100 protein-coding genes and 1 pseudogene (1 of these 101 running past the window's edge) are annotated in these 115,343 nt (G+C 74.9%); 56 read left to right on the plus strand and 45 right to left on the minus strand.

Annotated elements, in window-relative coordinates:
- Positions 1-419 precede the first annotated feature (419 nt).
- The 8 genes from BM414_RS17995 to BM414_RS18030 all read right to left on the minus strand — a co-directional run bounded on the left by BM414_RS17995 (position 420) and on the right by BM414_RS18030 (position 10,816).
- On the minus strand, positions 420-983 hold the full coding sequence (locus BM414_RS17995; protein WP_093581533.1) for a dihydrofolate reductase family protein: 564 nt from the start codon (positions 981-983) through the stop codon (positions 420-422).
- A 127-nt stretch (positions 984-1,110) separates the two neighbouring features.
- Positions 1,111-1,893 carry an enoyl-CoA hydratase-related protein gene (locus BM414_RS18000; RefSeq protein WP_093581535.1) on the minus strand — a complete coding sequence of 261 codons (783 nt, stop codon included), beginning with the start codon at positions 1,891-1,893 and terminating at the stop codon, positions 1,111-1,113.
- The gene (locus BM414_RS18005) at positions 1,877-3,478 is read right to left on the minus strand and encodes a class I adenylate-forming enzyme family protein (RefSeq protein WP_093581537.1); all 1,602 of its coding nucleotides are present in this window, start codon (positions 3,476-3,478) and stop codon (positions 1,877-1,879) included. Before BM414_RS18005 ends, BM414_RS18000 begins: the two co-directional genes overlap by 17 nt.
- Complete coding sequence (locus BM414_RS18010) at positions 3,468-5,522, minus strand: ATP-binding protein (protein ID WP_245784810.1); 2,055 nt, start codon at positions 5,520-5,522, stop codon at positions 3,468-3,470. The genes BM414_RS18005 and BM414_RS18010 overlap by 11 nt, the downstream gene beginning before the upstream one ends.
- Positions 5,519-7,099: an acyl-CoA carboxylase subunit beta gene (locus BM414_RS18015; protein WP_093581541.1), complete on the minus strand. Its 1,581-nt coding sequence runs from the start codon at positions 7,097-7,099 to the stop codon at positions 5,519-5,521. Before BM414_RS18015 ends, BM414_RS18010 begins: the two co-directional genes overlap by 4 nt.
- Entirely contained in the window at positions 7,096-8,868 is a 1,773-nt protein-coding gene (locus BM414_RS18020) for an acyclic terpene utilization AtuA family protein (protein WP_093581543.1), read from the minus strand. The genes BM414_RS18015 and BM414_RS18020 overlap by 4 nt, the downstream gene beginning before the upstream one ends.
- Complete coding sequence (locus BM414_RS18025) at positions 8,865-9,674, minus strand: TIGR03084 family metal-binding protein (protein ID WP_093581545.1); 810 nt, start codon at positions 9,672-9,674, stop codon at positions 8,865-8,867. The genes BM414_RS18020 and BM414_RS18025 overlap by 4 nt, the downstream gene beginning before the upstream one ends.
- Entirely contained in the window at positions 9,671-10,816 is a 1,146-nt protein-coding gene (locus tag BM414_RS18030; RefSeq protein WP_093581547.1) for an acyl-CoA dehydrogenase family protein, read from the minus strand. Before BM414_RS18030 ends, BM414_RS18025 begins: the two co-directional genes overlap by 4 nt.
- Before the next feature lie 236 nt (positions 10,817-11,052).
- Here BM414_RS18030 and BM414_RS18035 point away from each other — a divergent pair, with 236 nt between their 5' ends.
- The 3 genes from BM414_RS18035 to BM414_RS18045 all read left to right on the plus strand — a co-directional run bounded on the left by BM414_RS18035 (position 11,053) and on the right by BM414_RS18045 (position 14,017).
- A complete protein-coding gene (locus BM414_RS18035; protein WP_093581549.1) occupies positions 11,053-12,000 on the plus strand; it encodes a sugar phosphate isomerase/epimerase family protein in 948 nt (315 codons plus the stop codon).
- 132 nt (positions 12,001-12,132) lie between these two features.
- Entirely contained in the window at positions 12,133-12,984 is an 852-nt protein-coding gene (locus BM414_RS18040; protein WP_093581551.1) for a patatin-like phospholipase family protein, read from the plus strand.
- Between the two features lies 1 nt (position 12,985).
- Positions 12,986-14,017, plus strand: a complete 1,032-nt coding sequence (locus tag BM414_RS18045) for a lysophospholipid acyltransferase family protein (RefSeq protein ID WP_093581553.1) — start codon at positions 12,986-12,988, stop codon at positions 14,015-14,017.
- Between the two features lie 9 nt (positions 14,018-14,026).
- Here the strand turns inward: BM414_RS18045 and BM414_RS18050 are convergent, their stop codons facing one another.
- The 3 genes from BM414_RS18050 to BM414_RS18060 all read right to left on the minus strand — a co-directional run bounded on the left by BM414_RS18050 (position 14,027) and on the right by BM414_RS18060 (position 18,935).
- The gene (locus BM414_RS18050; protein ID WP_093581555.1) at positions 14,027-15,001 is read right to left on the minus strand and encodes a zinc-binding dehydrogenase; all 975 of its coding nucleotides are present in this window, start codon (positions 14,999-15,001) and stop codon (positions 14,027-14,029) included.
- Positions 15,002-15,071: 70 nt separating this feature from the next.
- Positions 15,072-17,201 (minus strand): MMPL family transporter, encoded by a 2,130-nt coding sequence (locus BM414_RS18055; protein WP_093581557.1) that lies wholly within the window; start codon positions 17,199-17,201, stop codon positions 15,072-15,074.
- Between the two features lie 195 nt (positions 17,202-17,396).
- Positions 17,397-18,935 (minus strand): MDR family MFS transporter, encoded by a 1,539-nt coding sequence (locus tag BM414_RS18060; RefSeq protein WP_245784811.1) that lies wholly within the window; start codon positions 18,933-18,935, stop codon positions 17,397-17,399.
- 108 nt (positions 18,936-19,043) lie between these two features.
- Between BM414_RS18060 and BM414_RS18065 the strand changes: the two genes are divergently transcribed.
- The 3 genes from BM414_RS18065 to BM414_RS18075 all read left to right on the plus strand — a co-directional run bounded on the left by BM414_RS18065 (position 19,044) and on the right by BM414_RS18075 (position 22,115).
- Positions 19,044-19,472 carry an ester cyclase gene (locus tag BM414_RS18065; RefSeq protein ID WP_093581560.1) on the plus strand — a complete coding sequence of 143 codons (429 nt, stop codon included), beginning with the start codon at positions 19,044-19,046 and terminating at the stop codon, positions 19,470-19,472.
- 62 nt (positions 19,473-19,534) lie between these two features.
- The gene (locus tag BM414_RS18070; RefSeq protein ID WP_093581561.1) at positions 19,535-21,076 is read left to right on the plus strand and encodes an acyl-CoA synthetase; all 1,542 of its coding nucleotides are present in this window, start codon (positions 19,535-19,537) and stop codon (positions 21,074-21,076) included.
- Positions 21,077-21,092: 16 nt separating this feature from the next.
- A complete protein-coding gene (locus BM414_RS18075) occupies positions 21,093-22,115 on the plus strand; it encodes an LLM class F420-dependent oxidoreductase (RefSeq protein ID WP_093581563.1) in 1,023 nt (340 codons plus the stop codon).
- Here BM414_RS18075 and BM414_RS18080 read toward each other — a convergent pair.
- Positions 22,112-22,624 (minus strand): Lrp/AsnC family transcriptional regulator, encoded by a 513-nt coding sequence (locus tag BM414_RS18080; protein ID WP_093581565.1) that lies wholly within the window; start codon positions 22,622-22,624, stop codon positions 22,112-22,114. The two genes, BM414_RS18075 and BM414_RS18080, sit on opposite strands and share 4 nt — an antisense overlap.
- Before the next feature lie 156 nt (positions 22,625-22,780).
- On the opposite strand from BM414_RS18080, the gene hppD reads away from it, so the two are divergent.
- On the plus strand, positions 22,781-23,986 hold the full coding sequence (hppD, locus tag BM414_RS18085; protein ID WP_093581567.1) for a 4-hydroxyphenylpyruvate dioxygenase: 1,206 nt from the start codon (positions 22,781-22,783) through the stop codon (positions 23,984-23,986).
- A 47-nt stretch (positions 23,987-24,033) separates the two neighbouring features.
- Here hppD and BM414_RS18090 read toward each other — a convergent pair whose 3' ends face one another.
- The 4 genes from BM414_RS18090 to BM414_RS29520 all read right to left on the minus strand — a co-directional run bounded on the left by BM414_RS18090 (position 24,034) and on the right by BM414_RS29520 (position 28,962).
- Positions 24,034-25,032, minus strand: a complete 999-nt coding sequence (locus tag BM414_RS18090) for an NAD-dependent epimerase/dehydratase family protein (RefSeq protein ID WP_245784819.1) — start codon at positions 25,030-25,032, stop codon at positions 24,034-24,036.
- On the minus strand, positions 25,029-27,608 hold the full coding sequence (locus BM414_RS18095) for an alpha/beta fold hydrolase (protein WP_093581569.1): 2,580 nt from the start codon (positions 27,606-27,608) through the stop codon (positions 25,029-25,031). The genes BM414_RS18090 and BM414_RS18095 overlap by 4 nt, the downstream gene beginning before the upstream one ends.
- A complete protein-coding gene (locus BM414_RS18100) occupies positions 27,605-28,630 on the minus strand; it encodes a 3-oxoacyl-ACP synthase III (protein ID WP_093581570.1) in 1,026 nt (341 codons plus the stop codon). Before BM414_RS18100 ends, BM414_RS18095 begins: the two co-directional genes overlap by 4 nt.
- Before the next feature lie 161 nt (positions 28,631-28,791).
- Positions 28,792-28,962, minus strand: coding sequence for a hypothetical protein (locus BM414_RS29520; RefSeq protein ID WP_175551670.1), 171 nt, complete (start codon positions 28,960-28,962; stop codon positions 28,792-28,794).
- Positions 28,963-29,136: 174 nt separating this feature from the next.
- Here BM414_RS29520 and BM414_RS18105 point away from each other — a divergent pair, with 174 nt between their 5' ends.
- Complete coding sequence (locus BM414_RS18105) at positions 29,137-30,324, plus strand: cytochrome D1 domain-containing protein (protein WP_093581572.1); 1,188 nt, start codon at positions 29,137-29,139, stop codon at positions 30,322-30,324.
- A 123-nt stretch (positions 30,325-30,447) separates the two neighbouring features.
- On the opposite strand, the gene BM414_RS18110 is transcribed toward BM414_RS18105, so the two are convergent.
- The gene (locus tag BM414_RS18110) at positions 30,448-30,885 is read right to left on the minus strand and encodes an STAS domain-containing protein (protein ID WP_093581574.1); all 438 of its coding nucleotides are present in this window, start codon (positions 30,883-30,885) and stop codon (positions 30,448-30,450) included.
- Positions 30,886-31,116: 231 nt separating this feature from the next.
- A complete protein-coding gene (locus BM414_RS18115; protein WP_093581576.1) occupies positions 31,117-33,528 on the minus strand; it encodes a lysylphosphatidylglycerol synthase transmembrane domain-containing protein in 2,412 nt (803 codons plus the stop codon).
- A 277-nt stretch (positions 33,529-33,805) separates the two neighbouring features.
- Between BM414_RS18115 and BM414_RS18120 the strand changes: the two genes are divergently transcribed.
- The gene (locus BM414_RS18120) at positions 33,806-35,188 is read left to right on the plus strand and encodes a carotenoid oxygenase family protein (RefSeq protein WP_093581578.1); all 1,383 of its coding nucleotides are present in this window, start codon (positions 33,806-33,808) and stop codon (positions 35,186-35,188) included.
- A gap of 40 nt (positions 35,189-35,228) precedes the next feature.
- Here the strand turns inward: BM414_RS18120 and BM414_RS18125 are convergent, their stop codons facing one another.
- A complete protein-coding gene (locus tag BM414_RS18125) occupies positions 35,229-35,915 on the minus strand; it encodes an NRDE family protein (protein ID WP_093581580.1) in 687 nt (228 codons plus the stop codon).
- A gap of 225 nt (positions 35,916-36,140) precedes the next feature.
- Between BM414_RS18125 and BM414_RS18130 the strand changes: the two genes are divergently transcribed.
- A complete protein-coding gene (locus BM414_RS18130; protein WP_093581582.1) occupies positions 36,141-36,989 on the plus strand; it encodes a coiled-coil domain-containing protein in 849 nt (282 codons plus the stop codon).
- A gap of 835 nt (positions 36,990-37,824) precedes the next feature.
- Here the strand turns inward: BM414_RS18130 and BM414_RS18140 are convergent.
- Entirely contained in the window at positions 37,825-38,088 is a 264-nt protein-coding gene (locus BM414_RS18140; protein ID WP_093581586.1) for a helix-turn-helix domain-containing protein, read from the minus strand.
- A gap of 50 nt (positions 38,089-38,138) precedes the next feature.
- On the opposite strand from BM414_RS18140, the gene map reads away from it, so the two are divergent.
- Positions 38,139-38,909, plus strand: coding sequence for a type I methionyl aminopeptidase (map, locus tag BM414_RS18145; protein WP_093581588.1), 771 nt, complete (start codon positions 38,139-38,141; stop codon positions 38,907-38,909).
- A 72-nt stretch (positions 38,910-38,981) separates the two neighbouring features.
- Positions 38,982-39,218 (plus strand): hypothetical protein, encoded by a 237-nt coding sequence (locus BM414_RS30305; RefSeq protein ID WP_217644796.1) that lies wholly within the window; start codon positions 38,982-38,984, stop codon positions 39,216-39,218.
- On the opposite strand, the pseudogene BM414_RS32010 reads toward BM414_RS30305, so the two are convergent.
- The 5 genes and pseudogenes from BM414_RS32010 to BM414_RS18170 all read right to left on the minus strand — a co-directional run.
- Positions 39,140-39,586 (minus strand): annotated as a pseudogene (locus BM414_RS32010) (transmembrane-type terpene cyclase); the annotation flags it as partial. The gene BM414_RS30305 and the pseudogene BM414_RS32010 sit on opposite strands and share 79 nt — an antisense overlap.
- Positions 39,587-39,610: 24 nt before the next feature.
- Complete coding sequence (locus BM414_RS18155) at positions 39,611-40,426, minus strand: succinate dehydrogenase/fumarate reductase iron-sulfur subunit (RefSeq protein ID WP_245784812.1); 816 nt, start codon at positions 40,424-40,426, stop codon at positions 39,611-39,613.
- Positions 40,423-42,219, minus strand: a complete 1,797-nt coding sequence (locus BM414_RS18160; protein WP_175551671.1) for a fumarate reductase/succinate dehydrogenase flavoprotein subunit — start codon at positions 42,217-42,219, stop codon at positions 40,423-40,425. Before BM414_RS18160 ends, BM414_RS18155 begins: the two co-directional genes overlap by 4 nt.
- On the minus strand, positions 42,219-43,049 hold the full coding sequence (locus tag BM414_RS18165) for a hypothetical protein (protein WP_093581590.1): 831 nt from the start codon (positions 43,047-43,049) through the stop codon (positions 42,219-42,221). The genes BM414_RS18160 and BM414_RS18165 overlap by 1 nt, the downstream gene beginning before the upstream one ends.
- Positions 43,046-43,234 carry a hypothetical protein gene (locus BM414_RS18170; protein ID WP_245784813.1) on the minus strand — a complete coding sequence of 63 codons (189 nt, stop codon included), beginning with the start codon at positions 43,232-43,234 and terminating at the stop codon, positions 43,046-43,048. The genes BM414_RS18165 and BM414_RS18170 overlap by 4 nt, the downstream gene beginning before the upstream one ends.
- A gap of 284 nt (positions 43,235-43,518) precedes the next feature.
- On the opposite strand from BM414_RS18170, the gene BM414_RS18175 reads away from it, so the two are divergent.
- Together BM414_RS18175 and BM414_RS18180 are read left to right on the plus strand one after the other, a co-directional pair.
- Positions 43,519-44,919 (plus strand): FAD-binding oxidoreductase, encoded by a 1,401-nt coding sequence (locus BM414_RS18175; protein WP_093581594.1) that lies wholly within the window; start codon positions 43,519-43,521, stop codon positions 44,917-44,919.
- Between the two features lie 40 nt (positions 44,920-44,959).
- Complete coding sequence (locus tag BM414_RS18180) at positions 44,960-46,471, plus strand: carboxylesterase/lipase family protein (RefSeq protein WP_093581596.1); 1,512 nt, start codon at positions 44,960-44,962, stop codon at positions 46,469-46,471.
- On the opposite strand, the gene BM414_RS18185 is transcribed toward BM414_RS18180, so the two are convergent.
- Both BM414_RS18185 and BM414_RS18190 read right to left on the minus strand, forming a co-directional pair.
- Positions 46,468-47,856 (minus strand): diacylglycerol/lipid kinase family protein, encoded by a 1,389-nt coding sequence (locus BM414_RS18185; RefSeq protein WP_093581598.1) that lies wholly within the window; start codon positions 47,854-47,856, stop codon positions 46,468-46,470. The two genes, BM414_RS18180 and BM414_RS18185, sit on opposite strands and share 4 nt — an antisense overlap.
- Positions 47,857-47,942: 86 nt before the next feature.
- Positions 47,943-48,428 (minus strand): hypothetical protein, encoded by a 486-nt coding sequence (locus BM414_RS18190; protein ID WP_093581600.1) that lies wholly within the window; start codon positions 48,426-48,428, stop codon positions 47,943-47,945.
- Between the two features lie 139 nt (positions 48,429-48,567).
- On the opposite strand from BM414_RS18190, the gene BM414_RS18195 reads away from it, so the two are divergent.
- The 4 genes from BM414_RS18195 to BM414_RS18210 are packed head-to-tail and all read left to right on the plus strand — an operon-like array spanning position 48,568 to position 52,067.
- Positions 48,568-48,951 (plus strand): response regulator, encoded by a 384-nt coding sequence (locus BM414_RS18195; protein WP_093581602.1) that lies wholly within the window; start codon positions 48,568-48,570, stop codon positions 48,949-48,951.
- Entirely contained in the window at positions 48,939-50,705 is a 1,767-nt protein-coding gene (locus BM414_RS18200; RefSeq protein WP_093581603.1) for a sensor histidine kinase, read from the plus strand. The genes BM414_RS18195 and BM414_RS18200 overlap by 13 nt, the downstream gene beginning before the upstream one ends.
- Complete coding sequence (locus BM414_RS18205) at positions 50,705-51,340, plus strand: LuxR C-terminal-related transcriptional regulator (RefSeq protein WP_245784814.1); 636 nt, start codon at positions 50,705-50,707, stop codon at positions 51,338-51,340. The genes BM414_RS18200 and BM414_RS18205 overlap by 1 nt, the downstream gene beginning before the upstream one ends.
- A gap of 10 nt (positions 51,341-51,350) precedes the next feature.
- Entirely contained in the window at positions 51,351-52,067 is a 717-nt protein-coding gene (locus BM414_RS18210) for a CPBP family intramembrane glutamic endopeptidase (protein ID WP_245784815.1), read from the plus strand.
- A gap of 16 nt (positions 52,068-52,083) precedes the next feature.
- Here BM414_RS18210 and BM414_RS18215 read toward each other — a convergent pair whose 3' ends face one another.
- On the minus strand, positions 52,084-53,820 hold the full coding sequence (locus tag BM414_RS18215; RefSeq protein WP_175551672.1) for an alpha/beta hydrolase: 1,737 nt from the start codon (positions 53,818-53,820) through the stop codon (positions 52,084-52,086).
- Between the two features lie 398 nt (positions 53,821-54,218).
- Here BM414_RS18215 and BM414_RS18220 point away from each other — a divergent pair, with 398 nt between their 5' ends.
- From BM414_RS18220 to BM414_RS18255, 8 genes are all read left to right on the plus strand, one after another.
- Positions 54,219-56,378, plus strand: coding sequence for a DEAD/DEAH box helicase (locus tag BM414_RS18220; RefSeq protein ID WP_093581758.1), 2,160 nt, complete (start codon positions 54,219-54,221; stop codon positions 56,376-56,378).
- A 208-nt stretch (positions 56,379-56,586) separates the two neighbouring features.
- Positions 56,587-57,645 (plus strand): ABC transporter substrate-binding protein, encoded by a 1,059-nt coding sequence (locus BM414_RS18225; protein WP_093581607.1) that lies wholly within the window; start codon positions 56,587-56,589, stop codon positions 57,643-57,645.
- A 29-nt stretch (positions 57,646-57,674) separates the two neighbouring features.
- A complete protein-coding gene (locus BM414_RS18230) occupies positions 57,675-58,511 on the plus strand; it encodes an ABC transporter ATP-binding protein (protein ID WP_093581609.1) in 837 nt (278 codons plus the stop codon).
- Positions 58,512-59,300: an ABC transporter permease gene (locus BM414_RS18235; protein WP_093581611.1), complete on the plus strand. Its 789-nt coding sequence runs from the start codon at positions 58,512-58,514 to the stop codon at positions 59,298-59,300.
- On the plus strand, positions 59,297-60,148 hold the full coding sequence (locus tag BM414_RS18240; RefSeq protein WP_093581760.1) for an ABC transporter permease: 852 nt from the start codon (positions 59,297-59,299) through the stop codon (positions 60,146-60,148). Before BM414_RS18235 ends, BM414_RS18240 begins: the two co-directional genes overlap by 4 nt.
- Complete coding sequence (gene add / locus BM414_RS18245; protein WP_217644797.1) at positions 60,145-61,248, plus strand: adenosine deaminase; 1,104 nt, start codon at positions 60,145-60,147, stop codon at positions 61,246-61,248. The genes BM414_RS18240 and add overlap by 4 nt, the downstream gene beginning before the upstream one ends.
- Complete coding sequence (locus tag BM414_RS18250) at positions 61,245-62,291, plus strand: isopenicillin N synthase family dioxygenase (protein ID WP_093581613.1); 1,047 nt, start codon at positions 61,245-61,247, stop codon at positions 62,289-62,291. The genes add and BM414_RS18250 overlap by 4 nt, the downstream gene beginning before the upstream one ends.
- Before the next feature lie 60 nt (positions 62,292-62,351).
- Positions 62,352-62,756, plus strand: a complete 405-nt coding sequence (locus BM414_RS18255; RefSeq protein ID WP_093581615.1) for a hypothetical protein — start codon at positions 62,352-62,354, stop codon at positions 62,754-62,756.
- A gap of 17 nt (positions 62,757-62,773) precedes the next feature.
- Here BM414_RS18255 and BM414_RS18260 read toward each other — a convergent pair whose 3' ends face one another.
- Positions 62,774-63,694, minus strand: a complete 921-nt coding sequence (locus BM414_RS18260; RefSeq protein ID WP_093581617.1) for a hypothetical protein — start codon at positions 63,692-63,694, stop codon at positions 62,774-62,776.
- A gap of 450 nt (positions 63,695-64,144) precedes the next feature.
- Positions 64,145-64,759 carry a hypothetical protein gene (locus BM414_RS18265; protein ID WP_139245941.1) on the minus strand — a complete coding sequence of 205 codons (615 nt, stop codon included), beginning with the start codon at positions 64,757-64,759 and terminating at the stop codon, positions 64,145-64,147.
- Positions 64,760-65,086: 327 nt separating this feature from the next.
- Between BM414_RS18265 and BM414_RS18270 the strand changes: the two genes are divergently transcribed.
- The 6 genes from BM414_RS18270 to BM414_RS29525 all read left to right on the plus strand — a co-directional run bounded on the left by BM414_RS18270 (position 65,087) and on the right by BM414_RS29525 (position 72,151).
- Positions 65,087-66,508, plus strand: coding sequence for a DUF2252 domain-containing protein (locus BM414_RS18270; RefSeq protein ID WP_093581620.1), 1,422 nt, complete (start codon positions 65,087-65,089; stop codon positions 66,506-66,508).
- A 220-nt stretch (positions 66,509-66,728) separates the two neighbouring features.
- The gene (gene glpX / locus BM414_RS18275) at positions 66,729-67,718 is read left to right on the plus strand and encodes a class II fructose-bisphosphatase (protein WP_281246757.1); all 990 of its coding nucleotides are present in this window, start codon (positions 66,729-66,731) and stop codon (positions 67,716-67,718) included.
- Positions 67,719-67,762: 44 nt separating this feature from the next.
- The gene (locus tag BM414_RS18280; RefSeq protein WP_093581622.1) at positions 67,763-69,475 is read left to right on the plus strand and encodes a glycerol-3-phosphate dehydrogenase/oxidase; all 1,713 of its coding nucleotides are present in this window, start codon (positions 67,763-67,765) and stop codon (positions 69,473-69,475) included.
- A 39-nt stretch (positions 69,476-69,514) separates the two neighbouring features.
- Entirely contained in the window at positions 69,515-70,249 is a 735-nt protein-coding gene (locus BM414_RS18285; RefSeq protein ID WP_093581624.1) for a Crp/Fnr family transcriptional regulator, read from the plus strand.
- 15 nt (positions 70,250-70,264) lie between these two features.
- Positions 70,265-71,689: an FAD-binding oxidoreductase gene (locus BM414_RS18290; protein ID WP_093581626.1), complete on the plus strand. Its 1,425-nt coding sequence runs from the start codon at positions 70,265-70,267 to the stop codon at positions 71,687-71,689.
- A gap of 141 nt (positions 71,690-71,830) precedes the next feature.
- Entirely contained in the window at positions 71,831-72,151 is a 321-nt protein-coding gene (locus tag BM414_RS29525) for a hypothetical protein (protein ID WP_175551673.1), read from the plus strand.
- A gap of 127 nt (positions 72,152-72,278) precedes the next feature.
- Here the strand turns inward: BM414_RS29525 and BM414_RS18300 are convergent, their stop codons facing one another.
- The gene (locus tag BM414_RS18300; RefSeq protein WP_093581628.1) at positions 72,279-72,695 is read right to left on the minus strand and encodes a VOC family protein; all 417 of its coding nucleotides are present in this window, start codon (positions 72,693-72,695) and stop codon (positions 72,279-72,281) included.
- A 277-nt stretch (positions 72,696-72,972) separates the two neighbouring features.
- On the opposite strand from BM414_RS18300, the gene BM414_RS18305 reads away from it, so the two are divergent.
- Together BM414_RS18305 and BM414_RS18310 are read left to right on the plus strand one after the other, a co-directional pair.
- The gene (locus tag BM414_RS18305; RefSeq protein ID WP_093581630.1) at positions 72,973-73,974 is read left to right on the plus strand and encodes an ATP-binding cassette domain-containing protein; all 1,002 of its coding nucleotides are present in this window, start codon (positions 72,973-72,975) and stop codon (positions 73,972-73,974) included.
- A complete protein-coding gene (locus BM414_RS18310; RefSeq protein ID WP_093581632.1) occupies positions 73,971-74,807 on the plus strand; it encodes an ABC transporter permease in 837 nt (278 codons plus the stop codon). The genes BM414_RS18305 and BM414_RS18310 overlap by 4 nt, the downstream gene beginning before the upstream one ends.
- Before the next feature lie 129 nt (positions 74,808-74,936).
- Here the strand turns inward: BM414_RS18310 and BM414_RS18315 are convergent, their stop codons facing one another.
- The gene (locus BM414_RS18315; protein WP_093581634.1) at positions 74,937-75,437 is read right to left on the minus strand and encodes a single-stranded DNA-binding protein; all 501 of its coding nucleotides are present in this window, start codon (positions 75,435-75,437) and stop codon (positions 74,937-74,939) included.
- A gap of 209 nt (positions 75,438-75,646) precedes the next feature.
- On the opposite strand from BM414_RS18315, the gene recD2 reads away from it, so the two are divergent.
- From recD2 to BM414_RS18355, 8 genes are all read left to right on the plus strand, one after another.
- Positions 75,647-77,884, plus strand: a complete 2,238-nt coding sequence (gene recD2, locus BM414_RS18320) for an SF1B family DNA helicase RecD2 (protein ID WP_093581636.1) — start codon at positions 75,647-75,649, stop codon at positions 77,882-77,884.
- Between the two features lie 173 nt (positions 77,885-78,057).
- The gene (locus BM414_RS18325) at positions 78,058-79,560 is read left to right on the plus strand and encodes a DEAD/DEAH box helicase family protein (RefSeq protein WP_093581638.1); all 1,503 of its coding nucleotides are present in this window, start codon (positions 78,058-78,060) and stop codon (positions 79,558-79,560) included.
- A gap of 67 nt (positions 79,561-79,627) precedes the next feature.
- The gene (locus BM414_RS18330; RefSeq protein ID WP_093581640.1) at positions 79,628-80,692 is read left to right on the plus strand and encodes a PD-(D/E)XK nuclease family protein; all 1,065 of its coding nucleotides are present in this window, start codon (positions 79,628-79,630) and stop codon (positions 80,690-80,692) included.
- Complete coding sequence (locus BM414_RS18335; protein WP_093581642.1) at positions 80,689-80,967, plus strand: hypothetical protein; 279 nt, start codon at positions 80,689-80,691, stop codon at positions 80,965-80,967. The genes BM414_RS18330 and BM414_RS18335 overlap by 4 nt, the downstream gene beginning before the upstream one ends.
- A 154-nt stretch (positions 80,968-81,121) precedes the next feature.
- A complete protein-coding gene (locus BM414_RS18340; protein WP_093581644.1) occupies positions 81,122-82,174 on the plus strand; it encodes an FAD-binding oxidoreductase in 1,053 nt (350 codons plus the stop codon).
- Positions 82,175-82,269: 95 nt separating this feature from the next.
- Positions 82,270-82,539, plus strand: a complete 270-nt coding sequence (locus tag BM414_RS31435) for a BBE domain-containing protein (RefSeq protein WP_281246759.1) — start codon at positions 82,270-82,272, stop codon at positions 82,537-82,539.
- 57 nt (positions 82,540-82,596) lie between these two features.
- Positions 82,597-84,537: an acyl-CoA dehydrogenase family protein gene (locus BM414_RS18350; RefSeq protein ID WP_093581648.1), complete on the plus strand. Its 1,941-nt coding sequence runs from the start codon at positions 82,597-82,599 to the stop codon at positions 84,535-84,537.
- A gap of 206 nt (positions 84,538-84,743) precedes the next feature.
- Positions 84,744-85,523: an alpha/beta fold hydrolase gene (locus BM414_RS18355; protein WP_093581650.1), complete on the plus strand. Its 780-nt coding sequence runs from the start codon at positions 84,744-84,746 to the stop codon at positions 85,521-85,523.
- 545 nt (positions 85,524-86,068) lie between these two features.
- On the opposite strand, the gene BM414_RS18360 is transcribed toward BM414_RS18355, so the two are convergent.
- The 7 genes from BM414_RS18360 to BM414_RS18385 form a co-directional block, all read right to left on the minus strand.
- Complete coding sequence (locus tag BM414_RS18360; RefSeq protein ID WP_093581652.1) at positions 86,069-86,743, minus strand: hypothetical protein; 675 nt, start codon at positions 86,741-86,743, stop codon at positions 86,069-86,071.
- 337 nt (positions 86,744-87,080) lie between these two features.
- Positions 87,081-88,274: a DUF2254 domain-containing protein gene (locus BM414_RS18365; RefSeq protein WP_245784821.1), complete on the minus strand. Its 1,194-nt coding sequence runs from the start codon at positions 88,272-88,274 to the stop codon at positions 87,081-87,083.
- Positions 88,271-88,441, minus strand: a complete 171-nt coding sequence (locus tag BM414_RS30940) for a hypothetical protein (protein WP_245784822.1) — start codon at positions 88,439-88,441, stop codon at positions 88,271-88,273. Before BM414_RS30940 ends, BM414_RS18365 begins: the two co-directional genes overlap by 4 nt.
- Positions 88,442-88,767: 326 nt before the next feature.
- Entirely contained in the window at positions 88,768-89,070 is a 303-nt protein-coding gene (locus BM414_RS18370) for an STAS domain-containing protein (protein ID WP_139245943.1), read from the minus strand.
- Between the two features lie 68 nt (positions 89,071-89,138).
- On the minus strand, positions 89,139-89,738 hold the full coding sequence (locus tag BM414_RS18375) for a GerMN domain-containing protein (protein WP_175551674.1): 600 nt from the start codon (positions 89,736-89,738) through the stop codon (positions 89,139-89,141).
- Positions 89,735-91,105: a sensor histidine kinase gene (locus BM414_RS18380; RefSeq protein ID WP_093581658.1), complete on the minus strand. Its 1,371-nt coding sequence runs from the start codon at positions 91,103-91,105 to the stop codon at positions 89,735-89,737. The genes BM414_RS18375 and BM414_RS18380 overlap by 4 nt, the downstream gene beginning before the upstream one ends.
- Entirely contained in the window at positions 91,102-91,812 is a 711-nt protein-coding gene (locus BM414_RS18385) for a response regulator transcription factor (RefSeq protein WP_093581660.1), read from the minus strand. Before BM414_RS18385 ends, BM414_RS18380 begins: the two co-directional genes overlap by 4 nt.
- A 151-nt stretch (positions 91,813-91,963) precedes the next feature.
- On the opposite strand from BM414_RS18385, the gene BM414_RS18390 reads away from it, so the two are divergent.
- The 9 genes from BM414_RS18390 to BM414_RS18430 all read left to right on the plus strand — a co-directional run bounded on the left by BM414_RS18390 (position 91,964) and on the right by BM414_RS18430 (position 103,771).
- Positions 91,964-92,338 (plus strand): STAS domain-containing protein, encoded by a 375-nt coding sequence (locus tag BM414_RS18390; RefSeq protein WP_093581662.1) that lies wholly within the window; start codon positions 91,964-91,966, stop codon positions 92,336-92,338.
- A 289-nt stretch (positions 92,339-92,627) separates the two neighbouring features.
- Positions 92,628-93,290, plus strand: coding sequence for a GntR family transcriptional regulator (locus BM414_RS18395; RefSeq protein WP_175551676.1), 663 nt, complete (start codon positions 92,628-92,630; stop codon positions 93,288-93,290).
- A gap of 346 nt (positions 93,291-93,636) precedes the next feature.
- Positions 93,637-95,124, plus strand: coding sequence for a GntP family permease (locus BM414_RS18400; RefSeq protein WP_093581664.1), 1,488 nt, complete (start codon positions 93,637-93,639; stop codon positions 95,122-95,124).
- Positions 95,125-95,152: 28 nt separating this feature from the next.
- The gene (locus tag BM414_RS18405) at positions 95,153-96,034 is read left to right on the plus strand and encodes a transketolase (protein ID WP_093581666.1); all 882 of its coding nucleotides are present in this window, start codon (positions 95,153-95,155) and stop codon (positions 96,032-96,034) included.
- Positions 96,031-97,089, plus strand: coding sequence for a transketolase family protein (locus BM414_RS18410; RefSeq protein ID WP_093581668.1), 1,059 nt, complete (start codon positions 96,031-96,033; stop codon positions 97,087-97,089). The genes BM414_RS18405 and BM414_RS18410 overlap by 4 nt, the downstream gene beginning before the upstream one ends.
- A 19-nt stretch (positions 97,090-97,108) precedes the next feature.
- Positions 97,109-97,870, plus strand: a complete 762-nt coding sequence (locus BM414_RS18415; RefSeq protein ID WP_093581670.1) for an SDR family NAD(P)-dependent oxidoreductase — start codon at positions 97,109-97,111, stop codon at positions 97,868-97,870.
- 93 nt (positions 97,871-97,963) lie between these two features.
- A complete protein-coding gene (locus tag BM414_RS18420) occupies positions 97,964-98,863 on the plus strand; it encodes a pyruvate, water dikinase regulatory protein (RefSeq protein ID WP_093581672.1) in 900 nt (299 codons plus the stop codon).
- Entirely contained in the window at positions 98,860-101,283 is a 2,424-nt protein-coding gene (gene ppsA / locus BM414_RS18425; protein WP_093581674.1) for a phosphoenolpyruvate synthase, read from the plus strand. The genes BM414_RS18420 and ppsA overlap by 4 nt, the downstream gene beginning before the upstream one ends.
- 154 nt (positions 101,284-101,437) lie before the next feature.
- Positions 101,438-103,771 (plus strand): glycoside hydrolase family 65 protein, encoded by a 2,334-nt coding sequence (locus BM414_RS18430; protein ID WP_093581676.1) that lies wholly within the window; start codon positions 101,438-101,440, stop codon positions 103,769-103,771.
- 15 nt (positions 103,772-103,786) lie between these two features.
- Here the strand turns inward: BM414_RS18430 and BM414_RS18435 are convergent, their stop codons facing one another.
- Positions 103,787-104,887 (minus strand): transglycosylase domain-containing protein, encoded by a 1,101-nt coding sequence (locus tag BM414_RS18435; protein ID WP_245784816.1) that lies wholly within the window; start codon positions 104,885-104,887, stop codon positions 103,787-103,789.
- 152 nt (positions 104,888-105,039) lie between these two features.
- On the opposite strand from BM414_RS18435, the gene BM414_RS18440 reads away from it, so the two are divergent.
- Entirely contained in the window at positions 105,040-106,209 is a 1,170-nt protein-coding gene (locus BM414_RS18440; RefSeq protein ID WP_093581678.1) for an MFS transporter, read from the plus strand.
- 130 nt (positions 106,210-106,339) lie between these two features.
- On the opposite strand, the gene BM414_RS18445 is transcribed toward BM414_RS18440, so the two are convergent.
- On the minus strand, positions 106,340-107,137 hold the full coding sequence (locus BM414_RS18445) for a MerR family transcriptional regulator (protein ID WP_093581680.1): 798 nt from the start codon (positions 107,135-107,137) through the stop codon (positions 106,340-106,342).
- Positions 107,138-107,215: 78 nt separating this feature from the next.
- On the opposite strand from BM414_RS18445, the gene BM414_RS18450 reads away from it, so the two are divergent.
- From BM414_RS18450 to BM414_RS18460, 3 genes are all read left to right on the plus strand, one after another.
- On the plus strand, positions 107,216-107,569 hold the full coding sequence (locus tag BM414_RS18450; protein ID WP_093581682.1) for a nuclear transport factor 2 family protein: 354 nt from the start codon (positions 107,216-107,218) through the stop codon (positions 107,567-107,569).
- Between the two features lie 121 nt (positions 107,570-107,690).
- Entirely contained in the window at positions 107,691-108,392 is a 702-nt protein-coding gene (locus BM414_RS18455; protein ID WP_245784817.1) for an alpha/beta fold hydrolase, read from the plus strand.
- A gap of 120 nt (positions 108,393-108,512) precedes the next feature.
- The gene (locus BM414_RS18460; RefSeq protein WP_175551677.1) at positions 108,513-110,267 is read left to right on the plus strand and encodes an FAD-dependent monooxygenase; all 1,755 of its coding nucleotides are present in this window, start codon (positions 108,513-108,515) and stop codon (positions 110,265-110,267) included.
- A 37-nt stretch (positions 110,268-110,304) separates the two neighbouring features.
- On the opposite strand, the gene BM414_RS18465 is transcribed toward BM414_RS18460, so the two are convergent.
- Entirely contained in the window at positions 110,305-111,525 is a 1,221-nt protein-coding gene (locus tag BM414_RS18465) for an FAD-dependent oxidoreductase (RefSeq protein ID WP_093581688.1), read from the minus strand.
- A 104-nt stretch (positions 111,526-111,629) separates the two neighbouring features.
- Positions 111,630-113,132: an amidohydrolase family protein gene (locus BM414_RS18470; protein WP_093581690.1), complete on the minus strand. Its 1,503-nt coding sequence runs from the start codon at positions 113,130-113,132 to the stop codon at positions 111,630-111,632.
- A gap of 173 nt (positions 113,133-113,305) precedes the next feature.
- Between BM414_RS18470 and BM414_RS18475 the strand changes: the two genes are divergently transcribed.
- Positions 113,306-114,169: a dioxygenase family protein gene (locus BM414_RS18475; protein WP_093581692.1), complete on the plus strand. Its 864-nt coding sequence runs from the start codon at positions 113,306-113,308 to the stop codon at positions 114,167-114,169.
- A gap of 21 nt (positions 114,170-114,190) precedes the next feature.
- On the opposite strand, the gene BM414_RS18480 is transcribed toward BM414_RS18475, so the two are convergent.
- On the minus strand, positions 114,191-114,586 hold the full coding sequence (locus BM414_RS18480) for a nuclear transport factor 2 family protein (RefSeq protein ID WP_093581694.1): 396 nt from the start codon (positions 114,584-114,586) through the stop codon (positions 114,191-114,193).
- A gap of 34 nt (positions 114,587-114,620) precedes the next feature.
- Positions 114,621-115,343, minus strand: partial view of a uroporphyrinogen decarboxylase family protein gene (locus tag BM414_RS18485; protein WP_093581696.1) — the 3' portion only. 312 nt of this gene lie beyond the right edge of the window; 723 of the gene's 1,035 nt are visible here — the last part of the coding sequence; its start codon lies beyond the right edge, outside the window; its stop codon occupies positions 114,621-114,623.

Below are 115,343 nucleotides of genomic sequence, written 5' to 3' on the forward strand. Positions count from 1 at the left end.
AGCCGCCCGCGGACCGCGGCCAACTCCTCCGGAGTCATTCACCCATCGCAGCGCCAAGCAACGGCTCAGACAAGACCTAACCAAGCACTACTAGGGCCTGTCCTGCGGATCCCGTACGCCCCCAGCCCGGTCCCTGGAGGCGGCTCCAGGGACACGGGACCCACGCTCGACCGACGCGGTGTCCGGAGCCCGAGCACCTGCCGTCCTGCGCGTGGAGACACCCGAGGAGGTGGCAGAGGAGTGGGCGTGGTGCCCGACACCGGCACGTGGACCCGGAGACCACCGGTCCGAGGGTCCCGTCGGGGGGATCCCCCGCGTGCACGGCCGGTGATCCGGCGGGGGTGTCACGATCGCCGCGGAACACAGCGCCACGAGATGTCCGGGCGGCCCGGAGCCCGCGCCGATCCGACGTCGGGCACTCAGTGCCTGGTCTCGTACCTGGTCAGGAGCACGCCGCCGGGGAACGTCCGGGTCTCCACCAGGGTCAGGTCCACCCAGTCGTCCAGGGCCGTGAAGAAAGGCGTGCCGCCGCCCACCAGGACCGGGTGGGTGACGATCGCGTACTCGTCGATCAGCCCGGCCCGCATGGCCGCCGCGGCGAGGGTGGCGCCGCCGACGTCCAGGGGACCGCCGTCCTCGGTCTTGAGCCGGGTGATCTCGGGAACCGCGTCGCCGGTGACCAGGCGGGCGTTCCCGTCGACCGCGCTGATCGTGGAGGAGAACACCACCTTCGGCGTGTCCCGCCACCGGCGGGCGTACTCGATGTGCGCCGGTGTGGCGCCGGGCTGCTGGTCGGCGGTCGGCCAGTGGGAGCTCATCGTCTCCCACAGTCTGCGCCCGTACAGCGCCAGGCCCGTCGCCCCCACCCGGTCGGACCACCACTGGAACAACTCGTCGCTCGGCACGCTCCAGCCAAGGTCGTCGCCGGGCGCGGCGGTGTAGCCGTCCAGGCTCAGGTTCATGCCGAAGGTCAGTCTCCGCATGGCCAGCCCTCCCGTGAGTCGGTGTTCGGCGTACAGACCAGCGCGGCGCGGAGGAGTCATCGGTCCAGGCCACACCGAGGGCCGGTCAGCCGCCTCACCGCGTGAACAACCTCCCTGGACGCGACACCTAGCTCCCGGCGGCGGCCCAGGACGGGCGGCGCTTGCCCAGGAGCGCGGCGATGCCCTCGCGCGCCTCGGCCGAGGCGAACCGCTCGGCGGAGACCGCGGCCATCCGGCGGAAGTCCTCCTGCAGGTCGTCGCCGGGCAGCTCGCGCAGCAGCCGCTTGGTGACGGCGAGGGCCTCGGGCGCACCGCGGCCGAGGGACTCGACGAGCGCGTCGACGGTGGCGTCGAGCTCGCCGTCGGCCACCGCCCGGTCGAGGAGGCCGGCCTGCTGCGCGCGGACGCCGTCGAAGGTCTCGCCGGTGAGGAACAGCTCACGGGCGGCCCGCGGGTCCATCCGCCGCAGGCAGGGGACGGCGATCACCGCCGGCGCCACCCCGATGCGCACCTCGCTGAAGCCGAACGACGCCCCGGCCGGGCCGACCGCGAGGTCGCAGGCGGCGATCAGCCCCAGGCCGCCGGCCCGGGCGGCGCCGTTGACCCGGGCCACCACGGGCTTGGGGCCCTCGAGGAGCAGCGTGAGGACCTCCGGCAGCCCGACGGCGCCGGGGGCGGCACCGGCGCGTTGCTCCTTGAGGTCGGCTCCGGAGCAGAAGACCGGACCGGCGCCGGTGAGCACGACCGCGCGGACGCCGTCGTCGGCCATCGCACCGGTGAGCGCCGCGTGCAGCTGCTCGACCAGCGCCCGGGACAGCGCGTTGCGGTTGGCCGGCGAGTCCAGCGTGAGCACCGCGGCCGGCCCGCGCCGGCCGACGGTGACCAGCGAGACGTCAGCTCCGGAACTCATCGCGCAGCTCGTGCTTCTGGATCTTGCCGGTGGCGGTCTTGGGCAGGCCGGTGCGGACCTCGATCCTCTTGGGCACCTGGAAGCCGGCCAGGTGCGCCCGGCAGTGGGCCAGCAGCCGCTCGGCCAGCGCCGCCGGGTCGGCACCCGGGTCGGCGGCCACGACGACGCCGGTGACCGCCTCGCCCCAGCGGTCGTCGGGGACGCCGATCACCGCGGCCTCGACGATCTCCGGCGAGGCGAGCAGCACGCGCTCCACCTCGACGGAGGAGACGTTCTCGCCGCCGGTCTTGACCATGTCCTTGACCCGGTCGGTGAACCAGACGACGCCCTCGTCGTCGAGGTGGCCGACGTCGCCGCTGTGGAACCAGCCGTGCGCGAACGCGGCGGTGTTGGCGGCCGCGTCGTTCCAGTAGCCGCTCATCACGTGCGGGCCCCGGTAGACGATCTCGCCGGTCTCGCCGGGTGGCAGGAGGGTGCCGCCCGGGTCCATGACCTGCGTGTCGACGGTGACCGTGGACGGGCCCCAGGACGCTGCCTTGGTCTCCTGGTGCGAGGGCCACTGGAACACCGTCGCCGGCACGCACTCGGTCTGGCCGGAGCCCAGCAGCACCTGGGCGTTGGGGAACGCGGCGGCGATCGCGGTGATCCGCTCCTGCGGCATGGGCGCCATGGCGTAGATGCACAGCCGCACCGAGGACAGGTCCCGCGTGGCGATGCCGGGCGAGGCCAGCAGCGCGGCGTACATCATCGGCAGCAGCATCAGGTGCGTCGCCGCGCGGCGTTCGACCACCTCGAGGAAGCCCTCGGGCTCGAATCCGCGGGGCAGCACCGCGGTGCCGCCGGTGAGCAGGACCGGCAGCAGCAGGGTGTCCAGCGCGGTGGTGTGGAACAGCGGCAGCACGATCGGCAGCACGGAGTGCTCGTCGCCGCGCCGGTGACCGACCTGCAGCGCGTTGCTGAGGACGCCGACGTGCACGGCGAGGTGGCTGGTCAGCACCCCCTTGGGTCGGGCGGTGGTGCCCGAGGTGTAGAGGCAGTGCAGGGTGTCGCGGTCCTCGACGAGCACCCGGACCGGCGTGGGGTCGGCGGCGACGTCGTCCCAGCGGACGGTGTCCCGGCCGGCGACCTGCGCGGGGACGTCGTCGCCGGTGACGACGACCCGGGTGATCGCGGGCAGCCCCGGCAGGACGGCCTCGAGCAGCGGCAGGAACACCGGGTCGGCGACGACGATCCGCGTGCCGGAGTCGCCGAGGATCCACGCGACGTCCTCGGGCGCGAGCATCAGGTTGACCGGCAGCGCGACCAGCCCGGCCTTGGCGCACCCGAAGAAGCTCGCGGCGAAGCGCCAGGAGTTGCCGAGCAGGAACGCCACCGGCTCCTGGTGCCGCACCCCGGCGTCGAGCAGGCCACGGCCGAAGGCCTCGGCCGCGGCGTCGAGCCGGGCGTAGCTGACCTCCTCCTCGCCGTCGACGATCGCGGTGCGGCCGGCGAACAGCTGGGTGGAGCGGGTCAGCATGTCGCCGACGGAGAACCGGGTGGCGAGGTTGAGCTCCAGGGGGTCGATCCCGGACAGGTCAGGACGCATCGCGGTTCCCTCCGCTCTCGGTGTTGCCCGTGACGGTGTTGCCCGTGACGACCGCGAGGACCGCGCCCGTCTCCACCTGCAGGCCGACCGCGGCGCGCAGGGAGGTCACGACCCCGTCGGCCGGGGCCACCACGGGGTGCTCCATCTTCATGGCCTCGAGGACCAGCACCAGCTGGCCGGCGCGGACCTCCTCGCCCTCGGCCACGGCCACCCGCGTGACGGCGCCGGGCATGGTCGCGGTGAGCGACCCGGGCGCGACGGCGGCGGTGGGCTCGGGGAAGCGCGGCCGCTCGACCAGCGTGGTGGCGCCGTCGGGGCCGTCGACGTGGCAGCGGTCGCCGTCGACGTGCACCTCGTACGTGCCGCGCAGCCCGTCGGCCTCGACGTCGAGCCGGACGCGCCCGGGGCCGCCGATCTCCGTGCCGAGCACGGTGAGCGGCACCGGCTCGCCGTCGACGTCCGCGGTCAGCCCGGAGCGGTCGAGGCGGTAGTGCACCGTGCCGGCGTCGAAGGCGGTGGTCTGCGGCGCGGTGGGGTTGTTGCGCCAGCCCGAGGGCAGGCCGGCCAGGACCGGCGCGGCCGCCCGCCGCAGCGCCGCCCCGGCCAGCGCGGCGACGACGGCGTGCCGGCGGCGGCCGGCGTCGTCGACCAGCGGCGCGGCGAGGACGTCGAGGCCGTGCCGGTCCAGGAAGGCCGTGTCGGTCTCGCCGGCGAGGAACGCCTCGCTGCGCAGCACGCGCACCAGCAGGTCGCGGTTGGTGGGGAGGCCGTTCAGCCGGGCGCGGGCGAGCGCACCGGCCAGCCCGAGCGCCGCGGACGCGCGGTCCGGCGCCCAGGCGATCACCTTGGCGAGCATCGGGTCGTAGTGGACGCCGACCTCCCCGCCGGCGGTGACGCCGCTGTCGACGCGGATGCCGGGGCCGGACGTCGGCCGGAACTCCGTGTCGGCCGGGATCGCGAAGTCGGCGAGCCGGCCCGACTGCGGCAGCCAGCCGCGGGCCGGGTCCTCGGCGTAGAGGCGCACCTCGATCGCGGCGCCGGAGAGGGTGGGCGAGACCGCCGCGGCGGGCAGCGGGCGGCCGGCGGCGACGTCGAACTGCAGCCGGACGAGGTCCAGACCGGTGACCGCCTCGGTGACCGGGTGCTCGACCTGCAGCCGGGTGTTCATCTCGAGGAACCAGAAGTCGCCGGACCCCTCCAGCAGGAACTCGACGGTGCCGGCGCCGACGTAGCCGATGGCGCGCGCCGCGGCCACCGCCGCGGCGTGCAGCCGCTCGCGCAGTTCCGGCCCGACGGCGGGGGAGGGCGCCTCCTCGACCACCTTCTGGTGCCGGCGCTGGATGGAGCACTCCCGCTCGAACAGCGCCACGGTGGTGCCGGACCGGTCGCCGAACACCTGCACCTCGACGTGCCGGGGGCGCTCGACCAGCCGCTCGAGGAAGACGGTGCCGTTCCCGAACGCCGACGCCGCCTCGCGGGCCGCACCCTCGACGGCCTCGGCCAGCTCCGCGGGGTCGCGGACGGTCCGCATGCCGCGCCCGCCGCCCCCGAAGGACGCCTTCACCAGCAGCGGGTAGCCGACCTCGGTCGCGGCCTTCTCGAGCGTGTCGCCGGACAGGCCGGTCGCGTCCACGCTCGGCAGCACGGGCACCCCCGCCGCGCTCATGAGCTCCTTGGCGGCGAGCTTGCTGCCCATCGCCTCGACGGCCTCCGGGCCGGGTCCGACGAAGACCAGCCCGGCGTCCTCGACGGCGCGGGCGAAGGCGGCGTTCTCCGACAGGAAGCCGTAGCCGGGGTGCACGCAGTCGGCTCCCGCCCTCAGCGCGGCGGCCACCACGAGGTCGGCGCGCAGGTAGGTCTCGGCCGGGGCGCTGCCGGGCAGCCGGACCGCGACGTCGGCGTCGGCCACGAACGGGGCGCCGGCGTCGGCGTCGGCGTACACCGCGACCGTGCGCAGGCCCATCGCGCGGGCGGTGACGAACACCCGGCGGGCGATCTCGCCGCGGTTGGCCACCAGGACGCTGCTCAGCGGGCGGGTGCTCACAGCCGGAACACCCCCCATCCGTCGTGCAGCCCTCGCACCGGGGCGTTGTGGACCGCCGACAGGGCGAGGCCGAGCACGGTGCGGGTGTCGCGGGGGTCGATGATCCCGTCGTCGTAGAGGCGCCCGGAGAGGAACAGCGCCAGCGACTCGGCCTCGATCTGCTGCTCGACCGCGGCGCGCATGGCCGCCGCGGCCTCCTCGTCGTAGTCGCGGCCGCGGGCCCGCGCGCTGGCCCGGCCGACGATGTCGAGGACGCCGGCCAGTTGCGCGGGCCCCATGACCGCGCTCTTGGCGTTGGGCCAGGTGAACAGGAACCGGGGCTCGTAGGCGCGGCCGCACATGCCGTAGTTGCCGGCGCCGTAGGAGGCCCCGATGTTCACGGTGAGGTGCGGGACGGTGCTGTTGGACACCGCGTTGATCATCTGCGAGCCGGCCTTGATGATCCCGTCCTGCTCGTACTCGGTGCCCACCATGTAGCCGGTGGTGTTCTGCAGGAACAGCAGCGGGGTGTCGGTCTGGTTGGCCAGTTGGATGAACTGCGCGGCCTTCTCGGCGTCCTGCCGGAACAGCACGCCGCGGGCGTTGGCCAGCACCCCGACCGGGTAGCCGTGGATGCTCGCCCAGCCGGTGACCAGCGAGGTCCCGTAGAGCGGCTTGTGCTCGTCGAAGCGGCTGCCGTCGACCACCCGGGCGAGCACGTCGCGCGGGTCCAGCGGCTGGCGCAGGTCGGCCGGGGCGAGGTCGAGCAGCTCCTCGGGGTCGTGCAGCGGCGGGTCGGCCGGCCGGGAGGGGCCCGGTCCCTGCTTGCGCCAGTTGAGGTTCCGCACGATCCGGCGGCCGAGCCGGATGGCGTCCACCTCGTCGACGGCGAGGTGGTCGGCGCTGCCGGACACCCGCGCGTGCATCGACGCCCCGCCGAGGGACTCCTCGTCGGCGTCCTCACCGGTCGCCATCTTGACCAGCGGCGGGCCGGCGAGGAACACCTTGCTCCGGTCCTCGATCATCACGACGTGGTCGCTCATCCCGGGCACGTAGGCGCCGCCGGCGGTGCTGTTGCCGAAGACGAGCGCGATCGTCGGGATGCCGGCCGCCGACAGCCGGGTGAGGTCGCGGAAGCCGCGGCCGCCGGGGATGAAGATCTCCGACTGGGTGGGCAGGTCGGCGCCGCCGGACTCCACCAGGCTGATGAACGGCAGCCGGTTGACCCGCGCGACGTCGTGCGCCCGGGCGGACCTGCGCAGCGTGTAGGGGTTCGACGTGCCGCCCCGGACGGTGGGGTCGTTGGCCGAGACCACCACCTCCACGCCCTCGACGACGCCGATGCCGGTGACCGTGCCGGCCCCGACCGGGAAGTCGGTGCCCCAGGCCGCGTACGGGGAGAGCTCGAGGAACGGGCTGTCGCGGTCCAGCAGCAGCTCGATGCGCTCCCGCACGGTGAGCTTGCCGCGCTCGCGGTGCCGGGCCAGCGCCTTGTCCCCGCCGCCGGCGTTGGCCAGGCGGAGCTGCTCCTCCAGCTCGGCCAGCCGCTCGAGCAGGGCCGCGCGGTTGCCCGCGGCGCGTTCGTCCACGGCCGTCATGCGTCGTCTCCCTCCGGGGGCAGCAGGCGGACCGGGACGTCGACTCCGCGGGAGCGCAGCCACTCGCCCACGGCCTTGGCCTGGGGGTCGAACCGGGTGCCCGCGGCGACGCCCTCGCCGAGCAGCCCGGGCAGCTGGAACAGCAGCGCCCGCAGCCCGGGCAGCAGCTCGCGGGTGACCGGGAGCGCGGCGGCCTCGGGGAGCAGCGCGCGCAGCCGGTCGGGGGTGAGGAAGGCGGCCAGCCAGGCGAAGCCGTCGTCGGTGCGGGCGTAGACGCCGAGGGTGGCCGCGCCGCCCTTGTCGCCGCTGCGCGCGCCGGCGACCCGGCCGAGTGGCACCCGCCGGGTCGGCCCGCCGTCGGTCTCCGCCGGTGGCCCGGCCGGTTCGGTGTCGTTCCCGGTCACGGCAGGGAGAGCGGGGGAGGGGAGGGTCTCCGTGGTGCCGTCGGGGAGGCCGACCACCTGCGGCACGTCCCGCGCCGGCACCCAGGCAGCCGAGTAGACGCCGTAGGCCGACGGGCTCGGAGGGGCCGAGGTGGCGTGGAACCCCGGGATGCTGGCCAGGCCCAGCTCGATGACCGGCACGGTGAACTCCTTGCCGACCCGGCGCCGGTCGCGGTCCTTGACCGTGACGTGCAACAGGGCGGCGGCCTCCTCCTGCACGTCGGCGTCGGGGGAGTCGGTGCGGGCCAGGGTGACGGTGACCTCCTCCACGCCCGCCAGGGCCGGGGCCAGCTGACGGCGCAGGAGGGCGGCCTTCCGCTCGACGTCGAGCCCGGTCAGCGGCAGCGTCATCGTGTTGCGGAAGCCGCCGAGCCGGTTGACCGCCACCTTGAGTTCCGCGCCGGGCGGCAGGCCCCGCGCGCCGGAGACCTCCACCCGGTCGGGGCCGGCCGGGCGCAGCCGCAGGGTGTCGAAGCGCGTGACGACGTCCGGCCCGCCGTAGCGGCTGCCGGTGAGCTCGTAGAGCAGCTGCTCGGTGACCGTCTCCACCGTCACGGCGCCGCCGGTGCCGGGGTGCTTGGTGATGACCGCCGTGCCGTCCGCGGCGATCTCGGCGAGCGGGAAGCCGGCGGAGTCGAGCGCGGCGGGGTCGGCGTCGAGCAGTTCGGTGAAGAAGCTGAAGTTGCCGCCGGTGGCCTGCGCGCCGCACTCGAGCACGTGCCCGGCCACGGTGGCGCCGGCCAGCGCGTCGAGGTCGCCGGCGACCCAGCCGTGGTGCCAGGCGGCGGGCCCGACGACGAGGCTGGCGTCGGTCACCCGGCCGGTGACGACGACGTCGGCGCCGGCCTCCAGCGCCCGCACGATGCCCCGGCAGCCGAGGTAGGCGTTGGCGGTGATCGCGTCGTCGACGTCGTGGTCGCCGGGCGGGCGGTCGCCGCCGCGGAGCCGGCCGCGCAGCTCGCCGAGGCGGGGCAGCAGGTCGTCGCCGCTGACCGTCGCCACCCGCACCGGGAGCCCCAGCCGCTCCCCGAGCGCGGTGACGGCGTCGGCGAGGCCCCGCGGGTCGAGCCCGCCGGCGTTGCTCACGATCCGGACGCCGCGCTCCAGCGCCGTGCCGAGGCACTCCTCCAGCTGGGACAGGAAGGTGCGCGCCCAGCCGGCCGAGGGGTCCTCCTGCCGCTGCCGGCCGAGGATGAGCATGGTCAGCTCGGCCAGGTAGTCGCCGGTGAGGACGTCGACCTCGCCGCCGTCGAGCATCTCCCGCATCGCGCTGTGCCGGTCGCCGTAGAACCCGGAGATGTTGGCGACCCGCAGCGGGGCGCTCACGGGCGCGTGCCGAGCGGTGGCCGGCCCTCGCCCGGGGGACCGGCGAAGGCCTGCGCGATGACCGCCCACTCCTCGGCGGCCGGTCCGGTGACCTCGAGGTCCAGGTCGTCGCGGTGCCGGCGCTGGGTGACCAGCAGGCAGAAGTCCAGCGCGGGGCCGCGGACGACGTCGCCGGCGTCCTCCGGCCCCCACGTCCACGACTCGCCGCCGGGGCCGGTCAGCTCCACCCGCACCGGGCGCTCGGGCAGGGGCAGGCCGCGGACGGCGTAGGAGAAGGGCCGCGCGCGGACGCCGATCTCCGCGACCGAGCGCAGGCGCGCCGTGGCGGGCCGGTCCTGCCCCAGCGCGTCGACGACGTCCTGCCCGTGCGCCCACGTCTCCATCAGCCGGGCGGTGACGAACGACGCCGGGCTCATCGGCGGCCCGAACCACGGCACCCGCGTTCCGGGGGCGACCCCGCGCAGGGCGGCGGCGAGGGCCTCCCGGCCGGCGCGCCAGTCGGCGAGGACCTCGGCGGGCGGCGTGGCCCGGCCCTCGCGGGTCAGCCGCTCCACGTACTCCCCGGCGCCGTCGCCCAGGCCCTGCACGTGCGCGGCGAACCCCGCGGGGTCGGTGACGGCGAGCAGCGCGTCGCGGTCGAAGGACCGGAGGTGGTCGACGGTGTCGCGGACGTCCCAGCCGGCCGCGGGGGTGGGGGTGCGCCAGCCGTCGTCGTCGAGGGGTGCGACGCGGGCGTCGAGGTCGGCGGACTCGGCCGCCAGGTCGTCGACGAGGGCGTCGAGCAGGGCGGGCGCCGGCCGGGTCATGCCTCGAACCCGTCCATCCGGGCGAGCACCTGGAGCATCACCTCGTCGGCTCCGCCGCCGATCGAGGCCAGCCGGCTGTCCCGGAAGAACCGGGAGGTCCAGGTCTCCTCCATGTAGCCCATGCCGCCGTGGAACTGCAGACAGGTGTCGGCCACCTCGCGCAGCAGCCGGCCGGCGGTCAGCTTGGCCACCGTGGCCGCGCGGGTGGTGTCCTCGCCGTCCACGTAGGACTGGGCGCAGACGTGGTTGTGCGACTGCAGCAGGTCGACCTGCGCCGACAGCTCGGCCAGCCGGAACGCGACGTACTGGTTGGCCGCCAGCGGCCGGCCGAACGCCTGCCGCTGCCCCAGGTACTCGCGGGTGCGCTCCAGCGCGGCGCGGCAGCTGCCCACGGCGCCGTAGGCGGCGAACATCCGCTCGACGACGAACTGCGACATCTGCTGCTGGAAGCCGCGGCCGACCGTGCCGATGGTGTTCGACGCAGGCACCCGCACGTCCTCGAAGTACAGCTCGGCGGTGTCGGAGGAGCGGTTGCCGAGCTTGTCGAGCTTCCGGGAGACGGCGAAACCGGGGGTGTCCGTCGGCACGATGATCTGGCTCATGCCACGGTGGCCACCCTCGTCGGAGGTGCGGGCCAGCAGGCACAGCCAGTCGGCCTGCGTGCCGTTGGTGATGTAGAGCTTGCTGCCGTTGATCACCCAGTCGTCGCCGTCGCGCACCGCCCGCGTGCGCAGCCCCGCGACGTCGGAGCCGGCGCCGGGCTCGGTCACCGCGATGGAGCAGACGGCGGTGCCCCGGATGGCCGGCTCGAGGTAGCGGCGCTTGAGGTCGTCGCTGCCGAAGTCGTGCAGCGACGGCGTGGCCATCATCGTCTGGACGCCGATGGCCATCGGGACGCCGGCGCAGCCCGAGCGGTGCAGCTCCTCGCAGAGGACGACGCTGAAGAGGTGGTCGGCGCCCTGGCCGCCGTACGCGGGGTCGTACTCGAGGCCGAGCAGCCCGAGGTCGCCGAGCTTCGGGAACAACTCGTGCGCGGGGAAGGTGCCGGCCCGCTCCCACTCGTCGACGTGCGGGGCGATCTCCCGCTCGACGACGTCGCGCACCATCGTCCGGAAGGCGTGGTGCTCGGCGGTGAAGTGCATGCGGACTCCTGGCGGGGTGGCGCGCGGCGAGCCCGGGACCGGACTTGACGACGGCGTCAGGTCTAGCAGGCCGGTGTGACCTGCACAACGATCGGGCTCCGAGCGGTGCGGCCCCGGGAGCCCTGGGAGCCGGTGTGGCGGCGCGCGGGAGCCTGGCTAGGTTGTGACCCACGGCACACCTCGCCGCCTCGGTGCGGGCGCTGCCGTGCACCGGTCCACTCTCGAGGGGGAAGTCCATGACGGAAGTGAGAAGCCTGCGCCACGTGCTGCGAGCGGTGCTCGTGGCCGCCCTGTCGGCGGTCCTGTTCGTGGGGCTCGTCGGCACGGCGAGCGCCGCACCGCGCCCCGGGTCCCCGGGGTCGTCCGACTGCGCCGGCCGGGGCGTCCCGGTCAGCAAGATCTCGATCCAGCTCTGGACCTTCGCCGAGTACATCGGCTTCGGTACCGACGCGGCCACCCAGACCCGGCTCGAGGAGGTCCTCCGCCGCCTGGCAGAGATGGGCTACCGCAACGTCGAGCCGTTCACGCTCAGCGGCCTGAGCGCGGAGGAGTTCCGCGCCCTGCTCGACGAGTACGGCCTCAAGGCCCCGGCCCGGCACGTGGACGTCGGGACGCCGGCGGAGCCGTCGGACATCGGGCGGATCCTCGAGGAGAACCGGGTCCTCGGCGTCAAGTACTTCGGCTCGGGGGCGACTCCCAACGACCCCGAAGACCCGTACACCGAGGCCGAGTGGATCGCCTACGCCCAGTACCTGGACCAGGTGGGCGAGCAGGCGCGGAAGGCCGGCCAGACGCTGATGGTCCACAACCACGACTGGGAGTTCGAGGCCGTCTTCGGTGACCGGACCGCCTACGACATCCTGATGGCGTACACGGAACGGAAGAACGTCGTCTTCCAGCTCGACCTGTACTGGGCGACCTTCGCCGGCGCCGACCCGGTCGAGCTCATCGAGCGGTACGGCGACCGCATCAAGCTGTTGCACGTCAAGGACATGCGGGCGTCGGACCGGCGGATCGAGATCGTCGGCCGGGGCACCATCGACTTCCCGGCCATCTTCGCGGCGGCCGGCGGCGGCATCCGGTACTACGTCGTGGAGCACGACCCGCGCTTCGGCGACCCGACGTTCAACCCGTTCGTGGCCGCGGAGGTGGGCTTCGCCTACCTCGCCTGCGTGAGGTACTGACGCATCACAGCACCATTCCGCGCTCCACGGAGGGGCGGTCCCGGCTCCCGGGGCCGCCCCTCCCGCGTGGGGGCACCCGTCCGCCACCCGGCCGACCTGCCCGCCCCCGGACCCGGGTGTCACGATGCGGCCATGACGGGGACGGGCGGCACGGCGTTCGTCCTGGGCGGCGGGGGTGTGCTCGGCGCGGCCGAGGTCGGGATGCTGCAGGCGCTGGCCGAAGCGGACATCCGCCCCGACCTGGTCGTCGGCACGTCGGTCGGCGCGATCAACGGCGCGCTGGTCGCCGCCGACCCGACGCCGGGTGCGATCGGCCGGCTGCGCGGCGTGTGGGAGGAGCTCGCCTCCCGGCGGGTGTTCGCCGGGTCGGTGCTCGGCCGGGTCGGCACCCTGGCGCGGACCCGCACCCACCTGCACCCGCGCGAGCCGCTGCGGGAGCTGCTCGAGGCCGCCCTGCCGGTGCGCACCTTCGCCGAGCTGCACGTGCCCTTCCAGTGCGTGGCGGCCAGCATCGAGCGCGCCGCCGAGCACTGGTTCACCGACGGCCCGCTGGTCGACGCGGTGCTCGCCTCGTGCGCCGTCCCCGGGTTGCTGCCGCCGGTGGAGGTCGACGGCGAGCACTACCTGGACGGGGGCCTGGTGCACAGCATCCCGGTGGGTCGCGCGGTCGCCCTCGGCGCCGCGACCGTCTACGTGCTGCACGTCGGGCGGATCGACCGCCCGCTGCGCGCGCCGACCCGGCCGTGGGAGGTGGCCACGGTGGCCTTCGAGATCGCCCGGCGGCACCGGTTCGCCGCCGACCTGGCCGCGCTCCCGGAGGGGGTCACGGTGCACGTGCTGCCCGCAGGCGACCCGGCTCCGCCCGGCGCGGCCAACCTGCGCTACCGGGACTTCTCCGGGGTGTCCGCGCGCATCGACCGGGCACACGCCGCCGCCCGCGAGCACCTGGACCGGATCGCCGCGTCCCGGGACGGAGGTGCCTGAGGTGCTGCCGTCCCGCCGCGTCCGCCGGGTCGCCGGCCCGCTCCTCGTCGGCGCCCTGGTGCTCGCCGTCGTCCTGCTCCCCGTGCTGGTCGTGGTCGCGCTGGTCGCCTCCCTCTTCCTGCCCGGGCGGCTGCGCGCGCTGCGGCTGCTCGGCTTCGCGCTGGTCTACCTGGCGCTCGAGGTGGCCGGGCTCGCGGCGGCGGCGGTGCTCTGGGTGGCCAGCGGCCTCGGCCGCCGACTGGGGTCCCCGGCGTTCCGGGCGGCGCACTACACCGTGCTGCGCCTGCTGCTCGACGTCCTCATGCGGGCGGCGCAGCGGCTGTTCGCGCTGCGGCTGGTCACCGACGGGGAGTCCTGGTCACCCCTGGACGACGGCGTGCCCGGCTCGACCAACGCCATGGTGGTGCTGTCCCGGCACGCCGGGCCCGGCGACTCGTTCCTGCTCGTGAACACGCTGATGAACCGCGACCACCTGCGCCAGCCGCGGATCGTGCTCAAGGACCTGCTGCAGGTGGACCCGCTGATCGACGTCTACCTCAACCGGCTGCCCAGCACCTTCGTCTCCTCCGGCCCGGGCAGCGGGCAGCGCGCCGAGGAGGCGATCGCCGACCTGGCCCGCGACCTCGGCGAGGAGGACGCGCTGCTGATCTTCCCGGAGGGCGCGAACTCGACCCCGCAGCGCCGCGCCCGGGCCATCCAGCGGCTGCGCGAGCGGGGACTGGCGGCGGCGGTGCGGCAGGCCGAGGCGATGCGGCACCTGCTGCCGCCGCGCCCGGGCGGCGTCGCCGCTGCGCTGCGCGCAGCGCCCCACGCCGACGTCGTCCTCGTCGCGCACACCGGGCTTGAGCACCTGAGCACGGTCCGCGACGTCTGGCGGCACCTGCCGACGCACAAGACCCTGCACCTGCGCTGGTGGTTCGTCCCGGCCGCGGAGGTGCCGCGGGAGGAGGCGGAGCTGACCGACTGGCTCTACCGCTGGTGGGCGACGATCGACGACTGGATCACGACCACGTCGGCGCAGCAGGCGGGCTGACGCCCGCCGTCAGGTCATGTCGACGGCGATCTTGAGCTGACCCGGCCGCGGTGCGATGGCGGCGCCGAAGGCCGCCTGCACGTCTGCGACCGGGTGGACGTGCGTCACGTAGCCGTCCCGCAGTTCCGGGTGTGCCGCCAGGTAGGCACCGGCGTCGGTGAGCACCCGGCGCCGCTCCAGCGCGACCCCCGACCGCAGGGTGAGGTTCTTGCGCAGGAAGGTCATCATGTCGAACGGGTAGATCGGGTCGTCCGGGACGCCGAAGTAGAAGACCTGGCCGCCGTGGGCCACGGCGTCCAGCGCCGGCTGCAGCGTCGAGACCTGGTGGCCCACCGCCTCCACGACCACCGACGGCCGGTCGGCGTCGGACAGCGCGCCGGCCCACCGTTCGGCCCGGGCGGTGACCATCTCGTCGACGCCGAAGACGGACGCGACGTCGGTGCGGTCCACCGGGTCCACGCCGGTGACCCGCGCCGCGCCGCGGGCCTTGAGGACGGAGCTGAACAGCAGGCCGATCGGGCCCTGGCCGATCACCGCGACCGCCTGCCCCGACACGTCGCCGAGCTGCTCGACGGCGTAGAGCACGCACGCCAGGGGCTGGAGCATCACCGCGGTGGTGGGCGGCAGGGACGTGTCGTAGCGGGCCAGGCCCTCCCCGTCGGTGACCACGAGCTCGGCGAGGGCGTCGAACATCGACGCCCAGCCCACGACGAGGTCACCGGGGGAGTGCCCGGGGTGCTCGCTGGCGACGACCTCCCCGACCACCTCGTGCATCGGGAAGCCCGGCGCCCGGGTGGCCCCCCAGCCGTCCTCGGCGGCCGGGTGCGGCCACACGCCACCGCGGAAGTTGGGCAGGTCGCTGCCGCAGATGGCGCCGGCGCGGGGAGCCAGCAGCACGTGCCCGGGGGCCAGCGCGGCGGGGTCCGGGGCCGCGACCTCGACCTGCTCGAAGCGGAAGGGGCCGCTGAGCGTCTGTGCCCACATGGGTGCTCTCCGTCCTGCGTGCCGACGGTGCCGATCCGACCACACGCAGGGGAGCGCGGCGACCCGCCCGTCAGGTCCGGACGGAGGTCTCCGACTCGGCCGCGGCCGGCGCGGAGCCCTCCGGCGGCGCCTCCGGCTCGTCGAGGCGGTGGGCCAGCCGACCCGGCCACCACATCCACCGGCCGAGGTCGAGGGTGAGGGCGGTGACCAGCACCGAGCGCACGACGATCGTGTCGAGCAGGACGCCGAGTGCCACGGCGATCCCGAGCTGGGTCAGGAAGGTCAGCGGCAGGGTGCCGAGCACCGCGAACGTCGCCGCGAGCACCAGGCCCGCCGAGGTGATCACGCCACCGGTGGCGGCCAGCCCGACCAGGGCGGCCCGCCGGGTGCCGTGGTCGACGGTCTCCTCCCGCACCCGGGTCATCAGGAAGATGTTGTAGTCGATGCCGAGCGCGACGAGGAACACGAAGACGAACAGCGGGAAGGAGCTGTCGGTCGCGTCGACGCCCAGCGTCCAGCCGAAGACCAGCGCGCTCAGGCCGAGGGCGGCGCCGTAGGACAGCACCACCGTGGCCATGAGGAGCAGCGGCGCCACCAGCGCCCGCAGCAGCACGCCCAGCACGACGAACACCACCAGCATGATCAACGGGATCACCACGCGGTTGTCCCGCTGCGAGGCGTTCTGGACGTCCAGGTTGAGTGCGGTGTTGCCGCCCACCAGCGCCTGCCCGTCGCCGGCGTCGTCGAGCTCGGTGCGCAGCTCCGCGATGGTGGCGTAGGCGGCGGCGCTGTCGAACGGGTCGGCCAGCGAGGCCTCGACGAGCGCGGCGTCCCCGACCACCCGCGGCTCCCCGACCCCGGCGATGCCGTCGTGCGCGGCCACGGCGTCCGTGACCGCGCCGGCGGAGTCGGCCGTCGTCACCACGGCCACGGCGTTGCCCGCGACGGACGGGAAGTGCCGGGCCGCCGCGGCGTCGCCCTGGATGGACTCGGGAGACCCCCGGAAGCTCTCCGCCTGGGTCAGCCCGCTCGGGTCCAGGCGGAACACGGCGGTGCAGGCGAGCAGCAGCAGGACGCTGGTGACCACCCAGGTGGCCCGGGGACGCGGCCGGATCGCCGTCCCCACCCGGGCCCACAGCCCGGTCGCGCTCGGCTCGGCGCTGCCGAAGCTCGGCCGCACCGGCCAGAAGACCCAGCGCCCGCAGATCACCAGCAGCGCCGGCAGGAGCGTCATGAGCACCACGAGGGTCACGGCGACGCCGATCGCGGCGACCGGGCCGAGCCCCGCGGTCGAGTTCATCTCCGCGACGACCAGGCAGAGCATGCCGAGGACGACCGTGCCGCCGCTGGCCAGCACCGCCGGGCCGGCCCGGTGCACGGCCTCGGTCATCGCCTCGTGCCGGTCGGTGTGCAGCCGCAGCTCCTCCCGGTAGCGGGCGACGAGCAGCAGCGCGTAGTCCGTGCCGGCGCCGACGACCAGCACGGTGAGGATGCTGGCGCTCTGGGCGTTGACCGTGAGGTCGGCGTAGCGGGCGAGCAGGTACACGACGGCCTGCGAGCAGAACAGCGCGATGACCGCCGAGAAGATCGGCAGGATCCACAGCACCGGGCTGCGGTAGGTCAGCAGCAGGATCAGGATGACGACGCCCAGGGCGGCGAACAGCAGCGTGCCGTCGATCCCCGCGAAGGCCTCCGACGAGTCCGCCGCGCTGCCGGCGGGACCGGTGACGTAGGCCGTCAGCCCGTCCGGGCCCTCCGAGGCCTCGGCGCGGATGTCGTCGACGAGCGGCGCGATCGCCTCCCAGCCGTCGGGCCCCACGTTGAGCGGGACGACGAGCTGGAGCGCCTGCCCGTCCTCCGACGGGATCGGGCCCACCACGGGACCGTCGAGCGCCTCGAGCTGCCCGAACGCGCGGAGGTCCTCCTCGACGGCGGCGCCGTCCTCCGCGGTCAGTCCGTCGGTCCGCTCGTAGACGACGACGGCGGGGATGAGGTCGGGGTCGGAGCCGAGCTCGACCTGCCGCTCCAGGGCCCGGGTCGACTCGGCCTGCGACGGCAGCCACGCCGCGATGTCGTTCTCCTGCTCGTCGGTCAGCCCGCCGGCCAGGGGGGCCGAGACGCCGGCCAGCACCAGCCAGAGGACGAGGATGACCCACTTCAGACGCCGGTGGCTGACGCGGGATGCGAACGAACGGCCCATGGGAGGCCCTCTCCGAGAGCGCCGGGCCCCGCACCCCGGACGGCGACAGTGCGGCCCGGACGCTAGCGACGGGCGCGGCGGCCCGTCACCCGCCATTTCCGCGCCGGCGTCTCCCGGCCGGGCGTGCGCGTCGCCCACGTCACCGCAGGTGCACCCGCCGTGACCGGAACCGGGACCTCCGACCCGGGGAGGGGACTACGGAGCCGCCGCGGCCGCGTCCTGCGCCGGGTCGTCGTCGAAGCGCAGCGGCTCGGTGCGCCGGGGCATGGCCGCCACGGCCACGGCGATGACGACGGCGGTGACCGCGGTGGCGAGGAAGACCCCGTGCGAGGCGGCGTGCAGGCTCTCCCGCGCGTACTCGGCGACCGCGCCGCCCTGCGCCAGCGCTGCGGTGGTGCCGTCGACGTCGCGGGGGAGCTCTCCCTCCAGGCCCGGCGGCGGTGAGGCGAAGCGGGCGGCCAGCGTGGTGTTGGCGATGGCCCCGAACACCGCCGCGCCGATCGCCGAGCCGATCGAGCGGGAGAACATGTTGGTGCCGGTGACGACGCCCCGCCGGTCCCAGCCGACCACCGACTGCACCGCGACGATGAGCGGCGAGGACGACAGCCCCAGACCCAGCCCGGTGACGAACATGGTCGCGCCGACCTGCCAGAGGTGGGCGTCCTGTCCCAGCAGTGCCGTCGCCGCGGTGCCGGCCACGGCGAGGACGACGCCGATGAGCGCGGTGTTGCGGAACCCGATGCGCAGGTACACCCGGCCGGACAGGCTCGCCGCGATCGGCCACCCCAGGGTCAGCGCCGCCAGGGCGAAGCCGGCCTCGAGCGCGCTGGCGCCGAGCACGCCCTGCGCCCAGGTGGGGAGGTAGGAGCTCAGCCCGATCAGCAGGGCGCCGAGGCCCAGGGCGGCGAGGTTGCCGGTGACGAGGATGCGGCGGCGGAACACCCACGTCGGCAGCACCGGCTCGGGCGCGCGGCGTTCCACGAAGCCGAACGCCACGAGCAGCACCACCGCCGTCCCCAGGACGGCGATCGAGGTGCCCGACGCCCACGCCCAGGCGTTGCCCCCCTCCAGCAGGCCGAGGATCAGCAGCGCGCAGCCGGCCGAGAGCAGGACGGCGCCCGCGACGTCGAGGCGGTGCTGCCGGCGCTCCACCCGCTCGGTGAACCGGCGGTACAGCACCACCAGCGCGACCGCGCCCAGAGGCAGGTTGACCAGGAAGATCCAGCGCCAGGACAGGTAGTCGCTGAAGACGCCGCCGAGCGTCGGGCCGAGCACCGACGACGCAGCCCACACCGAGGCCAGGTAGCCCTGGACCCGCGCCCGCTCCTCGACGGTGTAGATGTCGCCGATGACGGTCATGCCGATCGGCTGCACCGCCCCGGCGCCGATGCCCTGCAGCGCCCGCCCCACGATCAGTGCCGGCATCGACCAGGCCAGGCCGCAGAACAGCGACGCGGCGACGAACACCGCGATGCCGAACAGCAGCACCGGCTTGCGCCCGTAGACGTCGGACAGCTTCCCGTAGACGGGGACGGTCACCGCCTGCGTGAGCAGGTACACGCTGAACAGCCACGGGAACTGGCTGAAGCCGCCGAGGTCGTCGACGACCGCCGGGACGGCCGTGGCGATGATCGTGCTGTCGAGCGCGATGAGCGCGGTGCTCAGCATCACCGCGCCGAGCACGGGCCCGCGCTCCGAGCGCAGCCCGACCGACGCGGGGGGAGGGGAGGTCACGCCGGACGACGAACGCACGCCGCCGGGAGGCGCATTCCCGCCGCCGCGGCACCACGGCGTGTCCTCCGGCCCTGGCGGGCGGAGGGAGCCGGGAACGAGCATGGCGCGATGGCCTTCGACGTCGACCGGTTGCTGCGCCTGTGGACCGAGCCGCTGCCCGGGGGACCGGCGGCGGAGGAGGCGTTCCGCGCCGTCTACACCGACCCGGTCACGGTCAACGGCTCGGCACTGGGCGCCGCCGACCTCGTCGCCCGCGCCCGGGCGCTGCAGCAGGCCTTCACGGACGCTCAGCGGCAGGTCGTCTCCGTCGTGGAGGACGGCGACCGGGTCGCGGTGGCGTTCCGGATGGGCGGCCGGCAGGTCGGCCCGCTGGCCACCTCGGCCGGGCCGCTGGCACCCACGGGCCGGCACGTCGAGCTGCGCGTCGTCGACGTCCTGACGGTCACCGGCGGGCGGATCAGCGACGTCTGGATGGTCGCCGACGAGCTGGGCGCCCTGGCCGCGGTCGGCGCCGTCGCACTGGTACCGGCCTCCTGACGTCCTGCTCCGACGCCATAGTGTGACCCGGGGCACAGCCGGCGCCCCGGGAGGAGGCGGCCGTGTACCCGGGGACCCACGCGCGGACGACACCGGAGAAGGCGGCGATCGTGGTCGCCGAGACGGGGGACGTCGTCACCTACGCCCGGCTCGACGAGCGGTCGACCCGCCTCGCCCGGGTCCTGCGGGAGGCCGGCCTGCGCCCCGGTGACCACGTCGCGTTCGTCTCCGACAACCGGCCCGAGGTCTTCGAGGTCTACTGGGCGGCGCTGCGCTCGGGGCTCTACGTCACCGGCGTCAACGCCCACCTGACCGCGGACGAGGCGGCCTACGTCGTCGGGGACTGCGGCGCCCGCGTCCTCGTCGCCTCCGCGGCGGTCGCCGACCTGGCCGCCGCGGTGGCCGCCCGGGTCCCGGCCCTCGAGCTGCGGCTGGTGGTCGGCGGCGACGTCCCCGGCTTCGAGCCGTACGCCGACGCGCTGGCGGCGGCGTCGGCCGAGCCGCTGGGCGACCAGCCGTGCGGCGCGGACATGCTCTACAGCTCGGGCACCACCGGCCGGCCCAAGGGCGTGCAGCCCGAGCTGCCCCAGCGCCAGGTCGACGAGCCCGGCGACACGGTGGCCGGCGTCTTCGGCCCGCTCTACGGCTTCGGTCCCGACACCGTCTACTACTCGCCGGCGCCGGTGTACCACGCGGCGCCGCTGCGCTTCGGCGCCATGGTGCACCGCTTCGGCGGCACCCTGGTCCTGGCCTCCCGCTTCGACGCCGAGGCCGCGCTGGCGCACCTCGAGCGGTACCGGGTCACGCACGCCCAGTTCGTGCCGACGATGTTCGTCCGCATGCTCAAGCTGCCGCCCGAGGTGCGGAACGCGTACGACGTCTCCTCGCTGCGGGTGGCGGTGCACGCCGCAGCGCCGTGCCCGGTCGAGGTCAAGCGCCGGATGATGGAGTGGTGGGGGCCGGTGCTCCACGAGTACTACGGCTCGACCGAGTCCAACGGCGTCACGCTCATCGGGCCCGAGGAGTGGCTGCGGCGGCCCGGGTCGGTCGGGCGGGCCGGCCTCGGCGTCCTGCACGTCTGCGACGACGACGGCGAGGAGCTGCCCCCCGGCGAGGTCGGGACGATCTGGTTCGAGCGCGACGAGATGCCCTTCGCCTACCACGGCGACCCGGACCGGACCGCCGAGGCGCAGCACCCGCGGCACCCGACCTGGTCCACGGTGGGCGACGTCGGCCGCGTCGACGACGAGGGCTACCTGTTCCTCACCGACCGCAAGGCGTTCATGGTCATCTCCGGCGGGACGAACGTCTACCCGCAGGAGGTCGAGGACGTCCTGACCCTGCACCCGGCGGTCCACGACGTCGCCGTCATCGGCGTGCCCGACCCCGACATGGGCGAGGTGGTGAAGGCGGTGGTGCAGCTCCCCGACGGCGTCGAGGGCGGTCCCGCGCTCGAGCGGGAGCTGATCGCGTTCGTCCGCGCCCGCATCGCCCACTACAAGGCGCCGCGCAGCGTGGACTTCGTCGACGAGCTGCCGCGCACGCCGACCGGCAAGCTGCAGAAGCACAGGCTGCGGGCGCGGTACGCCGCGGTGACCGGCTGAGGGGACGAGGAACGCGATGCGACTGGGACTGTCCCTCGGCTACTGGGGCGCGGGGCCCGACCCGCAGGCCGCCGAGCGGGTGGCCGCGGCCGAGGACCTCGGCTTCGACTCGATCTGGACCGCCGAGGCCTACGGCTCCGACGCCCTGACGCCGCTGGCCTGGCTCGGCGCCCGCACCACGCGCGTGCGGCTGGGCACCTCGGTCGTGCAGCTGTCCGCGCGCACCCCGACGGCGACGGCGATGGCCGCGCTCACCCTCGACCACCTCTCCGGCGGCCGCATGGTGCTCGGCATCGGTGCCTCGGGGCCGCAGGTCGTCGAGGGCTGGTACGGCCAGCCCTATCCGCGGCCGCTGGCCCGCACGCGGGAGTACGTGCAGGTGCTGCGGCAGGTGTTCGCGCGCGAGCGGGTGGAGTTCGCCGGCGAGCACTACGCGTTCCCCCACCCGGGCGGGACGGGCCTGGGCAAGCCGCTGCGCCCGACGGTGCACCCGCTGCGCGCCGACCTGCCGGTGCTGCTCGCCGCCGAGGGGCCGAAGAACGTCGCGCTGGCCGCCGAGATCGCCGACGGCTGGCAGCCGCTGTTCTACGCACCGCGGCAGGACGGGCACTACCGCGAGGCGCTGGCCGAGGGCTTCGCCCGCCCCGGCGCGCGGCGCACCGCCGGGGACTTCGAGGTCGTCGGCATGGTGCAGGTGGTGGTCGACGACGACGTCGAGGCCGCCGCCGACCGGCTGCGCCCGATGCTGGCCCTCTACATCGGGGGGATGGGGGCGAGGGGCGTCAACTTCCACCAGGACGTCTTCGTGCGGATGGGCTACGCCGACGAGTGCGCCCGCATCCAGGAGGCCTACCTCGCCGGTCGCAAGGACGAGGCGGCCGCGGCCGTCCCGCTGCGGCTGGTCGAGGAGGTCGCGCTCGTCGGCCCGCGCGCCAAGGTCGCCGAGGAGGCGCACGTCTGGCGGGACTCGCTGCTGACCACGATGGTCGTCGGCGGCGACCCGGCGACGCTGCGGACGATCGCCGAGGTGCTCGGCTAAGCCCCGGGCCGGGCCGGGCGCATCCCGCTGCGGCCGGCGCCGGCGGCCGCCTCCGACCGCAGCAGCGGCAGCGTCCGCCACGCGACCAGCTGCGACAGCGCGACGACGCTGGTCGAGCGCACCACCGCCGGCGACCGGTTGAGGTCGACGAGCACCTGCTGCAGCGCCTCGTGCGACGCGGCCGCCACCCGGCAGAGGACGTCGCCGCTGCCGGTGGTCGCGTGCGCCTCCAGGACGCCGGGGATGGCCTCGAGGTCGGCGCGGACGGCGTCGATCGCGCCCTGGGCGATCTCGAGGGTGACGAACGCCTGCACGCCGAAGCCGGCCGCGGTGACGTCGACGTCGGGCCCGTAGCCGGTGACGATGCCGGACCGCTCGAGGCGGGCGATCCGGGCGGTCACGGTCGCGCGGGCGACGCCGAGCAGCCGGGAAAGCTCCAGCGCACCGGCCCGCGGGTGCTCGCGCAGCGCCGCCAGCACCGCCAGGTCGAGCGCGTCGAGGTCGGCCACGTCGTCCTCCTCGTCCCGGCTGTACCGGTTGCCCAGCCGGACCGCCGGTCCGCTGTGCGAACCGTGCAGTCCGGTCAGTCCCGGAGGCGATGGTTGCACAGGCACGGGCGCCGGGAGTGTGCTGGAGGCCCCGCCGGAGGAGACAGGAGCGCCGCCGTGTCGATCGAGCAGACCCTGACCGACGAGGAGCGCCTCGCGCAGCTCGACCTCGACCAGCTGCGCCAGCTGGTCGGCCTGGTGGAGTACGACGAGTCCGCCGACCCGTTCCCCGTCTCGGGCTGGGACGCGCTGGTGTGGATCGTCGGCAACGCCGTGCAGGCGGCGCACTTCTTCCAGTCGGCGTTCGGGATGGAGCTGGCCGCCTACTCCGGCCCCGAGACGGGCAACCGCGACTCGCACGCGTTCGTGCTGCGCTCGGGGGCCGCGCGGTTCGTCGTCACCGGCGCCTACGACCCGGCGAGCCGGCTGGCCGACCACCACCGGGCGCACGGCGACGGGATCGCCGACATCGCGCTCACCGTCCCCGACGTCGACCGCTGCATCGCCCACGCCCGCGCGCAGGGCGCCACGGTGGTGACCGAGCCGCACGACGTCTCCGACGAGCACGGCACCGTGCGGCTGGCGACCGTCGCCGCCTACGGCGACACCGTGCACACGCTGGTCGACCGGTCGGCCTACACCGGCCCGTACCTGCCCGGCTACGTCGCCCGCAGCTCCACGCTGCAGCGCCGACCCGGCGCGCCGGAGCGGCTGTTCCAAGCCGTCGACCACGTCGTCGGCAACGTCGAGCTCGGCGCCATGGACACCTGGGTCGACTTCTACAACCGGGTCATGGGCTTCACGAACATGGCGGAGTTCATCGGCGACGACATCGCCACCGACTACTCCGCGCTGATGAGCAAGGTCGTGGCCAACGGCAACCACCGGGTCAAGTTCCCGCTCAACGAGCCGGCCGTGGGCAGGAAGAAGTCCCAGATCGACGAGTACCTGGAGTTCTACGGCGGGCCCGGCGCCCAGCACGTGGCGCTCGCGACCAACGACGTCGTGGGCACCGTCGACGCGATGCGCGCCGAGGGCGTCGAGTTCCTCGCCACCCCGGACTCCTACTACTCCGACCCGGAGCTGCGCGCCCGCATCGGCGAGGTGCGGGTGCCGATCGAGGAGCTGCAGGCGCGCGGGATCCTGGTCGACCGCGACGAGGACGGCTACCTGCTGCAGATCTTCACCAAGCCCACCGGCGACCGGCCGACGGTCTTCTTCGAGCTGATCGAGCGGCACGGCTCGCTCGGCTTCGGCAAGGGCAACTTCAAGGCGCTGTTCGAGGCCATCGAGCGCGAGCAGGAGAAGCGCGGCAACTTCTGAGCGGCGGAGACGGCCGTTCCCGCTGCACGACCGGGAGGCGGGGCGCTCTAGCCGCCGGCGGGTGCGGTGGCGGCGTAGGAGCCGGCCAGGCGGGCGAACCCCTCCTCGAGGCTCACGTGCGGGCGCCAGCCGAGGGCCTCGCGGGTGCGCCGCTGGTCGAACCAGTGCGCGGTGGCCAGCTGCTCGGCGAGGAAGCGGGTGATCGGCGGGACCTCCCGCCGGCCGGTGACCGCCCAGACGCCCTCGACGGCGGCGCCGGCGGTCCAGGCCGCCCGGAAGGGCACCCGGCGGCGCGGGGCGGGGACCCCGGCGGCCCGGCACAGCCGCGCGATGACCTCCGCGACCGGGCGGGGCTCGCCGTTGGAGACGACCAGCGCCTCGCCGTGCACCGGCCCGCAGGCGTCCACGGCGGCGACCAGGGCCGCGGCGGCGTTGTCGACGTAGGTGGTGTCGATGAGCGCCGCGCCCGAGCCGATCACCGGCAGCCGCCCGCTCCGCGCCCGCTCGATCACGCGCGCCACGAGCTGCGTGTCGCCCGGCCCCCACACCAGGTGCGGCCGGACCGCCAGCACGGCCAGCGAGGGGCCGTCCGCGGCCAGCGCGTCGCCCTCGGCGATCGCCTTGGAGCGCGAGTAACGGCCCCGCGCGCCCCCGGGATCGGCCGGTCCCGCGCCGACCCCGGTCAGCGCCGTCCCGGCGTGCGCCACCGACGGCGAGGAGACGTACACCAGCCGGCCGACGCCCGCGGCCAGGCACGCCTCGACGACGGTCCGCGTGCCCTCGACGTTCGCGGTGCGGTACTCCGCCCACGGGCCGGTCACGTCGACCTTCGCGGCCAGGTGCAGGACGGCGTCCTGGCCCCGGACGGCGCGGTCCACGGCGGCGCGGTCGGCGACGTCGCCCAGCACCTCCCGGCACGGCAGGCCCGAGGGGCGGCGCTGCAGCACCGTCACCTCGTCGCCGCGCCCGAGCAGCGCGGTGGCCGTCGCCCGGCCGAGCATGCCGCTCGCTCCGGTGACCAGCACCCTCAGGTGACCGACCCTCACGACCGGCGGGGAGCCCGGGCGCCGGCCAGCACGCGGGCCACGCGCCGGGCCACCTCGCCGCGGTCGACCTTCGACTGGTGCCGGATGTCCACCGGCAGCGCCGGGACGGTCAGCACCGCGGCGACGTCGACACCCGCGACCGAGCGGACGGCGTCGGCGAGGTCCGCGCCGGCCAGCCGCGGGCGCGACCGTCCCCGGCCGCGTCGCCGGCTCCCGGAGGGCACGACGACGACCGCGACGACCTGCGCCCCGGCTGGCCCGACGCCGACGGCCGCCGCGGCCGACACGCCCTCGAGGCGCTCGACCCGCTGCTCGATCCCGACGGGGGTCACCGGACCCGTGGCCGTGGTGACCACGTGCTGCAGGCGCCCCTCGATCCACAGCCGGCCCTCGGCGTCGAGGTGCCCGACGTCGCCGGTGCGGTGCCAGCCGGCGTCCCGGGACGTCGCGCGCTCCAGCGCCCACAGCGCGTCGTAGCGGTCCTTGACGTGCGCGGCCCGCACGCAGACCTCGCCGAGGGTGCCGGGGAGCTCGGTGAGCGGTCCGTCCGCGCGCCCGTCGGGGGAGAGGGGGCTGACCCGCACGGAGACGCCCGGCAGCGGGGCGCCCACGCAGACGCCCTCACCGTCGCCGGCGGCCTCGATGCCGGCGAGGGAGACGTCGGCGACGGGGAGCACCTCGGTCATGCCGTAGGGCGTGTGCGCGTCGGCGGCCGGGAGCACCGTCCGCAGCGAGCGCAGCAGCGACGCCGGGACGGGCGCGCCGGCGGACATGAGCAGCCGGACCCGTTCCAGTGCCTGCCGCTGGGCGGCCGACAGCTCCTGCGCGGTGGCCGCCACCCGCCGCAGCGCGGCAGGGGAGGCGAACACGACCGTCGCCTCCACCGCGGCCGCGGCGTCGGCCAGGGCGGCCGCGGTGAGCGACCCGGGTGCGGTGACGTCGACGTCGGGGACCGCCGACCCGATGCCGAGGGCGGGCCCGAGGATGGCGAAGGGCGCGAACGCCGCCACCAGCCGGTCGCCGGGCGTGAGGTCGTACGCCGAGCGCACCAGGTCGATCTGCGCGGCGGCCTGGCGGTGCGTGTAGACGACGCCCTTGGCCGGCCCGGTGGCGCCGGAGGTGAACAGCACGGCGCAGTCGTCGTCGACCGGGACCTCTGGGGGCACGGGAGCCGAGCGGCCGAGGAACTCGAGGTCGTCGAGGGTGTGCGCGGCGCCGAGCGCGCGCGGGCCCGCGGCGACGCGGATGCCGGGCAGGCCCATCAGGCGCGCGGCGGCCAGCCCCTTCCCGCTGCCGATCACGGCGTCGACCGCGGCGCTGCGCAGCGCACGGCGCATGCCGGCGAAGCCGAGGCCCTTGTCGGCCACGACGACGACCCCGCCGGCGCGCCACACGGCGTACACCGCCGCGGTGAGGTCGGCCGACGGCTCCACGAGCAGGGCGACGCGCTGCCCGGGACGGATCCCGGCCGTGGCGAGCCCGGCCGCGAGGTGCCGCACCCGCGCGGCGAGGGCGGACCAGGTCACGGTCGCGCCGCCCACCTCGACGACGGCGGCGGCGTCGTCGCCGGCCCGCTCCTCCAGGGCCGACCACAGGCGGCGCGCGGCGCCGTCGGCGGGGCCCGCCGGCCGGTCGGGGACCGCGCGGTCGGTCCCGAGGTCGGTGACCCACTGGGCCACCGCGCCGGCGTACTGCGGTGCGTCCTCGGGCAGCAGGTGGGAGGCGCCCTCGTAGCGGTGCAGCCGGGCCTGCGGGAGGCGTCCGCGCAGGTCGGTCAGATACCGCTCGCCGAAGACGGGGTCGCGGGGACCCCACAGCAGCAGCGCGGGGACGTCGAGGTCGCGGATGCCCCCGGCGATCGCCTCCTGCGCCGCGCGGGAGGGGTGACCGGGCGAGAACGGGATGTCGGCGACGAAGTCACCCACCGACCGGCGCCGCGCGCGCGAGCGGTAGGGGGCGGCGAAGGCACGGCGGACCTCGGCGGGCAGGGCCGGCCGGGACAGCGCCGTCGTCGCGCGGACGAACACGGGCGTGCCGACGGTGACGGCCGCGCGGACGCCGGGGGCGTCGGCGGCGCGGATGAGCACCGGTCCCCAGTCGCCCTCGGGCATGGCGACGGCGGTGTTGCACAGGACGACCCCGCGCAGGTCGGCGCGGTGCTCCAGCGCCCACCCGAGGGAGATGACGCCGCCCCAGTCGTGCCCGACGGTCACCACCGGGCCGGTGACGCCGAGGGCCGCGGTCAGGTCACCGAGGTCGGCGACCCGCTGCCGCAGCGGCCGGGGCGCGGCCAGCCGGTCGGACCACCCCATCCCGAGCTGGTCGGGGGCGACCACCCGCCACCCGGGCGGGGCGGCGGCGAGCAGCCGGCGCCACAGGTAGGACCAGGTGGGGTTGCCGTGGACGCACAGCAGCGTGCCCACCGGGTCGGTCACGCCGTTGTCGAGGACGTGCCAGGTGTGCTTGGTCCCGGCGGCGTCGGCGACGGCGACCGTGCGGGACCAGGCGGGGTCCAGGCCGGGCAGTGCCGGCGGGGAGCCCGCTGCGTGGTCCGCGGTCGTGGGGTCCGCCGTCACCAGGCGAGCTCGAGGCAGGAGACGTTGAGGCCCGAGCCGATGCCCATGAGGAGCACGCGGTCGCCGCCGGAGAGGGAGTCCTGCTGGCCGGCCAGCGTGTAGGGGACCGACGCCGGACCGAGGTTGCCGCGCACCGGGAACGTCGTCGGCACGAGGGCGGGGTCGATGCCGAACCGGTCGCACATCGCCTTGGTGTGCACCTTGGAGACCTGGTGGACGATGTAGCGGTCCATCCCGCGGGCCCAGTCCACCTCGGTCGCGGCGTCGGCCCACATGTCCTCCGACAGCGCCAGGCCGGCGTCGAGGAGCCCCTTGAGGTCGGTCCGCATGAGGTCGTTGTCGCCGACGCACAGCTCGTGGTGCTCGGTCCCCGCCCGGCTCACCGACGCGACGAGGCGGTGGCCCTCGGGGTGCCGGTCGGCCCGGCCGAGGACCATCGCGACGGCGCCGGACCCCAGCGTCAGGGTGGCGAACTGCGCGATCACGTCCTTGGACGTGGTGCCCGGCTCGTTGAGCCGCTCGAGGGTGCGCTCCTGCACCGGCTGGGAGTCCTCGCCGTTGACGACGAGCGCGTACTCGACCATGCCGGAGTCGATCATCGCGGCGGCCAGCTCCATGCCGTTGACGAACCCGAGGCAGGCGTTGGTCACGTCGAAGTTCTGGCAGGAGCGCGGCAGGCCGAGCGCGTGGTGCACAGCCACCGCGGTGGAGGGCTCGAGGTACTTGCGGCTCACCGATGTGTTGACCATGAGACCGATGGCGGCGGGGTCGACGCCGCTCTCGCTGATCGCCTTGGCGCCGGCCTCGGCCGCGCCCTCGACGAAGGTGGCACCCTCGCCCCACCACCGGCGCTCGCGGATGCCGGCCAGGCGCTCGAGCAGGCCGGGCCGCAGCCCGACACGGCGGTAGGTGTCGGCGAGCGCGTCGTCGAGCGCGTCGGAGGTGACGACCCGGCTCGCGTCGGCGGTCTGCAGTGCCAGGACGGCGGTGTTGCCGAACCTGTGTGTGGCGTTACCGCCCATGTGCTGGGTCCTGTCCTCGGGGCGGCGTCCTGCTGCGCCGCCGTCATCAGGTAGGCACTACCCGACCGGCTTTCGCGCCATTCCGCCGGTCTGCGCGCTGCACCCGGTGCGGTGGGTGAGTTCCCGCACGTGAGGGGGCCGCGGGGCTGCCGGGAGGTGCCTCAGGCCGGCTCGGGCACGCCGCCGGGGTCGCCGCCGGGGTCGTCCGGGGTCGCCTCGATCGGCGGGGGCGGGAGCGGCTCCGGCGCGTCGGGGAGCAGCTCGGACGGATCGTCCGGCACCGGCTCGGTGGGGTCGATCTGCGGATCGGGCTCCGGCAGGGGTGCGACCATCCGCCGAGTCAACCAGCGCGCCGCCCCGCGCGGGAAGCCCACCCCCGTGACGCGGCGCGCGCGGACGACCGTCGCGGAGCGCGCGGACGACCCTCGCCGAGCGCCCTGACCCCTTGCCGCGGTCCGCCGGCCGCTCGACGATGCAGTCCGGACCGTCGACGAGGACGGGATGCCATGGACCTGCACCAGACGTCCGCACACGGCCGGCACCGCCGCAGGCGGACCCGCCGCCTGCGGATCGCGATCGGCCTCGCGGTGGTGCTCCTCGCCGGGGCCGTGGTCAGCGGCTTCCTGTGGCTGGGGGGTGCCCCGCCCCCCGACGGCCGGGCGGACGCGGCTGCCGCGTCGTCCGGCTCGGGCGGCGCCGCGCACGCCGGGCACGGGCAGGCCGTCCCCTCGACGTCGGACCCGGCTCCGTCGTCGGGCCCGCCGGCTCCGGCGGTGAGTGGCGCGACCCCGGGTCTCGGGGCGGCGATCCCCGTCGGCGCGGCGCCGCACCACATGGCGATCGCGCCCGGCGGCCGCTTCGCGTACGTCGCCGACTCCGCCCTTGGTGCGGTGCTCCGGTTCGACACCGCCTCGGGCACGGTCACCGCCACGATCCCGATCCCGGAGGCGCCGCCCCAGATGGTGACCTTCGCCCCGGACGGGCAGCGCGCCTACGTCTCGGTCTACGACGAGGAGTTCGCGACCAACTACGTCGTCGTGGTGGACGCCGCCATCGACCGGCCGGTCAGCGCCGTGCCGGTGGGCCGGGGGCCGTACGCGATGGCGACCGGTCCCGACGGGCGGCTGCTCTACGTGCCCTACTACGACGAGGACCACCTCGACGTCCTCGACACCGACTCGTGGGCCCTGGTGCACCGGATCGACGTCGCGCCGTCGCCGCACTGGGTCGCCTTCACGGCCGACCGGCGGTTCGCCCACCTCACGAACCACTTCTCCGACGTGGTGACGGTCCTGGACCTCGCGGAGCACCGGGTCGTGACAACCGTCCCCGTGGGCGAGGGCCCGCACAGCATCGAGACCTCGCCCGACGGGACGCGCATGGCGGTCGTCAACTACGTCAGCGACGACGTCTCGCTCATCGACCCGGCGACGAACACCGTGGTCGGCACCGTCCCGGACGTGGGCGCCGGGCCGCAGGACGTCACCTGGGCCCCCGACGGCCGCCACCTCTACACCGCGAACGTCGACGACGGCACCGTCGGCGTGGTCGACGTGCAGTCGGGCACGGTCACCGCGCGCATCGCCACGGGCGACAGCCCGACGAGCGTCTCGGTCAGCCCGGACGGCAGCCGCCTGCTGGTCACCAACTTCGGCGACGGCACCGTCCGGGTCCTCGACGCCGGCACCTCGTAGTCCGCGGGCGAGCGGACGGCGTCGGCGGCCCCGTCACTCCCGGCCCCGTCACTCCCGGCCCCGTCACTCCCGGCCCCGTCACTCCCGGCCCCGTCACTCCCGGCCCCGTCACTCCCGGCCGCGTCACTCCCGGCCGCGGCGCGGACGGCCGCCGTCCGGGACCGGCGCCCCTGGCCCGCCGGCGGCGTCCGGGTCCGGACCGGTCAGCAGGGCCTCGTGGTCGTGGTCGCGGTCGTCGTCGTGGTCGCGGTCGTCGTCGAGGTGGCGGGTGACCGCGGCCGACACCGACACCAACCGCAGGGTGCCCGCCCGCAGGCGCGTCGCCTCCGCGGCCTCGAGGACCGGTGCCATGCCGTCCTCGTCGACGGCGACGACGCCGGACAGGTCCAGCACCGGTTCCCGGGGGCCGCCGTCGATGCTGGACATCGACAGGGACATCCGCAGGCGCCCGGCGGTGTCGGCGTCCGGCCGGCCGCCGACGGCCAGGACCACCGACCGCTGCTGCAGGCTGAGGAGGGGCTCGCGGGGCCGGGGGACCCGGCTCTCCGGCCGGCGGGGCATCGTCCCTCACCACGTGCAGTCCGTGCCGCGATCGTCCGGTCATGGCCACGCCGTCCCCCTCAGCGGTGGAGCGATCGGCTGCCGGGTCCGGGGCAGGGCCCGGTCGCGCGGACGTGCACGTCAGCGCACGACGCCCGTGCGCCGGTCGCCGCCGCCCCGGCACCGCCGGGGACGTGTGCCCACTCGCCTACTCCTCCGAGGTCGACCGGGGCGGTCACTCCGCCCCGGCGCCTACACGTAGTCCGACCTGCGGAGCCAGGTGAGGGCGACCCAGCCCGGCAGGGCCGGCAGCCAGAAGGTCGCGATCCGGAAGAGGAAGACACCCGGGACGGCGACCGTGTGGTCCATCCCGGCGCCGACCAGGCCCGCGATCAGGGCGGCCTCGAGGGCGCCCAGCCCGCCGGGCGTAGGCGCGACCGCGGCGACGGTGGCGCCGACGAGGTAGACGGCGCCGACGACGGCGAGGCCCAGGTCGCCGCCGAAGGCGCGCGTGGACAGGAACAGGCAGAAGAGGTAGCCGAGGGTGGTCGCCGCCGAGCCGCCCAGCAGCAGCGCGAGCTTGCCGGGGCTGCGCAGGGCGGCGGTGACGCCGTGGACGGACCGGCGCAGCGGCGGCAGCAGCCGCCGCACGACGAGCCGCCGGAGGGCCGGGACGGCGGACGCGGCGACGGCGACCGCGAGCACCGCCAGGGCACCCCACAGCACGGCGGGCGACTCGACCGGCCCGAGGGCACCGGGCAGGGCCCGGCCGGCCGAGATCCCGAACCCCACCAGCAGGAGTACGTGGACGACGGTCCCCGCCGCGTAGCTGAGACCGACGCCGGACGTGGCCACCGCGAGGTCGACGCCGCTGCGCTGCAGGTACCGGACGTTCAACGCCAGCCCGCCGAGTGCGGAGGGTGCCAGCTTCCCGGCGAACGCGGAGGCGAGCTGGACGACCAGGGTGGGCACCGGCCGCAGCCGTGCGGGCACGGCTCCCGCGAGGCTGACCGCGGCCCCCACGTAGGTCAGCGCGGACGCCGCCAGGACCAGCGGCGCCCAGGCCCAGTCGGCGTCCCGCACCCGCGCGGCCATGCCGGCCACGTCCCCGAGCTGGGGGACCAGGACGTAGGTGACGAGGACCAGCATCGCCACGACGAGGAGCGTCCGGGGCCGGATGCGGTCCAGGTCCGCCAGTCGCGGCTCCGGGACACCGCACCGCGCGGAGACGGCGGCGCGGATCCGCGGCAGCAGGTCGCCGGAGTGCTTCGCGGCCTCCCGCGTGGCGCCGCTCAGGCTCTTCGGCTGCAGCCGGGGGAGCGAGGCGGCCACGGCCTCCGGCCCGAGCTCGGCGACCGCGCTGTCGACGGCGGGGTCGACGCCGACCTCCAGCGCCAGCGCGACGAGGAGCTGGGCGACGTCGGCGTCGAGCAGCTCCGGTGCGGCGGCGACCTCGCTGAACCCCCAGTCGATGAGCCAGGGGGTGCCCGACCGGTCGAGGAGGAGGTTGGCCCGGCGCAGGTCCCGGTGCGCGACCCGGTGGCGGCGCAGGACGGCCACCTGCTCCCAGATCCCGTGCAGCACCGGCGGGGTCAGCGCCGTGACCGGCAGCCGGTCGAGGGTGCTGCCGTCGACCAGGTCGTAGGACAGCAGCAGGGCGTCGCGGCCGACGGGGGCGATGGTCCGCAGGCGGGGCGTGCGCGCACCGGCGTCCCGGACGAGGAGCGACACCAGCGCCTCGTGCTCGACCGTGCGGCGCAGCGAGGAGAACGGGCGCTCGTCGCCCACGTTCCTCAGCCGGAGGAACCGGTAGATCCGGAACAGCAGGTCCGCCGCGCGGTTCTCGGCGCCCATGACCTTGGCGAACACCCGTTCCCCGTCCCGGAGGACGGCGGTCCAGGGGACCGAGCCGCGGGCGTCCACCGCGGCCGGCTCCACGTCGACCGGCTCGAGGCCGCTGCCGGCCAGGGCGGCGGCCACGGCACCGCGGGTCGGCCGGGTGACGGGACGGCCGAACAGCAGCAGCGTCCCGGAGCCGACCGCGGCGCCGAGCACGAGCACCACGGCCAGCGTGGCCGGGAACGCCAGGGGCGTGAGCAGGTGCACCAGCGTCGTCCCCGCGATCACCAGGACGCCGGCACGCCGCCATCGACGGGACACGAACGGCGCCAGCACCGCGAACGAGGCCGCCGCGACGGCCAGGCCGTCGACGCCGAGGGCGCCGTCCCCGTCGAGGACCCAGCCGACCCCGCGCGCCAGCGCCGCGGCAACGAGGCCGGCGACGAGCAGGTACCCGAGCAGGCGGGGCCGGCGGGTCAGCGCAGCGGTGGTCCACGCCGCGACCACCGACGCCGCCACCAGCAGCGTGGCGGCCCCGGACAGGACCCGCTCGACGGTGGGTGCGGCCGAGGACACGCGCCGGACCAGGTCGTCGTCGAGCGCCGCGGCCTCCCCGCGCGCCCAGCGCGCGACCAGCAGCAGGAGGAGGGCCGCGACGGTCAGCACCCCGGCGCGCAGCACGTCGCTGGGGGACCGCTCGTAGCCCGTGACCTCCTCCCGCGAGTGGTCCCCTCCAGCGGCTGTCGTGGCGGGCCGTGCCGCCGGGGCCTCCGGCGCCTGCGGGGACCGGGTGCCCGGTGGGCCCGGGGTGTCCGTCGTCGCCATGCGGTCCGCCCTTCGGGGGTCGTCGCTCCGCACACGGTGACGTACCGGGGTCCCGTCCGGGGAGGGACGGCGCGCGAGGGCCGGGTGACCCGGCGTCCGGCCGGGAGCCTCCGCCCCCTGCGGGCACGCCGGACACCGCTGACCCGGTGGGCACCCGGTCCGTGCCGCAGGGCCCGGGACCTCGATCCCTGTCCACCCGGGCCCACGAGGGCCAGGCTGGGGGGCGGACGGCGCGGACGAGGACGTCCGCGTCGACGCTCGCCGGAGGGCAGCCGCTGTGACCGACCGACCGATGCTCGACCGCAGTCCCCATCTGCACGGCGCGTACGCCCCGGTGACGGAGGAGGTCACCGCCTTCGACCTGCCGGTCACCGGCAGCCTGCCGCCCGGGCTGGACGGCCGCTACCTGCGCAACGGGCCCAACCCGATGGGACTGGACGACCCGGGCCACTGGTTCCTCGGCGCGGGCATGGTGCACGGGCTCCGGCTGCGGAACGGCCGGGCGGAGTGGTACCGCAACCGCTGGGTCCGCTCCCGGGAGGTTGCCGGTGCGCTGGGGGAGCCGTGGCCGGCCGGGCCGGTGCACGACGGCATGGACTTCGCGGCCAACACCCACGTCGTCGCCCACGCGGGGCGCACGCTGGCCACCGTCGAGGCCGGGCCGCTGCCGTACGAGCTCACCGCCGAGCTCGAGACCGTGGGTCCGTGCGACTTCGGCGGAACCCTGCCGGGCGGCTACGCGGCCCACACCAAGCCCGACCGGCTGACCGGCGACCTGCACGCCGTCGCCTACTACTGGGGCTGGGACCACGTCCAGCACGTCGTCATCGGTCCCGACGGCACGGTCACCGGGACCACCGACGTCCCGGTCGACGACGGGCCGATGATGCACGACTTCGCCCTGACCGAGCGCTACGTGGTGCTGTTCGACCTGCCGGTCACGTTCAACATGGACGCGGCGGCAGCCGGTTCCCGGCTGCCCTACGCCTGGAACCGGGCGCACCCGGCCCGCGTCGGGCTGCTGCCACGCGCGGGTGCCGTCCGCGAGGCCCGCTGGTTCGACGTGGACCCGTGCTGGGTCTTCCACACGCTCAACGCCCACGACGACGGCGACCGGGTCGTCGTCGACCTGTGCCGGTACGACGGCCCGTACGACATGACCGTCCTGACCGAGCAGGGCGCGCTCACGCTGGAGCGCTGGACCGTCGACCCCGTCGCCGGGCGGGTGACCCGGCAGGAACTCGACGACCGTCCGCAGGAGTTCCCGCGCGTGGACGAGCGGGTGGTCTCCCGGCCGCACCGCTACGGCTACAGCGTGGTGACCGCGGAGCTCGACCGGGCCACCGTGCGCATGGACGGGAGCTTCCGGGACGACGCGTTCGCCGGAGCGCTGCTCAAGCACGACCTGTCCGCCGGCACGGTCGAGACGCACCGCTTCCCGCGGGACGCCGTCGCCGGCGAGGGCGTGTTCGTCCCGTCGGCGCCCGACGCGGCCGAGGACGACGGGTACGTCATGGCCTTCGTCCACGACCCGGACCGGGGCGCCGCCGACCTGGTGGTCCTCGCCGCCCAGGACTTCGCCGCCCCGCCGGTCGCCGTCGTCCACCTCCCGGCGCGGATCCCGCTCGGCTTCCACGGGAGCTGGATCGCCGACGAGTGAGGGGGCCGGAGTACCGGCCACACGTGGCCGGGGGACGGCCCTAGCCGACGGCGAGCGTGCCCCAGGGCCGTCCGGTCCAGGGCTCGCGGCTGTGGGTCAGCCGGAGCCGGCCGGGCTCGGCCTCGACCAGCTCGCCGAAGACGGTCGCGAAGACCCGGCCGTCCTCCTCGTGGCGCACGACGAGGGCGCCGGGGTCGTCCGCCGGCGGCGCGTCCTGGACCAGCCGGCGCCATCCCTCGGCGCCGTCGGCCGCGGCGAAGGCGGGCAGGTACCGCTCGGTCTTGCGGTCCTCCGGCCCGCCGGAGGTGACCATGACGGTCCCCTCCGGGTGCCGGGTCTCCGACAGCCACTCGCCGTCGAAGTCCCAGGTGAGGAGCTCCCCGGGCGTCGCCAGGACGAGCAGGAAGGAGGCCATGCCGGCGAGCTCGACGTGCGCGCGCCAGTCGGTGCCGTGGACGACGCCGAGCAGCGGCAGGACACCCCGGCTCGACGCACCGGGATCGGCGTCGCGCTTCTGCGGCCGGTTGAGCACCAGCGCGGTCGCGCCCGTCCCGACCCGGCTGGCGCACCACGTCCCGCCGGCGACGCGGTCACGGCCGCCGACGACGTCGGGGTGCTCGGGCCACCAGCGCCCCGGGTCGTCGAAGGGACGGGTGGTCAGCTCGTCGCGCAGGGCCAGGACCCGGACCGGCTGACCCTCGGACCAGCGGACGACCACCGTGCACATGACCGCATCCTCCACCGGCGCCCCGGACGGCGGGCGCGCTCACCGACGGCACCGGTGCGGCAACGCAGCGGAGCGACGTCAGGAAGGCCGCGAGGAGCGGGCACGGAGCACCGCCGAGCGCCCCGGGGTGCGGGATCGTCCTCGCGTACCTACTGGCCCGAGTGCATCCGGCACCCCGGCCCACCCGGCTCCACGGGCCCCGCCGGAGCGAGGAGGCGGATCGCCATGTCCCGTTCGACCGACGTCGCTCCCGGGGCGCACCGCGCGGACTCCGACGGTCCGGACCTCGACGAGGTCCTCCCCGGATCCGGACGTCGTCCCAACCTCTCGGGTGACCTGGACGGCCTCCTCGTCAGCCCGCCGGAGTTCCGCCGGCGCTCGATGGGCTACGACCGCCTCCAGGTCGACAACTACGTGGCCTGGGCGGAGGCGGAGCTGCAGAGCAGCCGCCGCGAGACCGAGGACGTGCTGGAACGCTACGGCCGGTGCTCCGCCGAGCTGGCGCTGGCCAGGCAGCAGCTCGCGCACTCGCCGGCCGGTCAGGAGATGGTCCACCTCTCGGAGCGGATCGGCTCCATCCTCCAGCTGGCCGCGGACGAGGCCGCCGAGATCACCAGCACCGCCCGGGCCGAGGCCGAGCGGCTGCGGGCCGAGGCCGAGGCCGACCGGATCCTCGCGGCCGAGGCCCTGGAGCGGGTCGGTGCCGACCGCGCGCGCCTGGACGACGAGGCCGCGGAGGTGCGCGCCCGGTTGGACGACGAGGCGGCGCTGGCGCGCGACCGCCTGGACCGCGAGGCCGCGGACCGCCGCGAGCGGGAGGCGCTCGAGGCCGCCGAACGGATCGCACGGCAGGACGAGGCGGCCCGCGCGGAGCGGGAGGCGGCGACGGCCGCGGCCGACGAGCACCTCGCGCGGGTCCGCGGCGAGGTCGCCGCGCTCGAGCGCCGGCAGGAGGTCGTCCGCGCGTCGCTCACGCGGATGGCCGACCGGCTCGACGAGGCCCTCGCGGAGCTGGCCGACACCCTGCCCGCGGCGGGCCTGCGGCTGGAGGTGCCGCAGCAGGCCGCCTCCTGAGCCCGCGGTGGCCGGGAGGCCTCGTCCCGGGGATCGGGCGGGGAGCCAGGTGCCCGCCGTCGCTACGGCTCCCCGGCGCGGTCCCGTCGGGCCGACCTCCGTTCGAGCTGCGCGGACGTGAGCGTGGTGTGCCACCGGTGTCCGCACGTGAGGCTCAGGCACGTCCAGTCGTCGATCAGCACCAGTCGTTCCATGTCGGTGCGCCACAGGTGGAGGACCTGCCCGCACGCGCACTCCGGACACCGTTCCACGAAGACCACCGACCCGTCCGGCTCCGCCGGGATCCTGCCGGGGACGTCACCGGCTCGTCGGACCCGGGCGCACCGCACCTCGAGCGTGCCCTGCGGCACCGGCGCCCGCGACTGGGCCCCGCCTCGTCCCCAGCGTGCGCCCGCCCGGCGCCCGCGGCCACCCGGGGACCGGGCGACGGGCCGGAGGTCCGGTCGTCCGACCGATGCGCCCCCGCGCGTCCCACCGGAGTGTGGGAGCTCCCTCCGGGCGCCCCCACCCGGAGGGACCCCGTCCAGTCGCCGACCGGAGGGCCCGATCGTGGAGTCCGAACGCGTGACCCGCTCCCGACGTCCCCCCGGATGCCCTCGCCGGGGAGCTCGAGCGCACCGAGGTCCAGCGCAGCGCCTCGACGATCCCCGGGCGGGAGATCGTCCAGGTGCTCACCGAGATCCCCGTCGGTGCGGAGTCGGCCTGGTCCCGGGACCGGGTGGGTGCTGTCCACCTACGTCGTCGAGGTCGGGAAGCCGCCGGCCACCCTGCTCGGGTGACCCCGGCGCCCACCTGCCACGTCGGCGCCGGCGGGCCGCCGGCCACCGCTGTCGGGTCAGGCGGACAGAGCGGTGCGGGGCTCGGCCAGTGCCGCGGCGAGCGCGTCGAGGGGCAGGTCCAGCGCGCGGGCCAGCGCGGCGACGGTGAAGAACGCCGGTGTCGGCACCCGGCCGGACTCGATCTTGCGCAGCGCCTCCAGACTCACCCCCGAGGCGGCCGCGACCTCGCCCGGCGTCCGCGCGCCCCGCGCCTCCCGGAGCAGTGCACCCAGCCGGCGGCCCCGCTCACGCTCCTCCGGGCTCAGCGGCGGTCGCACCATGGGCGTGATAGTAATACCGGGATAGTCATACCCACCAGCGGAGAGACGACGTGATCGAGCTGCGCACCCCTGGTGAGATCGACGCCATGCGCGCCGCCGGTGCGGTGGTGGCCCGGATGCACGCCGCCGCACGGGCGGCCGCCGCTCCCGGCGTCCGGCTGACCCAGCTGGACGCGGTGGCCCGCGACGTCCTCGCCGACGCCGGTGCCACCTCGCCGTTCCTCGGCTACGCGCCGCTGCCCACCACCCCGCCGTTCCCCGGCGTGGTCTGCCTGTCGGTCAACGACGTGGCGCTGCACGGCATCCCCACCCCGCAGGAGCTCGAGGACGGCGACCTGCTCAGCGTCGACGCCGGCGCCACGCTCGACGGCTGGGTCGGCGACGCCGCGATCACCTTCCCGGTCGGCACCCCGCGGCCGGCCGACCTGCGACTGGTCGACACCACCACGCGCGCCCTCGAGGCCGGCATCGCCGCCGCCGTGCCGGGCAACCGGATCGGCGACGTCTCCGCCGCCATCGCCGCCGTCGGCCGGGCGGGTGGCTGCGGGATCAACACCGACCACGGCGGTCACGGGATCGGCCGGACGATGCACGCCGACCCGCACGTGCCCAACGAGGGCCGGGCCGGGCGGGGCGTGCGGCTGCGGGCCGGGCTCGTCATCGCGATCGAGCCGTGGTTCCTGGCCGGCGGCGACGACGAGTACCGGGTCGACGCCGACGGCTGGACGCTGCGCAGCGCCGACGGCAGCCGGGCCGCGCACGTCGAGCACACGGTCGCCGTCACCGACGACGGTCCGCGCATCCTCACCGCCCCGGCCTGATCGCGCAGCCGCCGGTCACCTTGCCCGGGCGACCCCGGCGGGCCTGCGCCCGTCGTCGCGGAAGGCCTCCGGGTGCGCCCGGGCCCGGGCGAGCAGCGCGATGTAGGCGACGTCGACGACGGAGCACAGGATCCCGATCGTGAGGACGAACGGGAGTCCTCGTGGACGCCGAAGACGATCGTCGGGGCGGCGGTCCCGATCCACTTCGCGACGGCGATGGTCATCGACTGGCCCCGGGGTCCGCCGCGACCGACGAACATCGCGATGAACAGCCCGGACATGAGCAGGTTCTGCAGGAACGCGCTGTAGCGCGCCGCCTGGGGGAAGCCGAACTCCGCGACGAAGGCCCACTGGACGGCGAAGGCCGTGGCGAACAGGCCGGCCGTGCCCCACGCGAAGACGGTCCGGCTCACCCAGGACGGGAACTCGGCGCGGCCGTACCGCACGAAGGTGGCGACGATCACCAGGTCCGCGAGCGCCCAGACCACGTTGACCCACGCCTGCAGACCGGGCTCGTTCGCCGGACCCCACACCGAGTAGATGGACTCCCAGGCCGTGTTCAGCGCGAGGGCCGCCACCGGCAGCGCGTAGGTCCGCTGCGCGAACCCGATCCGGATGGCCTCGACGTAGACCACGGTCCAGGCGATCCCGCTGAGCGCGGTGAGGAAGGCGATCATCGGTCCTCCCGGCCCGCGGCCCGGTCACTGACGCGGGCGCCGTCCGATCTTCGACCCCAGCCAGGTGAGCGGGTCGAACCTGCGGTCCACCACCCGTTCCTTGAGCGGGATGATCCCGTTGTCGGTGAGGTGGATCCCCTCGGGGCAGACCTCCGAGCAGCACTTGGTGATGTTGCAGTAGCCGAGGCCGAACTCCTCCTGGGCGGCGTCCCGGCGGTCGCGCACGTCCAGCGGGTGCATGTCCAGCTCGGCCAGCCGGATGAGGAAGCGGGGCCCGGAGAAGACGGCCTTGTTCTCCTCGTGGTCGCGGATGACGTGACAGGTGTCCTGGCAGAGCCAGCACTCGATGCACTTGCGGAACTCCTGCGGCCGGTCGACGTCGACCTGCTGCATCCGGTGGTTGCCGTCGGGGTCCCGCGGCCGCGGGGTGAACGCCGGGATCTGCGCCGCCTTCTCGTAGTTGAAGGAGACGTCGGTGACCAGGTCGCGGACGACCGGGAAGGTCCGCAACGGGGTGATGGTCACCGGCTCGTCCTCGGCGAAGGTGTTCATGCGGGTCAGGCACATCAGCCGCGGCCGGCCGTTGACCTCCGCGCTGCAGGAGCCGCACTTGCCGGCCTTGCAGTTCCACCGGACGGCGAGGTCGCCCGCCTGGGTGGCCTGCAGGCGGTGGACGACGTCGAGGACGACCTCGCCCTCGTTCACCGGGACCGTGAAGGTCTGCAGCTCCCCGCCGGAGGCGTCGCCGCGCCAGACGCGCAGGGTCGCGTCGTACCCACCCCCGTCCCCGCGCCGGCCCTCGTCGACCGACCCCAGGCTCGGTTCCCCGGCCTCCGTCACGGCGCCTCCTCGAAGACCTCGGCGAGCTCCGGGGGCATCTGCGGCAGCGGCTGCCGGGCCACGCCGACCCCGCCGTCGGCCGTCCGCGCGCAGACCAGGTTGGTGCGCCCCCACTCCGGATCGGGGGCGGGGAAGTCGTCGCGGGTGTGCCCGCCGCGGCTCTCCTCGCGCTCGAGCGCCGCGCGGGCGATGCACTCGCTGACCACGAGGAGGTGCGGCAGGTCCAGGGCCAGGTGCCAGCCGGGGTTGTACTGCCGGTGCCCCTCGACCGACAGCGCCGCGACCCGTTCCCGGAGGGCGGCGATCCGCACCAGCGCCTGCTCCACCTCCGGCGCGGTGCGGATGATCCCGACCAGGTCGTGCATCGTCTGCTGCAGGTCGTGCTGCACGGTGTACGGGTTCTCGCCGCCCTCCCGCTCGAACGGCGCCAGCGCCGCCCGCGCCGCGTCGGCCAGCTCCTCCTCGACCAGCGCGACCAGGCCGGCCCGCTTCCTGGCGTGCTCGGCGGCGGCGGTCCCGGCGCGGCGGCCGAACACCAGCAGGTCCGACAGCGAGTTGCCGCCCAGCCGGTTGGACCCGTGCATCCCGCCGGCGACCTCGCCCGCCGCGAACAGCCCGGGCACGCGGGCGGCCGCGGTGTCCGGGTCGACCTCGACGCCGCCCATCACGTAGTGGCAGGTCGGGCCGACCTCCATCGCCTCGGCCGTGATGTCGACGTCGGCCAGCTCCTTGAACTGGTGGTACATCGACGGCAGCCGCTTGCGGACGTACTCGGCCGGGCGGCGGCTGGCGATGTCGAGGAACACCCCGCCGTGGACCGTGCCGCGGCCGGCCTTGACCTCGCTGTTGATGGCGCGGGCGACCTCGTCGCGCGGCAGCAGCTCCGGCGGCCGCCGGTTGTTCTTCTTGTCCTCGTACCAGCGGTCGGCCTCGTCCTCGGTCTCCGCCGTCTCCTTGCGGAAGTAGTCGGGGATGTAGTCGAACATGAACCGGTTGCCGGCCGAGTTGCGCAGCACGCCGCCGTCGCCGCGCACGCTCTCGGTCACGAGGATGCCGCGCACCGACGGCGGCCAGACCATCCCGGTCGGGTGGAACTGGACGAACTCCATGTTCACCAGGCCGGCGCCGGCCTGCAGCGCCAGGGAGTGCCCGTCACCGGTGTACTCCCACGAGTTCGAGGTGACCTTGTAGGCCTTGCCGATGCCGCCGGTGGCCAGCACGACCGACGGGGCCTCCCACGCGACGAAGCGGCCCGACTCGCGCCAGTAACCGAACGCTCCGGTGACGCCCTCGTCGTCGGTGAGCACCCGGGTGACCGTGCACTCCATGAAGACGTCGACGCCGAGGGCGACGGTGCGCTGCTGCAGCGTGCGGATGAGCTCCAGGCCGGTGCGGTCGCCGACGTGGGCGAGCCGGGCGTAGCGGTGTCCGCCGAAGTCGCGCTGGCTGATCAGCCCGTCGGGTGTGCGGTCGAACAGCGCGCCCCAGTCCTCGAGCTCGCGGACCCGGTCGGGCGCCTCCTGCGCGTGCAGCTGGGCCATGCGCCAGTGGTTGAGCATCTTCCCGCCCCGCATGGTGTCCCGGAAGTGCACCCGCCAGTCGTCCTCCGGGTAGGCGTTGCCCATGGCCGCGGCGATGCCTCCCTCGGCCATGACCGTGTGCGCCTTGCCGAGCAGGGACTTGCAGACGACGGCGGTGCGCGCCCCGTCCTCGTGCGCGGCGATCGCGGCCCGCAGGCCCGCGCCGCCGGCCCCCACCACCACGACGTCGTAGGCGTGCCGTTCGAGCTCCATCAGAAGAACCTCGGATCGGAGATGGTGCCGGTGGCGAGCAGCAGGACGTAGAAGTCGGCGAACGCGACGGTGAACAGCGAGGCCCACGCGTACTGCATGTGCCGGGCGTTCAACGTGGACACCGCCGTCCACGCCCGGTAGCGCAGTGGGTGCTTCGAGAAGCTGTTCAACCGGCCGCCCACGATGTGCCGGCAGGAGTGGCAGGAGACCGAGTACAGGAACAACAGCACCGCGTTGACCAGCAGGATCACGGTGCCCAGACCCATGTGGCCCCACTCGCCGGTCTCGTCGCGGAACCCGCGGAAGGCCTCGTAGAAGAGGATCACGTTGAAGAGCAGCGCGGCGTACAGGAAGTACCGGTGGACGTTCTGCCCGAGCAGCGGGAGTCGCGTCTCGCCGGTGTACCGGCGGTGCGGTTCGGCGACCGCACACGCCGGCGGGGACAGCCAGAAGGAGCGGTAGTAGGCCTTGCGGTAGTAGTAGCAGGTCAGGCGGATGCCCAGTGGCAGCACGAGGATGTAGAGCGCCGGCGAGATCCAGGCCGGGCCGGTGAAGAACTCGGGGAAGCTGTCGCCCTCGCACCGCGTCGTGATGCACGGCGAGTAGAACGGCGAGATGTACGGCGAGGCGTGGTAGTGCGCGTTCTGGAAGGCCCGGAACGACGAGTACGCGATGAACAGCACCAGGACGACCACGGTGACCAGCGGCTGCACCCACCACCGGTCGGTGCGCAGGGTCCGCGCCGCGATGGCCGCGCGCCGCGGGGCCGGCCCGCCGTCGCCGCGTCCGGCCGAGGTCGCCCCCGTCCCGCGTGGTGCGGTGGTGGTCACCGCCGCGTGCGGCCGGACCCGCCGATGCCCTCGTCGTCGCCGTCGCCGTAGACGGTCGCGAACGGCTCGTACGTCGCGCGGGAGGGGGCTCCGCACAGCAGGGCGAGGTCGTCGCGCAGCCGGGCGACGTCGATCCTCAGCCGGCGGGCGTCCACCGAGTCGCCGAAGTACCTGGTCAGTGGCACACACGCGCGTTCCAGTGCGTCCACCGCTCCACGAGCCGCCGCCACGTCCTGTTCGAGGGACACCGCTGCCTCCAGACCCCTGCGGGCGCTGCCGGGAAGGCTGAGGCGGGAAGTCGACCACGGACGGACAGCCGCGGAAAGGGGGTGCTGCGCCGCCGTTCACTCACCGACAGCGGGACCTCTGGCCGTGTCCGGTTCCTCCGCCGTCCCCCTAGCGTCCGCGTCGTGGTCCGTGCGTGCCCGGACCCCGGGTGCGCGTCCACCGAGTGGGACGAGGAGCAGCCATGACCCAGGAACTGTCGACCCTGGCTGACCGCGTGACCGGCACGGTCGTCCGTCCGGGGGACCCGCAGTACGAGGAGGCGCGGCGCGTCTACAACGGGATGGTCGACGCGCGCCCCGCCGGGATCGTCCGCTGTGCGACGGAGGAGGACGTCGTCGCCGTGGTGCGGTACGCGGCCGAGAGCCGGAGGGACCTCACCGTCCGCGGCGGCGGGCACAGCGTGCCGGGGTTCGGCACGGGCGACGGGGCGGTCGTCGCCGACCTCTCGCCGATGCAGTCGGTACAGGTCGACGACGCGCACCGCACCGCGACGGCCGGCGGTGGCGTCACCTGGGGCCGGTTCAACGACGTCACCGGGGCCCACGGCCTGGCCACGCCCGGCGGCATCGTCTCCACCACGGGGATCGCCGGGCTGACGCTCGGGGGCGGCATCGGCTACCTCAACCGGGCGCACGGGCTGTCCTGCGACAACCTGCTGTCGGCGCGCGTGGTCACCGCCGACGGCGACCGGCTGACGGCGAGCGAGGACGAGAACGCCGACCTGTTCTGGGCGCTGCGCGGCGGCGGCGGCAACTTCGGCGTCGTCACCGACTTCACCTACCGGCTGCACCCGGTCGGCGACGTGCTGGTCGGGCTCGTGTTCTTCGAGCTCTCCGACGGGCCTGCCGTCTTCCGCTTCTTCGACGACGTGCTCGACGAGGCGCCGCCGGAGTACGGCGGCTACCCGGCCATGCGCCTGGGGCCGCCGCTGCCGTTCATCCCCGAGGACCGCGTCGGGCACCCCTTCGCGGTGATCGTGTCCTGCTGGACCGGCGACCTCGACGCCGGCCAGCGGTTCCTCGGCCGGTTCCGCCAGGTGGCCGCCCCGGCCGCCGAGATGGTGGCGCCGATGCCCTACCCGGCCATCAACGCGCTGTTCGACCCGCTGCTGCCGCCCGGCCTGCAGCACTACTGGAAGAACGCCTTCGTCGCCGAGCTCACCGACGACCTGATCGCCGCGCACATGGAGATGGGCGCCCGGATGCCGGCCATCACCTGCGCGATGCACATGTACACGCTGACCGGCGCGGTGCAGGACGTGCCCTCCGACGCGACGGCGTTCGGCCACCGCGACGCCCGCTACGTGGCCAACATCGCCGGCATGTGGCACGACCCGGCGGAGAACGAGGCCAACACCGCCTGGGTGCGCGACTACTACGCCGCGATCGCGCCGCACTCCCAGGCCGGCGGGTACGTCAACTTCGCCTCGCCGGACGACCAGCACAGGGCACTGGCCGACTACGGCGTCAACCACCAGCGGCTGACCGAGGTCAAGCGCCGTCACGACCCCGGCAACCTGTTCCACCTGAACCAGAACATCGAGCCCTCCCCGGTGCCGGCGCCGCGGGGGAGCACGGGCTGAGGCGCTCCCGGCGTCGCCGGCCGGCGCTAGCGTCCACGGTGTGACGACGACCACACCCACGGTCCGGACCTCCGCCGGCCCGGTGCAGGGCACCAGCCGCGACGGCGTGCACGCCTTCCTCGGCATCCCGTACGCGGCGCCGCCCTTCGGCCCGCGGCGCTTCGCCGCGCCGCGGGCGCCCGAGCCGTGGGACGGCGTCCGGCCGGCCACCGAGTACGGGCCGACGGTGCCCAAGCCGCCCTACGCGCCGCCCTACGACGTGCTGCTGCCCGAGCCGCAGATCCCGGGCGAGGACTGCCTCAACGTCAACGTCTGGACCCCCGACCCGGGCGCCTCCGGGCTGCCGGTGTTCGTGTGGATCCACGGCGGCGCCTTCGTCAACGGCTCCAACGCGGTGCCGGTGTACGACGGCACGGCCTTCGCCCGCGACGGCGTCGTCTGCGTGAGCGTCAACTACCGGCTCGGCGTCGACGGGTTCGCCCACTTCGCCGACGACGGCCCGCCCAACCGCGGCCTGCTCGACCAGGTGGCCGCGCTGCGCTGGGTGCAGGAGAACGTCGCGGCGTTCGGCGGTGACCCGGCCCGGGTCACCGTGGGAGGCGAGTCCGCGGGCGCGATGAGCGTGGGCTCCCTGCTGGCGATGCCGTCGGCGCGGGGGCTGTTCGGCCGGGCGGTGCTGCAGAGCGGCGCCGGCCACCACGCGCTGACCCCGGCGACGGCGACCCGGATCTGCGGCTACCTCGCCGAGCGGCTGGCCGTGCCGCCGACGCGGGAGGCGCTGGCCGCCGTCGCGATCCCGGACCTGATCGCCGCCCAGCAGGGGCTGGCCGCCGAGATCGCGGTCATGCCCGACCCCGCCCGCTTCGGCGAGGTGGCGGCCAACCTCATGGCCTTCGAACCGGTCGTCGACGGCGAGGTCCTGCCCGACCTGCCGATCCGGGCGATCGCGGGCGGGTCGGCCCGCGACGTCCCCGTGCTGGTCGGCGCCAACCGCGACGAGCAGCGGCTCTTCCTCGTGCCCAACGGCGTGGTGGACATGGTCAACGACCAGTTGCTGGAGCTGGCCGTGGGCGGGTACGGCCTCCCGGCCGGCCGGGCGCTCGAGGTCTACCGCGCGTCGCGTCCCGGGGCGACGGCGGGGGAGCTGCTGGCCGACGTCGCCACCGACTGGTTCTTCCGGCTGCCGGCGATCCGGCTGGCCGAGGCGGCGACGCAGGCAGGAGGGGGCACCGGCGGTCGGGCGTGGGTGTACGAGTTCTCCTGGCCCTCTCCGCAGTTCGGCGGCCGCCTCGGTGCCTGCCACGCCCTCGAGATCGGGTTCACCTTCGACACGCTGGCGCACGAGGCGCACGGGGTCCTGACCGGTGACGTCGCACCGCAGGAGCTGGCCGACGCGATGCACGGCGCGTGGGTGCGGTTCATCAGCGACGGCGACCCGGGCTGGGCGCCCTACGACGTACAGCGGCGGCCGGTGCAGGACTTCGGCGCGGAGGTCCGGCTGGTCGAGGACCCGCGGGGCGCCGAGCGCTCCCTCTGGGACGGGATCCGCTAGCCCGGCTGCCGCGCGGCCGGCGTCGATCGGGACGGGAGCTGCCGGGGGTCACGGCCCGCGGCGATGCGCGCGAGGGCCCGCAGGGCCGCCAGCGCGCCCACCGGCTCGATCGCCGACGGCGAGGCGCCCGGGTGCTGCGGCGCGATGCGGACCCGCAGGGCGGCCGGCCGCACCCGGAAGGTGACCGGCGGCTCGAGCACGGCCGCCTCGCCGTCGATGCCCACCGGCACCGGCAGCGTCGCGTCGACGCGGAACCCGGGGGTCTCCCACTGGCGCCAGGGGCGCCGCCGGGGCCGCGCGCGACGGTCGGGCGGGTCGACCACCGTCACCCCGAGCAGGCCCTGGTCGAGGGCCGGGCGGGTGCCCGCGCCGGCCGCCCCGCCCAGCCGGTACTGGTTGTTCCCCACGAGGATCACCGCCGCGCCCCGCATGGTCCGGCCGCCCGGGGTGGTCCAGGAGAGGTCCCGCGACCCGCCCTGCTCGCCCAGGGAGCGCGGCACCGCGTCGAGCAGGGTGCGCACCTTCGCCGCGCGGTAGCCCTCGCGCGCTACGGCCTCGGCGTACACGCCCAGCGAGACGTTGTTGACGAAGACCCGGCCGTTGACCTCGGCGAGGTCGACGACCCGCTCCCGGCCGTCCACGAGGGCGTCGAGCGCCCCCACCACGTCGGACCGGTCCACGCCGAGGTCGACGGCGAAGTGGTTGCGCGTCCCCGCGGGGATGCACGCGTAGGGGAGGCCGGCGTCGGCGGCGAGCGCGGCCACCACCGCCTGCGACCCGTCACCGCCGGCCATGCCGACGGCGTCGGCACCGGCGTCCACCGCGGTCCGCACGAGCGCCGCCAGGTCCTCGCCCGGCCGCAGCTCGCGCACGTCGATGCCCCGGTCGCGGGCGGCCTCGGCGAGTCCGACGCGGGTCGCCCGGCCGTCCCCCGAGCGCGGGTTGACGACGAGGACCGGCCGCCGGGGCCGCTCCGCGGCGGGGAGCTCCACGTCCGGCCGGAAGGCCGAGCGGGCCGCCGCGTGCCAGACGACGGCGCCCAGACCGAGCAGGAGCAGGGTGCGCAGGTAGCCCTCGTCGACGAGCAGGAGGACGCCGCCGGCCAGGGCCGCACCGGCGACGACGAGACCGGCGACCCGGCCCCAGCCGCGGCGGAGCACGCCCTCCCACGCACCCGCCGCGACCAGCGCGCCGCAGCCCAGCAGGAGCACGCCCCGCGGGAAGTCGTGGAGCGCAGCCTGCACGCTCAGCACCGCCACCCACGCCGCGGCGGCCAGGGCCACGACGGCGGTGGTGCGGCGGCGGCGGCGGGAGGGGCGCCGTGCGCGGGCCGGGACGTCACGTCCCCGCGGGGTCCGGCGGAGCGTGCGCTGGGGACCGGACATCGGCGGCCGCCTCCCGTCCGAGGGCTCCCGGTGAGGACAGTGTGGCGCTGCGGTGCGGGGGACGGGCCGGTGCAGGCAGCGCCGCGTCAGATCCCGCACTCGTCGCTGAGGTAGGCGTCCACGCGGTCGCCGGCCTCGGTCATCCCGCCCTCGGCCTGCTCGAGGGCCTCCAGCGACCCGAGGTCGGTGACGTCGACCTGTCCGAAGGCGTCGGCCATCCGGTCGAGGCCGGCCGCCAGCGCGCTCCAGTCCGACGCGATCGCCGCGGGGGGCTCGATGCCGCGCAGGTCGACCGCGATCTGGCGGAACGCCTCGGCCGGCGACGGGTCGTCCCCGCTGTCGGCCAGGGCCGCGTCGACCCGCTCGTCGATCCCGGCGGCCTGCGCGCAGAAGTCCTCTCCGCCGGCCGCCGTCCCCTCCTCGCCCTGCTCCGCCGCGGGCGTCGTCGCGGGGTCGGCGTCGGAGCCCCCGCCGCCGCACGCGGTCAGCAGGACGACGGCGGCCGCGCCGCCCATCCCGACGCGGACCAGGTCCAGGCGGGACGGGTGCGGGGTGCGCACGGTGCGGGACATGGCTGCCTCCGGGCTCGGACGGGACCTGACCGGTCCGAGCGTGCGCCGGAGGAGCGCTCCCGCATCAGCGGGCTGGCCCCGGGGCGGGCAGGGGGCTGACCCCGTGGTGGGGGCCGTGCGCCGCTGCCAGGCTCGGCCCGTGACACCGCGGGTGGTGATCGTCGACGACCACGCCCCCTTCCGGTCGCTGGCCCGCCGGCTGCTCGTCGCGGGCGGTCTCTCGGTCGTGGGCGAGGCGGCCGACGGTGCCGGTGCCCTCGCCGCGGTCCGCGCCCTCGCGCCCGACGTCGTCCTGCTGGACGTGCAGCTGCCCGACCTCGACGGCTTCGCGGTCGCCGAGCTGCTGGCCGGGGAACCGGACGCGCCCGTGGTCGTGCTGGTCTCCAGCCGGGCGCTGCTGGACTACGGCTCCCGCGTGGCTGCCAGCACGGCGCGCGGCTTCATCGCCAAGGCCGACCTCAGCAGCGAGACACTGCTGCACGTGATCCGCGGACCAGGACGGCCGGTCCCGTGCAGCGGCTGAGGCGCCGCACGCGCGCGACCCTGGCCGCCGCCGGGGCCGCCGCTGGTGTGGCGGCGGCCGGCGCGCTGGTGTGGGGTGGCTACCGGGTGCCTGCCGACCTGTTGGCACCGACGCTCGTGCTCGACCTCGCCGTCGGCTGGTCCTTCATCGGGGTGGGTCTGGTGGCGTGGACGCGCCGCCCGGACAGCCGGACCGGGCTCCTCATGGTCGTGCTGGGGTTCGCCTGGTTCGCCCGCTTCGCGGTGGCCGTCGACACCAGGACCGGTTTCGTGGTGGGCGTCCTGGTCGGCTCGGTGCACCTCAGTGTCCTGGTGCACCTCCTGGTGACCTTTCCCGGCGGGCGGGTGCAGGACCGCGGCCAGCGGGTGCTGGTGACGGTCGGCTACCTGCTCTCCGCGCCGCTGGACGCGGTGTTCCTCGTCGTCTTCGGGGCGCAGCGGCAGCTGGGGGAGGGACCGCCGCCCAACGGCCTGGTCATCGCGCCGAGCAACGGGGAGTTCGACCCCTCCGGCGTCGACCTGGCCGTGCAGGGCGTGGTCGTCGTCCTGTTCGTGTCCCTGCTGGCGACGGTGTTCACCCGATGGCGCTCGGCCGGACCGGCGCAGCGCCGCGGCCTCACCCCCGGCGCACTGGGCGCCGCCCTGATCGTCGTGACGATCCTCGTCGAGCGCACGGCGGTCCTGCTGCTCATCCCGCCCGCCGTGGGCGTCGCGCTGGCGTGGTCGGCCGAGGTCGTCCTCGTCGTCTGGCCGCTGGCGCTGCTGCTGGGGCTGCTGCGCAGCCAGCTCGACCGCTCGGCGGTGAGCCGCCTCATCGTGGAGCTCGGCGCCGGGCTGCCGGTGCCGGAGCGGCTGCGCAGCGCGCTGGCAGCCACGCTGCACGACCCGTCGCTGGAGTTGGCCTACTGGTTGCCGGAGCGCCGCACCTTCGTCGACCCCGCCGGTGCCCCCGTCCGGGTCGCCCCCGCCCGCGACCGGGCGCTGACCTACCTGGAGCGCGACGGCCGGCAGATCGCGGTGCTGGTGCACGATCCGGCGCTCGCGGGGGAGCCCGAGCTGGTGGCGGCCGTCGCGGCCGGGGCCGGGCTCGCGGTCGAGAACGACCGGCTGCACGCCGAGGTGCGCAGCCGGCTGCGGGAGGTGCAGGCGTCGAGGGCGCGCATCGTCGAGGCGGCCGACGGGGCGCGCCGCCGGGTGGAGCGCGACCTGCACGACGGCGCCCAGCAGCGGCTGGTCACCGTCGCCCTGGCCCTGCGGCTGGCACGGACCCAGGTGGGGACCGCCAGCAGCGCGGAACTGGCCGCCCTCCTCGACGAGGCGGGCGCGGAGCTGGCCGGCGCCCTCGACGAGCTGCGGGAGCTGGCCCGCGGCATTCATCCCGTGCTGCTGACCGATGCCGGCCTCGGCCCCGCCCTGGAGTCGCTCGCCGAGCGCTGCCCGGTGCCTGCCGTGGTCGCCGCGGTGCCCGCCCGGCGGTGGGCGGAGGCGGTGGAGCAGACCTGCTACTTCGTGGTGTCCGAGGCGCTGGCCAACGCGGTCAAGCACGCAGGGGCCGCGCAGGTCGTCGTCGAGGTGCGCGAGACCGCCGGCCGCCTGCGGGTCGAGGTCGGCGACGACGGCGCCGGCGGGGCCGACGTGAGCGGCTCGGGGCTGCGCGGGCTGGCCGACCGGGTGGCCACGCTCGGCGGGGAGCTGACCGTGCACAGTCCGCGGAGCGGCGGCACCCGGGTGATCGCGACGGTCCCGTGCGCGTGATGGTCGCCGACGACGCGGCGCTGTTCCGGGCGGGCATCTCGCGGCTGCTCGCCGACGCCGGGTTCGACGTCACCGCGCAGGTCGGTGACGCCGTCGCGCTCCTGGCCGCCGTCGACCGGGACCCGCCGGACGCCGTCGTCGTCGACATCCGGATGCCGCCCACCCACACCACCGAGGGCCTGGACGCCGCGCGGACCCTCACCGAGCGCCACCCCGGTACCGGCGTGCTGGTGCTGTCGGCGTACGTGGAGCCGCACTACGCGATGCAGCTGGTCGAGTCCGGCGCCTCGGGGACGGGGTACCTGCTCAAGGAGCGGGTCGCCGACGCCGGCGAGCTCGCCGACGCCGTCCGCCGGGTGGCCGCGGGGGGAGTGGTGATCGACCCCGGCGTCGTGGCGCAGCTGGTCGGTCGCCGCCGGGTGCACGACCCGCTCGAGGCGCTCTCGGAGCGGGAGCGCGAGGTCCTGGCCGTGATGGCGGAGGGCCGGTCCAACCAGGCGATCTGCGAGCGGCTGTTCCTGAGCCCCAAGACGGTCGAGGCCTACGTGCACAACGTGTTCACCAAGCTGGACCTGCACCAGGCGGCCGACGCGAACCGGCGGGTGCTGGCCGTGCTGGCCTACCTGCGCGCCTGAGGACCCGCCGGTGGACGACCGCGCGCCCGGCCGGCGGCGGCTCGTCCTGCTCACCGCGGGGCTGTGCGTCGGGCTCGTCGCCTGGAACAACGTGGTCGTCCCCTCCCTGCCGGGCCGCCCCGCCTCCGCGGTGACCGCGAACGCGGCGGCCACCGCGCTGCTCCTGGCCACGGCCAGGTGGGTCGGCCTGTCCTGGGACGAGCTGGGGCTCGGCCGGCGCCGGCTGCCCGCCGGGGCGCGGTGGGGCGGGGTCTGCGCGGCGCTGGTCCTCACCGCCTACGCGGTGGCCCTCGGCACGCCGGTCCTGCGCCCGCTGCTCGCCGACGCGCGGGTCGAGGACCTGAGCGGCGCCCAGGTCGCGGTCCGGGCGCTGGTGCGCGTCCCGCTCGGCACCGTCGTCTGGGAGGAGGTCGCCTTCCGGGGCGTGCTGTTGGCCGCGGCGTGCCGCGTGCTCCCGCTCCCGGCGGCCACGGCCCTGTCCTGCGCGGTCTTCGGCCTCTGGCACGTCCGTCCCGCACTCAGCGGCCTGGCGGCGAACGGCGTCGCGAGCGGCCTCCCCGGGACCGGCACGGCGGTCCTGCTGACCTGCCTGTGGACGGCGGCCGCCGGGCTGCTGTTCACCTGGCTGCGGCTGCGCAGCGGCAGCCTCCTCGCGCCCGCACTGCTGCACCTGGCGACCAACTCCCTCGGCGTGCTCGCCGCCGCCGCGGCCTCCCGTGCCGGGTGAGGGCCGGCGGGGCCGGTCACGAGCCGGTCCCGAGGAGGTCGCGCAGCTGCTCGGCCCGCTCGGCGTCCCAGTCCGGCGGCTGGAGGACCTGCGCCCAGGCGTCGACGTACTGGGACGTGTACACGTGGCCGTGCCCGTCCGGGACGTTGCCGGCGAACGGGAGGTCGGCCGTCACCTGCCAGAACGTGACGAACGGGATCCACCGCATCGCGTCGACGACGTCGTCGCCGCGGTGCTCCTCCAGCCAGGTCGGGCGGGCGTAGGCCAGCTCCGGGGTCCACCATACGACGGGGTCGGAGGCGTGCAGCAGGTACAGCACGCGGGAGCCGTCCCACGGCGCGGTCGCGGGCGCCACGGCCCGGGAGGGGTCGTCGGTGAAGCGGACCGTGCGGCCGTCCCGGTACACCGGCTCGATCTCGGGGCTTCCCTCGTCGCGGTCGTCGACGAACTCCCGGAACAGCGTGTTGAACTCCGGCGGCCCGGCGAACACCGCGCCCCCGGTCCGGTTGCGCAGGTCGTACTCGCCGCTGAACGCGGTCTCCCCGCCGAAGGAGCCCAGGCTCTCGCCCGCCACGAACAGCCGGGGCCGGTCGTCGAGCGGCAGCCGGTTCCAGCGCTCGTACACCGCGTCGAAGAGCTCCCGCCCGGCCTCGCGGGCCCGGTCGCTGTCGACGAGGTAGGAGACGAACGACGGGAGGTAGGAGTACTGGATCGCCACCGCGGCGCTGTCGCCACCGGACAGGTACTCGACGGAGTCCACCGCCCCGGGGTCGACCCAGCCCGACCCCGTGGTGGTGACGACGACGAGGACCGCGCGGTCCAGACCGCCGGCGCGCTCGAGGTCGTCGACGGCGAGGCGCGCGCGCAGCTCCGCCGTGGGCGCGGAGTCGAGCCCGGCGTAGGCACGCACCGGCTGCGGAGCGGGAGCACCGGTGAACGCGGTGATCTGGGCGGCCGACGGACCGGTCCCCACGAACGTGCGGCCCTCGCGGCCGAGGGACCCCCAGCCGACCAGGGACCCCGGACCTCCCGACCGCTCGGCCGCGGTGGGCCGGACGACGCCGGCGTCGGTGCGGTCGTTACGGACGGAAAAGGCCGCGTCCACGGCCGCGACCAGCCGGTCGACCACGACCCCGTTGAGCAGGAGCACCGAGCCCACCACGACGACGGCCCAGCCGACCGCCCGCGCCGCGCGGGCGCCGATCCACCGGTCGAGCAGCAGCGTGACCCAGCCGCCGACGCGCCGCACCGCGCGGGCCAGCGCGACCAGCACGACGAACACCGCCCCGGCGACCAGCGGCACCACCACCACGGACAGTGCACTGTCGGCGGGGGCGTCCATCAGCTCCCGGATGCGCGCCTGCCAGTAGCGGCCGTACACGGTGGCCGCGACGAAGGAGACGAGCGCGACCCCGGCGAGGACCAGCCAGGAGCGCCGCCGGGTCGGCCGCACGTCCCGGTCCACGACCGCCCGCCACGCCGCGGCGGCCACCACCCCGACGGCGTAGCCGAAGGCGGCGGTGATCCCGCTGATCAGGCCCTGGGTGAGCCCGGTCCGCGGCAGCAGCGACGGGGTGAGCGACACGCACAGGAACACCAGGGTCCCCGTGAGGCCGGGCAGCGTGTAGCGGAACGGCCGCCGGCGCGGGCGCCGCCGGACCGTGGGCCGGGCACGCTCCGGGGGGTCCTCGGGGACCGGAGGCCGGCCGGCCCGGGCGTCCTGCTCCCGGAGCCGCAGTCGGGTGCTCGGCATGGCGGCCTCCGTCGGGGGGAGCGGGCAACGGGACCGAGGCTCCCCGCGAGGGGAGGGTGCGACCAGCGGGCAGCCCCTCGACCGGCATGGGGGCTGACCCTGCAGTGCGCTCCCGGTCCGCACCGGCGGTCTACGATGGGAGGAGCACCGGCTCCGAGCCGTGCACCGCTGGGCCGACGACGGGGTGCCCTTGCGGTCGGCCCGCCGGCAGTCGACCGGCAGCTCCGCGGTCTCGCGGGCGCGGGTCCCTCCGCACCCATCCCGCGAGATCTGGATGGGCGGGCTGCGGCCTGCGAGCCCCTCCGGGTGTCGCCGTGCGGTGCCCTCGGCCGGTGGCCGGCCGGTGCGCCAGCGTCCCGACGGGGGACCCGTGCCGGGCAGTAAGAGGAGAGGTGTTCGTGGCTCGACCAGGCCGGCGCCCGACGGGCACGCGCCGCACCGCCCCGCGCAACACGCGGCGCGACCGGGAGGACCTCGACCTCATCTCGGTGCTCGCCCGCACCGTGCGCGAGGTCGAGGCCGCCGCGGAGCGCGGGCGGGTGACGCCGTCGGTGCGCACCCGCTTCCAGGTCGTCGCGCTGCTGCTGCGCGAGGAGCACGCCCGGGTGCGAGCGGACGAGGGCGGCAGCGACGCCCGCCGCGCCGAGCAGCTCAAGCGTCTCGACGGCGTCGCCACGATCCTCGCGAAGACCGCCGTCCGCGACGCCGGGCTCCTCGCGCTGCTCTCCGAGGACGCCGTCGTCTCCGACGCCGCGCGGGCGCTGCGGCAGGACGTGCTCCGGTCCGTCGGGCTCGAGTCGCCTCCCGAGGAGGCCCCGCCGGCCGAGCCGGTGCCCGCGGCGCCCGCGCCCGAGCGGGTCGTGCCGCAGTCGGTCATCTCACGGCAGCTGGCCAACCCCTTCCTCGCTCCCGACTTCTCCGCCGCCCGGCCGACCGCGCCGCGCCCGCAGCGCCTGGCCGGGTGGGAGCTGCTCGGCCCGCTCCTGCGGTCCTTCGAGCGCGCCGGCGGCGGGGACCCGGCGGGCATGGCCCTGCCGGCGCCGACGTCCCGGCAGGCCGCGGGTGGCCGGGAGCTCATGCCCCACCAGGCGCGGCTGGTCGCGGCCGCCGCCTCCGGCCACCGCACCTTCCTGCTCGCCGACGAGCCGGGCCTGGGCAAGACGGCGCAGGCGCTGCTGTCCGCGGAGGCGGCGGGCGCTTTCCCGCTGCTCGTCGTCGTGCCGAACGTCGTCAAGACCAACTGGGCGCGCGAGGCGGGCATCTGGACGCCGCACCGCCCGGCCACCGTGATCCACGGCAACGGCGACACGATCGACGGGTTCGCCGACATCGTCGTCGTCAACTACGAGGTGCTCGACCGCCACGTCGGGTGGCTCGGCGACTTCGGCTTCCGCGGGATGGTCGTCGACGAGGCGCACTTCATCAAGAACCGGACGTCGCAGCGGTCCCAGCACGTCCTGGAGCTCTCGCAGCGCATCCGGTCCCGCACGACGCGGCCGCTGCTCATGGCCCTCACCGGCACCCCGCTGATCAACGACATCGACGACTTCCGGGCCATCTGGCAGTTCCTCGGCTGGATCGACGAGAGCAAGCCGCTCGGCGAGCTGATGGAGGCGCTGGAGGGGACCGGCCTGACCCCCGCCGACCCCGGTTTCTACGCCGCGGCCCGCCGGTGCGTCGTCGACATGGGCATCGTGCGGCGCCGCAAGGTCGACGTCGCCGCCGACATCCCCGCCCGCCGCATCGCCGACCTCCCCGTCGAGCTGGAGGGGGCCGCCGGCCGGTCGATCCGCGCCGCCGAGCGCGACCTCGCCCGCCGGATGGTGGCGCAGTACGAGCGCGCGCTGGCCAACCGCGGGTCCGGTCCCGGTGAGGGGATCGACCTCGACCTCGTGCGCCGGGTGGCCCGCTCGGAGCAGAAGGAGGCCGCCACCGCGGCGTCCGGCGAGAACGTGTTCACGATGATGCGGCGCATCGGCCAGGCCAAGGCGGGGCTGGCCGCCGACTACGCCGCCCAGCTCGCCCGCAGCGCCGGCAAGGTCGTCTTCTTCGCCAAGCACGTCGACGTCATGGACGCCGCCGAGGACGTCTTCACCCGGCAGGGCGTCCGGTTCTCCTCGATCCGCGGCGACCAGACGTCGCGGTCGCGGCAGGAGAACATCGACGCGTTCGTCAACGACCCCGGCGTCGCCGTCGCGGTCTGCTCGCTCACCGCCGCCGGCGTGGGGATCAACCTGCAGGTCGCCTCCGACATCGTGCTCGCCGAGCTGTCCTGGACCGACGCCGAGCAGACCCAGGCCATCGACCGCAGCCACCGCATCGGCCAGACCGAGCCGGTCACCGCGTGGCGCATCATCGCCGCGCAGACCATCGACGCCCGGATCGCCGAGCTGATCGACAGCAAGGCGGGGCTGGCCGCCCGGGCGCTCGACGGGTCGGACGAGGAGGTCGGGTCCTCGGCCGACGTGCAGCTCGAGGCGCTCGTCGCACTGCTGACCGACGCGCTGGCGGCGGAAGCGCCCTCGGCCCTGCCGAGCGCGGCGCAGACGGGCACCTGACGCGCGCCGGACGGTCCCCGCGATCACCGGAGCCCTCCCGGTCAGCCGACCGGGAGGGCTCCTCTGCGTCGCGGCGTGGCTTAACCGACCCGAAACGCCGGGGGTCGGAGCGCGAAACGACCCGCTCCTAGGTTTCCGCCCAGCCGCACGCCGGGACGGCGGACCCCACCGCGCTGGGCCGAGAGCGCAGCCGAGATACGGAGACCCGATGACCTTCCGCTTCCGCGCCGTGCGCGTCGGAGCCCTGCTGATCGCCGCTGCCGTGCTGCTCACGGCGTGCGGGTCCGGCGACGACGAGTCGGCAGCCGCCAGCGGCGGGGACGCCGGCTTCGGCGACCTCACGCTGCAGCTGTCGTGGATCAAGAACGCCGAGTTCGCCGGCGAGTTCTTCGCCGACACCAACGGCTACTACGAGGAGGCCGGGTTCGGCTCGGTGACGATGGACCCCGGTCCGGGCGCCATCGAGACCCTCGTGGCCACCGAGGACGCCGACTTCGGCCTGAGCAACGCCGTCTCCACCGCCCAGGTCATCGCCGAGGAGGACGCCCCGCTGCGGATCGTCGGCACCAAGTTCCAGAAGAACCCCTTCACGATCCTGTCGCTCGCCGACGGCGGGGACATCGCGACGCCGCAGGACCTGGTCGGCAAGCGGATCGGCGTGCAGGCCGGCGGCAACGAGACGCTGTTCGACGCGCTGCTCGAGGTCAACGGCATCGACCCGGCCAGCGTGGAGAAGGTGCCGGTCGAGTACGACCCCGCGCCGCTCATCGACGGCGAGGTCGACGGCTTCCTGGCCTATCTGACCAACGAGTCGATCACCGTGCAGGCGCAGGGCATCGAGGTGACGAACCTGCCCTTCGCCGACAACGGGCTGCCGTTCGTCGCGGAGTCGGTCATCACCACCGAGCGGATGATCGCCGAGGAGCCCGAGCGGGTGCAGGCGTTCCTGGAGGCCGAGATCCGCGGCTGGCAGGACGCCCTGGCCGACCCCGCAGAGGGCGCGCGCCTGGCGGTCGAGGAGTACGGCGCGGACCTGCAGCTCGACATGGCCAAGGAGCTCGAGCAGTCGGAGGTCCAGGCCGGGCTGATCGTCACGCCCGACGTCGAGGCCAACGGCCTGTTCACCGTCTCCGACGAGCTCATCGAGCAGAACATGGCCACCCTCGCCGCGGCCGGCATCGACATCGAGGCCGAGGACCTGTTCGACCTGTCCCTGCTCGAGCAGCTGCTCGAGGAGAAGCCCGAGCTCACCGAGCTCCCCTCCTGACCGGACCGGACCCGCACGAGAGGCACTCCATGACCGACGTCGTCACGACGTCGACGAGCGCCGGTGCCGGGGGAGCGGTCTCCCTCGGCACCGGCGTGCGGATCGACTCGCTGACCAAGGACTTCCGGGTCGGCCGCCGCACCGTCCAGGCCCTCGCGGACGCCACGCTGTGGACCGACAAGGGCAGCTTCCTGTCCCTGCTCGGGCCCTCGGGCTGCGGCAAGTCCACGATCCTGCGGATCCTCGCCGGCCTGGAGGAGCCGACGTCCGGGACGGCGCTGGTCGAGGGCCGCACTCCCCTGCAGCTGCGCCGCGGCCACGAGCTGGGGATCGCCTTCCAGGACTCCGCGCTGCTGCCGTGGCGGTCGGTGCTGTCGAACATCCGGCTGCCGTTCGAGGTCTCCGGACGCCGGGCCGACGACGGGCTCGTGGCCGAGATGATCAGGCTGGTCGGCCTGGAGGGCTTCGAGAAGGCCAAGCCCGCGCAGCTGTCGGGCGGCATGCGCCAGCGGGTCTCGATCGCGCGGGCGCTGGTGGTCCGGCCGTCGGTGCTGCTGCTCGACGAGCCCTTCGGTGCCCTGGACGACATGACGCGGCAGCGGCTGAACGTCGAGCTGCTGCGGATCTGGACGGAGAAGCCCGCGACCACGCTGATGGTCACCCACGGCATCTCCGAGGCGATCTTCCTGTCCGACCGGGTCGCGGTGATGAGCGCGCGCCCCGGGCGGGTCCAGGAGGTCATCGAGGTGGACCTGCCGCGGCCGCGGACACCGGACCTGATGCGCACGCCGGAGTTCCACGCCCTGCACGACCGGGCCTCGGAGCTGCTCTTCGACGGCGCGGCCGCCGCGCCGGGGGAGGACTGAGTGCGCCTCTCCCGCGCATCGGTCCGCTCGCTGCGCACCGGCGTCCTCGGCATCGTCGCGCTGGTCGCCCTGTGGTGGCTGGCGGCCGCCACCGTGCTCTCCGGCGCACGGATCCCGACGCCTGACGGCGTGGTGGCCACCGCGGTCGACGACGGCCTCGGCTTCTACGCGCTGCACTTCGGGATGACGCTGCAGGAGGCCGCGGTCGGGTTCGCCTACGGCACCGTCGCCGGCCTCGTCGTCGCCTCGCTCGTGCTGCTGCTGCCCGTCGCCGAGCGGGTCCTCATGCAGGTCGCGGTGCTGAGCTACTGCGTGCCGCTGGTGGCGATCGCGCCGGTGCTGTTCATCGTCATCGGCAACCCCGACGAGGGGCAGCGCTCCGGCACCGCCACCGCGCTGGCCGCCCTGTCGGTCTTCTTCACCACCGTCGTCGGCACGGTGCTCGGGCTGCGCTCCGCCGACCGGTCGAGCCTGGACGTGGTGAGCGTCTTCGGCGGCGGGCGGGTGCGCCGGCTGGTGAAGGTGCAGCTGGTCGCGGCGCTGCCCTCGATCCTCGGCGCCATGCGGATCGGCGCGCCCGCGGCGTTCCTGGGCGCGATCCTCGGCGAGTACGTCGGGGGAGTGCAGCGTGGCGTCGCGCTCGTCCTCAAGATCGCCCAGCAGAACGTCGACGTCGAGCAGGCCTGGGCGGTCGGCATCGGCTGCGCCCTGGTGGCCGGCGCCTTCTACGCCCTGTTCGGCCTGGTCGGCCGACTGGTCACGCCGTGGTCCCGCGGGGCCGCGTCATGACCGCGTTGCTGCCCGGGGCCGAGGAGGCGACCGCCCCGGTCGCCGGCCGGACCGGCTCGACGCTGCGGGCGGTGGTCCGCCAGGTCGCCACCACGGTGCTGGTGATCGGTGTGGTGGTGCTGCTCTGGGTCGTCGCGCTGCGCGTCTGGGACGTCTCGCCCTACGTCGGCAAGACACCGGCGGAGGTGTGGACCACCCTCTTCGGCGACGACGACTCCGCCGAGCTCCGCACCGAGATCTGGGCGCTGCTGCAGCAGACCCTGACCGACGCCGCCGTCGGGTTCGCCGCCGGCATGCTGACGGCGGTCGTGCTGGCGGCGGTCGTCGTCCGGTCGAAGGCGCTCGAGGGCGCGGTGATGCCGGTGGCGCTGGTGCTGCAGACCGTCCCGCTCATCGCGCTGGCGCCGATCCTCATCCTGCTCGTCGGCCGCGGCTACGGCGTCGTCGCCATCATGAGCGCGATCGTCGTGCTGTTCCCGGCGCTGGTGAACATCGTGCTGGGCCTGCGCTCGGTGACGCCGCAGATGCGCGACCTGGTGCTGGTCTACGGCGGGTCGCCGTCGACCGTGCTGCTCAAGGTCGGCTTCCCCTCCGCCCTGCCCGCGCTGTTCGCCTCGGTGCGGATCGCGGTGCCCGGCGCGCTCACCGGCGCGCTGCTCGCCGAGTGGCTCGCCACCGGCAAGGGCATCGGCTACGCCGTCGTCTCCGCCGCCAACCGCTCGCAGAACGCGCGCGTGTGGGCGCTGGTCGTCGTCGTCAGCCTCACCGCGCTGCTGCTCTACCTGGTCGCCCAGCTGGTGGAGACCGCCGTCCTCGGCCGGTTCGGACGACCGGGGGGCGCCCGGTGAGCGCCCCGGCGAGCAGAGCTGCCGGCGTGCACTCCACGCCGGTGCCGGCCGACCCGGCCGTCGACGCGATGGTGGCCGCGCTGCCCAAGGTCAGCCTGCACTGCCACCTCATCGGCAGCGTGGCCCCGCAGACCGTGGTCGACCTCGCCCGCAAGCACGCAGTGGCCCTCGGCCGGTCGGCCGACGACCTCTACGACCACTCGAGCTACGAGGACCTCGGCGAGTTCCTCCGCGTGCTCGACGTGATCGGCTCGCTGATCCGCGACGTCGAGGACTTCTCCCGCGTGACCTACGAGTCGCTGACCGCCGGCGGTGCCGACCACGGGGTGCTCTACCGCGAGGTGCACCTGAGCCCGCCCGGCCACCCCGGCGTGCCGTACCCGCGGATCCTGGAAGGCGTCCTGGCCGGTGCGCGCGCCGCGGAGGCCGACACCGGGATCCGGGCCGGCTTCGTGGTCGGCATCTGCCGGGAGCGCAGCGGCGCGGCCGCCGTCGAGCTGGTCGAGCAGGTGGTGGAGCACCGGGCCGACGAGGTGCTCGGCATCGGCCTGGACTACGCGGAGGTCAACGGCCCGCCGGCCCGCTTCGCCGAGGCGTTCCGGCTCGCCGGGCGCGCCGGGCTGCGGCGGACGGCGCACTCCGAGTCGGGCCCGCCGCACCACGTCGAGGTCCTCCTGGACGAGCTGGGCTGCAGCCGGGTGGACCACGGCTACCACGTGGTCGACGACCCGGCGATCACCGCGCGGTGCGTGGCGGAGCGGGTGCCCTTCACCTGCACCCCGGTCGGCTCCGACATCGGCCGCTACTCCGGCAGCGGCGACGGCACGCACCGGCGGATCGCGGAGATGGTCGACGCCGGGCTGCTCGTGACGATCGACAGCGACGACCCGCCGATGTTCGGCACCGACCCGACCCACGACCACCGCGTCCTCGCGCACGCGCTCGGCTGGCGCCGCGACCGGCTCGCCGCCCTCACCCGCAACGCCGTCGAGGCCTGCTGGCTCGACGACGCCGACAAGGCCGCCCTGCTCGCCCGCGTCGAGGCCGCGGTGGCCGCCACCCCCGACGCGCCGCCCGCCCTCCAGGAGGACCCCGCATGAGCACGCCGTTCACCGTCCCGACCGTCGACGTCTCGCCCTACGTCGGGGCCGGCACCCCGGAGGAGCGCGCGGCGGCGGCCGCGGCGTTCGACGAGGCGGCTCGCACCGTGGGCTTCGTGCAGGTGGTCGGCCACGGCGTCCCGACCGCCGTCACCGACGCCTTCGCCGCCGCCCTCGACGAGTTCTTCGCCCTCCCGCTGGAGGTGAAGAAGCGCTACCGCACGCCGCCGGCGGTCAACCGCGGCTACGCCCCGCCCAAGACCGAGTCGCTGAGCCTCAGCCTCGGACTCGCGCCGTCCAACCGGATGCACGACTTCTTCGAGGCGTTCAACGTGGGTGCGGCGGTCTCGGACTTCCCGGGGCTCGACCTGCCGGAGGCCGACTACCCCGAGAACGTCTGGCCGGCCGAGGCGCCGTCGTTCCGCGACGCCGTCTCGGCGTACTCCGCGGAGGCCTCGCGGGTGGCGCGCACCCTGACCACGCTGTTCGCCGACGCGCTCGGCCTGCCGGAGGGCTTCTTCGAGCGCCACACCGACCACAGCCTCGACGTGCTCCGGATGAACAACTACGCCCTCGAGCCCGGCGGGCTCGAGCTCGACGGCGACCTGACCGGCATGGGGGAGCACACCGACTACGGCATCGTCACGGTGCTGTGGGCCGACCAGGTCGCCGGCCTGCAGGTGCTCGGCCGCGACGGCGGCTGGCACGACGTCATGCCGGCCGACGGCGCGCTGCTGATCAACCTCGGCGACCTGATGGCGCGGTGGACCAACGACCGCTGGATGTCGACCCTGCACCGGGTCAAGCCGCCGATCGTGGACGGCACGATCCAGCGGCGGCGCAGCGCGGCGTTCTTCCACGACGGCAACGTCGACGCCCTCGTCGAGACCCTGCCGACCTGCGTCGGCGAGGGCTCGCCGTACCCGCCGATCACCGTCGGCGAGCACATCCGCGCCAAGCTCGCCGGCTCGCGGGCCGGCGTGGCCAACGCCGACGCCGACCGCGAGGCCGCGCGGGTGCTGGCGGCGCAGGGCGGCGCCTGAGGACCCTCCGGCGCGGACGGCACCCCTGCAGCGGGTCCGGGCGCCCTACGGTGCGGCGCCATGGCGCAGCGGACGACGCTCCTGGCGGTCACCTCGGCGCAGCTGGCGGCGCAGGCGGCCGGCCACGTCGTCGCACTGCGGCGGCGCCGGTACTTCGACGTCCCGTTCATGACGGGGAGCCCCGAGCACCTGGTCCGGGACTGGCTGTGGTTCGGCACCGCCTACAGCGCGCCCCCGTACCTGCTCGGGCTCGAGGTCTGGGCCCTCGGCCGGCTGCTCCGCGGGCCGGACGACCGTGCGCGCTGGGTGCTGCGGTGGCTGGGCACCGGCCTGACGCTGGGCTACCTCAGCGAGCGGTGCAGCCGCGTCCGGGTCCGCCCGGGCGGCCTCGACCCGGTCGAGACGCCGGTCGTCGTGGTCGGGTGGGGCTGCGCGGCGGCGCTGGCCGTCCTCGCCCGCCGCTGAGCGTCGGCGGACCCGGCTCAGGGCACCCGCCAGGACCACTGCCGCCGGCCCAGGCGGTCGAGGAGCCGGGGGAGGGAGATCGGCCGTCGGCCGTCGGCCGGGACGGGGACCGCCGCGGCCAGTCGGTCGACCTCCGCCGCGAGTGCGGCCCGCCTCCCCTCGAGCGCCGCGACGTCGGCGAGCAGAGCGGCCCGGCGCGTTCCCGCGTCACGATCGAGGCGCTCGCGGGCCGCGGCCGCCTCGTCGTCCGCCCGCCGCCGCTCGTCCCGTCCGGTCTCCATCACGCGGAGGACCTCGTCCCGGGCCTGCAGCCGGGCGACGTCCGCATCGTCCCGGGCCCGCTGCCGGATCCGGCCGGCGTGCTCGGCGGCCCGCTGTTCGACCAGCCGCGCCTCCTCGAGCAGTGCGTCGGCCGCCGCGCGGGCGTCCGCGACCACCCGCTCGGCCCCGGCGGTCGACTCGGCGAGCCGGGCCGCCGCGTCGGCGAGCAGCTGCCCGGCGCGGTCCTCGGCGCCGGCCAGCACCTGCTCCGCGCGGGCGACCGTCCGCGCGGCCTCCGCGGCGGCGGCGGTGCGATCGGCCTCGGCCTCGGCCCGCAGGCCCTCGGCCTCGTCGGCCGCCACGGCGAGCACCGACCCGATCCGGGAGGACAGCCGGAGGGACTCCGCGCCTCCGCACGAGTGGGCCAGCAACCGCTGGGCGTCCTCGAGGTCGGCCCTGGTCCGCAGGTGCCGTGTCAGGAGGTGCTCGCGCTCGCGGTCCGCGGTGGCGAGCTCGTCCTCGGCCCACCGGACGTAGGTGTCGACCTGGAATCGGTCGTAGCCGGCCACGACCCGGCGGAACGCCGGCGCGGCCTCGAGGACCGTGGGCAGGTCGCCCGAGACGTCGGGGCGCCGGCGGCCGGCCTCGTCGTCGGTGTGCAGCTCGGTGGTCGTCATCCCTGCCTCCCTCCGCGGGACCCGTCCCGGGTGCCGGGACGCTAGGGCGGTCCGGGGGCATGCGGCCCGGTGCGGGGCGGAGATCACCGGGGGGAGCGCGTCGGGCCGCCTGATCGGGTTCAGCCGCGCACGGCCGTCGCGGAGCGTGACTCGCCCGGCCGGGTGGAGCGGCCCGGCGCGGGACCCGTGGGCCCGCGGCGTGCCGCACCCTCGTCCCATGACGCCGGATCCGCCCCTCCGCCCGGGGAGCATGACCGCCTCGCCGTGGGCCGGCTGGGAGGACGTCCTGACCGGGCTGCTGCTCCTGGTCCTGTTCCTGGCGGTCGGAGTCGCCGTCGTCCTGTGGAGCGCGGCGGTGCGGGCGAGCTCGAGCGGGCGCGCGGAATGGCAGGCCGAGCTCGACGCGCGGTCGGCCGGCCGACGGCACCCGGGGACCGGTGCGGAGTCCGATCACGTCGGGGACGTCGAACGCGGTCGCTTCCCGGGGGGAGTGCCGTCCGGCGCGTGCCGACGGCGGACCAGCCACCAGGCGAGCGCGTAGCCGACCCCTGCCAGACCGGCAGCCGGCGCCCACAGCCAGCCGGAGGTGATCGCGCCGAGGCAGTTCCTCAGCACCGTCCGCTCCTCGTCGCGGGCCGCGCGCGACAGTGCCTCGGAGGCGGGTCCCTCGGCGTCCCCCCGGGCGACGGCCACGTCGGCGCCGCGCTGCCGGGCCTCGTCGCTCTCGAGGGCACCGGCCGCCACCGCCGCACTGGCGCGGCAGGTGCGCCCGGCGTCGGTCGCGGCGAGGGCGGCCTGGAGGACGGGCGCGAGGACGAGCGTGGCCGCGAGGGCGGCCACCGCCGACACCGCGGCGAGCTCGGCCCGCACGCGCGGCGTGGGTGCCCCGCCCGCGGGCAGGCGGAAGAACGCCGCCAGCACCAGCAGCAGGGCGATCCCGGTGGCCGCGGCCAGCCAGTCCCACTCGCCCTGACCCCCGAAGGTGAGCGCGACGACGGCGGCCAGCGCCGTGCCGAGGAGCGCCGCCCGGTCGACGTCGCGGTCGGTGCGGGTGCCGGCACTCACCCGACGGCACCGGTGCACGCGTGCGGGGGACCGGGGGCGGGACGACGCCCGGCTCCTCCTCCGGACAGCGGGGCGTGCACCACGGCCGGCACCTCCGTCCCGTCGGGACACCGGCGGACCGGTCCCCGGGTCATCTCACCGGAGCGGGGCCCGTCCGGGAAGCGCCCTCGGGACGGCGGGCCGGGGGGACGGTGCGGCGATCCGACGTGCCGATGGACCGGCTGCGCGGGGACCCCACCCCAGCGCCGTCGGAGGAGCTCTGCCCCGCCCGTGTCTGGGAGCATGCGCCGAGGACCGACGACGGCCCGCCGAGTGTCTGGGGTGCCCATGGCCGATGCGCGATCCGGCGGGCACGTGGTGCTCGAGACGGCAGACGGGACGGCCTTCGGCTCGCTGCGGCGCCGCCCCACGCCCCGCGCGGAGCGGTACGCCCTCGGACGACGGCTGCGCCAGCAGGTGCCCAGGTCCGCTCTGGGGCGGTGGACCCCTCCCGCCGACCGGCACGACGTGGTCGACCAGATCCGGGCGTCCCACGTCGGGCGGGTGGACCGGCTCATACCCGTCCGGGTCGCCCGGATGACCGCCTCGCCGTACGGCTTCCTGCGCGGGACGGCCGTGGTGATGGCGGCCGACGTCGCCGGGCTCCCGGCCACCGGGATCCGGCCGGTCATCTGCGGCGACGCGCACCTGGGCAACTTCGGCTTCTACGCCTCTCCCGAGCGCGACCTGGTCATCGACCTCAACGACTTCGACGAGGCACATCCCGGCGGCTGGGAGTGGGACCTGCGCCGGCTGGCCGCGAGCATCTGGGTGGCCGGGCGGCAGAACTCGGCCACCGAGGAGCAGTGCAGCCGCGCGGTCGCGTCCATGGCGCGCAGGTACCGGGAGCACCTGCACCGGCTGTCCGGCGAGCCGCTCCTGGCGCGGTCGTTCGACCGGCTCGACGTCAGCCGGCTCCGCGCGACGGCGACGGACCGGTCGCTGCGCACGGAGATCGAGCGGACCGCGCGCCGGGCACGCAGACGGGTGAGCGACCGGGCCCTTCCCCGGTTCACCGAGGAGGGTGCGGAGGGACGGCGCATCGTCGAGGAGCCGCCGCTGATCACCCGACTCGACCCCGACGAACGGGACCAGGTGGCCGACGGCCTCGACGCCTACGTCGGCACGCTGCCCCCGCACTGGCGGCGGGTGCTCAGCGGGTACACCCTCGTCGACGTCGCCCACAAGGTCGTCGGGGTGGGCAGCGTCGGACTGCGCGCCTTCGTCGCGCTGTGCGAGGGCAGCAGCGCCGACGACGTCGTGTTCCTGCAGCTCAAGCAGGCGCGCCGCTCGGTCCTGGCGCCGTACGTCCACGGGGACTCCGCCTGGCACGCCCACCAGGGCCAGCGGGTCGTGGAGTACCAGCAGGCGCTGCAGACGGTCAGCGACCCGCTGCTGGGGTGGACCAGCATCGCCGGCCGCCAGTACTACGTCCGCCAGTTCCGGAACATGAAGGGCACCATCGCGGTCGACGCGCTGGACGCCTCCGCGCTCGGCGACTACGCGGGCGTCTGCGGCCGGCTGCTGGCCAAGGGGCACGCCCGGACGAGCGGCGCCTCGATGATCGACGGCTACGTGGGCGCCTCGGACAAGCTCGACGTGGCGCTCTGCCGCTTCGCCCGGGCCTACGCCGACCAGACCGAGCACGACCACGAGATCCTCGTGCGTGCGGTCGCCCGCGGTGCGCTTCCCACCGAGACGGGAGCCTGACGGCGGTCGCTGACGGCGGCCGGTGGGCGGCGTTGTGGTCCAGGTCACCCGCCGATACGGTCCAGACGGGTCGTCCCCGTGGGGGCGAGCGAGAGGACCGAAGCGCTCCGGACCACCGAGCAGAGGTGCTGGCCATGTCCGCCGTACCCCGCACACCACCCGGCCCGGGTGACCTGCGCGGCGGGTCTGCCGCACTCCCCGGCACGAGGGGTGCGGGCGCGTGACCGGGCCCAGCATGCCGCTGGACCCCGATCGCAACCTCGCCCTGGAACTGGTCCGCGCCACCGAGGCGGCGGCCATCTCGTCGGCCCGGTACGTCGGCCGGGGGGACAAGAACCAGGTCGACGCCGCGGCCGTCGACGCGATGCGGCCGGTGCTCGGCACCGTCGGCATGTCCGGGGTCGTCGTCATCGGCGAGGGCGAGAAGGACGAGGCGCCGATGCTCTTCAACGGGGAGCGGGTCGGCGACGGCTCGGGCCCGGAGGTCGACATCGCCGTCGACCCGGTGGACGGCACGACCGCCGCCGCGAAGGGACTGCCCGACGCCGTGGCGGTCGTGGGCCTGTCCGAGCGGGGCACGATGTTCGACCCGGGGCCCTGCGTCTACATGCACAAGCTGGTCGTCCCGGGCGCCGCCGCCGGCGCCGTCGACCCCGAGGCCCCCATCGCCGACGTCCTCGCGACGGTGGCCCGCGCGCTCGGCAAGCGGCAGGAGGACCTCACGGTCGCCGTCCTCGACCGTCCCCGGCACGAGGACCTCGTGGCCGAGATCCGCCGCGCGGGAGCGGCGGTCAGGTCGCTGCTCGACGGCGACGTCGCCGGTGCCATCGCCGTGGGGCAACCGGACTCCGGGGTCGACCTGCTGGTCGGCGTCGGCGGAACGCCCGAGGGCGTGATCGCCGCCTGCGCGCTGCGGTGCAGCGACGGGGAGATCTTCGGGCGGCTGCGGCCCCGGGACGACGCCGAACGGGCCGCCGCACTCGACTTCGGGCACGACCTCGACCGCGTCCTCACCACCACGGACCTCGTGTCGGGCGACGACGTCTTCTTCGGCGCCACGGGTGTCACCACCGGGGCGCTGCTGCGCGGCGTCCGCTTCCAGCAGGACGCGGTGGTCACCCAGTCGCTGTCCATGCGATCGAGGTCCGGGGCGATCCGCGTCATCGAGACCCGGCACGACCGCAGCCGCTCCAACCTCATCCGCCACTGACCAGGCGCCGCGACGTCCGGCGCCACCCGAGCAGAGGAGCGACCGTGCCCATCTCCGAACGCCTCAGCCCCCGGAACCGCACCGCCGCCCTCGAGCGGCTGGCGCGGGAGGAACTCGACGTCCTGGTCATCGGCGGCGGGGTCGTCGGGTCCGGCGCCGCCCTGGACGCGGTCACCCGGGGCCTGAAGGTGGGGCTGGTGGAGGCGCGCGACTACGCCGCCGGCACCTCCAGCCGGTCCAGCAAGCTCTTCCACGGCGGCCTGCGCTACCTCGAGCAGTTCGACTTCCACCTGGTCTTCGAGGCGCTGCGGGAACGCCGCCTGGTGCTCAACACCCTGTGCCCGCACCTGGCGCGGCCGGTTCCCTTCATCTATCCGCTGGAGAAGCGCATCGACCGGGCCTACGTCGGCCTGGGCATCGGTGTCTACGACGTGATGGGCGCCGGGCGCGGGGTGCCCGGACACCTCCGGCACCTGGGCCGCCGCAAGACGGCGGAGTCCTTCCCGTCCGGCAAGCGGTCGGCGATCCGGGGGGCCATCCGCTTCTACGAGGGCCAGGTCGACGACGCGCGGCACACCATGATGCTGGCCCGGACCGCGGCCGCGTACGGGGCGCTGTGCGTCAACAGCACGCGGGTGACCGAGTTCCTCCGGGAGGGCGACCGCATCGCCGGGGTCCGGGTCCGTGACCTGGAGGGCGGCGGCGAGTTCGCCATCCGCGCGCAGCAGGTGGTCAACGCCGCCGGGGTCTGGACCGACGAGATCCAGGAGATGGTCGGCGGGAGGGGCCAGTTCCAGGTCCGCGCGTCCAAGGGCGTGCACCTGGTGGTGCCGCGGAACCGGATCAACAGCGCCACCGGTGTCATCACCCGCACCGAGAAGAGCCTGCTGTTCATCATCCCGTGGGGCAGCCACTGGATCATCGGGACGACCGACACCGAGTGGCACCTGGACCTGGCGCACCCGGCCGCCAGCAGGGACGACATCGACTACCTGCTCGCCCACGCGAACAGCCTGCTGGAGGACCCGCTCACCCGGGAGGACGTCGTCGGCGTCTACGCGGGGCTGCGGCCGCTGCTCTCCGGGGAGTCCGAGGCGACCAGCAAGCTCTCCCGTGAGCACGCCGTCGCCAGTCCCGTGCGCGGCCTGACCGTGATCGCCGGCGGCAAGTACACGACCTACCGGGTGATGGCCAAGGACGCCGTCGACTCCGCCGTGCACGGCCTCGAGCGCACGGTGCCGCCGTCGATCACCGAGCGGATCCCGCTGGTGGGCGCGGAGGGCTACGTCGCCGCGCACAACGCGCGCCGGCTCACCGCCGAGCGCACCGGGCTCCCGCTCTCGACGGTGGAGCACCTGCTGGGCCGGTACGGGACCCTCACCGGGGAGCTGTTCGACCTGATGACCGAGCAGCCCGCGCTGCGCGAACCGCTGGCGGGCGCACCCGAGTACCTGCGGGCCGAGGCGTACTACGCGGTCAGCCACGAGGGGGCCCTGCACCTCGACGACGTCCTGACCCGCCGCACCCGGGTCTCCATCGAGGTGCCCGACCGGGGCGTCGCCGCGGCCGCCGAGGTCGCGGAGATCGTCGCGCCCCTGCTCGGCTGGGACGCCGCGCACGTCGAGCGGGAGGTGGCGCACTACCGGCTGCGGGTCGAGGCCGAGCGGGAGTCGCAGCAGCAGCTGGACGACCGCACCGCCGACGCCGCGCGCCTGGGCGCACCCGACGTCCGGATGGGCGAGACCAGCATGGCCTGACCGGCCGGCTCACCGGCCCCTCCCGGCACGGAGAACCGCGTGGACGACGGCACCGATGACGGCGCGGTCGGGGCCGCCCTCGCCGCGTCGAACCTCTCCCGGCTGCGGCAGCCCGCGCGCCGGCGGCTGCTGGCGGGGTCCCGTCCCGTGCGGGTGCCGGCCGGCTCGGTGTCCCACCGGGAGGGCGAGACGGCCGAGTACCTGGAACTGGTCGTCGACGGGCTCGTCCGGGTGTTCGTCACCGCGCCGGACGGTCGCGGCATGACCGTGCGCTACGCGCGGCGCGGCGCGCTCGTCGGCCTGGTGTCGCTCTACGCCGACGGGACCGGGATGCCCGCGGGCACGCAGGCCGTCGTCGACACGACGGTCCTGCGCCTCTCCCCGGAGGTCGTGCGGCGGGCGGCCGCCGAGGACGCCGACGTGGCCGACGCGCTCCTGCACGAACTGGCCGACCGGGTGCGCAGCTTCGTCCACGAGATCACCGACAGCGCGTTCACCACCGTGCGGCACCGGGTGGCCCGCCACCTGCTCGACCTGGCGTCGCAGGAGTCGCGGACGGGCGCGGGCGCGCGGCGGGTCCTCACCGTCCCGGTCAGCCAGGGGGAGCTCGCCGAGGCCGTCGGCAGCGTGCGCGAGGTCGTCGTGCGCGCACTGCGCGACCTGCGGGAGTCCGGGGTGGTCAGCACCCACCGCGACCACATCGAGATCCTCGACCCGGTCCGGCTGAGCGGTGAGCTCGGTGGAACCTGGGTCCCTGACCGACCGCGCCGCTGACCCGACACTGCCGGCATGACCAGGACGGTGGGCACGGACGACGTCAGGACCGGCACCAGCGGGGTCGGGAGCGCCGCGGTCGCCGCGCTCCGCACCTCCTTCGAGGGGCAGGTCCTCGCCCCGGGCGACGAGGGGTACGAGGAGCACCGCCGCGTGTGGAACGGGTCGATCGACCGGCACCCGGCCCTCATCGCCCGGTGCACCGGGATCGACGACGTCCGCACCGCCGTCCGGTTCGGACGCGACTCCGGGCTGACCGTCGCCGTCCGGGGCGGTGGCCACAGCTTCCCCGGCCTGTCGACGGTCGACGGCGGCCTGCTGATCGACCTGCGGCCGATGGCCGGCGTGCGCGTCGACCCGGACGCCCGGGTCGCCGGCGTCCAGGCCGGGGCCCTCCTGGGCGAGGTGGACGAGGCGACCCAGGAGCACGGACTGGTCGTGCCGTCCGGGATCGTGTCGCACACCGGGGTGGCCGGACTGACCCTCGGCGGCGGGATCGGCTGGGTCATGCGGAGGTACGGCCTGACCGTCGACTCGCTGGAGTCGGCCGACCTGGTGACGGCGGACGGCGAGGTGGTCCGCGCTGCCGAGGACGAGAACGCCGAGCTCTTCTGGGGGCTGCGCGGCGGAGGCGGCAACTTCGGCGTGGTCACCGACTTCCGGTTCCGCCTGCACCCCGTGGGGCCGCAGGTGACGGCCGGCGCGACCTTCTGGTCCATGGACGACGCCGAGCAGGTGCTGCGCTGCTACCGGGACTGGGTCGCCGACTGCCCCGACGAGCTGATGACGATCGTCGTGCAGCGGCTCGCCCCGGCGCTGCCCGTCGTCCCGGCGGAGCTGGTCGGCCGGCCGGTCATCGCGGTCGCCGCCTGCTACGCGGGCGACGTCGACGAGGGGGAGGCGGTGCTGCGGCCGATGCGCACCTGCGGCTCGCCGGTCCTCGACCTGGTCGCGCCCAAGCCGTTCCTGGCGCACCAGCAGATGTTCGACCCGTCCTACCGGCACGGCTGCTGGTACTACGTCCGCTCCTGCGACGTCGCCGCGCTGACCGACGAGGTGATCGGGGTCGTCGCCGAGCACGGCCGGCGGATCACCTCACCGCTGAGCAGCATCGCGCTCTGGCAGATGGGCGGAGCGGTGGCCCGGGTCGCGGACGACGCGACGGCGTTCAGCGGCCGCTCCGCCGGGTTCACCTTCAACATCAACGGCAACACGCCGACCGCGGACGGCTTCGAGGACCAGCGGCAGTGGGCCCGCGACTACTGGACGGCGCTGGCGCCGTGGCACACCGGCGTCTACGTCAACTTCCTCATGGAGGAGGGCGGCGCGCGGGTCCGGCAGGCGTACGGCGACGCGAAGTACCGGCGCCTCACCGCGCTCAAGCGCGAGTACGACCCGGCCAACCTGTTCCGGCTGAACCAGAACGTCCCCCCGGGCTGAGCGGGGCAGCCGCTCAGCGCCGCACCCGGTAGCGCAGGTGGGTCACGTCGGGGCCGTCGAGCCGCCGGACGAGCTCCAGCTCCACGCGGTCGGTGCGGTCCTCGAACAGGCGGCGGCCGGCGCCCGGCAGGACCGGACCAGGTGGATCTCCATCTCGTCGAGCCGGCCGGCCTGCAGCAGCGCGTGCGCTGCGCTCGCGCCGTGCACCATGACGGCGCGGTCGCCCGCCGCGCCCGTGCCTCGGCGGCGCACTCGACGACGTCGGTGCAGGACCTCGCCGTGCCCGGGAGCACGTCGCCGTCGTCGACGGCGGAGGTCAGCACGAGGACCGGGACCCCGCCGTGGTGGTCGCCGTTCCAGCGACCGGCGAGCTCGAAGGTGCGCCGTCCGGAGATCACGGCCCTGGTCGCCAGGACCGGGCCGTACACCTGCCCGGCCCGGTCGTCGGGTCCGGCGACGTAGCCGTCGAGTCGAGGGACATCGAGTCGAGGGACATCGAGTCGAGGGACATCGAGTCGAGGGACATCGACACGTACAGCCGGATCGGTGCGCTCATCGCCTGGTGTACCTCCGGGGTCCCGGGTGGGGCTCAGCCGGAGAAGTCGGCGGAGGTCATGCCGTCGGGGTGGCCGGCCGGCCACTGGACCAACTCGATGCGGTTGCCGTCCGGGTCGGTGACCCACGCCGTCAGGAAGTCCGCCGCGCCGTCGGGGGACGTGGGTGACTCGACCTCGACGCCCTTCCCGGTGAGCCCGGTGACGGTCGTGTGCATCGAGTCCACGGTGACGACGAGGTGGCTGAGGTTCGTCCCGGACCGGACCTCGGGTCCAGCGGGATCGTGCACGAGTTCGATGCTCACGAACTCGTCGCCGGGCAGCTTGAGCATGGTCAGGTGTCCCAGACCGGTCTCGGGGACGTCGCCCACCACCTCGTAGCCGAGGGCCCGGTAGAACGCGAGCGACCGGTCGAGATCGGTCACGCGGAGGCCCACGTGCAGCGTCCTCATCGGTCCTCCTCCTGTCGTCGGCAGGGAGGTACCTCCCTGCCGGTGCCGACCGCCCGGGCGCGCGGGAGTCATCGGAGCGGGGCCGACCGGACGACGGCGTCTGCGTGCCCTTGCCTGGGTGCCCTTGACCTCAAGCGCGCTTGAGGGTCCAGCGTGAGCGGTGACGGGAACGAGCCGCCGGGACGCCCGGTAAGTCGGTGGCGTCCGATGAGTCTCCGGCGGACAGTCCGTCAGACCTGCAGAGAGATCCCCTGATGCGCTCGAGGTGAGGAAGCCGATGACCACACAGACACCACTCGCCATCGAGGCGAGCGGGCTCGGGAAGTCCTTCGGGACGACGCGCGCCGTCGACGGGGTCGACCTCGCCGTCCCGGCGGGCACGATCTACGGGGTGCTGGGGCCCAACGGGGCGGGGAAGACCACCACGATCCGCATGCTCGCCACGCTGATCGCCCCGGACGCGGGGAGTGCCCGGGTCCTGGGGCACGACATCGTGACCGAGGCCGACACGGTCCGCGAGCTGGTCAGCCTGACCGGCCAGCTGGCCTCGGTCGACGAGGAGCTGACCGGCCGGGAGAACCTGGTGCTGCTCGGCCGCCTCCTCGGCTACTCGCGGGCCGCCGCCCGGGACCGTGCCGACGAGCTGCTCGACGCCTTCGACATCGCCGAGGCCGCGGGCAGGCTGGTCAAGCACTACTCGGGCGGCATGCGCCGCCGGCTGGACATCGCGGCGAGCATCGTCGTCACCCCGCGGCTGATGTTCCTCGACGAGCCGACGACGGGGCTGGACCCCCGCTCGCGCAACCAGGTCTGGGAGATCGTCCGCGCGCTGGTCGCCGAGGGGACGACGATCCTGCTCTGCACCCAGTACCTCGAGGAGGCCGACCAGCTCGCCGACGGACTCGCCGTGATCGACCGGGGCCGGGTCATCGCCGAGGGCACCCCGGGGAACCTCAAGGCGTCGGTCGGCACCGGCTCCCTGCAGGTGCGGCTGCTCGACCCCGGACGGCGCGCCGAGGCCGCCGAGCTGCTCGAGCGCTCGGTGGGCCCGGTGGTGCTGGAGGCGGACCCGGCGGCGTTGTCGGCCGTCGGCGCGGACGCCGAGCGGGCGGCGATCGCCGTCGCCGGGCTCGCCCACGCCGGCGTCCCGCTGGCGCACTTCTGGCTGCAGCAGCCGAGCCTCGACGAGGTCTTCCTCGCCCTCACCGGCCATGCAGCCGACGAGGCCGCCGACGAGACGTCCCCGACCTCCGACACCCTGCGGGAGCACGCGTCATGACCGCCACGACCAGGACGACCGGCTCCGCCGACACCGCGGCGGTGCGCCGGGCCATCTCCTCCACGCCGCGGCCGCCCCGGCCCGGCCGGCTCTCGGCCGCGCTGGTGTTCGGCTGGCGGGGGATGCTCAAGGTCAAGCACGTGCCCGAGCAACTGCTCGACGTCACCGTCACGCCGGTGATGTTCCTGCTGCTGTTCACGTACCTGTTCGGCGGCGCCATCGCCGGGTCCACCAGCGCCTACCTGGACTACACGCTCCCCGGGCTGCTGGTCATGTCGGTCCTGTTCACGACCGTCTACTCCGGGATCTCGCTGAACACCGACCTGACCAAAGGGGTCGTCGACCGCTTCCGCTCCCTGCCGATCTGGCGGCCGGCGCCGCTGCTGGGCTCGCTGCTCGGCGACAGCGTCCGCTACGTCATCGCCGGCACGGTGATCATCGTCGTGGGGATGGCGCTGGGGTTCCGGCCCGAGGGCGGGTTCGCCGGGGCGGTCGCGGCGCTCGCGCTGGTCGTCGCCTTCTCGTTCGGGTTGTCGTGGGTCTTCTCGGTCCTCGGTCTGCTGATGCGCTCCCCGAACGCGGTGATGAACGCCGGCTTCATGGCGATCTTCCCGCTGACCTTCCTGTCCAACGTCTTCGTCGACCCCACCACGCTGCCCGGCCCGCTCGAGGCCTTCGTCGACGTCAACCCCATCTCGGTCCTGGCCACCGCGTCGCGGTCGCTGATGGCCGGCACGCCCGACGGCGTGGCGATCGTCGTCTCCCTCGCGGTGGCGGCGGGGCTGGCCGCGGTGTTCCTCCCGCTGACGACGAGGCTGTACCGCAGCCGCTGAGCCGGAGCCCGGCCGGCGCAGGACGCACGACAGGACACAGGACCCCCACGGCCGACGGCCGTGGGGGTCCTGCCGCACCCGGTCCCCTGCGGTGGCGCCGGAGGAGACCGGGTGCGGCGGTGGGACAGCTCAGAAGGGCGGTTCCTCGTCGCTGCCGCCGACCGGCACCGCCCAGGGATCGGGCGAGCCGCCCCGGACGTTCCCGGCGCGACCGCCGTCGGCACCGTCCCCGCCGCCGGATCCCCCGCCGGGACCGTCGCCGGACCGGGAGGCCCGGGTGACCGTCGCCGTCGCGTAGCGGAGGGACGGGCCGATCTCGTCGACCTCGAGCTCGATGACGGTCCGGTTCTCGCCCTCCTTGGTCTCGTAGGAGCGCTGCTTGAGGCGGCCCTGGGCCATCACCCGCGATCCGCGGGTCAGGGACTCGGCGACGTGCTCCGCCGCCTGACGCCACACGCTGCAGCGCAGGAAGAGCGCCTCGCCGTCCTTCCACTCCTGGGTCTGGCGGTCCAGGGTGCGCGGCGTGGACGCGATGGTGAAATTGGCGACCGCCGCGCCCGAGGGCGTCCAGCGGAGCTCGGGGTCGCTGGTCAGGTTGCCAATGACGGTGATGACTGTGTCGCCGGCCATGATCCGGTCCTCCGTGTCGTCGGTGCGTCGCTCTGGTGAGCACCCGGAGGCTAGGGAGACCTGCTGACACTTCCGGCATCGTCGGCCGACCGCGGGACGCAGCCGCGCGCCCCGGCTCCTCGCGGCCGGGTCCTCCCCGGGAGCCCCGGACTGTCGCTGCCGCGTGGAACGCTCGGTCGGCGGAGAGGCACGAGCGAGGGGGACGGCAGGTGGGGGACGCGCGGGCCGGGTCGGTCCTGGAGGCGACGCTGGAGCGGATCACGTTCGCCAACGCCCAGACCGGCTACACCGTGGCCCGGGTGGACACCGGGCGCGGCGGTGACCTGGTCACCGTGGTGGGCTCGCTGCTGGGCGCGCAGCCGGGGGAGACGCTGCGGCTGCAGGGCCGGTGGGCAGCGCACCCCCAGTACGGCCGCCAGTTCGTGGTCGAGGACCACACCACCGTGCTGCCGGCCACGGTGCAGGGCATCCGCCGCTACCTGGGGTCGGGGCTGGTCAAGGGGATCGGCCCGCGGCTGGCCGAGCGGATCGTGGACCACTTCGGCACCGACGCACTGCGGGTCATCGAGGAGCAGCCGGCGCGGCTGGCCGAGGTGCCGAACCTGGGCCCGAAGCGGACCCGGCTGATCACCGCGGCCTGGGAGGAGCAGCGGGCCATCAAGGAGGTCATGGTCTTCCTGCAGGGCGTGGGCGTGTCCACCTCGCTGGCGGTGCGGATCTTCAAGCAGTACGGCGGCGCCTCGATCGGCGTGGTCCGCGCCGAGCCCTACCGGCTCGCCGCCGAGGTGTGGGGGATCGGGTTCCGGACCGCCGACACCATCGCGGCCGCGGTGGGGATCCCGCACGACAGCACCCAGCGCGTCGAGGCGGGCGTGCAGTTCGTGCTCTCCGAGGCCACCGGGCAGGGGCACTGCTTCCTGCCCGAGGCCGAACTGGTCGCCCGGTCGGTCGAGATCCTGCAGGTCCCCGCCGACCTGGTGGGTCACTGCCTGGCCCTGCTGGTCGCCGACCAGGGCGTCATCCGCGACGAGTTCCCCGGAGCGGACGGGAGGCCCCCGGTCGTCGCGTACTACCTCGTCCCCTTCCACCGGGCGGAGGTCTCCCTGGCCGCGGGGCTCAGGAGGCTGGCGGTGGCCGACGAGGACCGGATGCCGGCCTTCGCCGCCGTGGACTGGGACGCCGCGCTGACCTGGCTGCACCGGCGCACCGGCGTGGACCTGGCGCCGGGTCAGCAGGAGGCCGTGCGCCTGGCCCTGACCGAGAAGGTCGCCGTCCTCACCGGCGGCCCCGGCTGCGGCAAGAGCTTCACGGTCCGCTCGATCGTCACCCTCGCGGCCGCCAAGGGGGCGAGGATCGTGCTCGCGGCGCCGACCGGCCGGGCGGCGAGACGGCTCACCGAGCTGACCGGGGCCGAGGCGGTCACGGTGCACCGGCTGCTGGAGCTGCGCCCCGGCGGGGACGCCGGCTTCGACCGGGACCGGCCGCTGCAGGCCGACCTGGTCGTCGTCGACGAGTCCTCGATGCTGGACCTGCTGCTGGCCAACAAGCTGGTGCGGGCCGTCCCGCCGGGCGCGCACCTGCTCCTGGTCGGTGACGTCGACCAGCTGCCGTCGGTCGGTGCCGGCGAGGTGCTGCGCGACCTGCTCGCCGAGGGCACCCCGATCCCGCACGTGCGGCTGACGCAGGTCTTCCGGCAGGCCAGCCGGTCGGGGGTGGTGACCAACGCCCACCGCATCAACGCCGGGAGCATGCCCGAGGTCCGCGGCCTGGACGACTTCTTCCTCTTCACCACCGACGACGCCGAGGAGGCCGCCCGGCTCACCGTGGACGTCGTGGTGCGCCGGATCCCGGCCCGGTTCGGCCTCGACCCGCGCCGCGACGTCCAGGTGCTGACCCCGGTGCACCGCGGGCCGGCCGGCGCGGCCGCGCTGAACGAGCTGTTGCAGGAGGCGCTCACCCCTGCCCGGCCCGACCGGCCGGAGAAGCGCTTCGGCGGGCGGGTGTTCCGCGTCGGGGACAAGGTCAGCCAGATCCGCAACGACTACGACAAGGGCCGCAACGGGGTCTTCAACGGGACCCAGGGCGTCGTCACCGCGATCGACACCGTCGAGCAGACCGTCACCGTCCGCACCGACGAGGACGAGTCGATCGACTACGACTTCGGCGAGCTCGACGAGCTGGTGCACGCCTACGCGGTCACCGTGCACCGCTCGCAGGGCAGCGAGTACCCCTGCGTGGTCATCCCGCTGACCACCAGCGCCTGGATGATGCTGCAGCGCAACCTGCTCTACACCGCGGTCACCCGCGCCAAGCAGCTCGTCGTGCTCGTCGGCTCGCCCCGGGCCCTCGGCCAGGCCGTGCGCGCCGCCGGCTCCGGACGCCGGCACACCGCGCTCGCCTCCCGCCTGCGGGGCAGGGCGTCGGCTCCCGGCGCCGCAGCGGCCTGACCGGACCGCGGGACGGGCCGGCACCGGCGCGGGACGGTCCTCGGCTCGTGGCGTTCGCCCACCGCGAACACCGCCGAGCCCCGGTGAGCGACTGTCAAGTCGACACGCCGTTCTGTCGGTACCCGTCCGTAACGTCCGGGACGACATCTTCCCCGTGTCACCAAGGAGTTCCCATGACCGTCCCCGGTCTCAAGACCCGCAAGCCCTCCGGCCGCGTCCCGTGGCCGTGCATCCTCCTCGAGGGGGAGGAGAAGGCAGGCAAGAGCTGGGCGCTCGCCCAGTTCAGCAGCAGCGACAGGATCGGCGCGCTCTACTGGATCGACCTCAACGAGGGCGCCGGCGACGAGTACGGCGCGATCCCCGGCGCCAAGTACCAGCTCATCGAGCACGACGGTTCCTACGCGGCGGTGCTGTCCGCGGTCCAGGCGGTCAAGGCCGAGGCGCGCCGTGCCGCCGATGCCGGTCAGCCGCCGGTGGTGCTGGCCATCGACACCGGCTCGGCGATCTGGGACGGCCTGAAGGACTGGGCCAGCGACCGCGCCGCCAAGTCGGCCCGCAACCGCGAGCTGCTCAAGCGCGACCCCAACGCCGAGGTGACCATCAGCCAGAACCTGTGGAACGACGCCGGCTCCCGCTGGCGCAAGCTGCAGACCGAGCTGCTCACCTTCCCCGGCATCGTGGTGGTGACCGCCCGCGGCAAGGAGGTCACCGAGGTCGACGCCAACGGCCGTCCGATCGAGGGCCAGAAGACCTGGTCGGTGCAGACCCACCGGGAGTTCCCGTACGCGGCGTCGGTGTGGATGCGGCTGCGTCGCGGGCGCCGGCCGCTGATCGTCGGTGCGCGCAGCGTGCACGTCGGCATCAAGCCCAACAGCGACCCCGCCCGGGAGGTCACCGACCAGGCGGCCACCGGCCGGCTGCTGGAGTGGCTGGTCTTCGACGCCCTCAAGTGCGACCCGGGCACCGCGCACGTGCGCGACCTCGTGTCCTTCCACGGTGGCGGGCTGCTCGAGCACGAGCGCACCGAGGAGACCGCGGCCCCCCAGCGGGCCGCCGCGCAGGCCGGCAGCACCGGCACGCGGGCGGGCGGACGGCAGGAGCCCGACGTCGCCGACCTGGTCGAGCGGATCGGCGACGCCCGCGGCGACGACGAGCTGCGCGAGGTGTGGACCGAGGCGAACCGCAGCGGGCTCCTGCAGGCCGAGGTGGCCACCCCCGGCGGCCCCTACACGGTCGCGGAGCTGATCCGGGCCCGGCACGAGCAGCTGCTCGAGGCGTCCATGAAGGCCCACCCGGCCGGACGGCGCCGGGTCGCGGCCGGCGATCCGTCCGCACCGCAGACGCCCCCTGCGGTGGTGCAGGCCGCCCAGGCCGCCGCCGCGGCCGCGCAGGCCGCCATGGCGGCTCCCCGTCCGGACGCCGACCGGGAGACCGCGCCGGCGAACCCGCTGCTGGAGCCCTCGCCGACCCCGGACGACCCGAAGGACCGCCGGCTCACCGCGGCCCGCCGGGGCGTGCTCGCCAGCCTCGAGGCGCTGGGCGTCACCGAGGAGCAGATCGGCACCCGCTTCGGCCGCCCCGTCGAGCACGTGGCGACCAAGCGGCTGACCGCACTGGTGCGCGAGGTGATCGCCGAGCAGCGCAACGGCACCGGCGGTCGCGCGGACGTCGCCTGAGCCGTGCTGCTGGAGCGGGGCCGGCTCCCCCCGGCCCCGCTCTGCCGCCCCGATCGAGGAAGACGCGATGACCGCCGTCCTGCCTGCCCGTCCCAGCGCCGCCGAGCGGCGTGCCGCCCCCAGCCTGGCCGCGGCGGTCCGTGACCTCGACCGCCGCCGGTCCCGCGCCCGCCAGCGGATGATCGGCGCCTCCGAGCTCGGCGAGTGCCGCCGCCGGGCGGCCTACCGGATCGCCCGGCGCCGCCCGACGAACACCCACACGGGCCTGCAGGCCTTCATGGGCACCGAGCTGCACCGCGGGGTGCTGCGCGCGCTGCGCCGCCAGTACGGCGGGCTGACCGAGGTCGGCCTCAGGGGCGAGCAGGTCAAGGGCCGCTGCGACTGGTGGCACGCCCCGGTCGTCGAGGACCTCAAGACGACGTCGCGGTTCGGCTTCGAGCGGGTCCTCACCCGGGGGGTCCCGGTCCGTCACTGGTTCCAGGTGGCGGTCTACGCCTGGCTGCTGCGCTCCGGGCAGACCGCCGACCGCAGGCTGCCGGCCGGCACCGGGCAGGACGTCGACGGACTGCGCATCCGCTACCTGTCCCGCGACTCGGGCGAGGACGTGGTCTTCGAGGCCGACCACGACCCGGCACTGACCGCCGAGGCGCTCCTGTGGCTCACCGACGTCTACGCCGGCGTGGAGGACGAGGGGGTCGACGCCGTCCCCCGTGACGGGTTCGGTCCCGGCGTGGACACGATGTGCGACTGGTGCCCCTTCCTCGACCTGTGCTGGGGCCCGCCCGTGGACCCGGAGACGGAGGGCGAGGTCTCCCGCCAGTCCCGTCTGACCGTCACCGACGAGGACTACGTCGCCGCCGTCCGCGACTACGACACCGCGCGGGCGGCCGAGAACGAGGCCAGACGCTCCAAGGAGTACGCCCGGGAGCGGCTGCGCGGACGGTCCGGGCCGGCCGGCGAGCTGCACTGCGAGTGGTCCGGCGGCGGCCTGCGCACGCAGGTCGACAAGGACGCCGCGGTCGAGCGGCTGGCCGAGCTCGGCGAGGTCGTGCCCACCCGGAGGACCCGCAGCCCCCGGACGATCCGGGTGACCCGCAACGGTGTCCGGCCGGAACCCGAGGGGGTCCGGTGAGCACCGTCGCCACGTCCCGGCTGCCGGCCGGGGAGCCGGTCCTGACCACCGACGTCGTCGGCACCGACTTCGGCCTGCCCCTGGTCCGGCCGACCAGGACGAGACAGGGGAGCCGGGTCCGGGTCGTGCGCTCGCGCTGCCGGGCACACGGCGGGGTCGTCGTCTGGTTCACCGACGGCACGAAGACGCCGCCGATCCACGGGCGCACGGCCTGGATCGTCGCCGAGCCGGCTGATCGGACCCCCGGCGCGGCGACGCACGCCTCGCCCGGCTGACGGAGAGGGACGCTCACCGAGAGCACCCGACCCGTCCGCAGGAGTGCGAGGGCACGCCGTCCTCCGGCCGCCGGCGCCGGGAGTCCTGTCGCCGACCGGCCGCCGCTGTCACCGTTCCCGTCCTCACGTCGGAGACGCGCACGCTGGGGGAGCCATGGAGACCACCGAAGCCGACCGAGGTCCGGGAACCGTGCGCGAGGAGGCCTTCGCCGCCCTGCGCGCCGGCTTCTCCGGGGAGCTGCTCCGTCCCGGGGACGACGGCTACGACCGGGCCCGCCGGGTGTGGAACGGCAACGTCGACCGCCGGCCGGCGCTGGTGGCCCGGTGCGCGGACGTGGCCGACGTGCAACGGGCTCTCGGCCTCGCCGTCGACCAGGGGCTGGTGCTCTCCGTCCGCGGCGGCGGGCACAGCGCTCCGGGCTACGGCACGAACGACGGCGGCCTCGTCCTCGACCTGTCGTCGTTCAAGGAGGTCACGGTCGACCCGGTCGCCCGGACGGCCCGGGTCGGCGGCGGCGTCCTGTGGCGGGAGCTGGACGCCCGGACCCAGGCCGCCGGGCTGGCGACCACCGGGGGCACCGTCTCCAACACCGGGGTCGCCGGCCTCACCCTCGGCGGCGGCGTCGGCTGGCTCATGGGCAAGCACGGGCTGGCCGTCGACAACCTCCTGTCCGCAGAGGTGGTCACCGCCGACGGCGCGGTGCACCACGTCGACCGGGAACGCGAACCGGACCTGTTCTGGGCCCTGCGGGGCGGCTGCGGGAACTTCGGCGTCGTCACCTCCCTCGAGTACCGGCTGCACCCGGTCGGCGAGGTCCTCGGCGGCATGGTCGTCCACTCCCTCGACCGGGCGGCCGAGGTGCTGCGCTTCTACCGGGACCTCTGCCCGACGCTGCCCGACGAGGCCGAGGCCTACTGCGGGCTGCTCACCGACCCCCAGGCCGGCGTGCCCGTCATCGCGCTCCTGCTCGGGTACAACGGCGCCGTGGAGGAGGGCGAGGCGTCCTCCGGCCCGCGCGCGAGTTCGGCCGCCCGCTGGTCGACCTGGTCGCTCCCATGCCGTACGTGGCCCGTCAGTCGATGCTCGACGAGCCCAACGCCGTCGAGGGCCTGCACCGCTACTGGCGCTCGGCCTTCACCGAGACGCTCGACGACGACCTGGTCGACGTCGTGGTCGACACGGCCGCCGGGTTCACCTCCCCGCTGAGCGCCGTCCTCTTCTTCTACGTGCACGGTGCCGCCACCCGGGTCCCGGTCGAGGAGACGGCGTTCGCGGCCCGCCGACCGCAGTGGGACGTCGACGTGATCGGCCAGTGGACGGACGGTGCGGAGTCCGCGCGGCACACCGACTGGCTCCGCGCGTCCTGGGCCCGGGCGGAGGAGCACCTGCAGGGCAGCGCCTACGTCAACCACATCGCCACCGACGACGCGCCGGAGAAGGTGCGGGCGTCGTTCGGACCGAACCTCGACCGGCTGCGCCGGATCAAGGGCCAGTACGACCCGGCCAACCTCTTCCGGCTCAACCCGAACATCAGCCCGGTGGCGCCGCAGCCCCGCCGACCGGCCGACTGAGTCCACGACGGTGCCGAGGGCCGTTGTCTGCCGGGGCGATCAGCGCGATGGTGGTCCATGGCGTCGAACCCGTCGTACGAGCAGTCGAAGCAGGTCGCCGAGGCCAGCCGCGAGACCGAGTGGGCCAAGCCGTCGTTCGGCAAGGAGCTCTTCCTCGGCAACTTCCGCCTGGACCTGATCCACCCCCAGCCGGAGCTCGATCCGGCCGCGGTCGAGAAGGGCGAGGCGTTCCTCGCGCGCCTGCGCGCCTTCCTCGTGGACCACGTCGACCGGCACCGGATCGAGCGCGAGGCGAAGATCCCGGCGGAGGTCATCGAGGGCCTCAAGGGCCTCGGCGCCCTCGGCATGAAGATCCCCGAGGAGTACGGGGGACTCGGGCTCAGCCAGGTCTACTACAACAGGGCGCTGGCCCTGGCCGGCACGTGGCACGCGTCGCTCTCGACGCTGCTGTCGGCGCACCAGTCGATCGGCCTGCCCGAGCCGCTGCGCCTGTTCGGCTCCGAGGAGCAGAAGCGCACCTGGCTGCCCCGGCTCGCCACGGACCAGATCTCGGCGTTCCTGCTCACCGAGCCCGACGTGGGCTCGGACCCGGCGCGCATGAGCACGACCGCGACCCCGACCGAGGACGGCACCGGCTACCGGATCACCGGCACCAAGCTGTGGGGCACCAACGGCGTGATCGCCGACGTGGTGGTGGTCATGGCCGTCGTCCCCGCGTCCGAGGGCCACCGGGGCGGCATCACCGCCTTCATCTGCCCGTGCGACCGCGAGGGCGTCACGGTCGAGCACCGCAACCAGTTCATGGGGCTCAGGGGGATCGAGAACTCCGTGACCCGCTTCGACGGCGTCTTCGTCGCCAACGCCGACGTCATCGGCGGCGAGGGCAAGGGACTGCGGATCGCGCTCACCACGCTCAACACCGGCCGGCTGTCGCTGCCGGCCATCTGCGTGTCCACGGCCAAGTACTCGCTGAAGATCGCGCGCGAGTGGTCCGTCGAGCGCACGCAGTGGGGACGGCCCATCGGGGAGCACGACCCGATCGCGCAGAAGCTCGCCTGGCTGGCCGGCACCGCGTTCGGCCTGGAGGCGGTGCTCGAGGTGTCCAGCCGCCTGGCCGACGACAAGCGCAACGACATCCGCATCGAGGCCGCGCTCGCCAAGCTCTACGGGTCGGAGCTCGGCTGGACCGCCGTCGACGAGATGGTCCAGGTCCGCGGCGGCCGTGCCTTCGAGACCGCCGAGTCACTCGCCCGGCGCGGCGAGAAACCGGTACCGGCCGAGCAGATGCTGCGCGACATGCGCATCAACCGGATCTTCGAGGGCTCCACGGAGATCATGCACCTGCTGATCGCCCGGGAGGCCGTCGACCAGCACCTGAAGGTGGCCGGCGACGTGCTGTTCGGCGACCCTCGCCTGGCCTCCAGGGCGAGGGCCGCGGCGAGGGCCGGTGCGTTCTACGCCACGTGGTTCCCGACGCTCACGACGGGCGCCGGCCAGCGCCGCGGCTCCTTCGCGGAGTTCGGCGACCTGGCCGGGCACCTGCGCTACGTCGAGCGCTCCGCGCGCAAGCTCGCGCGCTCCACCTTCTACGCGATGGGCCGCTACCAGGCCCGCCTCGAGCGCAAGGGCCGGCTGCTCGGACGCATCGTCGACATCGGCGCCGAGCTCTACGCGATGGCCTGCGCCTGCGTCCACGCGGACACCCTCGCCCGCGAGCACCCCGAGCGCCGGCAGGAGGCCGTCGAACTGGCCGACCTGTTCTGCGGCCAGGCCCGCCGTCGTGCCGACCGGCTGTTCACGGAGCTGTGGGCGAACGACGACGAGGCGCAGTACGGGGTCGCGCAGCGGGTGCTCGCCGGCCGCTACGCGTGGTTCGAGCACGACGTGCTGGATCCCGCGGGCGACGGCCCGATGATGCCGCTGCCCGCGGAGCCGGCCGCGGGACCGGTCGAGGACCCGCAGGCCGAGCCCAGGGTGGAGGCCACGGTCGCGCAGTAGGACGCCGCCCCGACGCACGAGGTCGGCGGCCGCGGGCCCGGTGATCGACTCTCGGGACGCCCTGGCCATCTGGACGGTGAGCTGGGTGCTCGGGCTCGCGGCCTGCGTCCTGCAGCTCGTCCGGGCACGCCGGCGCAGCACGGTTCCCTGACGCCGCACGCTCCGCTCGCGTTGTCCCGGCAATCCCAGCGCGGTTGGCTGGCGGGATGCAGACCCGGGTGGGCGAGGTGGTGGTCCACTCCGTGGCGCACGGGACCGGCCGGCCCGTGCTGGTGCTCCACGGCGCGGGCGTCGACCACCGCGAGGCCGAGGCCTGCTTCGAGCCGGCTCTCGACGGCGTCGCGGGGCTGCGGCGGATCTATCCCGACCTCCCCGGGATGGGCCGGACGACCGCGCCGGCCACGCTGCGCAGCGCCGACGACGTCCTCGAGACGCTGCTCGGCTTCGCCGACGAGGTCACCGGCGGGACGGCGCACCTCCTGATCGGTCACTCGGCGGGCGCCTACTACGCGCAGGCGATGGCCGCGCGGCGCCCGGAGCGGGTCGCCGGCCTGGCGCTCGTCTGCCCGCTGTCACCGGGGACGCGCGACGTCCCGGAGCGCCGCGTCGTCGCCGGGCCGGGCGGGATCGGGAACGACGACTTCCGGACCTACTTCGTGATCCAGACAACGGAGATGCTCGACCGGTACGAGCGGCACATCGCCCCGGCCACCGCACTCGTCGACCACGCGGCGCTCGAGCGGATCGGGGAGCGGTGGGTGCTCACCCCCGACGGAGCGCCGGCCTACCCGGGTCCGACGGTCGTCGTGGCGGGGCGGCTGGACTCGACGGTCGGGTACGCCGCCGCCGTCGACCTCCTCGGCTCCCACCCGCACGCCTCGCTCGCCGTGCTCGACGACGCCGGGCACGCCCTGCCCCACGAACGACCGGGACCCCTGCGTGCCCTCTTCGCCGACTGGCTCGCGCGCGTCGAGCCGTCGAGCTGATCGGGCTCCGGTCCGGCGAGGTCCCGCGAGGGTGCGGTGAGCCGAGCCGGAGCGCTGCAGGGGGCCGCCGGTGCGGTCAGCAGCGGGCAGGCTCGCCCTCGGGTCCGCCGCGACGGCCACCGCCGGGGTCCGGGTCCAGCCACCGTCGTGCGAGCCATGCGCCGGCGCACATCCCCACGAGCAGGGCCGTCACCGCCGTCGGGCCCAGGGCGACGGCGCCGCCGAGCCCGGCGGGGAGGGTGCCGATCACCGTGCCCGCGACCGCGGGACGAGCGAGTTCGGGGGAGCCGGCCGGGACGTGCTGGTGGAGGACGCGGCAGCCGGCCCAGCCGGCCGGCCCCAGAAAGGTCCCGAGGACGAGCGACGTGACCGGGACGAACAGGGCCCGGCGGCGGCGAGGACCACGTGGAGCGCCAGGAGTGACCTGCGCACGAGGGCGCGGAGACGGCGGAGGAGGGAGGCTGGCAGGGGAGTGGTCGTCCCCGTGGCCATGGCTCAGCCCCGGTGGTCGGAGCCCGGAGCCCGCCGCGGAGCCCGGGGGATCCTCATCCCGGAACGTCCTCCGGTCGCCGCACGTGGTTCTCGGGCGGCTCGTCGGGTCCTTCGGTGAGCCATCGGGCGGTGCCCACGGGGTCGCGTCGCGCGAACTCGTCGACGACGAGCGCGCGGAGCTGGACCTCGGCCAGCGCCGTGTCGGAGGCGCGGGACCCGGACCGGACCCGGATGCCGTGCCACTCGTCGAAGAGGACGTCCAGGGGCACCGACTCGAGGACCTGGCGCAACAGGTCCGGATCGCCCGCGGCACCCGTCCGGGTCGACGGCGCGCCCGTCGGCCGGCCGGCCTCGGCCGCCAGCCACCGTCCGAACCCGGCCGTGGCCAGCAGCAGGGTCGCGGTGACGATCACGCTCCCGGAGGTGTTCAGCGACGTCGTGCCCGCCAGAGCTGCGGGGAGGGTGCCGCCCGCCGCTGCGGCCAGCGCGGGGTGCGGCAGGCCTGGCAGTTCCGCGGAGCACCGGCGGTGGAGAGCCGTGCAGCCCAGCGCCGAGGTCGCGGCCCCGAGCGCCCCGAGGGTGAGAGAGGTCCACGGGTGGAGCAGCCCGCCCAGCGCGACCAACGGGCCGTACACGAGGAGCAGTGCCGCGCGGACGGCCCGGCGCGTGGCGGTGTTGGACGGGCCACCTCGTCGGGTGTCGTGACGACGGGAGCTGTTCGTGGCCATCGCGTCCTCTCGACGTCGGACGGGTGCCGGAGGGGTGGCGGACGACGCCGGGGTCGCCGCACCCGTCGATCGACATGCCTACCCGGGCAGTGGCGGCCGAGGGGCGTGGTCATCGAGCTGTCACGGGATCGACGTGTACGTGACGGTGGCACGTGACGGCAGAGCCGCCGGGCACTCACCTGCCCGGCCGGGCCGACCCCGGTGCGGCACCTCCGCGGCCGTCGGCTCACCGGGTCAACGGGTACGCGGCGGCCCCGGGGAGCCCGGGTCGACCGAGATCTCGGTGCGCACGGCTGCCTCCTCCTCGCTGCAGGGTGTGTCCGGCGAGGGACCCCGTTCAGCCGGGGCGGTGAGCGGGCCACACCCCGGTGAGGGCCGAGTCGAGCGCCTCCTCCCAGGAACGGCGTTCCGGTGCGGTGATGCGGGTGGACTCGGCGGCGAGGTCGACGACGTGCCGGAGACGGTCGCGCAGAGCGTCGTCCACGACGCCACGGGGTGCGCGCCAGGCGACCTCCCGCAGCAGGGCGGCGATCCGGCGCAGCACGGCCGGTTGCCCGGACGAGTAGTGGAGGGGCTCCTCCAGGACGAGGTCGACCAGGTCACCGGGGGTCCACTGCGGCACGACCACCCGCACGACCCCCTCGTCGTCGGCGTGGCAGTCCGGTCCGAGCGGCCGGCGGACGAGGTCGCCGAGCAGGGCCGAGGCGTGGGACAGGGCGTGCACCGCCGTCGTCGGGTCGTTGATGCCGGGCGACAGGGCACGGACGGTGATGTCGACGACCTTGCGCAGGCTGTAGGCGACGTCGCGAGCGGGAGAGCGTTCGAAGTCCAGGCGCACGGAGCGGCCGAGGGCCTCCTGCAGCGCCGCCGTGTCGGGGACGCGGACGCCGTCCCGGGCCCAGGCGTGGGCGAGGGGCGTCCCGGTCACCACGGAGTCACCGATCCGGGCGGCCAGGAGGACCACGACGTCGGCGTCCGCCACAGCCGACACGAGGCGTTCCTCGTCCAGGTCGACGACGAAACCGCTCGACGTGGACTCGATCGGCATCCCGGGTCCGGAGAGCAGCCGGACGGGCCCCGGGCGTCCGAGGTCGTCGGGCAACTCCCGGTCGAGGGTGGCCCCGGCCTCCTCGTGGACGTCGCGGAGCATCGTCTCGACCCGGAGGGCGCGGGCCAGGTGCCCGAGGAACAGCACCACGGCCAGGACGCTGCCGAGCGTCAGCGCGTAGGCCACGGTGATGGACAGGCGCGGGACGAACGCGGTCTCGGTCTCGGTGGCGCCCTCGGTGCGCACGGTCCGCAGCACGGTGAGCGCGTAGACGAACGTCGCCGTCAGCTGGGCCAGGGTCAGCTGGACGACCCGGTCGGTGGCGAAGGTCTGCAGCAGGCGGGGCGAGTACTGACTGCTGCCCAGCTGGAACGCCACCACGGTGAGCGAGAAGATCAACCCGGTCACGGAGATGAGCGATCCGGCGATCGCCGCGAGCAGGTCGCGTGCCGCCGAGGGCCCGCCGCCGAAGACGAACGTCAGGGATGCCCTGCGTCGCGGTCCTCGAGCAGCTCGTCCACCGCCGGCAACCCGATGCCGACGCCGACCGCGACGACGACGGCGAGGACCGGGATGGGCCAGAGGGCGCCGCGCAGCCGCGCGGTGACCGCACGGACCGCACTGCGTCGCCCGGATCCCCTGGGGTTCACCGGGGGACCCTCTCCGGGGCCTCGGTCCGCATGGTGCGAGCGTGCCGCAGTGGCCCGGCCCTTGCCTGAGCACTCGGGCTCCGCCCTGCGGGCCGGCACGGTTCCCCGTCGTCGAGCCACCTGGCCGCGGTCCCGCCCGAGCTCTGGAACGCCGCAGGAGCGGTCGGCACGCGTGACCGCTGATCAGGTCGCGGCGGGCCGGCTCAGCGGCGACGGGCAGGCGCACACACGCGGCAGTGCCGGCACGGGTCCGCGCGCCCCACCACCAGGATCTGCGGACCCCGCGCGCCGCCATCGGCCGGACGCCGCGGGGTGCCGGAGGCGCGTCACGGCAGGGGCGTCGAGCCCGTGAGGGGAGCCGTCAGTCGCAGCTCGCCGCCGTCGGCCGCCACCGTCCGCTCCAGGTCCCGGAGGACCTGCAGGCCGGCGACGTCGACGGCGCGGACGCCGGCCAGGTCGAGGACCACGCGGGCACGGCCGCCACGGCGCAGGCTCTCGACGGTGCCGCGGAGCAGGTCGGCGCCCTGCACCGTGAGGTGGCCGCTGACCCGCACGCAGCCCCGGCGCGAGACGACCACCTCGGTCGTCGCCCGATGGCCGTGGTCCCGAGGTGCTGCGGTGATGCTCATGACCACACCCTCACACCCGGCACCGACCGCGCCCAGCCTCGACGCCGACTCGTCACGCGACCGCAAAGTCACGACGGCGGGCTCACCAGCAGTACGTCGTAGTCGGCCGCCTCGAGGGGTGCGGTGGTGAGCTGTCCCGAGGGCAGCGGGGCCTCGAGCGGGTCGCCGTCACCGGTCAGCAGGACGGCCCGCACCTCGGGCAGGCTCGTGGCGGTCAGCACGATCTGCGCCGCGGCCAGCCGGCTCTGCTGGCCCGAGGGCGCGTCGCCGGGACCGGCCAGGTCGACGGTCACCGTGTCGCCGTCGACCGCCGTCACCGCCAGCCGGACGCCCGGGGCGAGCGCCGTCGTCAGCTCGCCGTCCCGTTCACCGCTGGTCGGGCCCGAGGCGAGCTGGGCGAGCAGGTCGTCCAGGCGCTCGCGGAGGTCCCCTCCCGCGACGTCACGTCCGGTGGGGACGAGGACCTCCTCCGGCGTGACGAGGTACACCCTGGGCCGGTCGCCGAGCGGCGGGACCGCGGACGGTGCCGTGGTCGTGGGGGCGGGGGACAGCAGGCCGTAGGGGACGTCCGACGGCGCGATCGCCTCGGGCGGGCCACCCGTGGAGACCCCGCACCCGGCGAGTGCCACGAGCGCCGCGACGACGACGAGCCGCGCGGGCGTCCTCACGTCTCCTCCGCGGGCAGCGACAGGGTCATGCGGGCTCCTCCGTCGGGGCCGGCCGAGCACCAGGCGGCTCCGCCGTGCCGGGCGGCGGTCTCGGCGACGATGGCCAGGCCGAGCCCGGCTCCGGTCCGGGACCCCCGCGCCGCCCGGGGCCCGCGGACGAAGCGCTCGAAGACGCGCTCCCGGTCCTCGGCCGGCACGCCGGGTCCGGCGTCGTCCACGGTCAGCACCACGGAGCCGTCGCGGCGTCGGACGTCGACGCGGCAGGCTCCCCCCGCGTGCCGGTCGGCGTTGTCGAGGAGGTTCCGCACGGCCCGCTCCAGCTGCTGCTTGTCGCCGAGGACGACGGTCCGGGCGTCGTCGTCGGACCGGAGGAGTCCCGCCGGCCGTCCGCCGACGGCGAGCACGTGCCTGGTCAGGGCGGCGAGGGAGACGGGTGGCCGGTCCTCCGGAGCCGCGTCGTTGTCGAGTCGCGCCAGCTCGAGGAGGTCGTCGAGCGTCGTCCGGAACGCGGCCAGCTGCTGCTGGACGAGGTCGAGCGCCTGCCGGGAGCGCGGGCTCAGCTCCGTCCGCCGGGTGGCGAGCACCTCGACGCTGGTGACCAGGCTGGTCAGGGGGCTGCGCAGCTCGTGGCTGACGTCGCCGACGAAACGGGCGTCCCGTTCGATCCGCGCGGCCAGCGCGTCGACCATCGTGTTGAAGCTGCCGACGATGGCCACCAGGTCCGGGTCGTCGGTCGGCGGCAGCCGGGTGCTCACCTCGCCGGCGGCGATCCGCGTGGCCGCCCCGGCGACCTGGTCCAGGGGGTGGACGACGCGCCGGCTGGCCCACAGGCCGAACGCCGCGCCTGCTGCGGTGGCGGCCAGCGCGCCGGCCGCCAGGACCGCCGCGAGGGTGCGCAGGACCGACTGCAGCTCGGCCAGCGGGGTGACCTCGTAGAACTCCAGTTCCCCAGTCGTCACGGGGACGCCGATGACCAGACGGGGACCGTCGAGGGAGGCGGCACGCACGTGGCCGGCCGAACCGGACCCGACGAGGTCCTGCAGCTCCACCGGCACGTCGCCGGCGCCGACGTCCAGGCTGGAGGCGTACCAGGACCCGCCGGTGCGGACGACCACGTGCGACCCACCCGAGGACAGGTCCGAGAGGGCGTCGGCGACCTCCGTGCCGGAGGTGGCCAGCCTGCTGCGCAGCAGGTCCGCGTCGACGAAGGCGGCGCGGATGGCCGCACGTTCCCGCTGCTCGAGGAGGTAGCCGCGGGCCAGCAGGAAGGTCGTGACGACCAGGACCGCCGACACGAGGAGCGTGCCGGCGGCGAAGGCGAGGACGATGCGCGCTCGCAGGCCGCGGGGCGCGAGCGCCGGTCTCACTGCGGGTCCAGCCGGTAGCCCAGCCCGCGGACGGTCTGCACCAGCCGCGGTGCGCTCGCGTCCAGCTCGACCTTGGTGCGGAGCCGGCGGATGTGCACGTCCACGATCCGCTCGTCCCCGAAGTAGCCGTGCTGCCACACGCGTTCCAGCAGGTCCTGCCTGCTCAGCACCCGGCCGGGCACCGCGGCCAGCTCGCACAGCAGGCGGAACTCGGTGACCGTCAGCGGCAGCTGCTCGTCGCCGCGGTGCACGGTCCCGCGCGCCTCCCGCAGGACCAGGGGGGCGTCGGCGTGCCGGTCGAGGACGACCTCGTCCGGAGCGGTGTCGGCCGCCGGGCGGGCCGCGCCGGACCTCCGCCGCAGGGCGCGCAGCCGCGCGGTGATCTCCTTGACGTGGAAGGGCTTGGTCACGTAGTCGTCGGCGCCGGCCTCCAGGGCCGCGACGATGTCGTGCGTGTCGGCGCGGGCGCTGACCACGATGATCGGCAGGTCGTGCCTCCGCCGGACGTGGCGGACGACGCCGAAGCCGTCCATCCGGCCGAGCATGAGGTCCAGGAGCATGACGTCGGGCGGGGTGACGTCGACCAGCGAGCAGGCCTCCTCGCCGCTCACCGCCTCCTCGACGGTGTAGCCCTCGTCCTCCAGCGCCCACCGGAGCGACGTGCGGATGTGGTCGTCGTCCTCGACGACGAGCAGACGCGGCGGCACGTCCGTCCATGCTGCCACCGGCGAGCGACCGCCATCCCCGCGGCGTTGAACCGTCACGGGATCGCAAAGGTCCGGCCGCGCGGATCGCAACGTCCCGCGGGCACGCTCGTCGGCGGTGCCCTCCGGTGGCGCCGACACCCGGGAGGAACGCATGACCAGCGTGGCGGTGCGCCGAGAGGTCCCTGCGGGAGTCGAGGACGAGGTCGTGGTCCGGCTCGACGAGGCGCTGCTGGCCGACGGGCTCGCCGACGTCCGGTGGCTGCTGCACGACGCCCTGCTCGCCGGGGCACGCCGGATCGTCGTCGACCTGAGCCGGGCGCACTCCCTCGGGAGTCCGGCGCTCGCCAGCTTCCTGTGGGCCCACCGCATCTGCCGGGCGCGCGGCGGGGCGGTGGTCCTGCGGGGTGCCGACCGACGGATCCGCGACACGGTCCACCGCACGGGTCTGTGGCGGGTGCTGCAGCTCCAGAGCGGCGACGGGGGAGTCGGCGGGCGGCGGTCGCCGGCCGGGCGGGACGACCGCTGACACCAGGGCGTCCGGCGCCGGAACCGTCGTCCTCCCGATCCCGGACAGGGAGGAGATGCGGATGTGCCGCACGCAGTCGCTCGCCCACGGGCGGAGCCGGTTCTGCACGGGGTGCGGACGACGGCTGACCCCGCCCACGACCGTGCCGCCCGGGGGCGGACCGTGCGACCGGGCCCGCCGGTGCGGTGGGAGGGGCTGGGCGTCGCCACCCGCCGCGCGTCCGTACGGGTGTCGACAGTCGATCCGTCGACAGCCCACGGCTAGGATCCCGGAGAACGAGGAGGTCGTCGTGACCATCGAGCCGCTGGCCAGCCTGGACCGCAGCACGCTGCGGGAACGGGCCCTGGACTCGGTCCGGTCGGCGATCATCTCCGGCCAGTACCGCCCGGGTGACCACCTCAGCGAGGTGGAGCTCGCCGGCTCGCTCGGGGTCAGTCGCGGCACCGTCCGTGAGGCCCTGCGGCACCTCCAGCAGGAGGGGCTCGTGTCCGCCGGGAACCGCGGGATGTTGCGGGTCAGCAGCCTGACGTCCGTGGAGGTCCGCGAGCTGTTCCAGGTCCGCGCGGCCCTCGAGGGGATGGCGGTCCGGGCGATCATCGCCTCGCCCCGGCGGCAGGACGCCGTCCGCGCGCTGCGCGCGGCGCTCGAGCAGCTCTCCGAGGAGGCCGAGGACTTCCCCGCGCGCGTCGACGCAGACCTGGCCTTCCACCTCCAGCTGTGCCGGCTGTCGGGCAACTCCATGCTCGTCGAGTCGTGGCGGCACCTCGAGGGCCGCATGAGGGTGGCGATCCTGAACGGTGCGGCCTGGCAGGCGCCGATGATGGCGCGTGACCGGCATGCGCCGATCGTCGACGCGATCGAGGGAGCCGACGAGGCCGTGGCACTGCGGATCGTCGACGAGCACATGACCTCCGCCGCCGAACACTTCGCCGGGGCCACCGAGTCCGCCTGAGAGGGCATCCCGTCCGCCTCCACTCGCACGCCGGGGCGGGCCCTGGACGGGGACGGCCGGGTCCGCGCTGTCACCTGCGCGCATGCCGCCGCCCAGGAGTGACCCTTGACACGGTGACCTGCACCACCCACTCTGGTGGCCGGTCGACTGTTAACAGTCAACCGTTAACGGGGATCCGGCGTCCACCGCCCACCGGAGATGACCATGACCGAGCGACACCCATCCGTCCGCGTCCCACGTCTCGAGGAGGTCCCCGCCTCGCCCCCTGTCGACGAGGAGGTCGCCGTCGGTACGACGCCCCGGACCTGCTCCTCCATCGGCTCCCACAGGTCGGAGGGGAACTGACATGGCCGACACCACGCTCCTGCTGCTGCACACCGCGATCACGGTCGCGATCGTCGTCGGGCTCATCGTCCTGGCGAAGATCAACCCGGTCATCTCGCTGGTGATCGGGGCCCTCTACCTCGGCCTCGCCGCAGGGCTGGGCTACGAGGGGACGACGACGGCCGTCACCGAGGGCTTCGGCATCCTGATGGCCGAGGTGGGCCTCATCATCGGCTTCGGCGTGATGCTGGGGACGCTGTTGTCCGCCATGGGGACGTTGCACCGCGTCGTGGACGGGATGCTGCGGCTCTTCGGGGTCAACAGGTCCCCGTACGTCGTCGGCTTGGCCTCGGGAGTCGTCTTCCCCGCGATCTACTTCGACGTCGCGCTCGTGATCCTGGGGCCCATGGCGCGCTCGATCGCCTTGCGGACCGGACTCAGCATCGCTCCGCTGGCCGGCGCCCTGGCCATCGGCCTCGAGGTGGCGCTGCTGATGGTCCCACCCGGTGCGGCCGCGCTGGCCATCGCGGCCGCACTCGACATCCCGCTGGGCACCATGCTGCTCTGGGGGATCCCGTTCGGGATCGTGGTCATCGTCGTCTCGATCCTGCTGCACAGCCTGCTCATGCGGTTCACCTGGAACGACCTGAAGGACGACGACCCGCTGACCGACCCCGAGCACACCGGTGAGATCGCCGGTTACGGTCTCCCGTCAGGCGCCGGCGACCCCTCAGGTGCTGACGGAGCCTTCGGCAGCGGCCAGCACGCCCCGCAGCCCCACCGCGGCGGTGGAGCGACGGCCGTCACCCAGGATCCCCAGCGCGGCATCCCCGACGCCGCTGCGAACGGCACAGGGGCCGGGAAACAGTTCCCCCTCCTCGTCGCCCTCCTCCCGTTGCTCGTCCCGCTGCTCCTGATCGTGGCCCAGACCAGCAGCGCTGCGGCCGGCGCGGAGATCGCCGTGCTCGTCTTCCTCGGGAACCCCGTGGTGGCACTCCTCATCGGCCTGCTCGTGGGCACCGCTCTCGCCGTGCCGTCACTGGGCCGGACGGGCGTCGAGGAGGTGATCGTGCGGGCCGCAGGGACCAGCGGCGTCATCCTCCTGTTCACCGGCGTCGCGGGATCGCTCGGGCAGGTCATCGCCGAGACGAACATCGGGGACCTGGTGGCCGGCCTGTTCAGTGCCGATGCCGCCTTCCCGCTCGTGCTGGCCTGGCTGGTCGCGGCACTGCTGCGCCTCGCCCAGGGCTCCGGATCGGTGGCCGCGATCACCGCGGCGGCCCTGCTGGCGCCGGTCGTCTCGGACCTGGGGCTCTCCGCGGTGCTGATCTGGCTTGCTGCCGCGTCCGGGGCCGCCTTCGGCGGGCACGTCACCGACAACACCTTCTGGATCTTCAAGACGCTGCTGGGCCTGTCCGTCCGCGGCACCTTCCAGGTCTACACGGTGGCCCAGGGGCTGTTGTCCTTCGTCGGCCTGGGCGCGGTCCTCGTCCTCGGCGTTCTCGTCTGACCGGAAATCGAGCAAGGGAGACATCCGCATGACCGCATCAACGAGCCCGGCCGTCCCGGACACGGCGGACACAGCCGACCGGCAGCAACGGATCGAGCAGATCCGGCAGGCCGCGCACCGCATCCGGCGCAACGCCCTCGACATGGGCGAGGTGCAGGGGCAGGGCTACATCGGCCAGGCGCTCGGTGTCGCCGACGTCCTGGCGGTGGTGTACGCCGACCAGCTGCGGTTCCGCCCGGAGGACCCGCACTGGGCCGACCGGGACCGCTTCCTGCTCTCCATCGGCCACTACGCGATCGCGCTGTACGCCGCGCTGGCCGAGGCCGGGATCATCCCGGTCGAGGAGCTGGAGACCTACGGGTCGGACGACTCGCGGCTGCCGATGTCGGCGATGGCGTCCTACACGCCGGGCACGGAGATCTCCGGTGGGTCCCTGGGTCACGGACTGGGGGTGGCCACCGGCATGGCCCTGGGGCTGCGGCTCCAGGGGAACCCGGCGCGGGTGTACGACCTGCTGTCCGACGGGGAGCTGGACGAGGGCTCCACCTGGGAAGCGGCGATGTCCTGCGCCCACCACGGCCTGGACAACGTCACCGCGATCGTCGACATGAACGCCCTGCAGGCCGACGGCCCCACCACCGGCGTGCTCCGGACCGAGCCGGTCACCGACAAGTGGCGGGCCTTCGGCTGGCACGCGCTGCGCGTCGACGGCAACGACGTCGCCGCACTCGTCGACGCCTTCGACGAGGCCCGCGCGCACCGCGGCTCGCCGTCGGTCGTCATCTGCGACACCCGGATCGGCCACGGGGTGCCGCTGCTCGCGGCCCGGGAGAAGGCCCACTTCATGCGGGTCGAGGAGCACGAGTGGCAGATCGCCCGCGACCAGCTGCAGGAAGGACTGGCCCGATGACCAGCACGGCCCCCCGCAAGAAGCTCACCACCTCGGCGATGATCGCCTCCTTCGCCGACCCCGGTCAGCGCACGACGAGCGCTCCGTTCGGGCACGCGCTCAACCGCCTGGCCGAGGAGCGGCCCGAGATCGTCGGGCTCTCGGCCGACCTGGCCAAGTACACCGACATGCACGTGTTCCGCGACGCCCACCCGGACCGCTTCTTCCAGATGGGCATGGCCGAGCAGGTCATGCTCGGCGCGGCGGCCGGGATGGCCGAGGTGGGACTCGTGCCGTTCGCGTCCACCTACTCGGTCTTCGCCACCCGGCGCGCCTACGACTTCCTCTGCCTCGACATCGCCGAGCCCGGGCTGAACGTCAACGTCGTCGGGGCCCTGCCCGGGCTCACCACCGGCTACGGGCCCAGCCACCAGGCCACCGAGGACCTGGCGATCCTGCGCGGCTGCCCGAACCTGACGATCGTCGATCCCTGCGACTCCGTCGACATCGAGCAGGCCGTGCCGGCGCTGGCGGCCGCACCGGGCCCCACCTACCTGCGGCTGCTGCGCGGTGCGGTGCCCACGGTGCTCGACGAGTACGACTACCGCTTCGAGCTCGGCAAGGCCGCCGAGCTGCGCACCGGCCGCGACGTCGTCCTCGTCTCCACGGGCCTCATGACCATGAGGGCGCTGCAGGCCGCGGCCCGGCTGGAGGCCGACTCCGTCGACGTCGCCGTGCTCCACGTGCCGACGATCAAGCCGCTGGACACCGAGGCGATCCTGCGGGCGGCGCGGACGGACCGGCTGCTGGTGACCCTGGAGAACCACACCGTGATCGGCGGGCTGGCGGAGTCGGTCGCCTCGACCCTCGCCTTCGCCGGCGTCGGCACCCGGGTGGTGCCCGTCGCGCTGCCCGACGAGTTCCTCGCCGCCGGTGCCCTGCCCACCCTGCACGACCGCTACGGCCTGTCCACCGACGCCGTCGTCGCCCGGGTCAAGGCCGAGCTCGGCGGCGCCGCCGCCGGACACCGACCACCGGCGGTCTGGCCCGCCGATCCCGCCCCCGCCACCGCCTGAACCCCTGGAGGTACACACCATGTCCGTGACCGACAAGACCGCCGTCGTCACCGGCGCCGGCTCCACGCGCGGCATCGGCCGCGCCACCGCCCACACCCTCGCCGCCGCGGGCTGGCACGTCGCCGTCCTCGACCTCGACGAGGCCAGCGCCAAGGACGCCGCCCACGAGGTCGCCGAACGCTCCGGCGTGCAGGCTCTGGGCGTCGGCTGCGACGTCACCCACGAGGCCTCCGTCGAGGACGCGCTCGCCGTCCTCGAGGACTCGCTGCCGCCCGTCGGGGCCCTCGTCAACAACGCCGGCATCACCTCGCCGACGCCCTTCCTCGAGGTCAGCGGGGAGGAGTGGGACCGCATCTTCGCCGTCAACGTGCGGGGTGCGTTCAACGTGACCCGGCGCCTGGCGCCCGGCATGGCCGAACGCGGCTTCGGCCGCATCGTCTTCCTCTCCTCGGTCTCGGCCGAGCGGGGCGGCGGCGTCTTCGGCGGGGTGGCCTACTCCGCCGCCAAGGCCGGCCAGCTGGGCTTCACCCGGGCCCTCGCCCGCGAGCTGGGCCCGCACGGCGTCACGGTCAACGCCGTGGCCCCGGGCCTGATCGACACCGACATCACCGGCGGGGCCCTGGAGGGCGAGCGCAAGGCGCAACTGCTCGCCGGGATCCCCGTCGGCCGCAACGGGAACGTCCACGACGTCGCCGACCTCATCACCTACCTCTGCCGCGAGGAATCCGGTTACATCACCGGTGCCACCTACGACGTCAACGGAGGGGCACACATCCACTGACCGCCCGCGCGCGGACAGGGAGCCACGCGCTCGCCGGTGGCCGGGCACACCGCCACCGGCGAGCGCGGGCACACGACAGATGGGGGAGCACCCGTGCAGAGCTCGCCGTCGACCGACACGCCCGCGGACCCCGACCGGGCCTCCGGGGAGGCGGTCGTCCCGGTCTTCTTCCTGTCCGACAGCACGGGGATCAGCGCCGAGACGATGGGCAACGCGCTGCTCATCCAGTTCCCCGACGTGTCCTTCGAGCGCACGCTGATCCCCTTCATCTCCACCGTCGAGCAGGCCCGCGAGGTCGTGGCCCAGCTCGACGCGGCGATGGAGGGCCCCGTGCCCCCGCTGGTGTTCACCACCGCGGCGGTCGACGAGGTCCGCGAGGAACTGCTGCGCACCAAGGCCCCGATCATCGACTTCTTCGGGCTGCACATGAGCCGGGTGGAGGAGCAGCTGGGAGCCCGCGGCCTGCGCGAGGCCCGTCGGCTGCACGGCGTCGGGGACGTGCGGCGCTACAACGACCGGATGGCGGCGATCGAGTTCGCCATCGAGCACGACGACGGCCTGGGCTCCCGCGGGCTGGACCGTGCCGACGTCATCCTGCTGGCGCCCAGCCGGTGCGGGAAGACCCCGACGGCGATGTACCTGGCCCTGCAGCACGGCCTGTTCGTCGCGAACTACCCCCTGGTCGACGAGGACCTGGAGACCACCGACCTGCCTCGCCCGGTGCGGGACCTGCGCGACAAGTGCTTCGGGCTCACCACCACGGTGTCCCGGCTCAGCCGGGTCCGCCAGGAGCGCCGTCCCGACTCGCGGTACTCCTCCGAGGAGCAGTGCCGCTTCGAGCTGCGCCGGGCGACGGCGATGTACGAGGCTCACGACCTGCCCACGGTGGACACCTCGGCGGCCTCCGTCGAGGAGATCGCCACCGTCGTGATCCAGACCCTGGCCCGGCAACGGCGCCGCGACCTCCGTCGAGGAAGGACCACCCGTCCATGAGCACCGACACCGCACCCGAGCGCCGCACGACGGGGGACACGACCGACGGCGCCGACAACGTCCGCTGGTTCGCCGAGCTGGGGCTGGGCGACCTGGAGGTCGTCGGCGGCAAGAACGCCTCGCTCGGCGAGATGATCTCCAACCTGGCCGACGCCGGGGTCAGCGTCCCCGACGGCTTCGCGACCACGGCCGCGGCCTACCAGCGCTTCCTCGGCGACACCGGGCTGGCGCAGCGGATCGCCGAGCGGCTGCGCACGCTGGACACCGACGACGTCCGCGCGCTCTCGGCGGCCGGCAGGGAGATCCGGCAGGCGGTCGTCGAGCAGCCCTTCCCGCCGGCCCTGGAGGCCGACATCCGGGCGGCCTACGCCCGGCTGGCCGGGGACGACGCGGAGGCCTCCTTCGCGGTGCGCTCCAGCGCGACGGCCGAGGACCTGCCCGACGCCTCCTTCGCCGGGCAGCAGGAGACGTTCCTCAACGTGCGGGGCATCGACGCGGTGCTGCAGGCCGTCCGGGAGGTCTACGCCTCGCTCTACAACGACCGGGCGATCGCCTACCGGGTGCACCACGGGTTCGACCACGAGTCGGTGTCGCTGTCGGCGGGCGTGCAGCGGATGGTGCGCTCGGACGTGGGTGCCTCCGGGGTGCTGTTCACCATGGACACCGAGTCCGGCTTCCGGGACGCCGTCTTCGTGACGTCGGCCTACGGCCTGGGCGAGGGGGTCGTGCAGGGCGCGGTCAACCCCGACGAGTTCTACGTCTACAAGCCCGCCCTGCGGGCCGGGCGCCCGGCGATCCTCAAGCGGGGCGTGGGGGAGAAGGCCACCAAGATGGTCTACACCGACTCTCCCGAGGTGGGCCGGACGACGGCGTTCGTCGACGTCGACCCCGCCGAGCGCCGGCGGCTGTCCCTCACCGACGACGAGGTCACCGAGCTGGCCCGCCAGGCGCTGAGGATCGAGGAGCACTACGGCCGGCCCATGGACATCGAGTGGGGCAAGGACGGCCTCACGGGTGACATCTACATCCTCCAGGCGCGCCCGGAGACGGTGCAGTCCCGCTCCGGCAACAGCACGGAGCGCTACCGGCTGACCGGTTCCGGCGACGTGCTGGTCGAGGGGCGGGCCATCGGGCAGAAGATCGGCGCCGGTCCCGTCCGGGTGCTCTCCGACATCGAGGAGATGGACGCGTTCACGCCCGGGGACGTGCTCGTCGCGGACATGACCGACCCGGACTGGGAACCGATCATGAAGCGCGCCTCGGCGATCGTGACCAACCGCGGCGGGCGGACGTGCCACGCGGCGATCATCGCCCGCGAGCTCGGCATCCCCGCCGTCGTCGGCACCGGGAGCGCCACCCGGACCCTGAGCGACGGCGACCCCGTCACCGTCTCGTGCGCCGAGGGCGACACCGGCCTGGTCTACGCCGGGGAGGTGGGTTTCGAGGTGGAGGAGACCCGCCTGGACGCCATGCCGGAGATCCCCACCAAGATCATGATGAACGTGGGGACGCCCGAGCAGGCCTTCGCCTTCTCCCGGCTGCCGCACGCCGGCGTCGGCCTGGCCCGGCTGGAGTTCGTCATCAACCGGCAGATCGGCATCCACCCGCGCGCGCTGCTGGACCTCGACGACCTCGACGCACCGCTCAAGGCCAAGGTCGAGGAGCGGATCGTGGCCTACCCCTCGGCGCGGGACTTCTTCGTGCAGCGGGTCGCCGAGGGCGTCTCCATGATCGCCGCGGCGTTCGCCCCCGAGCCGGTCATCGTGCGGATGAGCGACTTCAAGTCCAACGAGTACGCCAACCTCCTCGGCGGCGAGCTGTACGAGCCGCACGAGGAGAACCCGATGATCGGCTACCGCGGGGCCTCCCGGTACCTGTCGGCCGACTTCGCCGAGTGCTTCGCCATGGAGTGCGAGGCGCTGCGCTTCGTCCGCGACGAGATGGGCCTGACGAACGTCAAGATCATGATCCCGTTCGTCCGGACGGTGAAGGAGATCGAGGGCGTGGTGCGCCTGCTGGGCGAGCACGGGCTGCGCCGCGGGGAGAACGACCTGTCCGTGGTGATGATGTGCGAGCTGCCCTCCAACGCGCTGCTGGCCGACGCATTCCTCGACCACGTCGACGGGTTCTCCATCGGCTCCAACGACATGACACAGCTGACCCTGGGGCTCGACCGCGACTCCGCCCTCGTCGCCGGGGGCTTCGACGAGCGCGACCCGGCGGTGCTGGCCCTGCTGGAGATGGCGATCCGGGCGTGCCTGGAGCGCGGCAAGTACGTCGGCATCTGCGGCCAGGGCCCCAGCGACCACCCCGACCTCGCGGAGTGGCTCGTGGCGCAGGGGATCGGGTCGATGTCCCTGAACCCCGACACCGTCGTCGACACCTGGCTGCACCTGGCCCGCACCGCCCGCACGACCTGAGGCAGGGCACGGCTCCGGCACCCGTGGCGTCCGGCCGCCACGGGTGCCCGGTGCCCCCGGTCCTCCGGATCGCGCCGGCGCGAGCCGACCGGTAGGACGGGAGCGGGACGCCACCGGCGCCCCGATCCCTGCTCCGAGGACGCGAGGCCCCGACGTGACCGCCCCGAGACTGGACACCGACCCGTGGCTGGTGCGCGAGCCGCACGTGGACCCCGGGGCGCTCGCCGTCGCCGAGTCCGTCTTCAGCCTCTCGAACGGCTACGTCGGGGTCCGGGGGACGCTCGACGAGGTCGAGCCCTTCAGCATGCGGGGCACCTACCTGTCCGGGGTGTTCGAGACGCACCCGCTGTCCTATCCCGAGGGCGGCTACGGGCAGCCCGAGGAGGGGCAGGCGATGCTCACCGTCGCCGAGGGCACGCCGCTGCGCCTCCTGGTCGACGGGATCCCGCTCGACGTGCGGGAGGTCGGGCCGCAGGTCCACGAACGCACGCTGGACCTGCGCGCCGGCACGCTCGACCGCCGCCTGTGCTGGACGGCGCCGTCGGGCACGTCGCTGGAGGTGACCTCACGACGGCTCGTCTCCCTGCGGGAGCGGTCGACCGTCGCCGTGCGGTACGAGGTCCGGGCCCTGGACGGGCCTGCCCACGTCGTCGTGCGGTCCGAGCTGGTCGACGGGGAGGTCACGCCCACCGGCGTGGACAACGACGACCCGCGGGTCGCGGAGGTCCTGGACCACGCCTTCGAGCCGCTCGCCTCCGTCCGCGCGGCGAGCGGCGGCGCCCTCGCGTCGCGGACGCGCCGCTCGGGCATCAGCGTCGCCGCCGCGGTCGGCCACGTGGTCGACGGCGGGCGGGTGGGCACGGAGGCAGGCCCGCAGCGGGTCGTCACCACGGTCGCCGCCGACCTGCTCCCCGGGCAGCGGCTCACGATCGTCAAGGCGGTCACCCACACCTGGTCGCACGACGCCGCGGCCGACTCCCTGGTCGGCGAGGCGTGCGCCGCCCTGGACTCCGCCCTCGACCTCGGGTGGGAGGGGCTGCTCGCCGGGCAGCGGGCCGCGCTCGACGAGCTGTGGGCCACGGCGGACGTCGAGGTCGACGGCGACCCCGAGCTCCAGCAGGCGCTGCGCTACGCCGTCTTCCAGCTGTTCTGCTCCGCCGCCTGCATCTCCGGTGCCCCCGTCGGCGCCAAGGGACTGACCGGCCGGGGCTACAGCGGCCACACGTTCTGGGACGTCGAGGGGTTCGTCCTGCCCGCCCTGTCCCTGCTGCACCCGGACGCCGCGAGGCGTCTGCTGCTGTGGCGCTCGGCCACGCTGGACCTGGCCCGCGAGCGTGCCCGGACGCTCGGGCACGCGGGGGCGTCCTTCCCCTGGCGCACGATCAGCGGGCGCGAGGTCTCCGCGTACTGGCCGGCGAGCACGGCGGCCATGCACGTCAACGCCGACATCGCCCGCGCCTTCTGGCTCCACCAGAACGTCACGGGCGAGGACCTCGACTCCGTCGGGGGCCTCGAGGTGCTCGTCGAGACGGCCCGGCTGTGGATGGCCATCGGCCACGAGGACGCGGCCGGCGGCTGGCACCTGTTCGGCATGACGGGGCCGGACGAGTACACCGGGGTCGTCGACGACAACGTCTTCACCAACCTCATGGCGAAGCGCAACCTCCAGCGTGCCGCCGAGGCGTGCCGGAGGCTGCAGGCGCGGGCGGCGGAGCTGGGGGTCGACCCCACCGAGATCTCGGCGTGGCGGTCGGCGGCGGAGGCCGTCCACGTCCCGTGGGACGAGGGACTGCGCGTGCACCCCATGAACGCGAACTTCACCACCTACCGGGAGTGGCCGTTCGAGGACCAGCGCGAGGCCTACCCGGTGCAGGAGCACCAGCACTACGCGACGTTCTACCGGCGTCAGGTGCTCAAGCAGGCCGACCTCGTCCTGGCCCTGTGGTGGTGCCGCGAGGACTTCACCAGCGAGGAGGTGGCCCGCGACCTCGAGTACTACGAGGCGCGCACCGTCCGGGACTCCTCCCTGTCCGCCGCCGTCCAGGCGGTCGTGTGCGCCCAGGCGCAGCACCCCGACCTCGCCCTGCGCTACCTCCGGGAGTGCGCCCTCGTGGACCTGCGCGACGTGCAGGGGGACACCGAGAAGGGGCTGCACCTGGCCGCGGTGGCAGGTGCGTGGCTCGCGTTCGTCGCCGGTCTCGGCGGGCTGCGCGAGGACGGCGAGGACCTCGAGATCGCGCCCCTGCTGCCGTCCTCCCTCTCCCGCACCGCCTACTCCGTCACCTGGCGCGGCCGGCTGCTCCGCGTCGAGACGACGCGGGAGGGCACGACGGTCACGCTCGTGCGCGGCGAGGGGCCGGTGACGGTCGTCGTGGACGGCGCGCCGCTGCCGGTGACGGCTGCCGCACCCGGCCACGCCCCGCTGCGCGCCCCGACCCCGTTGCTCGCCGAGCCGAGGCAGCCCGCCGGTCGCGAACCGCGCACCTGAGCGCGCCGTCGCCGACTACTCGGTGCCCTCGGCGGCGATGAGCTCGGCGACCTCCTCGGGCATCTGCGAGCAGTCGTCGTCGGAGGCCGGCTGGTCCTGGGCGAGCCCCTCGACGCCGGCGTCCTCGACGGGCCCGAAGCCCTGCGCGGCGATGTGCCGCGGCACCCGGTTCTGCGCGTTGACCACGTGGGAGCGCGAGAGCCAGCCGAGGCCGTCGTCCACGTCGAAGTCGAGGCCGCCGCCCGGCGCCCGCTGGACGTGTCCCGGTGAGGGCAGCAGCCCGACCAGCTGCACGGCCCGGTCGACGGGCAGCGTGGACGGCGGGGTGTCGAAGTAGTACCAGCTGGCCGCGCAGATGCCGTAGACCCGCGGGCCCAGCTGGGCGTAGTTGACGTACAGCTCGAGCATGCGGCGGTCGTCGAGGACCAGCGCCAGCTCCGCCGACAGGCCGGCCTCGACCGCCTTGCGCCAGACGCTCATGTCCTGGTTGAGGAAGAGGTTCTTGGCCACCTGCTGCGGGATGGTCGACCCCGACGGGTCGTCCTCCCCGCGCAGGTGCGCCTCGGCACGGCCGGACAGCTCGTCCCAGGTGAAGGCACCGGCGCGGTAGGGGAGCGGCTGGTCCTCGTGCGCGATGACCGCGGCGAGGAAGTTGCGCGACACGTACTCGACCGGCACCGACTGCTGCACCGCGCCCTGGTCGTTGGCCAGCATGAACGCCGTCGTCGGCGGGTCGACCCAGCGCAGTGACAGCAGGACCAGCGCCTGCAGCACGAACGCGATCAGCAGGCCGCGGCCGACACGGCGCCGCAGCCGGCGACGCCGGAGGCGCTCCCCGGCGTCCGGGGGCGCGACCTCCTCCCCGCGCCGCCGGGTGTCGGGACGACCGTCCTCGCGGGGGAGCGGAGCCCCCGGGGCCGGTGGCCACGGCCGGGACGGCGGAGGGGGTGCGGCCCACGGGTCCGCGGGTGGAGGCACGGCCGAGGGGTCGCCGTGCTCCGCGAGCCGCTCGTCGCCGGCCGGTGGGCGCGAGGTGCGGCGGGTGGGCACCCGGTCGGTCCACTGCTGCCGGGCCGGGGTCCCGTCGGGCGAGCGGCGGCGCGGTGGAAAGGGCATGCGGTGCTGTCCTCCTGTGACCCACTGTCCCGGTCCCCAGGCTACCGGGGGCGGTGGCGAACGCCCCGGACCGACGTCCAGGACGCTCGACGTCGAGACCGGGTCCCGCCGCCTCCGGGCGGGCACGGAACGGCCTCGTATCCTCCCGCGGCATGCGCCCCTCGGCATCGGTCGACTCGGTCCGGAGCTGGGTGATGGTGGCCGCGGCGTTCGCCGCGATGTTCGCCTCGTTCGGGATCGCCTACTCCTTCGGCGCGTTCCTCGAGCCGATGGCGGAGGAGTTCGGCGCCGGCCGCGGCACCACGTCGGTCTTCTTCGCGCTGACCTCGCTCACGTACTTCGGCCTCGGCGCCCTCAGCGGCGTCGCGGTGGACCGCTACGGCCCCCGGCGCGTGCTGCTCGTCGGCGGGATCGCCCTCGGCGCCGGGCTGGCAGCGACGTCGCAGGCCGGTGAGCTGTGGATCGGGCTGCTCACCTACGGCCTGGGGGTCGGCATCGGGGTGGCCTGTGCCTACGTCCCGATGGTGGCCGTCGTCAGCGGCTGGTTCGAGCGGCGGCGCACGCTGGCGATCGGGGTGGCGGTGACCGGCATCGGCCTGGGCACCCTCGCCGTCGCGCCGCTCGCCGCCGCGCTGATCGACGAGGTGGGGTGGCGGAACACCCACCTCCTGCTCGGGATGACCGGCGCAGCGGTGCTCGTGGTCTGCGCCCTGGTCGTCACCCGCCCGCCGGTGCAGACCGGGCCGGCCGCGCTGACGCTGGCCGAGGCGGTGCGCAATCGCGACTACCGACGGCTGTACCTGGCGTCCGGCCTGCTGTCCGTCGCGCTGTTCGTGCCGTTCGTGCACCTGCCCGGGTACGCCGTGGAGGCCGGGGTCGACCGGGTCGCGGCGGCGGCGCTGGTCGGGGTGATCGGCGCCGCGAGCACCGCCGGCCGCCTGGTGCTCGGGGTGGTCGCGGCGAGGACCGGTGCGTTGCGCGCCTTCCAGGGCTGCTTCCTGACCATGGGCGCGAGCTTCGCGCTGTGGAGCCTGGGGAGCGGTGGGTACGGCGTGCTGTTCACCTTCGCCGTCGTGCTGGGGGTCGGCTACGGCGGGTTCGTGGCCCTCGGTCCCGCGGTCGTCGCCGAGCGGTTCGGCACCACGCGCCTGGGCGGGCTGCTGGGGGTGCTCTACACCAGCGCCGGGATCGGGTCGGCGGTGGGCGCTCCGCTCGCCGGTGTGGCCGTCGACGCCTCCGGCTCCTACGTCCCGGTCATCGCCGGGTGCCTGGTCCTCGGGGCGGCCGCGTTCCTGACCGTGCTCGGCGTCGGTCGCCGATGACGTCGCCGGCGGTCCGGCCGTCGAGCGCTCCCGTCGTCGGCTGAGCGCGGTCGTCAGCACGGCCCGTGCACGGGACGGCCCGGGACGCATCCGCTGCGCCCCCACGCCGACGTCGCGTCCGACCGACGTCTCAGGCCGGCGCCACCTGGAAGACCGGCCAGCCGATCTCCGTGCGCCACGCGGCCGGGTCCGCCGTGTCGCGCGGGCCGACCAGGTAGGTCTCGCGCACCGGCCCGGCCACCGCGAGCAGGTGCTCGACGACCCAGGCCCCCAGCTCGCCGTAGGTGACGTCGATGTCGTCGTGCGTGCCGACGTGGGTGGTCACGGCCAGCTCGACGGCCGGCAGGGTCACCGGGTGCACCCGGCCGCTGCTCGGTGGCCCGGCCACCGGGAGGTGCACCAGAACGTGCCCGCGCCCGGTCTCGAACAGCTCGTTCTCGTACACCCCGCCCGGCACGCCGGCCGGCTCGGGGACCACGGCGTCCAGCTCCGCCATGGCGCCGGCGTACCAGCCGAGGACGTCGCGCAGCTGCACGTCGTCCTCGACGGCGGCGACCGTGGTCGCCGGCACCCGGCGCAGCTCGACGTCCACCGCCGCCGGCTCCGGCTGCAAGAGCCGGCGCAGCGAGGCCACCGCGGCGCGGGTCCGCTCCAGCCCGGACTCCAGCCGGTGCAGGTGGTCGGCGACGAGGGCCGCCCGCGTGCCGGGGTCGGAGGAGCGCAGGATGCGCTGGACGTCGGTGAGGGGGACGTCGAGCTCGCGCAGCCGGTGGATCACCTGCGCGGTCGGGATCTGCTCGCCGGTGTAGTACCGGTAGCCGCTCGCGGCGTCCACCCGGGCCGGCTCCAGGAGGCCGGCGTCGTGGTAGCGGCGCAGCGTGCGGACGCTCAGGTGGGTCAGGCGGGAGAACTCACCGATCGAGAGCACCCGCGCACTCTGCACCCTCCCCCCGGGGGAGGGTGCAGCGCTTGACCCTCGGGCGCCGGGAGGTCGCACGGTCGCTGCATGACCGCACCGACCACGATCCAGCCCACCGAGCTCCCGGCGCCGATCCGGGGCTTCCTGGCCGCGCACGCCGCCCGCGACGCCGACACCGCCATCCGCGCCTTCACCCCGGATGCCGCGGTGACCGACGAGGGGCGCACCTTCCGCGGGACCGAGGAGGTCCTCGGCTTCCTCCGGCACTCCGGGTCGCAGTTCAGCTACACGACCACGCTGACCGGAGCCCAGCGGGTCGACGACGAGCACTGGGTGGCGGTCAACCACCTGGAGGGGGACTTCCCCGGCGGCGTCGCGGACCTGGCCTACCGCTTCACCATGGCCGGCGACCGCATCGCGGAGCTGGTCATCGCGCCCTGACCCCGTCCTCCACCCACCGGTGGCGTGGCCACCACGTGGTCACCGCCACTCACGACCCGAGAGGAACGGATCGACGACGAGCACCACCCCCGAGCCCCGCACGGACACGACGACGCCCACGGTGGTGCTCGTCCACGGGGCCTTCGCCGACTCCTCCAGCTGGAACGGCGTGATCGCGCAGCTCCGCCGCCACGGCCATCCGGTCATCGCGGCGGCCAACCCGCTCCGCGGCCTGCACGACGACGCCCGGTCCCTGCGCAGCGTCCTCGACAGCGTGGACGGCCCGATCGTGGTCGCCGGCCACTCCTACGGCGGGACCGTCGTGAGCGAGGCCGCCGACGGCCACCCCCGGGTGACGGCTCTCGTCCACGTCGCCGGCTTCAGCCCGGAGGAGGGCGAGAGCACCGGCGAGCTGGCCGCGGTGTTCCCGGGTGGCGAGCTGGGACCGGCCCTGCGTCCCGTGCCGGTGACCACCGACGACCGCGGGACCGTCACCGACCTCCACATCCGGCAGGACCGGTTCCGGGAGGTCTTCGCCGCCGACGTCCCCCGGACGGTGGCCGACCTGATGGCCGTCACGCAGCGGCCCGTCGTCGCCGACGCGCTGGAGGACGAGGCGACGCGCGCCGCCTGGAAGACCGTCCCGTCGTGGACCCTCGTCACCACGCAGGACCTGGCCGTCCCCGCCGACTCCATGCGGTTCATGGCCGAGCGCGCGAGGTCCCGGACCGTCGAGATCGACGCCTCGCGCGCGGTGACCGTCGCCCGGCCCGGTGCGGTCGCCCGCCTGATCGACGAGGCGGTCCGCGCGACCGCTGGCTGAACGGGTACGCCGAAGGACCCACGGCCGGTCCTGCGACCGGCGGGTGGATCCCATTGCTCCCCCGTGTCGGCGCGGCGTACGTTGCGCCGCACTCCGCCACCGCTCGGGAGGGGATGGTCCGTGGACACGAGCAGCACCGACGTCCTGGTCGTCGGGGCCGGCCCCACCGGCCTGACCCTGGCCTGCGAGTTGCGGCGACGGGGGATCGACTGCCGGGTGGTCGAGAGGGCCACCGAGCCGCACTACCGGTCGCGCGGCAAGGGGCTCCAGCCCCGCAGCCTCGAGGTCCTCGACGACCTGGGCATCGCGGGAGCCGCGCTGGAGCGGGGACGGCGGGACAACCACCTGCGGCTCTACGTCGGGGGCCGGCTGACCGCTGACGTCCGGGTGCCGGCACGGCCGCCGGCTCCGGGTGTGCCGTATCCCGACCTCCTCATCATCCCCCAGTGGTGCACCGAGCAGGTCCTGCGCGGACGACTGGAGTCCCTGGGCGGAGGGGTCGAGTTCGGCCGCGAGCTGACCTCGGTCGAGCAGGACGGCGAGGGGGTGACGGCGACGGTGCGCGCACCGGCCGAGGAGGGAGCAGCCGAACGCGTCCGGGCCCGGTACGTGGTCGCCTGCGACGGGGGGCACAGCGCCGTCCGGGACCTCGTGGGGCTGCGCATGGTCGGCACCGCGAGGACACAGCACTTCGTCCTCGGCGACGTGCGCATCGACGGCCTCGAGCCCGGGGTGTCGCACGCCTGGTTCGACGGTGACACGTACCTGGCCGCCGACCCGCTCTCCGGTACGGGCGTGTGGCAGGTGCAGGCCAACGTCGAGGTCGCCCCGGACGGGAGCGTCGAGCCGGCGTCACTGGAGCTGTTCCAGCGGCTGTTCGCCGAGCGCGGGCTGGGCTCCGTCCACCTGCACGACCCGACGTGGCTGTCGGACTTCTCGCCCCGGGTGGCGCTGGTGGACCGCTACCGGGTGGGACGGGTCCTCCTGGCGGGGGACGCGGCCCACGTGCACAGCCCGGCCGGGGGACAGGGCATGAACACCGGCATCCAGGACGCCTACAACCTCGGCTGGAAGCTCGCGCTCGTGCTCGAGGGGAAGGCGTCCGACCACCTGCTCGACACGTACGAGGAGGAACGGCGTCCGGTCGCCCGTTCGGTCCTGCGCGGCAGCGACGTGGGGCACGGCGTCGTGTTCTCGGGTCATCCGGTCGTGCGGGTGCTGCGCGAGCGGGTGCTCGCACCCCTCCTCCAGGTGGGTGCCGTCCAGCGCATGATCCTGGACAGGGCGGCGGAGCTGGGCGTGGGCTACCGCAACGGCCCCCTGGCGCAGGACCTCCGGGCACCGTTCCGCCTGTCGAGGGCGTCAGGAGCGGACCGACACCGGGTGGTGGACCTGCTCGGACGGCTACGGTTCGGCCGGGGTCCGCACGGCGGTGACCGGGCGCCGGACGCCCGGGGCCGGGACGCCGGCGGGGAGCCGGTTCGCGTGTTCGACCACCTCCGGGGGCCGCACTGGTCCCTGCTGCTCTTCCCGGGGGCGCACACGGAGCCGGAGGAGCCGGTACGCCTGGCCGGGATCGCCCGTCACGTCGAGGACCTGACGGGCGGCGAGGTGCGGTCCTGTCTGGTGCTCCCGTCGGGAGCACCACCGGCCGGGATCCCGGGTGATCGCGTCCTCCACGACGTCGACGGGGAGGCCCACCGCCTCTACGGGGCGCAGGCCGGCGCGCTCTACCTGGTCCGTCCGGACGGCTACGTCGGTCACCGAGCCCAGCCGGCCGAGAGCCGCGGCGTCCTCGAGTTCCTCGGCTCCGTGTACCGGGGGAGCGCCACGCGGGTGCCGACCACCGACGAGCGGGTGCCCGCCCCGGGGTGAGCCGCCCGGGAGGCGGTCGTCCCGAACGCTCCCGCGCTCAGCCCACCGGCGTGGCCGCAGCCGGGCGCACGTGCTCCGGCCGGAGACCCATGCCGATGAAGCGGCCGGTCAGGTGCCTCAACGCGGGCAGCCGGCGGATCACCCGGATCGGGAGCGGGTCCGGCCGGTCCTCGGCGGCCGGTCCCGACCGTGGGTAGAGGTTGCCGACCACCCTGATCTGGAACGCCTGGGTCAGGCGTGTGGCCGGTTCCCTGCGGCGCTGGACGGCGCGCAGGTGGCCGGTCGTCGGACCGCCGGCACGGAAGGCCGGCGCCAGCACGTCGGCGGCGGCGACGGCGTCCTGGACGGCGAGGTTGATGCCGACGCCTCCCGCGGGCGACATGGCGTGGGCCGCGTCCCCGATGCACAGCAGGCCCGGGCGGTACCACCTGCGCAGCCGGTCCACCCGCACGCTGAGCAGCTTGACCTGCTCCCAGTCCGTCAGCTCCCCGAGCCGGTCGGCGAACACCGGCACCAGCGCGGCGACCGCGGCCCGGAACGCCGGCAGTCCGCGCTCCTGCACGCGGGCGAAGCCCTGGTGGGGGATGACGTGGGCGAGCTGCCAGTACGTGCCCCGGTCGATGCAGACGAGGACGCTGTCCCCCTCGGTCCGGAAGAAGGGGACGTCGTCGCCGGGCCTCCTGGGCAGCCGGAACCAGAGGACGTCGATCGGTGGTGACGCCGCGACCACCTCGAGTCCCGCGCGCTCGCGGACGACGGAGTCGCGGCCGTCGGCGGCGAGGACGAGGTCGGCGCGGACCTCGAGCGGCCCGTCCGCCGTCTCGGCCCGGACGCCGGCGATCCGCCCGGAGTCGACGACGAGGTCGGTGACCTCGGCCTCCCGGAGGAGGCGGAACGTCGGATGCCTCTCCGCCTGGACGCGGAGGAAGTCGAGGAAGTCCCACTGCGGCACGAAGGCGATGAACCCGTACGGCCGGAGCCGCGTGAACTCGGCGATGGTCAGCGGTCCGGACGCCGTCTCCATGGTGACCCGTGGCATCCGGGTGTGCGGCAGCGCGAGGAACTCCTCGGCGATGCCCAGCTCCGCGAGGACCCGCAGCGTCGCCGGGTGGATCGTGTCGCCACGGAAGTCCCGGAAGAAGTCCTCGTGCTTCTCCAGGACCGTCACGTCCACGCCTGCGCGGGCCAGCAGCAGGCCGGCCATCATCCCGGCCGGCCCGCCGCCCACCACGCAGCACGTCGTCGTCTGCACGCGCATGCGCCACCTTGGCGCTGCCCGGCGCGCCGGTCCACCCCTCATGGCCCGGCGGGGTGCCCGACCGGTGCACGGGCGCCCCGGTCACGCCGGCGGCACGACCACCGTCACCGGCCGAGGACCCGCTCCTCACCGCCGGCGCGCTTGGACTCGTCCTTGTAGTCGGTGTACTGGTACGGGTTCTCCAGGATCTCGGCCTCGGCCTCCGGCCGCTCGGGGAACATGCCCTGCTGCCAGGCCTCCTCGCCGATCTCCGCACGCAGGTACTCGACCGTCGCCTCGACCTCACGGCGCACGGGGGCCAGGTCGATGCCCACGAGCCTGCCGTCGTACTTCACCACCCGGCCGTCGACGACCACGGTGTGCACGTCGCCCCGCTGGGCCTGGAAGACCACGTGCCCGTACGGGTTCAGCAACGGGAACGACACCGGCGAGGCGTCGTTCTTGACCAGCACGACATCGGCCTTCTTGCCCTCCTGCAGGCTGCCCAGGTCGTCGCGGCCGAGCGCGGAGGCGCCGCCCCGCGTGGTCCACGCGACGACCTGCTGCGCCCGCAGCCGCAGGTGCGTGATCGTGTCCCCCCTGAGGTGGGCGTCCATGTGCTCGGCCATCCGGTCGGCGTTCAGCGTGGCCCGCATCGCGGAGAACATGTCGCCGCTCCACCACACGCTCGTGTCCATCGACAGCGAGACCGGGATGCCGTACTGCAGCACCTGCTCGGTGGGCGCGTGCCCCTGGCCGGCGCTGCACTCCGACTCGGTCGCCACCGAGATGGACCCGCCCGTGGCGGCGATCCGCTGGTAGCTGTCCCGGGTGAGGGTCGAGGCGTGCACGTACACCGTCTCCGGGGTCGTGAACCCGTGCTCGTGCATCAGCCGGATGCCGTCGTCGTTCGTGGCACCCCAGACCCCGGCGTGCGTCGTCACCGGGATGCCGAGGTCACGGGCCACCTCGAAGGCCGCCTTCTCGGGGAAGGCCGGGTCCCCGGTGACGTCGAAGGCGACCTGCACGCCCATCCGGTCGTCGGCGTCGTCGCGCAGCCGCTCCAGCAACGAGCGGACGGCGGGGTCGGCCGTCCACTCCCACGGGCCGGCCTGGATGTTGCCGTAGGCGAGGACGAACCGGCCGGGCACCGAGCGGAGCGCCTCCAGAGCGGCCTCGCCGTGCTCGATGGTGTGCAGGTTGTGCGACCAGTCGACCGTCGTCGTGACGCCGGCGTCGAGCGACTCGATGGCCGCCAGCCGGTTGCCCGCGGCGATGTCCTGCGGGCGGAACTTCTTGCCGTGCTCGAGGTAGTACCAGACGAAGTACTGGGTCAGCGTCCAGTCGGCGCCGTACCCCCGCATGGCGGTCTGCCACATGTGGCGGTGCGTGTCGATCATGCCGGGCATGACGATGCCGCCGCGGGCGTCGATCTCCTGGGTGCCGTCGGGCACGGGGAGCCCCTGGCCGACGCCGGCGATCCGGTCGTCGACGACGAGCACGTCGGCGTCCCGGAGGACCGTCGAGGCGTCGTCCATGGTCAGGACGGTCCCTCCGCGGAACACCAGCGGACGGCCGGCGACGGGGGCGCCAGCCTCGTTCCCGCGTGCGGTACCGGGCAGGCTCATCGTCTTCTCCTCGGACGTCGGCGGACTCTCCCGGACCCGGTGTTCGCGCAGCGGGCCGAGCCCGGGCCGTGCCACCCTCGTGTGGCCTGGGTCACGTGTCAAGGAGGCCGCGGGCGGATCGATCGACGTCGCGGACGGTGCCCGCCGTCCCCACGGCTCGCGAGGAGGTTCCCGTGCAACCGGTCACCGAGGACAACATCACCGAGCTCGCCGTCGAGCGGTGGCGGACCGCGCACGATCCGCGGGTGGCCGAGCTCATGGCGGCACTGGTGCGCCACCTGCACGACTTCGCCCGCGAGGTCCGGCTGACCGAGGCGGAGTGGGCGGCGGCGGTGCGGTGGCTCACCCGGGCCGGCCAGATCAGCGACGACAAGCGCGAGGAGTTCATCCTCGCCTCTGACGTCCTCGGCCTGTCGATGCTCGTGGTCCAGATGAACCACCGCCTCGACCCGGTGGCGACTCCGGCGACGGTGCTCGGGCCCTTCCACATCGAGGGCTCGCCGGAGCTCGGCTTCGGCGGGGACATGTCCGACGGCGTCCCCGGGACCCCGCTGTTCGTCCACGGCACCGTCCGGGACCTGGACGGGGACCCCGTGGCCGGCGGTGTGCTCGACGTCTGGCAGGCCGACACGGAGGGCGCCTACGAGTCGCAGATCCCCGGCCTCGACGAGGCCCGGCTGCGGGCCCGGTACACGACCCGCGAGGACGGCAGCTACTGCCTGCGCACCATCGTGCCGCGGGGGTACACCATCCCGATGGACGGACCCGTCGGCGACCTGGTCGCGCGGACGGGGATCAGCCACTTCCGGCCCGCGCACGTCCACTTCCTGATCGACGTGCCCGGCTACGAGCCGCTGGTCACGCACCTGTTCCAGGAGGGCGCGGAGTACCTGGACAGCGACGTCGTCTTCGGCACCAAGCAGGAACTGGTCGTCGCGTTCGAGCAGCGCGAGCCCGGTGCCACCCCGGACGGCGGCACGTCGGCCGACCCCTGGGTCGAGGCCCGCTACGACTTCGTGTTGCAGCGGCAGGCGTAGCGGCAGGCGTGGGGCCCGGGCTCAGGCCGGCAGGGGCGTGGGGGCGTAGGCCAGCAGCTGCCACCCACCCGAGGCCCTCGTCCAGACCGCGAGGGCCAGGTTGTCGATCGTCCTGGGCCTGCCGTCGACGTCCAGGTCGGCGGTCATGCGGCCGACCACGAGGGCGCTGTCGCCCACGACGGCGACCCGCTCCACCGGGTGGTCGATGCGCCGGTAGACGTAGTAGCCCGAGCGCACCTTCTCGAGGTACTGGTCCTTGGTGTCCCGGGCGCCGCTGGAGTGGGCGTAGCTCAGCTCGGCCGCGCACGACGCGTCGAGCGTCGCCAGGTCGGCGTCGAGCATGGCCTGGTAGCGGCGGTCCTCCGCCGCCAGCACCGCACGGACGTCCTCGGGGTCCCCGACGTGGTCCTCGCCCATGGGTCGATGATCGACCCGACCGGCGGCGGCCGCGTCAGATCTCGGACCGCAGCACCGCGGCCGCCTGCGCGAGGGACCGCATCTTCCCGGCGGCCGACGCCCGCGGGAGGTACTTCAGCCCGCAGTCGCTGGAGAGCACCAGCCTGTCCACGTCGACGTGGTCGAGCGCCCGCCGCACCCGGTCGGCGACCGTCTCCGGGGTCTCGACCTCCGGGGTCGACAGGTCGAGGACACCGAGCGCGATGCCCTTGCCCCGCAGGGGCCGCAGGGTCGTCGGGTCCAGGTGCGACTGCGCCGTCTCGACCGAGACGGTGTCGGCGGGTGTGTCGGCCAGTTCCGGCAGGAACGAGTAGCCGGCCGGCCGGTCCGAGACCATCGCCGCGTAGCCGAAGCACAGGTGCACGTGCACCGGGCCGGCGGCGTCGGCCACGGCGCGGGTCACGGCCTCGGCGCCGTGGCGGCGGGCCACCTCGGGACGCGCCTGCAGCCAGGGCTCGTCCACCTGGACGATGTCGGCGCCGGCGGCGAACAGGTCGGCGATCTCCTCGCGGACGACGTCGGCGTACGCCATGGCCAGCGCCCGGTCGTCGCGGTAGTGCTCGTCCTGCGTCTGCTGCGCCATCGTGAACGGCCCGGGCACCGTGATCTTGATCGCGCGGTCGGTGTGCGCGCGGAGGAACCGGACGTCGTCCGCCTGGACCGGCGACGGCCGGCGGATCTCGCCGGTCACCCGCGGCACCGGGATGTCGATCCCCGA

Source organism: Geodermatophilus amargosae (assembly GCF_900116515.1).
In the GTDB taxonomy this organism is placed as follows: Bacteria; Actinomycetota; Actinomycetes; order Mycobacteriales; family Geodermatophilaceae; genus Geodermatophilus; species Geodermatophilus amargosae.

Excerpts from the sequence above, each read along its gene's own strand:
- BM414_RS17995 (WP_093581533.1), bottom strand. The coding sequence starts at position 983 with ATGCGGAGACTGACCTTCGGCATGAACCTGAGCCTGGACGGCTACACC.
- BM414_RS18000 (WP_093581535.1), bottom strand. The coding sequence starts at position 1,893 with ATGAGTTCCGGAGCTGACGTCTCGCTGGTCACCGTCGGCCGGCGCGGG.
- BM414_RS18005 (WP_093581537.1), bottom strand. The coding sequence starts at position 3,478 with ATGCGTCCTGACCTGTCCGGGATCGACCCCCTGGAGCTCAACCTCGCC.
- BM414_RS18015 (WP_093581541.1), bottom strand. The coding sequence starts at position 7,099 with ATGACGGCCGTGGACGAACGCGCCGCGGGCAACCGCGCGGCCCTGCTC.
- BM414_RS18025 (WP_093581545.1), bottom strand. The coding sequence starts at position 9,674 with ATGACCCGGCCGGCGCCCGCCCTGCTCGACGCCCTCGTCGACGACCTG.
- BM414_RS18030 (WP_093581547.1), bottom strand. The coding sequence starts at position 10,816 with ATGCACTTCACCGCCGAGCACCACGCCTTCCGGACGATGGTGCGCGAC.
- BM414_RS18035 (WP_093581549.1), top strand. The coding sequence starts at position 11,053 with ATGACGGAAGTGAGAAGCCTGCGCCACGTGCTGCGAGCGGTGCTCGTG.
- BM414_RS18040 (WP_093581551.1), top strand. The coding sequence starts at position 12,133 with ATGACGGGGACGGGCGGCACGGCGTTCGTCCTGGGCGGCGGGGGTGTG.
- BM414_RS18050 (WP_093581555.1), bottom strand. The coding sequence starts at position 15,001 with ATGTGGGCACAGACGCTCAGCGGCCCCTTCCGCTTCGAGCAGGTCGAG.
- BM414_RS18055 (WP_093581557.1), bottom strand. The coding sequence starts at position 17,201 with ATGGGCCGTTCGTTCGCATCCCGCGTCAGCCACCGGCGTCTGAAGTGG.
- BM414_RS18065 (WP_093581560.1), top strand. The coding sequence starts at position 19,044 with ATGGCCTTCGACGTCGACCGGTTGCTGCGCCTGTGGACCGAGCCGCTG.
- BM414_RS18075 (WP_093581563.1), top strand. The coding sequence starts at position 21,093 with ATGCGACTGGGACTGTCCCTCGGCTACTGGGGCGCGGGGCCCGACCCG.
- BM414_RS18100 (WP_093581570.1), bottom strand. The coding sequence starts at position 28,630 with ATGGGCGGTAACGCCACACACAGGTTCGGCAACACCGCCGTCCTGGCA.
- BM414_RS29520 (WP_175551670.1), bottom strand. The coding sequence starts at position 28,962 with ATGGTCGCACCCCTGCCGGAGCCCGATCCGCAGATCGACCCCACCGAG.
- BM414_RS18105 (WP_093581572.1), top strand. The coding sequence starts at position 29,137 with ATGGACCTGCACCAGACGTCCGCACACGGCCGGCACCGCCGCAGGCGG.
- BM414_RS18110 (WP_093581574.1), bottom strand. The coding sequence starts at position 30,885 with ATGCCCCGCCGGCCGGAGAGCCGGGTCCCCCGGCCCCGCGAGCCCCTC.
- BM414_RS18115 (WP_093581576.1), bottom strand. The coding sequence starts at position 33,528 with ATGGCGACGACGGACACCCCGGGCCCACCGGGCACCCGGTCCCCGCAG.
- BM414_RS18125 (WP_093581580.1), bottom strand. The coding sequence starts at position 35,915 with ATGTGCACGGTGGTCGTCCGCTGGTCCGAGGGTCAGCCGGTCCGGGTC.
- BM414_RS18130 (WP_093581582.1), top strand. The coding sequence starts at position 36,141 with ATGTCCCGTTCGACCGACGTCGCTCCCGGGGCGCACCGCGCGGACTCC.
- BM414_RS18140 (WP_093581586.1), bottom strand. The coding sequence starts at position 38,088 with ATGGTGCGACCGCCGCTGAGCCCGGAGGAGCGTGAGCGGGGCCGCCGG.
- BM414_RS18160 (WP_175551671.1), bottom strand. The coding sequence starts at position 42,219 with ATGGAGCTCGAACGGCACGCCTACGACGTCGTGGTGGTGGGGGCCGGC.
- BM414_RS18175 (WP_093581594.1), top strand. The coding sequence starts at position 43,519 with ATGACCCAGGAACTGTCGACCCTGGCTGACCGCGTGACCGGCACGGTC.
- BM414_RS18185 (WP_093581598.1), bottom strand. The coding sequence starts at position 47,856 with ATGTCCGGTCCCCAGCGCACGCTCCGCCGGACCCCGCGGGGACGTGAC.
- BM414_RS18190 (WP_093581600.1), bottom strand. The coding sequence starts at position 48,428 with ATGTCCCGCACCGTGCGCACCCCGCACCCGTCCCGCCTGGACCTGGTC.
- BM414_RS18205 (WP_245784814.1), top strand. The coding sequence starts at position 50,705 with ATGGTCGCCGACGACGCGGCGCTGTTCCGGGCGGGCATCTCGCGGCTG.
- BM414_RS18215 (WP_175551672.1), bottom strand. The coding sequence starts at position 53,820 with ATGCCGAGCACCCGACTGCGGCTCCGGGAGCAGGACGCCCGGGCCGGC.
- BM414_RS18225 (WP_093581607.1), top strand. The coding sequence starts at position 56,587 with ATGACCTTCCGCTTCCGCGCCGTGCGCGTCGGAGCCCTGCTGATCGCC.
- BM414_RS18230 (WP_093581609.1), top strand. The coding sequence starts at position 57,675 with ATGACCGACGTCGTCACGACGTCGACGAGCGCCGGTGCCGGGGGAGCG.
- BM414_RS18240 (WP_093581760.1), top strand. The coding sequence starts at position 59,297 with ATGACCGCGTTGCTGCCCGGGGCCGAGGAGGCGACCGCCCCGGTCGCC.
- BM414_RS18250 (WP_093581613.1), top strand. The coding sequence starts at position 61,245 with ATGAGCACGCCGTTCACCGTCCCGACCGTCGACGTCTCGCCCTACGTC.
- BM414_RS18255 (WP_093581615.1), top strand. The coding sequence starts at position 62,352 with ATGGCGCAGCGGACGACGCTCCTGGCGGTCACCTCGGCGCAGCTGGCG.
- BM414_RS18260 (WP_093581617.1), bottom strand. The coding sequence starts at position 63,694 with ATGACGACCACCGAGCTGCACACCGACGACGAGGCCGGCCGCCGGCGC.
- BM414_RS18270 (WP_093581620.1), top strand. The coding sequence starts at position 65,087 with ATGGCCGATGCGCGATCCGGCGGGCACGTGGTGCTCGAGACGGCAGAC.
- BM414_RS18290 (WP_093581626.1), top strand. The coding sequence starts at position 70,265 with ATGACCAGGACGGTGGGCACGGACGACGTCAGGACCGGCACCAGCGGG.
- BM414_RS18300 (WP_093581628.1), bottom strand. The coding sequence starts at position 72,695 with ATGAGGACGCTGCACGTGGGCCTCCGCGTGACCGATCTCGACCGGTCG.
- BM414_RS18305 (WP_093581630.1), top strand. The coding sequence starts at position 72,973 with ATGACCACACAGACACCACTCGCCATCGAGGCGAGCGGGCTCGGGAAG.
- BM414_RS18310 (WP_093581632.1), top strand. The coding sequence starts at position 73,971 with ATGACCGCCACGACCAGGACGACCGGCTCCGCCGACACCGCGGCGGTG.
- BM414_RS18315 (WP_093581634.1), bottom strand. The coding sequence starts at position 75,437 with ATGGCCGGCGACACAGTCATCACCGTCATTGGCAACCTGACCAGCGAC.
- BM414_RS18325 (WP_093581638.1), top strand. The coding sequence starts at position 78,058 with ATGACCGTCCCCGGTCTCAAGACCCGCAAGCCCTCCGGCCGCGTCCCG.
- BM414_RS18330 (WP_093581640.1), top strand. The coding sequence starts at position 79,628 with ATGACCGCCGTCCTGCCTGCCCGTCCCAGCGCCGCCGAGCGGCGTGCC.
- BM414_RS18340 (WP_093581644.1), top strand. The coding sequence starts at position 81,122 with ATGGAGACCACCGAAGCCGACCGAGGTCCGGGAACCGTGCGCGAGGAG.
- BM414_RS18350 (WP_093581648.1), top strand. The coding sequence starts at position 82,597 with ATGGCGTCGAACCCGTCGTACGAGCAGTCGAAGCAGGTCGCCGAGGCC.
- BM414_RS18355 (WP_093581650.1), top strand. The coding sequence starts at position 84,744 with ATGCAGACCCGGGTGGGCGAGGTGGTGGTCCACTCCGTGGCGCACGGG.
- BM414_RS18360 (WP_093581652.1), bottom strand. The coding sequence starts at position 86,743 with ATGGCCACGAACAGCTCCCGTCGTCACGACACCCGACGAGGTGGCCCG.
- BM414_RS18370 (WP_139245943.1), bottom strand. The coding sequence starts at position 89,070 with ATGAGCATCACCGCAGCACCTCGGGACCACGGCCATCGGGCGACGACC.
- BM414_RS18390 (WP_093581662.1), top strand. The coding sequence starts at position 91,964 with ATGACCAGCGTGGCGGTGCGCCGAGAGGTCCCTGCGGGAGTCGAGGAC.
- BM414_RS18400 (WP_093581664.1), top strand. The coding sequence starts at position 93,637 with ATGGCCGACACCACGCTCCTGCTGCTGCACACCGCGATCACGGTCGCG.
- BM414_RS18405 (WP_093581666.1), top strand. The coding sequence starts at position 95,153 with ATGACCGCATCAACGAGCCCGGCCGTCCCGGACACGGCGGACACAGCC.
- BM414_RS18410 (WP_093581668.1), top strand. The coding sequence starts at position 96,031 with ATGACCAGCACGGCCCCCCGCAAGAAGCTCACCACCTCGGCGATGATC.
- BM414_RS18415 (WP_093581670.1), top strand. The coding sequence starts at position 97,109 with ATGTCCGTGACCGACAAGACCGCCGTCGTCACCGGCGCCGGCTCCACG.
- ppsA (WP_093581674.1), top strand. The coding sequence starts at position 98,860 with ATGAGCACCGACACCGCACCCGAGCGCCGCACGACGGGGGACACGACC.
- BM414_RS18435 (WP_245784816.1), bottom strand. The coding sequence starts at position 104,887 with ATGCCCTTTCCACCGCGCCGCCGCTCGCCCGACGGGACCCCGGCCCGG.
- BM414_RS18440 (WP_093581678.1), top strand. The coding sequence starts at position 105,040 with ATGCGCCCCTCGGCATCGGTCGACTCGGTCCGGAGCTGGGTGATGGTG.
- BM414_RS18450 (WP_093581682.1), top strand. The coding sequence starts at position 107,216 with ATGACCGCACCGACCACGATCCAGCCCACCGAGCTCCCGGCGCCGATC.
- BM414_RS18465 (WP_093581688.1), bottom strand. The coding sequence starts at position 111,525 with ATGCGCGTGCAGACGACGACGTGCTGCGTGGTGGGCGGCGGGCCGGCC.
- BM414_RS18470 (WP_093581690.1), bottom strand. The coding sequence starts at position 113,132 with ATGAGCCTGCCCGGTACCGCACGCGGGAACGAGGCTGGCGCCCCCGTC.
- BM414_RS18480 (WP_093581694.1), bottom strand. The coding sequence starts at position 114,586 with ATGGGCGAGGACCACGTCGGGGACCCCGAGGACGTCCGTGCGGTGCTG.